Origin of the sequence: Aeromonas sp. R7-5 (genome assembly GCF_040908015.1) — a bacterium.
GTDB lineage: Bacteria > Pseudomonadota > Gammaproteobacteria > Enterobacterales > Aeromonadaceae > Aeromonas > Aeromonas caviae.
This window is the reverse complement of record NZ_JBFOCZ010000008.1, coordinates 1-112,703: the sequence shown is the minus strand read 5'-3', so window position 1 is coordinate 112,703 and position 112,703 is coordinate 1. Positions and strand designations below refer to the sequence as shown.

Below are 112,703 nucleotides of genomic sequence, written 5' to 3'. Positions count from 1 at the left end.
ATGGACAGCGATGGTCAAACCGATCATGTTCGGGATGATCATTGAACGACGGGACCAGGTCTTAACCGGCTTTTTATCCCCGCTTTCCACCGCTTTCTCTACCTTCTTCAGCAAGTGCAGGTCGATAAATGGACCCTTCTTGAGAGAACGTGGCATGGTGATTCCTCTATGTTAACAATTACTTGTTACGACGACGTACGATGTACTTGTCGGTACGCTTGTTCTTACGGGTCTTGAAGCCCTTAGCCTTCTGGCCCCATGGGGACACAGGCTGCATGCCCTTGTTACGACCCTCACCACCACCGTGCGGGTGATCAACCGGGTTCATCGCCATACCGCGAACGGTCGGACGAATACCACGCCAGCGGTTAGCACCGGCTTTACCCAGTTGACGCAGCATGTGCTCGGAGTTACCCACTTCACCGATGGTAGCGCGGCACTCGGCCAGAACTTTACGTACTTCGCCGGAACGCAGACGCAGAGTTACATAGTTACCTTCACGAGCCAGGATCTGGATGAAAGTACCAGCGGAACGAGCCAGCTGGGCACCTTTACCAGGCTTCATCTCTACGGCGTGAACGGTAGAACCGACCGGGATGTTGCGCATCGGCAGGGTGTTACCTACCTTGATGGCAGCATCAGCACCAGAGGCGATTGCATCACCAGCTTTCAGGCCTTTCGGAGCCAGGATGTAACGACGCTCACCGTCTGCATACAGCACCAGGGCGATGTTTGCGGTACGGTTGGGATCGTATTCCAGACGCTCAACTTTGGCCGGAATGCCGTCTTTGTCGCGCTTGAAGTCGATCAGACGGTAGTGTTGCTTGTGACCACCACCGATGTGACGAGTGGTGATACGACCGTTGTTGTTACGGCCACCGGACTTGCTTTTGCTGTCCAGCAGAGCGGCGAAGGGCTTGCCCTTGTACAGCTCTTGGTTGACGATCTTGACGACGTGGCGGCGGCCCGGAGAAGTAGGCTTGCACTTAACGATTGCCATTTTTCAGAACTCCTCTTACTCGGCTGCGCCCATGAAGTCGATGTCCTGACCAGCTTTCAGGGTCACATAAGCCTTTTTCCAATCGGAACGACGGCCTACGCGTGCACCTGCGCGCTTGGTCTTACCCTTCATGTTCAGGGTACGGACGGTCTCAACTTCGACCTCGAACAGTTTCGCAACTGCAGCTTTGACTTCCGCCTTGGTGGCATCAACAGCAACTTTGAACACGATAGTGTTCTGCTTTTCTGCGACCATGGTGCTCTTTTCAGAGATGTGCGGAGCCTTCAGAACTTTCAGCAGACGCTCTTCACGGATCATGCCAGCATCTCCTCGATTTGCTTAACTGCGTCAGCAGTCATCAGAACCTTGTCGAAAGCGATCAGGCTGACCGGGTCGATACCGGCAACGTCACGCACGTCAACTTTGTACAGGTTACGAGCAGCCAGGAACAGGTTCTCATCGACTTCAGCAGTCACGATCAGAACGTCAGTCAGTTCCATTTCTTTCAGCTTGGCGATCAGTTCTTTGGTCTTCGGCGCTTCGATGCCGAACTTCTCAACAACGATCAGGCGCTCTTGACGTACCAGCTCGGACAGGATGCTACGGATAGCGCCGCGGTACATCTTCTTGTTTACTTTCTGGCTGTGATCTTGCGGCTTAGCAGCAAAGGTCACACCACCGGAACGCCAGATGGGCGAACGGATGGAGCCAGCACGGGCACGACCAGTACCCTTCTGACGCCACGGCTTTTTGCCGCCACCAGACACTTCAGAGCGAGTCAGCTGCGCACGAGTACCCTGACGGGCACCAGCGGCATATGCAACGACAACCTGGTGAACCAGAGCTTCGTTGAATTCGCGCCCGAAGGTAGTCTCGGAAACTTCAAGAGCGCTCTTGGCGTCTTTCATTACCAATTCCATTACTATCTCCTCAGACGTTACGCTTTGACGGCAGGTTTGACGATCACGTTGCCGTTGGTTGCACCCGGTACTGCGCCTTTGATGAGCAGCAGGTTGCGTTCAGCGTCAACACGAACCAGTTCCAGGTTCTGAGTCGTTACACGCTCAGCACCCATGTGACCAGCCATCTTCTTGCCCTTGAATACACGGCCCGGGGTCTGGTTTTGACCGATGGAGCCAGGTACACGGTGGGACAGGGAGTTACCGTGGGTCATATCCTGGGTACGGAAGTTCCAGCGCTTAACAGTACCGGCAAAACCTTTACCCTTGGATGTGCCGGTAACGTCTACCAGCTTAACGTCAGCGAGAAGATCTACTTTCAGCTCGCTACCAACAGTGAAAGTTTCACCGTTGTTCAGGCGGAATTCCCACAGACCGCGACCGGCTTCTACACCAGCTTTGGCGAAGTGGCCAGCTTCCGGCTTGGTTACGCGGCTGGCTTTCTTGGCGCCAGTGGTAACCTGAATAGCGTTGTAGCCGTCGGTTTCTACAGATTTGACCTGAGTTACACGGTTAGCTTCAACTTCGATAACAGTCACCGGGATAGAAACGCCATCTTCAGTGAAGATGCGAGTCATACCCACTTTGCGACCTACAAGACCGATTGTCATTGTTATCAACCTCTTTCCGTAATTAACCCAGGCTGATCTGGACGTCTACACCAGCTGCCAGATCCAGACGCATCAGAGCGTCTACGGTCTTGTCAGTCGGCTCAACGATGTCTACCAGACGCTTGTGAGTGCGGATCTCGTACTGATCACGCGCGTCTTTGTTGACGTGCGGGGAGATCAGAACGGTGAAACGCTCTTTGCGAGTCGGCAGCGGGATAGGACCGCGAACCTGCGCGCCAGTGCGCTTAGCAGTTTCAACGATTTCCGCAGTGGATTGATCGATCAGGCGATGATCAAAAGCCTTCAGGCGGATACGGATTCTTTGGTTCTGCATTGACAGAGCTCCAATAGATAAAAGAACATAAATCAACACCGCCCGACCGGGACTGCTCCCGCCAGAGGTGTGATTTTTCACGTTTCCTCCCATATCGGGAGGACTGTATGGCTGGCAACTCGTAAACGGGAAGCTCAGCAAGCAGACATATCGTCTGGCTGCCTCATGGGCAAGCGGAGAGGATTATACGGATTTTTTCCACTCACGCAAGTGAAGGCGGACAGATTGTGCGCAATTTTATGTGACAGATGGATCTCGCCAACGGCTGGGCAAGCCCTTGCCTGGCAGGGGTAACGACAATGTTGCAAACAGGCTGATAGACTGCGCCCTCGCCCCTGTCTGCGGAACCCATCCCATGCTCAAGAATCAGAAGAAAGCCTACCAGTACGGGCTCTGTGCCGTCGCCCTCTGGTCCACGGTGGCCAGCGCCTTCAAGATCTCCCTCGCCTACTTTGAACCGGTACAGCTGCTGCTGGTCGCGGCCTGCACCTCGACCCTGACCCTGGGGTGCATCGTGGCCTGTCAGGGCAAACTGCCGCTACTGCTCGACTACATCAAGAGTCGCCCCCTCTACTACCTCGCTCTCGGGGTCCTGAACCCCTTCCTCTATTACCTGCTGCTGTTCAAGGCATATGATCTGCTGCCCGCCCAGCAGGCACAGACTCTCAACTACACCTGGGCCATCACCCTCAGCCTGCTGGCCGTTCCCTTCCTCGGTCAAAAGCTGCGCCGCCGCGATGGCGTCGCCATCGTGCTCGGCTATTTCGGCGCCCTGGTGATCGCCACCAGGGGGGACGTGTTCGGTCTGCAGTTCGACAGCCCCCTCGGCGTCACGCTGGCGCTGGTGTCGACCCTGATCTGGGCCGGTTACTGGATCCTCAACACCCGCAATCAGGGGGATCCCGTCGTCAGCCTGCTGCTCGGCTTCCTCATCAGCCTGCCCTTCATCATCGTGGCGACCTGGTTGCTCTCGGACTTTGCCATGACCGCCTGGCAGGGATGGGCCGGCGCCATCTATGTGGGGCTGTTCGAGATGGGCTTCGGTTTCGTGCTCTGGCTGATGGCCCTGCGCCACGCCACCAACACAGCCCCCATCAGCAACCTCATCTTCATCTCGCCGTTTGCCTCTCTGGTGCTGCTCAACCTGTTGATCGGCGAAACCATTCACCCGGCAACCCCCATCGGGTTGGCTCTCATCGTCGCCGCCCTGCTTATCCAGCAACTCAAATATGGCAAGCGCTACCGCAAGGTGAGCAACCCCCACCCCTGACAGACAAAAGGGCGCATCTCTCGATACGCCCTGCTTTCAATCCATCCACTCCAGCGGCTGGTTCTTGGGTAGCCGGATCTCCACCTGCAAGCCCCCCAGTTCGGAGCGCCCCAACCTGATGGTGCCGTGATGCTGGGAGACTATCTTGGCAACGATGGCCAGCCCCAGCCCGCTGCCGCCACCGGTGCGCGCCACATTGCCCTGGGTGAAGGGCTTGAGCACCCGTGAGTAGTCCTCTTCTGCGATCCCCGGGCCATTGTCGGAGAGTCGCAGCCGCACCCAGTGGCCATCATCCCTGAGCTCGGCCTGCAACCGGGTCGCGCCATAGCGCAGGGAGTTGCCCGACAGATTGTTGAGGATACGGCGAATGCTGATGGGATGGCAGGCCACACGCACCGCCTCCTCCGGCAGGAGCAGCTCCACTTCCAGTCCCTGATCGGTCTGCATCAGCAACGCATCGTGAATGAGCTGGGTCAGGTCGACGGGCCGGGCATCGAGCCCCTCGTTCGGGCGAATGTAGTCGATGAACTGATCGATGATGCCGTTCGACTCATCGATGTCCGCATTGATGCTCTCCTTGAGGTACTCATCCCCCGAGGACATCATCTCGGTTGCGAGACGAATGCGGGTGAGAGGGGTGCGCAAATCGTGGGATACCCCGGCCATCATCAGGTTGCGCTCCTCGATCAGCCCCTTGATGGAGCTCGACATGTGGTTGAAGGTGCGGGTCAGGCGGCGCACCTCCCGCGAGCCCTGCTCCCCCAGGGCATCGGGAAAGTTGCCGCGCGCCACCGCCACGGCCCCCGCTTCCAGATCCTCCAGCGGTCGCACCAGCTGACGGGCAAAACGCCAGGCTGCAAACAGGGTCACCACCAGCAAGACGCTCATATAGAGGATGAGCGGTTCGATGTCGTCATCTTCAATTTCAGTCAGGGGAATACGCACCCACATCTGGCTGGCCTGGGGAGGCTGGATCCAGATGATGTAGTGATCCTGGATTTCAACTCTGACCCTGGTATCCCCTTTCAATTCGCGGCTGATGCTCTGCTCCAGATAGGGGTAGGGCTTGGAATCATTCAGCCCGTGCTGCTCCGCCTCGCTCTGGGTATAGATGTCGCTGCCAGTGGTCACATAGACCAGCGCCTCGGCATCTTCACTGAGCGCCAGCTGGTTGTTGTCCACCGGAAAGATGAGTTTGACCTGGTTTGCCAGCAGGTGGCTGATCTGCTTGACGGTCGGCGCCAGCAGGTAGTTGTAGAAGGTAACGTAGGAGACGACTTGATAGACCACCAGCACGGCAGCCAGAAACCAGAGCATACGGGAGAACATGCTGCCCACTTTCTTCATGCGTTCTCACCGTCCGGTACGAACACATACCCCAGACCCCAGACGGTCTGCAGATAGCGAGGCTGGGCCGGGTCCTGTTCCAGCAGGCGGCGCAGGCGGGAGACCTGCACATCAATGCTGCGCTCGGTGGCGGTATATTCGCGACCGCGGGCCAGGTTCATCAGCTTGTCGCGGGAGAGAGGCTCGCGCGGATGGCTCACCAGCACCTTGAGCACGGCGAACTCCCCGCTGGTCAGGGCAACCGGTTCGCCATCACGGCTCAGTTCACGGGTCGCCAGATTGAGCTGGTAGGCCCCGAAACTCACCATCTTCTCCGCCGCGGAAGGGGCGCCGGGCAGCTCCACGGTATGGCGGCGCAGCACGGCGCGGATCCGGGCCAGCAGCTCACGGGGGTTGAACGGCTTGGGCAGATAATCGTCGGCCCCCATCTCCAGACCGACGATGCGATCCACTTCGTCCCCCTTGGCGGTGAGCATCAAGACAGGGATCTGGTTGCCGGCCTCGCGCAGGCGGCGGCAGATGGAGAGGCCGTCTTCCCCCGGCAGCATCAGATCAAGCACCATCAGGCTGAAGTTTTCACGCGTCAGCAGGCGATCGGCCTGCTCCCCGTTGGCGACACCTCGCACTACAAACCCCTGCTCGGTGAGGTAGCGCTCCAGCAAGGAACGCAGTTTCAGATCGTCGTCCACCACCAGGACCTTGTATTGCTGACTCATTGCCACCTCTCTTTTCTGTCTCCCCTCATACTAGAGCCGCCCCCTGCAACCACAAAGCATAAATATGTTACCGGTTATTGCCCTCATTCGGCCCCGGAGCCGGGAAGGATGGATGGCCAGCTCTGCTTTTTGCTCGACAGCGCGGCGACAATGACTAAGATCCCGAGCAACCGGATGCAATTGGCGAGGGAGTGATAACTCCATGAAAACCAAACTCATTACCCGTGAAGGCTACACCAGGCTCCGGCAGGAGCACGACATGCTCTGGCGGGAGGAGAGGCCCGATGTCACCAAAAAAGTGGCCTGGGCGGCGAGCCTGGGTGATCGCAGCGAGAATGCCGATTACCAGTACAACAAGAAACGCCTGCGGGAGATCGACCGCCGGGTTCGCTACCTGCGCAAGTGCCTGGAAGAGCTGACCATAGTCGACTACTCACCCTCCCAGGAGGGCAAGGTCTTCTTCGGCGCCTGGGTCGAGGTGGAAAACGACGAGGGTGAGACCAAGCGCTTTCGCATCGTCGGCTATGACGAGATCTTCGGTCGCAAGGATTACATCTCCATCGATTCCCCCATGGCCCGCGCCCTGCTCAAGAAAGAGGTGGGCGATGAAGCCATGGTGCAAACGCCAGTGGGTGACGCCTGCTGGTACATCAATGAGATCAGCTATCCCAAATAAGCCAGGCCGACCCAGACGGCCAAATCGGCTGACAAGGCCAGGAGAGACCGAGCATGTCCGCCCACCGGGTATGAGAAACGTCATTTCTACCGGGGTGGCATCCCGCTGCCCGACCCCATATAGTGCTCACACTCGGCGCCTTGCGGCGCCAACCGGCCCGCGCGGCAGTGGCCTGGCAGGTATCTAAAGTATCGCCAGGACAGACCCCCTGTTCGGCGACATAGCCCCACGCTGGCCAGTTAGACAGGACCCGACCAAGAGACCCTCGATGCAAAGCCACGTAATAGAACATCAGATCGCCGGTGAGCTGAATGCCCGCCCGGAACAGGTGCAGGCAGCCGTTCGCCTGCTGGACGAAGGCGCGACCGTTCCCTTCATCGCCCGTTACCGCAAAGAGGTGACCGGCGGTCTGGACGACAGCCAGCTGCGTACCCTGGAGAGCCGCCTCGGCTACCTGCGTGAACTGGCGGATCGCCGCCAGGTGATCCTGCGCTCCATTGAAGAGCAGGGCAAACTGACCCCCGAGCTGGCCCGCGAGCTGAACGATGCCGACAGCAAGACCCGGCTGGAAGACCTCTACCTCCCCTACAAGCCCAAGCGGCGCACCAAGGGGCAGATGGCCATCGAGGCGGGGCTGGAGCCACTGGCGGATTTGCTGCTGGGTGACCCCATGAAGGATCCCGAGCAAGAGGCGGTTCGCTTCCTCAATGCCGAGCAGGGGATCACCGATGGCAAGGCCGCCCTCGACGGTGCCCGTTACATCCTGATGGAGCGCTTCGCCGAGCAGGCCGATCTCCTTGAGAAGTTGCGGGACTACCTGTGGCACAACGCCACCCTGCGTGCCCGCGTGGTGGCCGGCAAGGAGCAGGAAGGGGCCAAATTCAAGGACTACTTCGAACACGACGAACCCCTGCACAAGGCCCCCTCCCACCGGGTGCTGGCCATGTTGCGCGGCCGCAACGAGGGGATCCTCAACCTGGCGCTGGTCACCGGCGAGGATGAGGGTACCAGCCCCTGCGAAGGGATCATCGCCCATCACCTCAGACTCAACCTGCAACACCGCCCGGCCGACAAGTGGCTGCAGGGGGTGGTGAGCTGGACCTGGAAGATCAAGCTCTCCCTGCAGATGGAAACCGAGCTGATCGGCCGCATCCGCGAGTCAGCAGAGGAGGAGGCGATCAAGGTGTTCGCCATGAACCTCAAGGATCTACTGATGGCGGCACCGGCCGGCATGCGCTGCACCATGGGGCTGGATCCCGGCATCCGCACCGGGGTCAAGGTGGCGGTGGTGGATGCCACCGGCAAGCTGGTCGATCACGCGACCATCTATCCGTTCGAACCCAAGCGCCAGGTTGACCAGAGTCTCAAGACCCTGAGCGAGCTGTGCCAGAAGCACAAGGTCGAGCTCATCAGCATCGGCAACGGCACCGCATCCCGGGAAACCGACCGCCTGGTGAGCGATCTGTTCGAGCGCTACCCGGCCGCCAAGGCGCAGAAGATCGTGGTCAGTGAAGCGGGGGCATCGGTCTACTCCGCCTCCGAGCTTGCCTCCCAGGAGTTCCCGGATCTCGACGTCTCCATTCGCGGCGCCGTCTCCATCGCCCGCCGGCTGCAGGATCCCCTGGCAGAGCTGGTCAAGATCGACCCCAAGAGCATCGGTGTCGGTCAGTACCAGCACGATGTCGGCCAGAGCCAGCTGGCCCGCCGCCTCGACGCGGTGGTCGAGGATTGCGTGAACGCGGTGGGGGTGGATGTGAATACCGCCTCGGTCGCCCTGCTCAACCGGGTTTCCGGCCTCTCCCAGACCCTGGCCCAGAACATCGTCGCCTACCGCGACGAGAACGGCGCCTTCAAGAGTCGTCAGCAGTTGCTGAAAGTCAGCCGACTCGGGCCCAAAGCCTTCGAGCAGTGCGCCGGCTTCCTGCGCATTCGGGGCGGCAGCAACCCGCTGGACGGCTCGGCGGTGCACCCGGAATCCTACCCGGTGGTGGAGCGGATCCTCGCCAAGCTGGAGCAGACCGTGGACAGCCTGCTCGGCAACAGCAGCCTGCTGCGCACCCTCAAGCCCACCGACTACACCGACGAGCAGTTCGGGGTGCCTACCGTCACCGACATCATCGGCGAACTGGACAAGCCTGGCCGCGACCCGCGTCCCGAGTTCAAGACCGCCACCTTCAAGGAAGGGGTGGAGAAAATCAGCGATCTGGTGCCCGAGATGGTGCTGGAGGGTGTGGTCACCAACGTCACCAACTTCGGCGCCTTCGTCGACATCGGCGTCCATCAGGACGGGCTGGTGCACATTTCTTCCCTCACCGATCGCTTCGTCAAGGATCCCCGCGAGGTGGTCAAGGCCGGTGACATCGTCCGGGTCAAGGTGCTGGAAGTCGACGTACCGCGCAAACGCATCAGTCTGACCATGCGTCTGGATGAAAAAGCCGGCCAGCCTGCACGCAAACCGGCCGAGCCGCGTCACACCGGCAACGCCCGACCGAAACAGGCGCCCCGTCAGAGCGCTCCGACCGAGGGTGCCATGGGCAACGCCTTCGCGGCTGCCCTGTCGAAACTGAAGAAATAAGCCCCCAGAATGCAAAAAAGCCCCGAAAGGGGCTTTTTCATGCCTGCACGGAGCGGGATCAAACGTCCTGACTCAGGCTATGCGGGGAGGCCGGCCTCACCGCTTGCTGATAGTGCCTGGCAATCACCTGGTTTCGATTGTCCATATAAGCACCGAGCGGGCCTGTGGTTTCCTGCCTGAGGGTCATCAGATCCTTGCGGGCCTGTGCCTCCTTGCCAGAGGCGGCACGGGCCACACTCATGTCTTGTGACGATGGTTCATCGGGAGCCAGTGCTGCGGCACGCACCTGCTGCATCTTGGCGATGGTCGCGGCGGGATCCCCGGGAATGGTCCCCATGTCGATGACCACCTCCCCCCCGGTGGCATAACGCTTGCCATCCGGCCCACGGGAAAACTGGTAGGTAGGACTCCCCGCATGCTCGCCGCCGGCTGCCTGGTGCGCCTGCTCGTGCTTGCGAACTTCGAGATCCCGTTCGACCAGCGCAGCCACCTGACGCTGCTGCTTTTGCTGCTCCTGCTGTTCACCCTCCTGACGTTGTCGACGCTCCCCCTCCTCCCCCGTTGCCTCGACAAAACGGTGCGCCACCATCACGGGGCCGGTCTGGCTGTTCTCTTTCGTGGACGAGGATGGGGCGGCGGGATTGGCCTGGGCGGCCCGGGATCTCTCTTTCTGGGAACCGACGCCGGACTCGGCATTGGACGCTTCGCTCTGGCGGCTGGGGGGCACCAGTTCTGCGCGGCGGTTGTCAGTCTGTGCCGATTCCGTCTGCGGCTGCAGTTGATTCGGAATGATGGTCGGCAGACTGACGTTGATGTTCATGTCACACCCGGATATCGATCAGGGTGCCCAGCATGTCGCTGGCCGTCTGGATCACTTTGGCGGATGCCCCGGCATGCAGCTCGGCCACCTTGAGATTCACCAGTTCATCCGGCAACTGCACCTGCTCACCCGCTGACGTATTGAGACGGGCGATCTGGCTGGACGCCTGGCCCGCCAACTGCTCGGCTCGTTGGAACCCCTGCACGCCCGCCGTCATGGCTGATTCGATACGCATTGGCACACTCCTCTGTAGGGTTGGCTAATTATCCACCAACCTGACGAGTTATTGAAGCCTGCCGCTCAAATCTCAGTCAATGAACCGCCGCAGGAGGGTGATGAACTGCTCTGGATGGGAGATGAAGGGAGCATGGGATGCCTTCTCCAGCACCAGACTGTGGCTGGCAGGGTAGCGCGCATCCAGCAAGGGAATGGCGGCCTTCGGCACCAGGGTATCCAGCCTGCCGTAAAGACGCAGCCAGGGCAGATCCAGGCCGATCAGTTCATCCCGCAGATCGACCTCGGCCAGCAGGCCCAGACCCGCCTCCAAGGCCGCAAGCCGGGGAGCGGGTCGCTCCGCCAGCCAGTGACGCAACTGGCGAATGTCGTTTCTGGCGTGCTCGCTGCCCATGGCCTGGATCGCGAGGAAGCGCTCTATGGTCTGCATGAAGTCGCCGGCCAGCATCTGGTTAAACCCCGCCAGCACCTTGGGGGCAATCCCGGGCCACTCGTCGCGGGCCATGAAGCAGGGAGAACTGGCTACGGTAATGAGAGAGTGAAGGCGTTCAGGCATGGTCAGCGCCAACTGACTCGCCACCAGACCACCGAGGGACCAGCCGAGCAGATGGCATTTTTCAGGCAATATGGCCGCCACCTGCTCTGCCAGCCAGGGCAGGGTGTAGTCTGTCCCTGCTTGCAGGGGGCTGTTGCCAAAGCCGGGCAGGTCCACCAGATGCAGCCGATAGTGGGCAGCCAGTTCTTGGGCAATACCGTGCCAGACGGCCCCGTTCATGCCCCAGCCATGCAACAACACCAGGTCCGGGCCCTGGCCAAACCGCTCAACCGATACGCTCATCTAGACTCAAGATCCCTGTTTATCTGCTTGGAGCCTGCATGTTAAAGCGGCTGCTCGCCAAAGCAAGTCCGATCCTTGGCACCCAGTCCGACTGGCTCGGTCTGTGCCTGCTCTGTCGCCAACCCTGTGACGACACGCCCTTGTTGTGCTCCTGGTGCCGCCACGCCCAGCGCCAACACGACAGACGATGCCTGATGTGTGCAGCACCGCTGCCGGAGCAACATCGCGAGAGCGAACTGCTGTGCGGACGCTGCCAGCGCAGACCCGCCCCCTGGGAGCGTTTGCAGGTGATCGGCGATTATCAGGCACCTTATGCCCAACTCATCCCCCGGCTGAAGTATTCCGGTCAGATCCTGCTCGCGCCGCTGCTTGCCCGCCTGCTGGCAGACCATCTGGATCTCGCCAACCCGCCGCAGGTCATCATTCCGGTTCCCCTGCACTGGTGGCGCCAGTGGTGGCGAGGCTTCAACCAGGCAGAAGAAATCGGCCATGCCCTGAGCGCACTCACCGGCATTCCTTGCGACACCCGCGTACTGCGCCGGACAAGGTCGACCCCGCAACAGACCCGGCTCAGTGCCGGCCAGCGGCGACGCAATCTGCGTGGCGCCTTCGAAATAGAACCTCACCACTACCGGCATGTGGCACTGCTCGATGATGTGGTCACCACGGGCGCCACCGCAGGTCAGCTCACCCGGTTGCTTCATGAGCACGGCGTCACCACGGTGGAGGTGTGGGCCATCTGCCGTACCCTCCGACACCTGAAATAACCGGGCAGGGATCCGGCCCGGGAGTCCGCAGGCGGCATGATTCCGATACGCCCGGGCTCACAGGCTCGCCATCGGCACGCTACCCAAGCCCCGCCAAGCGAGTTATCATGAATACCCTAGTCGTACACTCAGGTTTATGAGGATAGTGATGATCAGCATTTCCGACACCGCCCAGGCCCACTTCCGCAAGTTGCTGGAGAAGCAGCCTGATGGCACCAACATCCGGGTGTTTGTGGTCAATCCGGGAACCCAGAATGCCGAGTGCGGCGTATCCTATTGCCCACCCGACGCGGTCGATCCGGAAGATCAGCACCTGCCCTTCAGCGGCTTCGACTGCCTGGTCGATCCCCTGAGCGCCCCCTTCCTGGTGGATGCCACCATCGACTTCGTCACCGATCAGATGGGCTCCCAGCTCACCCTGAAAGCCCCGAACGCCAAGATGCGCAAGGTGGCCGACGACGCCCCGCTGATCGACCGCATCGAGTACGTGTTGATGTCCGAGGTGAACCCCATGCTGGCCGGTCACGGCGGCAAGGTCACCCTGGTCGAGCTGACCGACGACAAACTGGCCATCCTGCAGTTTGGCGGCGGTTGCAACGGTTGCTCCATGGTCGACTACACCCTGAAAGAGGGGATCGAGAAGCAGTTGCTGGAGAAATTCCCGGGCGAGCTCAACGGCGTCAAGGATGCCACCGAGCACCAGCGCGGCGACCACTCCTACTACTGATTTGCCCCCTTGCGGCAAAGAAAAGGCCCCGCCAGCTGGCGGGGCCTTTTGCATTCTGCGGCTGGCAGATCACTCGTCCTTCTTGTCTCGCGACAGCAGGGCGATGGCCGCCTCTTTCGGATTCTTGCCCTCGTAGAGCACCTTGAAGATCTGTTCGCAGATGGGCATCTCGACGCCACAGCGGGCCGCCAGCAGATGCACCTCCTTGGTGTTGCGATAGCCTTCCACCACCTGGCCTATCTCGGCCATGGCGGTGTCAACCGACTTGCCCGCTCCCAGCGCCAGACCGAAACGGCGGTTGCGCGACTGGTTGTCGGTACAGGTCAGTACCAGATCCCCGAGCCCCGCCATCCCCATGAAGGTCTTGGCGTCGGCCCCGAGGGCGGCGCCCAGACGCTGCATCTCCACCAGGCCCCGAGTGATGAGCGCAGTTCTGGCGTTGGCGCCAAAGCCGAGTCCGTCAGAGAGACCGGCACCGATGGCGATGACGTTCTTGACCGCCCCGCCCAGCTGCAGACCGATGAAGTCCGGATTGGTATAGACCCGGAACGAGCGGCCGCAGTGTAGCAGGTGGGAGAGATCGTCGGCAAAGTCGTCGTGGGTCGAGGCCACCGAGATGGCGGTCGGCAGACCGGCAGCCAGCTCGCGGGCGAAGGTCGGGCCCGAGATGACCGCCAGTGGAATGGCATCCCCCAGCACCTCCCGCGCCACCTCTTGCAGCAGACGGCCGCTGTCCGGCTCCAGCCCCTTGGTGGCCCAGGCGATCCGGGTATCCGGGCGCAGGAAGGGTTTGACCCGGGCCAGTACCTGGCCGAACACATGGCTCGGCACCACCAGCAGCAGCACGGGAGCGGCTTGCACCGCCGCCTGCAGATCCGACGTCAGTTGCAGATCGGCCGGGAAGGGGACATCCGGCAAGAATGCCTTGTTGCAGCGATCCTGTTCCAGCTCGGCGACATGGGCAGGGTCGTGACCCCACAGCAGGGTCGGATGACCGTTGCGCGCCAGAGAAATGGCAAGGGCGGAGCCATAAGACCCCGCCCCCAGGACCGAGATTGCGATCTGGTCGGCCATTATCAGGCTTCCGCAGTCGCCTGCTGGGCCTGTACCTGCGCCATGTGCTGGGCGAACAGGGCGTCGAAGTTGACCGGTGCCAGGTTCAGCTGCGGGAAGGAACCCTTGCTCACCAGGTTGGACACCGCTTCGCGGGCATACGGGAACAGGATGTTCGGGCAGAAGGCCGCCAGGCAGTGGGCCAGTTGCGGCTCAGGCAGGTTGCCGATGGTGAAGATGCCGGCTTGCTGCACTTCGCACAGGAAGGCGGTCTCGGTTTCCAGCTTGCAGGTGACAGTCAGGGTCAGCACCACTTCATAGACGCTGTCGGCCAGGACATTGGTCTTGGTGTCCATGTCCAGTTTGACGTCCGGCTGCCACTCTTTCTGGAAGATGTGCGGGGTATTCGGGGCTTCGAAGGAGACATCCTTGGTGTAGACACGCTGGATGTGGAATTCCGGTTGCACTTCCTGGTTGTTGATTTCGTCAGCCATTTCGTTTGATTCCTTTTTAAGATAATGAGTGGGCGCAGGCCCTTAAATCAGCGTTTTTTGGTCACCGGCAGATTGTCTGCACGCCATTGGGCCATGCCACCGCTGAGCACATACACCTGCTTGAAACCGGCCTTGCTCAGTTGGCGACCCGCGCCACCAGCGGTCATCCCCGACTCGCACACCACTATGATGGGGGCATCCTTGTGCTTTTCAACCGGACCCAGATTATTCGCCTGGATCTGGGCGAGCGGCAGGTGATGGGCCCCGGCCAGATGGCCCTTGGCAAATTCATCCTGACTGCGAATGTCCACGACGGTGGCATTTTCACGGTTGATAAGCAGGGTAGCGGCGTGGTTGTTGACCGCCTTCACCGGAGAAAAACGAGCACGCACAGTGGTATACACCAGGGTGCCTGCCAGGCCCAACCAGGCTGCGGTCAGCAGCGGATTGCGGGCCGCGAAATCCAAGTACTCTTGCATCTTCTACTATCCAGGGACCAAGACAAGGGCCCGAGTATACATGGGGCCCTGCATAAGATCAGCCATCTTGGCGGCAAAGCGAGAGCAAGCTCCCATCAAGGATGGCTGCCGATTCTTCCTCCTCCAACCGGGCCGAACGAGAGGATGCGCCATGCCGAAAAGAGGGGGGAAACAGAGGAAAACCCGCCGCGGCAGACAAGCCGGCAACATGCCTAAAACAGCGGGATAACAGTTAAAAAGCGAGGCTGGAGAGGGACTTGGCTATCAGGTGACTATTTCGGCAGATGTAGTAATATTACGCTAGTTTCACTTCCCGCAATTCATTCCTATCCGAGAGGACATAGCCTTATGTCAACAGCTAAGAAACCGCTGGTTCTGGTCATCATGGACGGTTGGGGCTACAGCACCAAGCAAGAGTACAACGCCGTTGCTGCCGCCAAGACCCCCAACTTGGATCGCCTGGCCCGTGACTACACCAGCACCCTGATCTCCGGCTCCGGCCTGGACGTGGGTCTGCCGGACGGCCAGATGGGCAACTCCGAAGTGGGCCACACCAACATCGGTGCCGGTCGCGTCGTCTATCAGGAGCTGACCCGCATCTCCAAGGACATCCAGGACGGCGACTTCTTCCAGAACGTCGAGCTGGCCAAGGCTGTCGACGCTGCCGTGACCAAGGGCAAGGCCGTGCACATCATGGGTCTGATGTCCCCGGGTGGCGTACACAGCCACGAAGAGCATATCATGGGCATGATCGAGATGGCCGCCAAGCGTGGCGCCGAGCAGATCTACTTCCACGCCTTCCTGGATGGCCGCGACGTCCCGCCGCGCAGTGCCCAGTCCTCCATCGAGCTGTTCGACGCCCTGTTTGCCCGCCTGGGCAAGGGCCGTTTTGCCTCCATGATCGGTCGTTACTACGCCATGGACCGCGACAACCGCTGGGATCGCGTACAGCAGGCCTATGACCTGATGACCCAGGGCAAGGGCGAATTCACCGCCGACAACGCCACCGACGCGCTGGCCGCCGCCTATGCCCGCGACGAGAACGACGAGTTCGTCAAGGCCACCCGCATCGGCGACGCTGTACCGATGATCGACGGCGATGCGCTGATCTTCATGAACTTCCGTGCCGACCGCGCCCGCGAGATCACCCGCGCCTTCGTCGATACCGACTTCACCGGCTTCGCCCGCACCGCCACCCCGGCCCTGCACTTCGTGATGCTGACCGAATACGCGGCCGACATCAAAACCGCCTGCGCCTACCCGCCCACCGCCCTGGTCAACACCCTGGGTGAGTGGCTGGCCAAGCAGGGCAAGACCCAGCTGCGCATCTCCGAGACCGAGAAGTACGCCCACGTCACCTTCTTCTTCAACGGTGGCGAAGAGGCCTGCTTCAGCGGCGAAGATCGCGAAATCGTAGCGAGCCCGAAAGTGGCTACCTATGACCTGCAGCCGGAGATGAGCTCCGAAGAGCTGACCGACAAGCTGGTTGCGGCCATCAAGAGCGGCAAGTACGACGTCATCATCTGCAACTACCCGAACGGCGACATGGTCGGCCACACCGGCGTGTTCGATGCGGCCGTCAAAGCCTGTGAAGCGGTCGACCACTGCATCGGTCGCGTCACCGACGCCCTGGCGGAAGTGGGTGGCGAGTGCCTCATCACCGCAGACCATGGCAACGCCGAGAAGATGATGGACGAAGAGACTGGTCAGGCCCACACCGCCCACACCAATCTGCCGGTTCCCCTCATCTACTTCGGTCGTAAAGCCGAGGTCGCCGAAGGTGGCAAACTGTCCGATCTGGCCCCCACCATGCTGACCCTGATGGGTCTGCCGGTGCCGCCGGAAATGACTGGCAAGCCCCTGATGATTCTGAAATAATCCTGCCCCATGCGGGGATGCGAAATTATTTCACAGAAAACCAGTCGCGTCGGCCTGTTGGCCGGCGCGCTGTTTTTTTGCCTGATCGGTGGTACCGGCACAGCCCGGGCTGCGAACCAGCAGCTGGGGGCCATGCAGTCCCAGATCAAGGAACAGCAACAGACCCTCAAGCTCAGCAAGCAGGAGCTTGCCAAGCTCAACACCCAGCTCAAGGCTGACGAGCAGGCCATTTCGGCTGCCGCCGCCAAACTCGAGCAGACCAGACAGCAACTCCGGCAGAACCAGCAGAAGCTGGCGTCCCTGCAGCAGGACAAGCTGGCACTGGAGCAACAAGCCAAACACCAGAAGCAGTTGCTGGCCAAGCAGGCGGAAAGCGCCTTCCAGGCGGGCAACCACGATTACCTCAAACTGCTGCTCAACCAGCAGGCTCCGGCCAAGCTGAGCCGCGCCCTCGACTATTTCGACTACCTCAACAAGGCCCGTATCGAGGCCATTGAAGCCCTGCGCGCCACCCGTGACAAGCTGGCCAAGAACCAGCAGGCCACCAGAGAGACCGAGAACCGCCTCCAGACCCTGCTCGGCGAGCAGCAGGAGCATCACCAGAGCCTGCTGGCCAGCCAGCAGAGCCGTGCCAAGGTGCGCAACCAGTTGCAGCAATCGGTGCAGGCCGACGAGCAGAAGCTCGACAAGCTGGTCAAGGCGGAGAAGGCGCTCAAGGCGCGGTTGGAAGAGCTGCGTCGTCAGCAGGAAGAAAAGGAACGCCGCGAACGGGCCGAGCGGGAGCGCCTTGCCAAGATCAAGGCCGAGCAGGAGCGCCAGCGCCGTCTGGAGGCCCAGCGCCTGGCAGCCGAACAGAAACGCATTGAGGAGCAGCAGCGGATCGCCGCCCAGCAGCGCCAGGTCGGCGAACAGCAGCGGCTGGCGGCCCAGCAGCAACGCGTCGCCGAACAGCAGGCCAAGGTGGCGCAGCAGCAAGCGGCCGCCCGCAACAGCGCCAAGGCAAGCAGCAACGGCTACGGCGGTCTGAGCACGGGTGGCAACCTGCGCTGGCCGGTGCAGGGCCCCATCCTCATCTCCTACGGCTCGCCGCGTACCGCCGAGCTGAAGTGGAAGGGCACCCTGATCGGCGCCAGCGAAGGGACCCAGGTCAAGGCGGTGGCACCGGGACAGGTGGTCTACGCCGACTGGCTCGACGGCTTCGGCATGCTGCTGGTCATCGACCACGGCAAGGGTTACATGAGCCTTTACGGCCACAACCAGTCGCTGCTGCGACAGGTGGGACAAAAGGTGGAGCAAGGGGAACCCGTGGCCCTGGTCGGCGACAGCGGCGGACAGGAGCGCTCCGGCCTCTACTTCGAGATCCGCTATCAGGGCGAGGCCATCAACCCGACCAAGTGGCTGGCCAGACGCTAGGCCCGCCTTGGCGGTGCCCGAGTGGAGTCCGCTACCTCATCTCCAGCCCTTCTCCCGCGAGGGGAACAGGGAGCAAAAGACAGCAACACCGCGTCGTTTACCACTTCACCTGACAAAAAGTCTGCATCGCGCAAGCTTTTTGCTTGGCAGGGGAGGCACCACACCGCCCGCCCCGATGATGAAAACTTACCTCTTTTCCACCCCGCTCAGGGGAAGACCACCAGCCCGATCTGCTCCAGCAGCCCCTGCTGCTGATCTTCATTGATCTGCACCCCGGCGAGGTCGACCCGGCGCAGATCCAGACCGGGCAGATCGCACTGGCGCAGATCGCAGCCTTGCAGGTTGAAGCTGGTCCAGTCGATTTGCCCGAACTCGGAGCCGCTGAGATCCGAGCCTGCCAGGGAGGCGCCCAGCAGGTTGGCCCCCTGCCAGCGGTTTCCGGCAAGCTCGCACCGCTCCAGCAGGCAGCTTTCGAAGTTGGCGTAGCTGAAGTTGTTGCCGGTGAGGTGGGCCTCGCAGAAATAGCTTTTGGCAGTGATCCGGTTGGCGAAGCTGGCATGGGCGAAGTTGATCCCCATGGCCTGGCAGTCGCGCATCTCCAGCCCAAGACACTGGCTGCGGCCGAAGTCCGCCAGGGTGAGATCGCAGCGCAGGAAGCTCGCCTCCCTCAGATCGCAGCCCTGAAACAGGCATCCCAGCTCCCGTTCCCTGTCATAGAAGCTGCAGTCGACGAAGCGGCTCTCCCCGAGATCCAGCCAGGAGAAGTGACAGCCGATGAAGCGGCACCCCTGGAACTGCTCCCCCTCCACCTCCTGCTGCTCGAAGTGGACCCCCTCGAAACACCTGCCCTTGATCATCCCCTGCCCCCTGTTGATGGCGTCATATGCTGACATTACCGTGCAAAAACGGTAATGTTACGTGTAACATTTTTTGCCGGATCCCCAGATGAACGACACCCGCAAGCGCCGCCCTACCCTGCAGGACATTGCCGACCTGACCGGTGTCACCAAGATGACCGTCAGCCGCTACCTGCGCGACCCGTCCGCCGTGGCCGAAGGGACCCGCGAGCGCATCGCCGCCGCGGTGGAGGAGCTCGGCTACATCCCGAACCGGGCGCCGGACATGCTGTCGAACGCCACCAGCAAGGCGATCGGCATCCTGATCCCCTCCCTCTCCAACCAGGTCTTCTCGGCGGTGATCCACGGCATCGAGGCGGTGACCCGGCCCGCCGGCTACCAGACCCTGCTCGCCCACTACGGCTACAGCCCGGAGCGGGAGGAGGAGCAGGTCGCCTCCCTCCTCTCCTACAACGTGGACGGGCTCATCCTCTCGGACACCCAGCACACCGAGCGCACCCGCAAGATGATCGCCACCGCCGGCATCCCGGTGGTGGAGACCATGGATCTGCCCCTCTCCCCCATCGACATGGTGGTGGGCATGGATCACCGGGCCGCCGCCCGGGCCATGGTAACAGAGATGCTGCGCCGGGGACGGCGCAAGGTGATCTACCTCGGTGCCCGGCTCGACGTGCGCACCCAGCTGCGAATGGAAGGCTACTACCAGGCGATGGCCGATTTCGGTCTGACCGGCCAGCACCTGCTGACGGAGCAATCCTCCAGCTTCACCCTGGGGGGAGAGCTGCTGGCCCAGGCCATGGCGCGCTTCCCCGATCTCGACGGCCTGTTCTGCACCAACGACGACCTCGCAGTGGGGGCCCTGCTGCAATGCCAGGCCAGGTGGATCCCGGTGCCCCAGCAGGTGGCCATTGCCGGCAGCAACGCCCTCGACATCGGCCACGCCATGACCCCCAAGCTCGCCAGCATCGTCACCCCCCGCGAGACCATAGGTCGCGAAGCCGCCATCATGCTGCTGGCCCGCCTCGGCGGCCAGCCGCTGGCGACCAGGTGCAAGGACATCGGCTTCTCCCTCTATGAGGGGGAAAGCCTCGGCTGATCCCCGTCCATCATGGCGCGTTCGACCGCCATGATGGCGCCTTCTCCCCTCTCCCCTCGCCGCCCCCTGGCCTATGCTGGCTCCTCCATCCACCCTGTCAGGAGCAGACCATGCACCACACCGAACGATTGAAAGCCTGCCTGCAGCGCGTCATCTGCGATCCCGCCTTCCCCCTGGCGGAGCTCGACGCCTGGTTCACCCCCGACTACTGCCAGGAGGTGAACGGCGAGCGGCTCGACTACCCGGCGTTTCACCAGCACATCGCAACACTGCGCCGCCATCTGGCCGGTGCGAGCATCGAGTTTGTCGCCACCCTGGCGCAGGGGGAGCGGGTGCACTCGACCCATGTGGTACGGGCCACCCGCCAGGACGGCGGCACCCTGGTCTGCAAGGTGAGCGGCCTCTTCACCTTTCGCGGCGATCGGATCTGCCACACCGACGAGGTGACCTGTCTGCTGGCAGGCAGCAAGGAGGATGCGGATATCGGCTCGCGGCGCTGACTGCCGGCAACCCGCAGACACCGCCATGGCGGGCAGGAAGGCAGACGACGGGCCCTCAGGCCGCCGGTTCGCGCCGGGCAAGGCGCTGAAGGGCGCGGGACAAGGCGCCGGGATCCTCGTAGCCGAGCCGATCGGCGATCTGGGCCAGCGTGAGCCCCCGGTGCTGCAACTGGCGCGCCCGTCCCAGCACCACCTGCTCCCGCCACTGGCGAAAGCTGCACCCCAGCTGCTGGAGGAAGAGCCGGTTGAGGGTACGCACCGAGGCGCCGCAATCTGCCGCCAGCGCCGTCAGCGTCAGATGGATGGCGGGTGCCTGGCACACCCTGTCCAGCACCCGCAGCAGGCGCGGGTCCAGCGCCCCGGCGAGGGGAATGCGCGCCGCGAGCGGGTCGGCGCGCTCCAGCTCCTGGCCAAGCACCGTCAGATAGGCCCCCTTCACCTCCTCCTCGGCCAGCTCGGACAGGCGGGCGAAGAGGCCCGCCAGCAGTGGGCTGGCCTGCAAGGGGCCGAAGGCGGTACGGGCCGACGTCGGCACATAGAGGAGGGAGAGCCGGGAGCGGCGCAGCACGCGAAACTCGTGCTCCCACCCCGCCGGAATAAAGCAGATCTGGCCCGCCACCAGCAGTTCTCCCTCCCCTCGCCCCGTGATGATGCCGCCCCCGTCGTGCAGATAGCAGTATTGGGCATGGGGGTGGCAGTGCAGCGCGGTGAAGTGCCCTTGCGGGTAGGATGGATGCAGACAGGACATGAAGGCTCCAGGGGAGAGGGGCGGCCCCCGACCTTAAGCCAGGGCGAGGCCGGAAGCAAACGGCCCACCCCCTCCGGGGGCGGAAAAACAGCAGGCCACCCGGGGGTGGCCTGTTTAATTTTTCTAAACGATATTTGCTTAGCGTTTAACCAATTCAACCGCTTCCCGGGAGAGGCGGGTCACCTCCTCCCAGTTGCCGCTCTTGACGGCGTCTGCCGGCAGCATCCAGGAGCCGCCGACGGTGGCCACACATTTCAGCGCCAGATAGTCGGCCACGTTTTTCGGGCCGATGCCGCCGGTGGGGCAGAATTTCACCTGGGGCAGGGGCGCCGCGATGGCGGAGAGTGCCTTGGTGCCGCCGTTCGCCTCGGCCGGGAAGAATTTGAGGTGGTCGTAGCCCGCTTCCAGCGCCTGCATCACCTCGGACGGGGTGGCCACCCCCGGGATCAGCGGCGCCGTGCTCTTGGCCGCGTGGGCCAGCAGGGCCGGGGTCATGCCCGGGGAGATGACGAAGCGGGCACCGGCAGCGACGGCGGCATCAAACTGCGCGCAGTTGAGCACGGTACCGGCACCGACCATGGCATCCGGCATCGCCTTGGCGATGAGGGCGATGGCGTCCAGCGCCACCGGGGTGCGCAGGGTGATCTCGAACACCGAGATGCCGCCATCCAGCAGGGCCTTGGCCATGGGCAGGGCCTGCTCCAGGTCGTTGATGACCATCACGGGTACCAGGGGGGAGGCGGCAAACACCTCGGCAGGGGTCACTTTCCAGTTCTGCATAGCTCTTCCTTAGTCAAAGATGGTGGCGCCGCACTCGGCGCTCGATACCGCGCGACGCATCACGCTGAACAGTTCACGGCCCCACCCCTCTTGTTCCAGGGTGAGGTCGATCTCGGCCTGGGTACGGCCGCTCAAATCGGTCAGGCAGTCGAGGCGGCCGGACTCGGCATCCACCCGCAGCAGGTCGCCATCGGCAAGCAGGCCGATGGCCCCGCCGTGCAGCGCTTCCGGGGTGACGTGGATGGCGGCCGGGATCTTGCCGGAGGCACCGGAGAGGCGACCGTCGGTGACCAGGGCCACCTTGTGACCCGCCTTCTGCAGGTTGCCAAGCACCGGCATCAGCTTGTGCAGCTCCGGCATGCCGTTGGCGGCCGGGCCGTTGTGGCGCACCACGATGACGGCGTCCTGGTTCAACTCACCAGCCTTGTAGGCCGCCTCCACCGCATGCTGGGAGGAGAAGACCCGGGCCGGGGCCTCGATGACCCGATACTCGGGCGCGACGGCGGAAACCTTGACCACGGCGCGGCCCAGGTTGCCCGCCAGCAGCTTGGTGCCGCCGGTGGCCTGGAACTCGCTGCCAGAGGGGGAGAGCACGCTCGGATCCCCGCTCTCGCCCACCGGTTGCCACACCAGCTTGCCATCCACCAGTGCCGGACGGCTGAGGTAGTCCTGCATCTCGCCGAAGACCGGGGTGGCATCCATGTGGATCAACCCCTCTTCGGCCAGACGACGCATCAGGCCGGGCACGCCCCCCGCCTGCTCGAAGGCGTTGACGTCCGCCGGGCCGTTCGGGTACATGCGCACCAGGAGCGGCACCACGTCGGAGAGATCGCTCAGGTCGTCCCAGGTCAGCTCCAGCCCGGCGGCACGGGCCAGCGCCACCATGTGGATGCTGTGGTTGGTGCTGCCGCCGGAGGCGAGCAGGGCCACCAGGCCGTTGACCAGGGCGCGCTCGTCGATCACCGCACTCAGGGGGCGATAGGCCGGGGAGCCCGGGATCATGGCGCTGATGCGGCGGGCCGCTTCCTCGGTGAGGGCGTGGCGCAGCTCGCTGTGCGGATGCACGAAGGCGGAGCCCGGCAGCATCAGGCCCATGGCTTCGAACACCAGCTGGTTGGTGTTGGCGGTGCCGTAGAAGGTGCAGGTGCCCGCCGCGTGGTAGGCGCCGCACTCCATCTTGAGCAGGGCGTCGCGGCCCACTTCACCGGCAGCGTACTGCTGGCGCACCTTCACCTTCTCGTCGTTGCTGATGCCGCTCGCCATCGGGCCGGCAGGCACGAAGGCGGTGGGCAGGTGGGCGTGGGAAAGCGCCCCCATGATCTGGCCCGGGGCAATCTTGTCGCAGATGCCGAGCAGCAGGGTGGCGTCGAAGGTGTTGTGGGAGAGGGAGACCGCGGTGGCCTGGGCGATGAGGTCCCGGGAGAAGAGGGACATGTCCATCCCCGGCTGACCCTGGGTCACGCCGTCGCACATGGCGGGCACGCCGCCGGCGACCTGGGCGCTGTGGCCGAGCTCGGCCAGGGCGCCCTTGATGATGTCCGGGTAGCCCTGATAGGGCTGATGGGCACTCAGCATGTCGTTGTAGGCGGTGACGATGGCCACGTTGGCGCGGGTCATGTCGAGGATCCGCCCCTTCTCGTCACAGCTCGAGGCGGCCACGGCGTGGGCCAGGTTGCCGCAGGAGAGGGAGGCGCGGGTCTTGCCCTGATCGGCCTGGCGCTGGATGCGGGCCAGGAAGCGGGCACGGCGGGCGGTGCTGCGCTCGCGGATGCGGTTGGTCACCTGGGTGATCACGGGATGGGTCATAGCTTTCTCTCCAACTCTATATACGGGCGCGGTCGGCCGCAGCCGGGCGCGCGACATGGCTCATTGCGCCTGCGTCAGCGCGGTGACGGCACGGTCGACCACCTGTTCGAAGGTCCCGTCGATATCGATGCGAAACACGCCGGGCTCGCCATCCGGTCGCTCCAGGGTATCAAACTGGCTTTGTACCATGGCTTCGCGCATGAAGTGGCCCTGCCGAGCCCGCATCCGTTCGAGAATGAGGGACTGGCTGCCATCCAGAAACAGGAAACTCACCGAGTCGTTGCCCTCGCGGATCTGGTCGCGGTACTGCTTCTTGAGGGCCGAACAGACGATGACGCCGAGCTCGTTCTTGCGCTCCAGGCTGTAGGCCGCATCGCGGATCCGCTCCAGCCAGGGGGCCCTGTCTTCGTCGTTGAGCGGGTTGCCCGCCGCCATCTTCTGGATGTTCGCGCGAGGGTGCAGATCATCGCCGTCGATGAACTTGGCCCCCAGGGCATTGGCCACCTTGAGGCCGATGCTAGACTTGCCGCTGCCACACACACCCATCACGATAATGCACTTGCCCGCCATTATTTGACCTCTCTCTCACTTTTCAAAAAACGTTCGCCTGATGGGTTCTAAGCTACCACGTTACCGGTAACATGTTACCGGTAACGTTTCGCAATGTGAAGTGCAGCACAGAAATGTGCAGAACAACAACTAGAACCATTTGAGGACAATTTTATGGACGGAGCAATGAACACACCCGATGTCGCCTATCTGCTCTCGGTAGCGGGCGGAGCCATTGTCATGTTGCTGGTGCTGATCATGCGATTCAAGGTACATGCCTTCGTGGCATTGACCCTGGTCAGCATGCTGACGGCCCTGGCCACCGGGGTCACCTATGACCAGGTGATCCCCACCATGCTGACCGGTTTCGGCGGCACCCTGGCCTCGGTCGCGCTGCTGGTCGGCCTCGGCGCCATGATAGGCCGGATCCTGGAGATGACGGGGGGCGCCAAGGTACTGGCCGATACCCTGATCAATCGCTTCGGCTCCCACCGCGCCCCCTTCGCACTGGGCGTGGCCTCCCTGCTGTTCGGCTTCCCGATCTTCTTCGACGCCGGCCTCATCGTCATGCTGCCCATCATCTTCAGCGTGGCGAAGCAGTTCGGCGGCTCCGTCCTCAAGTATGCCCTGCCCTCCGCCGGTGCCTTTGCGGTGATGCACGCCTTCCTGCCGCCCCACCCGGGCCCGGTGGCCGCCAGCGAGCTGCTGGGTGCCAACATCGGTCTGCTCACCATCGTGGGCCTGCTGGTCGCGCTGCCCACCTGGTATCTGGGTGCCTACCTGTTCGGGCTCTGGTCCGGCAAGAAGTTTGAGCTGCCCCTGCCCCCGAGCTTCACTGCCAGCGCCGAGCAGCTCTCCGACAAGGCGCCGAGCTTCGGCCAGGTGATCTCCATCCTGCTGCTGCCGTTGGTGCTCATCTTCATGGATACCGGCCTCAATACCCTGGGCGTCATGGGCGTCATCGACAAGGGTGCGGACTGGGTCAACGTGCTGCGCATGGTCGGCAAGACCCCGGTCGCCCTGCTCATCACTGTGCTGTACGCCCTCTGGATGTTCCGCCAGAGCCAGGGCAAGGTGCAGCTCGAGAAGTTCTGCAACGACGCCCTGGCCCCGGTCTGCGCCGTCATCCTGGTCACCGGTGCCGGTGGCATGTTCGGCGGCGTATTGCGGGCGAGCGGCATCGGCGCCGCCCTGGCTGACGTGCTCTCCGACACCGGCATGCCGGTGATCCTGGCGGCCTTCCTGGTGTCCGCCGCGCTGCGGGTCGCCCAGGGTTCTGCCACCGTGGCCCTGACCACCACCGCCGCCCTGATGGCGCCGACCGTGGCAGCCACCACCGGCCTGAGCGAGCTGGATCTGACCTTCATCGTCATCGCCATCGCCGGGGGCGCGACCGTGCTCTCCCACTTCAACGACTCCGGTTTCTGGCTGGTCAGCCGCTTCCTCAACATGGACGAGAAGACCACCCTCAAGACCTGGACCGTGATGGAGACCCTGCTCGGCACCATCGCCTTCCTCATCGTGGCCACGGCCAGCGCCATCCTCTGACGAAAACACATCGGGGCCGCATCCGTCGGCCCCGATGTGATATTGCACCGACTTTTTACGGATTCTTGCTTGGGCCCATCGCCACAGATTGCTAGAATTGCCTATTCTTCGCCCCGAGTGGAACGCTTCATCCCGTGATTTCAGGCTTCTCTATGCATTCATCGGCACATTATCGACAGTTGCTGACCCGCTTACCCCAGATCGCGGTTGCCGCGGATCAGTTCCAGATACTCAGCAGCGCCAAAGACTTCAAGAGCCGGATCCTGTCGCTCATCGCCCATGCGACCCAGCGCATCTATCTGATCGCGCTCTATCTGCAGGATGACGAGGCGGGACGGGAGATCCTCTCCGCCCTCTATGCCGCCAAGCAGCGCAATCCCTCTCTCGACATCAAGGTGTTCGTCGACTTCCACCGCGCCCAGCGCGGCCTGATCGGCAAGGGCAAGCAGGGGGGCAACCACCTGATGTACCAGGCCATGGCCGCCAGCCACCAACACCAGATCGAGATCTACGGCGTGCCGGTCAAGGGCCGCGAGCTGCTCGGGGTGCTGCACCTCAAGGGCTTCATCTTCGACGACACCCTGCTTTACTCCGGCGCCAGCCTCAACGACATCTACCTGCACCAGCAGGAGCGCTACCGCTTCGATCGCTATCACCAGATCACCAGCCCGGCACTGACCCGCAGCATGATCAACTACGTGGATGACGTCTTCCTCGGCAGCGAGGCCGTCCAGCGACTGGATCGCACCGGCATCCCCGGCGCCAAGCAGCTCAAGGGACCGATCCGCCGCTTCAAGCAGCGCCTGCGCCTCTGCCAGTACCGCTTCGAGAGCATCCAGCCCAACGATCGGGAGATCGCCGTGACCCCCATGGTGGGCCTGGGCAAGCGGGGCAACCAGCTCAACCGGATGATCCGCAACCTGGTGCGGGCCACCGAGCGGGAGATCTTCATCTGCACCCCCTACTTCAACCCCCCCAAGGAGTTGAACAAGGACGTGGAGGCACTGCTCAAACGCGGCTGCAAGGTGACCATCGTCGTGGGCGACAAGACCGCCAACGACTTCTTCATCCCCCCGGAGGAGAAGTTCTCCACCATCGGCGGTCTGCCCTATCTCTACGAGACCAACCTGCGCAAGTTTGCCGAGCGCAACCAGCACCACATCGACAACGGCCGGCTCAACCTCATGCTCTGGTGCTGCGAGAAGAACTCCTATCACCTCAAGGGGATCTTCGTGGATGAGGAGTGGGCCCTGCTCACCGGCAACAACCTCAATCCCCGAGCCTGGGCGCTGGATCTGGAGAACGGCCTGCTGGTACACGACCAGCACCATCACCTGCGCGAGCAGTTCAGTGCGGAGCGGGAGAACATCCTGGCCCACACCCGCCGCATCAGTCACTTCGACCAGATAGAGCAGATCAAGGATTACCCGGATCAGGTGCGCAAGCTGCTGGCCCGGATCCACAGGGTCAAGGCTCACCTCCTGCTCAAGCGCATCATCTGACCACCAGGACACCCCGTCAGTGAAAAGGCCTGCCGTTTCCGGCAGGCCTTTTTCATGGATGGCCCTCCCCCCGCTCCCTTGCCCACCAGCCCGGAACGGCACAACGCGGCTTGCATCGAGGCCGCAACACCCCCTATCATCTGGACATATTTACAGTGTTTTCGGGCATCTAATTGATGAAATTGGATAAAATCTCCCTCGACAGCCTCAAGGGTGTCGGCAGCAAGATGCTGGAGAAACTCGAGCGGCTGGGGCTGGCCACGGTACAGGACCTGCTGTTCCACCTCCCCCTGCGCTACGAGGACCGCACCCAGGTGTGGCCCATCGGTGATCTGCCGCCCGGCCTGCACGGTGCCGTCGAGGGCGAGATCCAGGACACCCAGCTGGTGATGGGGCGCCGCCGCATGCTGGTGTGCCGTATCAGCGACGGCACCGGCAGCCTGACCCTGCGCTTCTTCAATTTCACCGCCGCCCAGAAAAACAGCCTGGCCCAGGGCCGCCTTATCCGCTGCTTCGGCGAGACACGTCCCGGCAAGTACGGCCTGGAGATGGCCCACCCCGAGTACAAGCTGCTCGGCGAGGAGCAGGCCGGCCAGACCGAAGAGGCCCTGACCCCCGTCTACCCCACCACAGAGGGGCTGCGCCAGCTCACCCTGCGCAGCCTCACGGATCAGGCCCTGGCCCAGCTCGACCTCTACGGGGTCGAGGAGCTGCTGCCTGCCGGCCTCTATCCCCAGCAGATTGATCTGGCCGCCGCCCTGAAGCTGCTGCACCGCCCGCCTCCCGCGGTGGCGCTGGCCCTGCTCGAGAGCGGCCAACACCCGGCACAGCAGCGGCTGGTACTGGAAGAGCTGCTGGCCCACAACCTCTCGGTCTTGAAGGTGCGCGCCCAGGCACAGACCCAGCTGGCCCGTGCCCTCAAGCCCGCTCCCGAGCTGGTCCGGCAGCTGCTCGGCGCCCTGCCGTTCACCCCCACCGGTGCCCAGAACCGGGTGGTGGCGGAGATCGGCCGGGATCTGCAACAGAGCCACCCCATGATGCGACTGGTACAGGGGGACGTGGGCTCAGGTAAAACGCTGGTCGCGGCGCTGGCCGCCCTGCAGGCCATCGGCAACGGCTGCCAGGTGGGGTTGATGGCGCCGACCGAACTGCTGGCGGAACAGCACGCCATCAACTTCGCCAGGTGGCTGGAGCCGCTCGGCATCAAGGTGGGCTGGCTGGCGGGCAAGCAGAAAGGCAAGGCGCGAGAGGAGGCGCTGGCCGCCATCGCGGACGGCAGCGTCAAGATGGTGGTGGGCACCCACGCCATCTTCCAGGAGCAGGTGGTGTTCCAGCGCCTCGCCCTGGTTATCATCGATGAACAGCACAGGTTCGGGGTGCATCAGCGCCTCGCCCTGCGGGAAAAAGGGGAGCGGGAAGGGGTGCATCCCCACCAGCTCATCATGACCGCCACCCCCATCCCCCGCACCCTGGCGATGACCGCCTATGCCGACCTCGACACCTCGGTCATCGACGAACTGCCGCCGGGCCGCACTCCCATTACCACGGTCGCCCTGCCGGACAGTCGCCGCCAGGATGTGATCGAGCGGGTGAGGCTCGCCTGCGAGGAGGGCAAGCAGGCCTACTGGGTCTGCACCCTGATCGAGGAGTCGGAGGTGCTGGAGTGCCAGGCCGCCGAAGACACTGCCGCCGAGCTGCAAACCCTGCTGCCCGGCCTGCACATCGGCCTGGTACACGGCCGGATGCGCCCCGTCGAGAAACAACGGGTGATGGAGGAGTTCAAGGCGGGCATACTGCAACTGCTGGTCGCCACCACCGTCATCGAGGTGGGGGTGGACGTGCCCAACGCCAGCCTGATGATCATCGAAAACCCGGAGCGACTGGGGCTGGCGCAGCTGCACCAGCTGCGCGGCCGGGTCGGGCGGGGGTCGGTGGCCTCTCACTGCGTGCTGCTCTATCATGCGCCCTTGTCCAAGACCGCCCAGAGCCGCCTCGGGGTACTGCGGGAGACCAATGACGGCTTTCTCATCGCCCAGCGGGATCTGGAACTGCGCGGCCCAGGCGAGCTGCTCGGTACCCGCCAGACCGGCCTGGCCGATCTCAAGATCGCCGATCTGGTGCGCGACCAGCCGCTCATTCCCCAAGTGCAGAAGATGGCGCGCTTCCTGATGGACAAACACCCGGCTCATGTCGAGCCCCTGATCCGCCGCTGGCTGGGCCTGCGAGACCACTACTCCAATGCTTGACCAGGGCAGATGCAGAAGAGGGTCACCTTGCCTGATGGATAAACACCCGAGCCATGTCGAGCCCCTGATCCGCCGCTGGCTGGGCCTGCGAGACCACTACTCCAATGCTTGACCAAGGCAGATGCAGAAGAGGGTCACCTTGCCTGATGGATAAACACCCGAGCCATGTCGAACCCTTGATACGATGCTGGCTCGGTCTACGGGAGCACTACTCGAATGCCTGACCAAGCAACAGAAACAGGAGGAAAGCACTGATGAATTCCTGGCTACGCGGCCTGCTCTACACCTTTGCCTTCCTGCTGCTCTTTGTCTGGGTCGGTCTCGGCCTGTTCGATGCCGAGCGCGCCAAAGGCCCCATCGCCAACTGGCTCAGCCAGCAGACCGGGGTGCCCGTCACCATAGGCCGGCTGGTGTTCAATCCACTGCACCCCTACACCCTGCTGGCGGAACAGGTGCGCTATGGGGATGCGGTACAGCTGGAAAAACTCTATCTGGAGATCGAGCACATCGACTGGTTGAACCGGGATGTGCGCATCGCCCACCTGGACCTCATCCGTCCCGTCATCAAGCTGCCGCTCCCCAACCAGTTGCCAAGCCTGCCGGTTCACTCCCTCACCATCAGCGACAGCACCATCGACAACCTGAACCTGCAGAGCGAGGCCCTGACCCTGCGCGGCCTCAGTGCGTCCCTGAGTGACTGGGAACTGATCGACCCGAGACGTCAGCCCCAGGCCAACCTCACCCTGGGCATCAACCAGCTGGAGACCCCCATGTTCACCCTGGCCCGTCTCAGCCTCAAGGGGCGGCTGGAGGGGCAGGTGCTCAGCACCGACAGACTGACCACCAACCTGTTCGACGGCCTGCTCGAGACCGGCATGGTGCTGAACTGGCCAGAGCGCAGCCTGCAACTGCACGATCTCAAGGCCCGCGCCATGCGCCTCGAGCTTGGTGACATCCCCCCTGGCGAGTTCCCCCTGCGCCGCATCACCCTGGACAGGGGTCAGCTTGCCCAGGTGAGCATCAATGCCATCGATCAGGAGCTCTCCCTCAACAACTTCAACGGCCAGCTCACCGCCTTCGACTGGCAGGCGGGCAGCCAGCCCAGCGGCTATCTGGCGGGCACCCTGGGCGACATGGGCCGCGGCCTGTTCCAGCTTGAGGCCGTCGAGGGCAAGCTCGCCTTCTCCCCCCGGCAGCTGGATGCCGAGCTGCGGGGCAAGGCATACGAAGGGGAGTTCAACGTCGAGCTGGCCCTCGACACCCAGCAGCAAAAGCTCGTCCTGAAGGATCTGGCCCTGAGCGGCATGGACATCAGCTTGCCCCAGGGGTGGTGGCAGGATTGGCAGGGCTGGCGCCCGCAACAGATCGACATCCGCAAACTGGCCTTCGACAAGCTCAAGGTGCTCTCTTTCGACGACACCCTGCCCCTCTCCCTGACCGGCTGGCAACTCTACCTGAACGATCTCGCCCTGCGGGGCAACCAGCCAGGCCCCCTGCTGGGGCGTACCCGCATCGAGAGCAAGTGGTTCGAGCTGGTGTGGGACGGTCTCAGTGCTCGCAACGGCACCCTGGATGGCGAGCTGACCCCCAGCTCCTGGCAGCTCAACACCCTCGCCACCTCCCTGCCCGACGAGGGCTCCCTCAACCTGAGCGGCCAGTGGGGCAGGACGCCCGGGCAGGAGAGCCGTCTGCAGTTGCAGGGCAAGCAGCTGGATCTGGAGCAGTGGGGCAAGTTGCTGCACTCCCCCGTCTCCTTCGCGGGCAAGGTGGATCTGGCGGCAGATCTGCAGGCCGACCTCAACGGGCAGCCCGGCGAGCAGACGGCCAACTGGCGCCGGACCCTTCAGGGCAGCCTGAGCCTGGAGAGCAAGGATCCCTTCTGGGACAAGGTCGGCATCGACCCCTTGCTGGATGACTGGTTCAGGGAGCAGACCCCCCCCGATCTGACACCGCAGACGCTGTGGCAGGCGATGCAACGCGGAGACACCCCCTTCTATCAGATCAGGCTGGATGCCAGGGCGGAGCAGGGCAAGGTGCGGATCGAGCAAGGCGGCGCCTCCACCATCACCCACCTGCTGGCACTGCAAGGGGGTGTCGACCTGGCCGCAGACCAGTGGCAGCTCGACCTCGGAGTCCTGAACAAGGGACGCTGCGCCGAGCTGCTCGCCCGCTGGCGCGGCCCCCTCAATGCGCCCGACTTGGGCTGGAGTGTCCCCACGGGACAGGACGCCTGTGGCTGGGAGGCGGGTGTGCCCTACCCCGCCCAGGGACGAAGCGGCCCGCTCTGGCGCCCACGGCCACCGGCCGCCCAATAACGAACAAGGCCTCGCGAAGAGGCCTTGTTGCTGTGAACATCAGGGATCAGCGTGCGCCGCGCTTGATGGGCAGCACCACATACTGACCGACAAACTCCACCGCCAGCTTGCGGCCGCTGAACAGCTGCACCCGCAGGCTGAACTTGGCGGATTCTCCGCCCCTCAGCGGCTCGAGCACGGCGGGCATGCCCTCCCGGGCCACCCGCGCCTCCGGCTCTTCGCTCACCGGGCGGTAATACTTGATGTTGCCCTCAGCCAGCACGGTATCCCCTCCCAGCCCTGCCTCCTTGAGCTGCAACCAGATGAGGCCCCAGCCCGCCAGCACGCACTGGCTGTAAATGCTGCCGGCGAACATGGTGTCGTGGACGTTGAGATTGGCCGCCAGGTTGGCCTTGAGGTGGAAGGTCTGGCCATCGTAGTGGGTGATGTGCACCCCCATCTTCTCGCTGATGGGAATCCCCCGCGACCAGCGGGTGGTGAGATCCTGGCACCACTCCGGACGGTACTGGATGGTCTGCATGGGACTCAGGGACTTGATCATCTGGCGGTGAGGGATGCGGCCGAAGGAGACGGGGCCTTCCCCAACCTCGAGGAAGCCGCAGCGGCGATAGAACTCCACCGCCTCCTGGCGGGCGTTCATCACCAGCCGTTTCACCTTCTCGTCGCGGGCAAGCTGCTCGAGATCCTCCACCATGCGGGCGCCCAGCCCCTGGCCGCGAAATTCGGGTCGCAGCGCCATAAAGCGGATCTGGGCTTCATCGCCGCCCACAAAGAGGCGACCCACGGCGATGGGCGTTCCGTCGGGGGAGAGCATCAGCCGGTGAATGGCAACGGTATCGTACTCGTCACGCTCGGAGCCAAGGGGCAGATTGAAGGGTTTGCGCAGTAGTTCCCAGCGCAACTGATAGTAAGCATCCAGCTCCGCTGGTGTTTCTGGGGTGACTACCCGGTACATAAAGCGATCCTTGAGTGTGCGCCGACTGGCAGATGGAAGGACTGACGCAACCATTTCTCCCGGCGCAGCCTGTAGTAGGTATCCAGCTCGGCTGCCGTTTTGGGGGGGGGACCACCCGGTACATAACAACATCCTTGAGTTACACTGGTCGAAAGCCATCTTGCCGTGCAAATTCATGGACTTCAATCTGCAAGCGTACCAAGCCGATCACTTATTGCAACTCAGTGCCAAACCCGAACGCCGCGTTTCGGTGCTTGAAAATGCCCGTCATCGCTGGCTGGAAATTGACGGCGTGGTGCAATCCGCCATGAGCCTCCACCAACCGGCCCGCCTCTGTCTGCCTCATCAACGGAGCATCGCGGAGCAGTTGCCAAAGCAGGCAAGCAGGATCCTGGAGCTGGGGCTGGGCGGAGGGGATCTCACCCGTCACCTGGCGGCACGCTGGCCCGATGCCCACCACGACTGCGTGGATTTGGATGCCGAGATCCTCACCCTGTTCCAGCAGTTCTTCCTCCCCTCGTCAGGGGGCTCGCCTCGGCTGCACCACGCCGATGCGCTGCACTTCCTGCACCAGAGCCAGGAGAGCTACGATCTGGTGCTGCTGGATTTGTTCAGCCAGGACGGCAACCCCCTGCTGCTCTTCCAGGCTCCGCTCTATCAGGCGCTGGCCAGCCGCCTGAGCGGCACCCTCATCATCAATCTGCTGCCCCGCACCCGGCTCGAACAGGCACAGGCTCTGCGACTGGCAGAGGAGTGGATAGGCCCGACCCACGTCAACGACGTGCCCGGCTACCGCAACGTCATCCTGCACGCGACCCGTCAGCTTAGCCTGGGCGGGCGAGCACCGGCAGGGTGAAGAACCTGCGAAGTGTGCAGGCATCGCGTCCTGCCCTCCGGTGAGTCCTGACCTGCCTGCCACCCTTATACCTGCAGCCAGAAGGTGACGGGGCCGTCGTTGAGCAGCCTGACCTTCATGTCGGCGGCGAAGCGGCCGGTTTCGGTCGGCACGCCGCTCTCCCTGGCGCGGGCCACGAAGTACTCATAGAGTCGCTCGGCATCTGCGGGATGGGCGCCACCGGAGAAGCTGGGTCTCATCCCCTTGCCGGTATCCGCCGCCAGGGTGAACTGGGAGACCACCAGCAGGCTGCCACCCACCTGACTCACGTTGAGGTTCATCTTGCCGTTCTCGTCCGAGAAGATGCGATAACCGCTCACCTTGTGCAGCAGCTTGTCCGCCTTGGCCTCGTAATCCCCCTGCTCCACCCCGAGCAGCACCAGCAACCCCTGGCCGATGGCCCCGGTCACCTCTCCCTCTACCGTTACGCTGGCCTCGCTGACCCGCTGAATCAGTGCAATCACATCCCTCTCCTCTCAAAACAGCACGACCGCCCATCCTGCGGGATGAGCGGTCGTCGATGCTACCAATAAATGCCCTGCCCGGGCCAACGCCTTTGTGTCGGGATCCGGTGTGATGGCCGGCCGGCGTCAGGCCAGCTCCTCTGCACCGGGCTTCTCGTACTCCCCGAGGCAGGCGGTAGTCTCGGCCCCCAGCAACACCACCAGCCAGCTCAGATACACCCAGACGAACAGGATGGGAATGGTCGCCAGGGCGCCATAGATGGCCTGGTAGGAGGGGAAGTTGGTGATGTAGATGGCAAAGCCGCGCTTGGCCAGCTCGAACAGGGTGGCCGCCACCAGGGCACCGATGAAGGCGTGGGTCAGCCGCACGCGGCAGTTGGGCACCACGGTATAGATCAGCAGGAAGGTGAGCACGGAGAAGAGGAACGGCAGGCTGCGCAGCAGCAGATAGCCAATACCGAACAGGCTGTCAGCCGCGAACAACCTGAGCGAGAGAATGTAGGAGGAGATGGCGATGCTGGCCCCGATGAGCACGGGGCCCAGGGTCAGGATCATCCAGTACATGGCGAATGCCTGGGCCAAGGGCCGGCTTCGGGTGGATCGCCAGATGTAGTTGAGGTTCTTGTCGATGGCCGAGATGAGCATCAGGGCCACCACGATCAGGGCACCGATACCGACGGCCGTGGTGTTGGTGGCGTTGGCCACGAAACCGTCGATGTACTCCTTGAGCATCTCGCCGGCGGTGGGGACGAAGTTGTGATAGACGAACTGCTCCATCGCCTGCTTCAGGCTCTGGAACACCGGAAAGGCCGACATCATGCCGAACACCACAGCGATCATGGGCACCAGGGAGAGCAGGGTGACATAGGCCAGATAACCGGCGGTCACCGTCAATCTGTCCTGCTGGAAGCGACCCCAGACAAACTGGGCGAAGTGGGCACCATCGTGGCGCAAGAAGGAGAGTGCATGGGCCAGACGGCCGCGGATCTGCTGCTGCATCTTGTTTCTCGTAAGCGTGATCATGCAGACATTGTGTCAGATAGGGTGGTCATTTGGCCACCCGCAGACCGGCCGGATGCGCCTCCATCAAGCTCAGGCCGCATGCGCCCTCATGTCGAGCCCATAAAAAAAGAGGCCATAAGGCCTCTCTTTGGTCTGTCGATGAACAGCTATCGATCAAGCACGACCGGCGCGCTTGCGATCCATCTCGGTCAGCAGTTTCTTGCGGATACGGATGGCTTTCGGGGTGATCTCGACCAGCTCGTCGTTGTCGATGAACTCGAGAGCCTGCTCCAGGGTCATGCGGATCGGCGGAGTCAGCACCTGGGCTTCGTCGGTACCGGAGGCACGCATGTTGGTCAGCTGCTTGCCTTTCAGGCAGTTGACGGTCAGGTCGTTGGAGCGGGAGTGGATCCCGATCACCTGGCCTTCGTACACTTCGGTCGCGTGACCGATGAACAGACGACCACGGTCTTGCAGACCGAACAGGGCGAAGGTCAGAGCCTTGCCGGTGGCGTTGGAGATCAGCACGCCGTTCTGACGCTCACCGATGCTGCCACCCTTGTGCGGACCGTAGTGGTCGAAGGTGTGATACAGCAGACCGGTACCAGAGGTCATGGTCAGGAACTCGGTCTGGAAGCCGATCAGGCCACGGCTCGGGATGATGAAGTCCAGACGGACGCGACCCTTGCCATCCGGGGTCATGTTGGTCATCTCGCCTTTACGCAGGCCGAGCTGCTCCATCACGGAACCCTGATGCGCTTCTTCCACGTCCACAGTAACGGTTTCGAACGGTTCTTGCAGTTCGCCATCCACGGTACGCAGGATAACTTCCGGACGGGATACCGCCAGTTCGTAACCTTCGCGACGCATGTTTTCGATCAGGATGGAGAGGTGCAGTTCACCACGGCCGGAGACGCGGAACTTGTCCGGGTCTTCGGTCTCTTCCACGCGCAGGGCCACGTTGTGGACCAGTTCCTGGTTCAGACGCTCCAGAATGTTGCGGGAGGTGACGAACTTGCCTTCTTTACCGGCGAACGGCGAGGTGTTGACCTGGAAGGTCATGTTCACGGTCGGCTCGTCAACGGAGAGCGGCGGCAGGGCTTCAACGGCACTGTTGTCACAGATGGTGTCGGAGATCTTTAACTCGCCCAGACCGGTGATGGCGATGATGTCGCCCGCTTGCGCGTCGGTCACTTCGGTACGGGACAGGCCCAGGTAGCCCAGCACCTGACCGACCTTGCCGGTACGCGGTTTGCCGTTAGCACTGACGATGGTGACCTGCTGGTTGGTCTTGACGCGACCACGAGTGATGCGGCCGATACCGATGACGCCCACGTAGGAGTTGTAGTCCAGCTGGGAGATTTGCATCTGGAAGGCACCGTCAACGTCGCCCTTCGGGGCTTCCACGTTGTCGACGATGGCCTGGAACAGGGGTTCCATGTTCTCGGACGGGACGTCCTGATCCAGGGTGGCCCAACCGTTCAGTGCAGAGGCGTAAACAACCTTGAAGTCCAGTTGCTCATCGGTGGCACCCAAGTTGTCGAACAGATCAAAGACCTGATCCATTACCCAGTCAGGACGAGCACCCGGACGGTCGATCTTGTTGATGACCACGATGGGCTTCAGACCCTGGGCGAACGCCTTCTGGGTCACGAAACGGGTCTGCGGCATCGGGCCGTCAACGGCGTCGACCAGCAGCAGCACGGAGTCAACCATGGAGAGCACGCGCTCAACTTCACCACCGAAGTCGGCGTGACCCGGGGTATCCACGATGTTGATGCGGTAGTCGTTCCAGCGGATCGCAGTGTTCTTGGCGAGAATGGTGATGCCACGTTCCCGTTCCAGATCATTGGAGTCCATGATCCGTTCCTGACCTTCGCTGGTGCGATCCAGAGTGCCGGATTGCTGCAGCAGCTTATCAACCAGAGTCGTTTTGCCGTGGTCAACGTGCGCAATAATCGCAATATTGCGTAAATTCTCTAACATTCTCGCCTCAAATCACCGGGTAAAATTGGGCGCTAATTGTACTCTCGCCTTTGTGATCTGCCTAGCAGAATTGCAACACATTCACGCACAACAAAGGATCAGGATCATGGACCCCGCAGCAAAAGGCTGCTTAGATGGCCTGGATACGCTGGCGCACCATCTCGGTGCACCAAAACGATCCAAGGTTGCACCACTTTAATGCAGCAACCGGCATGAGAACGGGTTTCTCGACAGCCTGAAACGGTGCAAGTGCCCTGAAATCAAGCTGTCACAAACTTGGCACGATACTGGCTTATGTGAATGTGACGACGCATTCACCCAAAGAGTTTTAACACCGGAGGTTACTTAGCATGTCAGCCCAGAACGTTTTGGCCCTGATCCAGGAACACGAAGTCAAGTTTGTTGATCTGCGTTTTACCGACACCAAGGGTAAAGAGCAGCACGTATCCATCCCTTCCCACCAGGTTGACGAAGACTTCTTCGAAGACGGCAAGATGTTCGATGGTTCCTCCATCGGCGGCTGGAAGGGCATCAACGAGTCTGACATGGTGCTGATGCCGGACCCGGCTTCCGCCAAACTGGACCCGTTCACCGAAGAGACCACTCTGAATATCGTCTGTGACGTGCTGGAACCCGCCACCATGCAAGGCTACGACCGCGATCCGCGCTCCATCGCCAAGCGTGCCGAAGATTTCCTGAAGTCCAGCGGCATCGCTGACACCGTGCTGTTCGGGCCGGAGCCGGAATTCTTCATGTTCGACAACATCACCTTCTCCAACACCATGGGCCACAGCTTCGTGAAGATCGAATCCGAAGAAGCTGCCTGGAACTCCGGTACCGACTACGAGCACGGCAACAAGGGTCACCGTCCGTTCGTCAAGGGTGGTTACTTCCCGGTTGCCCCGGTTGACTCCTCCCAGGACATCCGTGCCGCCATGTGCCTGGTGCTGGAAGAGATGGGCCAGGTCGTCGAAGCTCACCACCACGAAGTGGCGACCGCCGGTCAGAACGAGATCGCAACCCGCTTCAACACCCTCACCCTGAAGGCTGACGAAGTACAGGTCCTGAAGTACGTGATCCACAACGTGGCCCACGCCTACAACAAGACCGTCACCTTCATGCCGAAACCCATGTTCGGTGACAACGGCTCCGGCATGCACTGCCACCAGTCCCTGGCCAAAGACGGCGTCAACCTGTTCGCAGGCGACCTGTACGGCGGTCTGTCCGAGATGGCACTGCACTACATCGGCGGCATCATCAAGCACGCCAAGGCCATCAACGCCTTCGCCAACCCGACCACCAACTCCTACAAGCGTCTGGTGCCGGGCTATGAAGCACCGGTCATGCTGGCCTACTCCGCCCGCAACCGCTCTGCCTCCATCCGTATCCCGGTCGTGCCGAGCCCGAAAGCCCGCCGCATCGAAGTACGCTTCCCGGATCCGGCTGCCAACCCGTACCTGGCCTTCGCTGCCCAGCTGATGGCCGGTCTGGACGGCATCATCAACAAGATCCATCCGGGCGATGCCATGGACAAGAACCTGTACGATCTGCCGCCGGAAGAAGCCGCTGAAGTGCCGACCGTTGCCGGTTCCCTGGACGAAGCGCTGTCCGCACTGGATGCAGACCGTGAGTTCCTGACCCGTGGTGGCGTGTTCAGCGATGACTTCATCAACTCCTACCTGGAACTGAAACAGCAGGATGTTGACCGCGTGCGCATGACTCCGCACCCGCTGGAGTTCGAGCTGTACTACTCCGTCTAATCCGCTTTCCCATGATAAACCCGCCATCTGGCGGGTTTTTTTCATTCTGGCAACGGAAATACCGCCAAACGGGCACGATCGTACAGAAAGATGATCCCGTTCACGGAGCCGTACCACCCTCGGCTGCTCACGCCCCGACCCCGTGGTTTTTCTCTGATAGGATTAAGGTGAACCCCGTCAAGGAGAGATGGATGAACACTGTACCCTGGCTGCTGAGCCTCCTGCTGATGGCCTCCTGTTCCGCACAGGCCGCCCGCGTCTACTCCTGGGTCGATCCCCAGGGGGTGACCCACTACACCGATGCCCCCCCTCCCGGCAAGAGCGCAAAAGAGGTGGACCTGCGGGTCTCGCCGCTCATCGGCACAGCCCCCCACTCGGTCCAGGTGGACAACTTCAACAGCCTGACCGGTGTCGATGCCAGGAAAGCCCTGGAAGCCGCTCCCCTGGAGATCGACCTCATCTCTCCGGAACCGGGCAGCACATTGCGCGACAATACCGGCAACATCGTCTTCCAGGGCGAGATCTCTCCACAGGTCCCGGTGCAATACGATGTGCGCCTGATCCTGAACGGCAAGGCGGTGCCCCTGGTTCACAACAGCCTGGCCATACGGGTGGAAAACCTCGATAGGGGCGCTTACGAGGCACGGCTCGAGTTGCTCGCCAAAGACGGTACGATCCTTGCTAAATCTAAGCCAACCACCTTTTACCTGCACAGGGCGTCGGTGAATCAGGCTCCCAGAGCTGCCCCCAAGGCCAATTAGGGGTGATGTGACGCACCGATGCGGGTAAACTTGATGCACTATATTGGTGCATTCTAGGTGTACAGCACCGTTTTAGGGAGAAACCTGTGCCAACCCGCTCGGACAACGCCAAGACACTCTTGGACAATCTGCTGACCGCCGTCATTCTCATGGATGAACGTCTCTGCATTCAATTCGTCAACCCGGCGGCAGAGCAGCTGCTTTCCCTCAGCGAACGACGACTGATCGGCATCGAACTGCCCCACCTGCTGGAACACATCTCTCTCGATCTGCAGCGTTTCAAACAGTGCCTCATTTCGGGGCAGGGCTTCACCGACAGCGAAGTCACCCTGGTGGTGGAGGGGGAGCCCAGGCTGGTGGAGATCAGCGTCAGCCCCATGGCCGATCATGAACAGCGACTGATGGTGGTAGAACTGCGCAAGATCGATCAGCAGAAGAAGATCAGCCAGGAGCTGCAGCAACACGCCCAGCAGCAGGCCGCCAAGGAGCTGGTGCGCGGCCTGGCGCACGAGATCAAGAACCCCCTGGGGGGATTGCGCGGCGCGGCCCAACTGCTGCAAAAGGAGTTGCCCGACCCGGCCTTGCGTGAATACACCGGCATCATCATCGAGCAGGCCGATCGCCTGCGGGTGCTGGTCGACAGGTTGCTCGGTCCCCAGCGCCCCGGCCGTCACCAGATGCACAACGTTCACTCCGTGCTGGAACAGGTGCGCCGTCTGGTGGACCTGGAGCTGCCGCCGCAGATCCGCATCGAGCGGGACTACGACCCCAGCATCCCCGAATTCGAGATGGAATCGGACCAGCTGCAACAGGCGTTCCTGAACATAGTGCGCAACGCCGCCGAGGCCCTTGGGGATCAGGACGGCCTCATCCGCATCAAGACGCGCACCGCCTTCCAGATCACCATCCATGGCCAGCGCTATCGCCTGGCGGCCGAAATCAAGATCATCGACAACGGCCCCGGCATTCCCGACGCCATTCGCGACACCCTCTTCTACCCCATGATCACCGGCAAGGAAGGGGGAACGGGCCTGGGCCTCTCCATCGCCCAGAACCTGATCGATCAGCACAAGGGTCGCATCGACTGCATCAGCTGGCCGGGCCACACCGAATTCACCATTTATCTACCACTTCGCAAATAAGGGAACCTCATGACAGCAAAAGTGTGGATCGTCGATGACGACAGCTCCATCCGGTGGGTTCTGGAGCGCACCCTTGGCAGCGAAGGCTTCGAATGCGAAAGTTTCGCCGACGGCGAAGCCCTGCTGAGTTCACTGGAGATGCGCTCACCGGACGTGATCCTCTCGGATATCCGCATGCCGGGCATCGACGGCCTGAGCCTGCTGGAGCAGATCCATCGCCGCCAGGCCGATCTGCCCATCATCATCATGACGGCCCACTCGGACCTCGACAGCGCGGTCAACGCCTACCAGCGCGGTGCCTTCGAATACCTGCCCAAGCCGTTCGACATCGACGAGGCGGTCACCCTGGTACGCCGGGCCGAGAACCACCTCAAGGAGCAACGTACCAAGCGCAAGGCTCGCCAACAGGAAGCCACCACCACCCCGGAGATCATCGGCGAAGCCCCTGCCATGCAGGAGGTGTTCCGCGCCATCGGCCGGCTGTCGCGCTCCAGCATCTCGGTGCTCATCAACGGTCAAAGCGGTACCGGCAAGGAGCTGGTTGCCCATGCCCTGCACAAGCACAGCCCCCGGGCCCACAAGAACTTCATCGCCCTCAACATGGCGGCCATCCCGAAAGATCTCATCGAATCCGAGCTGTTCGGTCATGAGAAGGGAGCCTTCACCGGCGCCAACAACATTCGTCACGGCCGCTTCGAACAGGCCGATGGCGGCACCCTGTTTCTCGACGAAATAGGCGACATGCCGCTGGACGTGCAGACACGGTTGCTGCGGGTACTGGCGGACGGGCAGTTCTACCGGGTTGGCGGCCACCAACCGGTGCAGGTGGATGTGCGGATCATTGCCGCCACCCACCAGAATCTGGAAAAGCGGGTCGCCGACGGCGAGTTTCGGGAAGACCTGTTCCACCGCCTCAACGTCATCCGCATCCATATTCCGGCCCTCAAGGAGCGCCGGGAGGACATCCCCCAGCTGGCCCAGCACTTCCTGCTGCGAGCCGCCAAGGAGCTGAACGTGGAGGCCAAGAGCCTGCACCCGGATACCCAGACCTACATCAGCCGCCTGCCCTGGCCGGGCAACGTGCGCCAGCTGGAGAACGTCTGCCGCTGGCTGACGGTGATGGCCTCGGGCCAGGAGGTGCTGGTAGGCGATCTGCCCACCGAGCTGCTGACGCCCATCACCAGCACCGCCGAGCCGGGCCAGCCCGCCCTGACCGGTGGCTGGCAGCAGCAGTTGCAGGACTGGGTGGCCGCCAAGCTGGCCCTGGGGGAGACCGATATCCTCGCGGATGCCATGCCCCAGTTCGAACGGATCATGCTGGAGACAGCACTGGATCACACCCACGGTCACAAGCAGGAGGCAGCCCGCCTGCTCGGCTGGGGCCGCAATACCCTGACCCGCAAGCTCAAGGAGCTCGACATTCCCTGAGCCTGCGGGAAAAACGATTCCCATCACGCCTTGAGGGAAAGCCTGACCAATCACACCCCGTTTGCTTGCAAACGGGGTATCTTTTTCAGGCGTCCCGCCTAGAATGGCAGGCTTTCCAACCCGACTCGCAGAAGGTGCCCCATGATTGACAGATCCCTCCCCCTGACCGACCTGCATCGCCATCTGGATGGCAACATCCGCCCGCAGACCATTCTCGAGCTGGGACGTCAGCACAACATCCGACTGCCGGCCGATGAACTGGAGGCCCTGCGCCCGCACGTGCAGATCGTCGAGAACGAGCCGAGTCTGGTGGCCTTCCTTAAGAAACTGGACTGGGGCGTGGCCGTGCTGGCCGACTACGATGCCTGCCGCCGGGTCGCCTACGAAAACGTGGAAGATCTGCTGCGTGCCGGGATCGACTATGCCGAGCTGCGTTTCAGCCCGGCCTACATGGCGATGACCCACAAACTGCACCCGCAGGGCGTGGTCGAAGCCATCATCGACGGTGTGGCCGCAGGCAGCCGTGACTTCGGCATCAAGACCAATCTCATCGGCATCATGAGCCGTACCTTCGGCACCGAGCAGTGCAAGCAGGAGCTGGATGCCTGTCTGGCTCATCGCGATCGCCTGGTCGCCATCGATCTGGCCGGCGACGAACTGGGCTTCCCGGGCGAGCTCTTCACCGACCACTTCCGCCGGGTGCGGGATGCAGGCATGCGGGTCACCGTGCACGCCGGTGAAGCCGCCGGCCCCGAGAGCATGTGGCAGGCCATTCGCGAGCTGGGAGCCGAGCGCATCGGCCACGGCGTCAAGGCCATCCAGGATCCGGCCCTGATGGCCTATCTGGCCGAACACCGCATCGGCATCGAGTCCTGCCTCACCTCCAACCTCCAGACCACCACGGTGGCGAGTCTGGCCGATCACCCGATCCGCCAGTTCCTGGCCGCCGGCGTGCTGGCCTGCCTCAATACCGACGATCCGGCGGTGGAGGGGATCGACCTGCCCCATGAATACGAGGTGGCGGCCCCGGCTGCCGGCATGACGGTGAGCGAGATCCGCACCGCCCAGCAGAACGGCCTGACCCTGGCCTTCCTGAGCGAAGCCGAGAAGGCCGAGCTGAGTGCCCGCGCGGCTCAACGCTGAGCAGGGGTAAAACCCAATAAAAAACCGCCGAAAGGCGGTTTTTTATTGTCCAACGACATTGCTCGGCCTAGATCACCCGGGAGAACTGCTGCTGGCGCGCCTTGTTGCGCAGGTAGACATCGAAGCACATGCAGATGTTGCGGATCAGCAGCTGACCGGTGGAGACCACCTCCAGCCCCTCTTCGGTCATGCGCACCAGACCGTCGTCGATGAAGGTCTGCAACAGCTTGAGATCCTCGGCAAAATACTCCTTGAACACCAGGCCGTGGGCCTGCTCCACAGCGGCGAAGTTCAGGGAAAAATCGCAGATGAGGCGCTTGATCACCTCACGACGGATCAGATCGTCCCGATTGAGGGAGCACCCCTTCCACTGGGCATGGCCCAGTGACTCGACCTGGGCGTAGTAGGTTTTGAGATCCTTCTGGTTCTGGGAATAGGCATCCCCCATCATGCTGATGGAAGAGACCCCCAGCCCCAGCAGATCGCAATCCCCCTGGGTGGTATAGCCCTGGAAGTTGCGATGCAGCTTGCCCTCGCGCTGGGCGACGGCCAGCTCGTCATCGGGCTTGGCAAAGTGGTCCATGCCGATGAACTGATAACCCTGGCCGGTCAGGAAGGCAATGGTGTCCTGCAGCATGGCCAGCTTCTCCTGCGGCGCCGGCATGTCCGCTTCTTTCAGCTTGTGCTGGGCGGCAAAACGGCTCGGCAGGTGGGCATAGTTGAAGATGGAGAGGCGGGCCGGGTCGGTCTTGAGCACCTCTTCCAGGGTGTGATGGAAGCTCTCCCGGTTCTGGTGCGGCAGACCGTAGATGAGATCCAGATTGGTGGAGCGGAACCCCAGCTCGCGGGCACGGACCAGCATGGCGCGGATGAAGTCGTTGTCCTGCTCCCGATTGACCGCAACCTGGACCGCCTTGTTGAAGTCCTGAACGCCAAGGCTGATGCGGTTGAAACCGAGCTCCCGCAGCACATCCAGCATGGACAATTCGATCTCGCGGGGATCCACCTCGATGCTGATCTCCCCCTCCTCGGCGAAGTGGAAGTGCTCCCGCAACATGGCCATCAGGCGACGAGTCTGGGGTTCGCTCAGATAGGTGGGTGTGCCGCCACCCCAGTGCAGCTGGGTGACCAGTCTCTCCTTGAACAGGGGGGCCTGGGCCTTGATCTCCTGTTCGAGGTAGTCGAGGTATTGATCTGCCTTGTGCTGGTGCCGGGTAATGACCTTGTTGCAACCGCAGTAGTAGCAGAGCTTGTGACAGAAGGGGATATGCACGTAGAGCGACAGATTGCGTGCAGGATACTGGCCCGCTGCCTGGACAAAGTCCGGATAGCCGAATCCCTCGTTGAACTCCAGCGCAGTGGGATAGGAGGTGTAACGCGGACCACTGTAGTTGTATTTTTCGATCAGAGCCTGATCCCACACAATCTGTTCTGCTTGCACGCTTGCTTCCTCTGTCTTTGTCATGGGCTCACCGGCTTAACTGAAAATCCTTCAGTCTGGCGACATCCTCAAGGATCTGCGCCTCCAGCTCGGCCTCGTAGCCGCTGCGTTCGAGATCCATCTTCATCACTTCATTGCGCTTGAGTGCCCGCCTCGCCTCATGGGTCGGCATCTCTTTCACCTTCTCATAGAGGCCGTAGAGCCCCGGGAACTCGGTGGCAAAGGCGCGGCCCCCCTTTATTTGCAAGGCATCCAGCAGATTGGTCAGCCGGATGGCACCTTCCGAGTAGTCGCACTGACCATCTCGTACCGCGTGGGCGATCACCCTGACACTCTCCAGGATCCGCTCGTTGCGGGCCGTAATGGCATGCTGCTGCATCTCTTGCTGGCGTTTGAGACGCGCCATCAGGGTGCCGGCATAGACGGCCAGCCCCAGCAAAATCAGGCCACCCAACAGGGCGGCCAGCATCCATCCACTCATCACTTTTTCTTCGGCTCGGGTTTGGCTTCAGGCTGGTAGTCTGCCTGAGAGAAACGCTCCCACAGCTCCTCTTCGGAGGCAGGCTGACTCGGCTCGTCAAAATCGGCATCATCAAAATCCATGTCGCCATCTTCGTCATCGTCGTTGTCGATGATACCGAGCTCGTCCATCAGCTCCTGATAACGGTCAACCCGCTGATCGACCCATGCCTGCTCTGCGGCCTCCAGGGTTTCACCGGCATCCAGACGATCCAGCAAGGCATTGAGGCGATCATCATTCTCGATGGACGCCAGCTCCTGCTCGGGGGTCATCACCACCCGCTTCTCTTTCGCAGGCTTGGTCGCCACCGGCTTGCTGCCCTTCTCGTCGGCAATCAGCGCGATGGGCTTGCGAGAGCCGATGCGTGGATCCTTGGCCTGCTTGGAGCCGCTCTTTTTGCCCGCCTGCTCGACCTGTTGGCGGGAGCCCGCCTTCAGGCCCTTGCGCTTGGCGGCGCGCTTGCGCTCACGACCTTCCTGGGCACTGGCATCTGATTCTTTGCGCTTGCCGGTAGGCTTGCGGTTGGGTTGTTTGGCCGACATGAATGACTCCGACAAATAACTGAATGGAAACCCCCGGAGCGTGTCGTCCGGGGAGGATGCTGAAGCGGGGAACAGTAAATATGGAACAAGAGTGGGATCCCGCACCAATTCGACCACTTTGGGCCGCTGAACACCGCAGGATCGGCATCCTCTGGGCATGTTGCTGGTATTTTGACACAGAATGTCTTGGCGGGTTAATGACCCAATAGAAAAAAGGCAGCCGAAGCTGCCTTTTTCCATCATGCGAGTGCCATTCCCTGGTAGCCAATCGCCTTATCCCTGGGCGAACCACGGCGCATCATTTCGTTGGATCATCCTGATCCTTATTGACCAGTCCTGAGTGTGCGTGTGTTTGTTTGTCTAACCCAAACCGGCGACATCCTGCCTCCCATCGGGGTGGTTGCCTCCCGCAGCCCCGCTCATCCCTGGCGGTCACCATCCTGGCTTTTTGCATCTATTGCTCATCGCATGCTCCGAGCCGACATCCTGTCAAACCGAAGACGGGTCTTGCCCCCTCTCTCCGGCCAATCCTGATTGCCTACTGTAACTTCTTCGCTGGATGACTCAATCAACCAAAGCACATTTCGAACTGGTACAAAGTGATGTTCTATTTCTTAATTCATTGAAAAATAAAATATAAAAAAATATACGTGAGCAATCTTTCAGACACGACCAGCCCCGTATATAGAAGATCTCTTACAGCAATGCAGGCTGTTTACGGGCGATCGCTACAACCTCAAAAAAGAACAGGGAACACAATGGTTCCCTGTTCTTTTCAACAAGATAACTAACAGGCTATATCAGTGAAGCCCCGCCACATACTTGGAGAGCGCCTCGATGTCCTGATCCGTCAGCTTCTTGGCCACATCCCGCATCATGCCATTGGGATCGTTGTCGCGGGTCGCCGAACGAAAAGCGGTGAGCTGGGCCTTGATATAGGCGGGATGCTGCCCTGACAGGCTGGGGTACTTCGCTTGCTCGACGCCGGAACCCCGTGGGCCATGACAGGCGGTACAGGCGGCCAGGCCTCGCTCCATGTCTCCCCCCATATAAAGCGCCTTGCCTGCGGCAACCACATCATCGGGCACGGCAACCGGCGTCACCTTCTGGCTGGAGAAATAGGCGGCAAGATCGTCCATATCCTGCTCGGACAACGGCAACGCCATAGGTCCCATGACGGGCGCAACCCGACCAGTTTGGCCAGAAGCTGCAGCCTTCAGTTCAACTAATTGTTTTTTGATATATGATGCGTGCTGACCAGCAATCTTGGGATACATGTCGACTGGGCTGTTGCCGTCCGGTCCATGACAGGCCGCACAGACGGCAGCCTTGGTTTGTCCCGCAGCGGCATCGCCCTTGGCTTGTGCCATCCCAGTTACGCCAACCATCAGAGCAAGTGTAATGACTAGGTTCTTCATGGCGTTCCAACTTTCTCGTTATTAGGCTTCCAGATCCCATGCCGCTGAAGGCATGTTAAAATAAACGCGTTCAAGCGACGCCATTTTACACTATTTCACAAAAAAGTAACTCTATAACCCTCTATCTCTATGGGGAATTTACGTTGGAAACACAAACTCTGAATTTCAATAAGGTGCATTTTGTGACCAGCGCACCCGACATCCGCCACCTGCCAAATGATGGGGGTGTCGAGATTGCGTTTGCCGGTCGTTCCAACGCTGGCAAATCGTCTGCATTGAATACCTTGACCAAGCACAAGAACCTGGCACGTACCAGTAAGACCCCTGGCCGTACTCAGCTGATCAACCTGTTTGAACTGGAGCCGGGCAAACGCCTGGTCGACTTGCCCGGCTATGGATATGCCCAGGTTCCGCTGGAAATGAAGCTCAAGTGGCAAAAGTCACTGGCTGAATACCTGCAACGACGGGAGTCCCTGAAAGGGCTGGTGATCCTGATGGACATCCGCCATCCGCTCAAGGAAACCGACATGAACATGCTGGAATGGAGTTCACACCGTGAACTGCCGGTGATGCTGTTGCTGACCAAGGCGGACAAGTTAAGCCCGGGGCCCCGCAACAACCAGGTGATCAAGGTTCGTCAGGCGGTGGCAGAACTGGGCCCGCAGATCCAGGTTGAAGCATTCTCTTCTCTGACCAATATCGGCGTCGAGAAGCTGGCCCAGACCCTGAGCGGCTGGTACCTGTCCGAAGCAGACAACGCCCAGGCAGACGACGAAGATCATCAGAACGAGGAGTAAACGACTCCTCTCCCTGGCTGCAATTGGCGGAGTTGGACCTCCGCTGATTGAAAGACTTTCATGATCCCCCCATCTCCGAGCCCTCCCTCCCTGCCTTCGCCACCTCTGAAGAAAAACCTAAAAAATATATTTAAATCATACAGATAGTATGTTTAGACGCGAAAAGAATTAACTAATCATCAACCTGATACCGTTTTCATGAATATCGAGTAGAAAATCAGAATTGAAGGCTGTAACAAACGAAACTGAAATTTAATTACACAATGAGGCAATATAGGGATAAAAATGAGGCCGGTATTGTCATTGCAAACCGGCCTGAAGAAATGAGTTCAAAAATTTGGGAAAAAGCGAGTTCTCGAGAACAAAGACGATTGGTTTTCCTCAAGAAGCGCCTTCATTCTAACAAAGAACGGCAACAGTTAAAGCATTTACTCTAAATGTTGTGCATAAAAAAACGCCCCGACGATGACTCATCGGGGCTGCTATTCAGCCACATTCAATTACGTGAAATAAAAGGTCTGAAAGATAGAACATCTTACCTCTGTACCCTACGCCCACAACTGTACAGCAAAGCAGCAGAAAGTGAAAGTAATTTATGTAATTTAGTTTCAAATATGGGGGAAGGAAAAAATATTCATAATTTTCATGTAGATAAAAAAATCCCCAGTACGAATACCGGGGAGTTATAAAGGTGACTAGCTAGCACTTCCTCAACTATTCAGTTAGTCAGCAGTCCGTTACAGAAGTTCCGCTGCTTTGAGAAAAAACTCAAAAAAATTCTGCGAGTGACGGCAAAGTAAAAGTAACTTATTGTTACGCAATGGTTTTATAAAAATGGCACCTGTTCTGCCACACACCCACCGCAGAACGACCGTTTCACATCACACGTGCCGTGCCGCATCACGAGGGATGCCCTTATCCAGAGATGCAAAATCTCTACATCAGATCTGCCGACCGCCCAATAGAGCGCACTAGCTGGTTCACACGACGCCCAGATTGCGCTGCAACTCTCTCAATACCTGCTTGGTGCCGGGCCGGATCCCTCGCCATACGGTAAAGGCCTCAGCAGCCTGCTCGACCAGCATGCCCAATCCATCCATGGTATGGCGCGCGCCATGTTGCTTGGCCCAGCCGATGAAGGCTGTATCCGTTGCGCCATACATCATGTCGTAGATCGCGATGTCCTGGTGGATGAGGGTTGGCGCCAAAGGTGGCAACTCTCCTTGCAGACTCGCTGAGGTGGAATTGATGATGAGATCGAACGGCCCCACCAGCTGTTCATAGGATTGAGCAGTGATGCTGCCCAGATCCCTGAACTCCACAGCCAGCTGTTCCGCCTTGGCATGGGTACGGTTGACCACGACGATCTCGCCCGGCGCTTCCGCCAGCAGGGGGGCCAGGGCGCCACGAGCTGCGCCACCGGCCCCCAGAAGCAGGATCCTGCTACCGGCAAGGTTCACTCCGTGAGCCTTGAGATCGGCGACCAGCCCGGCGCCGTCGGTATTGTCACCCAGCAGCACACCATCATCAGTCAGTTTGATGGTGTTGACCGCTCCCGCCCGCTTGGCCCTGGGGCTCAGCCGCTCCACCAGCCCGAAGGCTTGCTCCTTGAAAGGTACGGTCACGTTGCACCCCTTCCCTCCTTCGGCGAAGAAGTGGTTCAGAGCGCTGGCAAACTCATCGACAGCAGGTTCTGCCAGACCATACTCCAGCTCTTGCTGGGTCTGCCTGGCAAACAGGGTATGAATGAAGGGAGATTTGCTGTGGCGCACGGGGTGGCCAAAAACCAGATAACGATCCATCAAGGCGTTCCTTTTGAGGGTAATATCCCGATTTAACGGGTTTTCTCATGAAGGAACAAGCCGAATATCGGCCAATAAGAAGGGGCCATCATGGCCCCTCTGGTCACAACCACTCGCGCGGTTTGAGGTAGTCGCTGTAGAGCAATGCCTCCGGGCTGCCAGCCTCCGGCTGCCAGTCGTACTCCCAGCGCGCCAGCGGCGGCATCGACATCAGGATTGATTCGGTGCGCCCCCCCGTCTGCAGTCCGAACAGGGTCCCGCGGTCGTAGACCAGATTGAACTCCACGTAGCGGCCACGGCGATAAAGCTGGAACGCCCGTTCCCGATCCCCATAAGCAAGCTCCTTGCGTCGCTCGACAATCGGCAAGTAGGCCACGAGGTAACCCTCACCCACTGCACGCATAAAGGCAAAGCAGTCGGCAAAGGGCCAACGGTTCAGGTCATCGAAGAAAAGACCACCCACCCCGCGCGTCTCGCCCCGATGCTTGAGGAAGAAGTAACGATCGCACCAGGATTTGAACTCGAGATAAATGTCGGTGCCGAACGGCTGACAGAGCTCATGGGAGACCTGGTGCCAATGCCTCACGTCCTCTTCGAACGGATAGAAGGGCGTCAGGTCGAAGCCGCCACCAAACCACCAGATCGGCTCCTCCCCCTCTTTCTCGGCGATGAAGAACCGCACATTCGCATGGCTGGTCGGTACATAGGGATTATGCGGGTGGATCACCAGCGATACCCCCATGGCCTCAAACCTGCGGCCAGCCAGTTCGGGACGATGTGCGGTCGCGGATGCCGGCATGGCATCGCCATAGACATGGGAGAAGTTGACCCCACCTTGCTCGATCACCGCCCCCTGACGCAGCACCCGTGTTCTACCGCCACCACCACCTTCGCGACTCCAGGCATCTTCCACAAAGCGCCCGCATCCATCGGCCTGCTCCAGGCCACGGCAGATATCATCCTGCAATTGCAGCAGGAAGGCTTTTACCTGGGCCACATCCGGTTTGCTCATTTTATCTCCTGTCAGACAGGCATCATGCATGCACTGCCTGCACTTCTCGTATTGCCATGACCTCATCGCACAACCTGCATGAAACCGGGCCGTGCCCAACTCAGGATGGGCGAATGATGGCCCCGGTGCGGGCGTCCTTGATTTCGGACGGGTTGGCTTGCCCCCCGACTTCGCCGGGCAGAATGTAAGCCAGCTGGCTTGCCAGCAGATCGCCAATGTCAGCCACCCGGCGAGCAGGTTCCTCACCGGTGAGATTGGCACTGGTGGACACTAGCGGTTTGCCAAATGCCCGGCAAAGCCCTTGCACCTGGGGATGGCCTGTGACCCGCACCGCCAGGGTCTCGAACTGACCGGTCAACCAGGACGGCGTCGTCGCGCGAGCGGGCATGATCCAAGTGAAGGGACCAGGCCAGCTCGCCTGCACGCGAGCAAGCTGCTCATCGCTGAGCTGGCTCAGGTCGATGTAGTCCTGCAATTGCGCCAGATCTGCCGCGATCAGGATCAATCCCTTCTCCACCGGCCGCTGCTTGATGGCCAGCAGCCGCTGCACGGCGGCTTCGGAATCAGGATCACACCCCAGACCAAACACGGCTTCGGTGGCATAGGCGATAACCCCTTCTCCTTGAAGGGCGGCAACCGCTTGTTCAAATTCATTTGGCATAGGCACATGCGACAGCCACGCTGCCGCCTCTCATCACTGGATTGTATGTTGAACCGCTATGACGGCATCGGGGCCATCACTGCTGCGATATGGGCTATATCCCTGCTCCTCTTCAGTCATGCATTTCTGCTCAGACGCTTGAGTGCATCAGTGAACCGAGCAACCGCAGGGAGCTTGAGATGGCGATCAGGTCAGGATCAGGGCAAGTTGGGCGATGTGCATCGGCTCACAACCTCACGCTGACCAGCAATCCGCCTGCCTGATCATGGGCGGCGAGATTATACCCGCTCAATCTGGTGGGAGCATTTCTTTTGCGGGCAGACCCAGCGCAGGTTTCCCCGCACCTTCTTCTCGATCATGATGCCCCAGCCACACTCGGGACAGGGCATGGGAACCGGCTTGTCATTCACCACATACTTGCAGTGAGGATAGGCGTCACACGAGTAGAACTGTTTGCCATAACGGGACGTGCGGCTCACCAGATGACCTTTACCACACTCCGGGCAGAGGATTTGGGTATCGTCACTCTCCTGAAGGGATTCGATATGCTGACAGGTCGGGTACTGGGTACATCCCACAAACAGACCGTAACGACCCTTCTTGATGGCCAGTGGATGGCCACAATCCGGACAGGACGACCCCTCGAGCACTTTCTCTATGTCGCGGCCAGAGGGGGTGAGGGAGCGAATGTAATCGCAAGCGGGATAGGCTGAACAACCAAGGAAGGGACCGTGCTTGCCCTGGCGGATCACCAGTTCAGCACCACACTGCGGGCACGGCTCGCGCTCGAAGGCATGTTCGTGGGCAGAGAAGAGGTGGTGATCGATCTTTGACATGGGCCGCGCCTTGAAATCCAGATGGCCTGAATTCTACCAGCGCGGCACCGGGCTGTCAGTGGATGACGCCGTCCGACTCGTCAAACACCAGCTCTTCCATCTGCTGGTAGGCGTTTTCACTGCCTGGCACATTGAACAGCACCATCATGACGACCCACTTCAGATCGTCCAGCTCGATGTCCGGCTTGTCCAGCTCGAGCAACCGTTCGATGCAGATTTCACGGGTTTCGGCATTCAGCACTTGCGCCTGCTCCAGGAACAGCAGGAAACCGCGACATTCAGTACTGAGGCGAACCAGCTCCTGCGGCGCATAGATCCGCATAGAGCCCTGCTGGCTTGCGGTGACATAGACTTCCCGCTCGCTGTCGTGCAGGTTGGCCAGTCGCTCCAGCCAGTTGAGCGCTTTCTCGATCTCGTCCTTGTCGAAACCGGCCCGGCTCAGTTCGTCGGTGAGTTCATCCTGCTCGACCATCACATCTGCATCGCTGTGGATGTAGGTCTCGAAAAGGTACATCAATACATCAAACATGATTCGCCCTCCTCGCTCTGACATATCCACCGGCTACCGCCATCACTGCACCAACCAGCTCCAGCTCTACCAACCTGCCCAGTACGACATCGACAGGAAGCCGGGCCCGTTCGGCAACGGTATCCACGCTCGTGGTCTCATAATCTACGTTATCCAACAAATCGGCATAAGGCAATTCGCTATTATGCTGCGCCTCGGAAGAACCGTTGACTGGTCCGGGGGGCAAGACCAGCCTTGGAAACTCTTCCAGGATATCGGCGGCATTCAAGACCAGCTTGGCACCCTGTTGAAGCAGACGGTTGCACCCTGCTGCCTGTGCATTTTGCGGGGCGCCGGGAACGGCAAAGACCTCGCGGCCCTGCTCCAGCGCATAACGGGCCGTGATGAGCGAACCACTCTGTTCTGCCGCTTCCACCACCAGTGTCCCCAGCGACAGACCACTGATGATACGGTTGCGGCGAGGGAAGTGTTCAGCCAGGGGGCCTTGCTGGGGCGCCAACTCGGAAACAAGCAGACCTTCCTGCTCGAGGATCTGCATCGCCAACCCCTGATGACGCTTGGGGTAGAGACAATCCAGACCGGATCCCAGCACCGCCAGGGTGATTCCGCCCGATGCCAGCGCCTGCTGATGGCAGACGCCATCGATGCCCAACGCGAGGCCGGAGGTGATCGCCAGACCACAGCCCACCAACTCGGCACACAAGCGTGTCGCATTGTCTTTGCCGGCATAGGTGGGATGGCGGGTACCCACCATCGCCAACTGTGGCAGGGAGAGGGATGAGACGTTCCCGCGGCAGTAGAGCAAGAGCGGGGCGCCGGGGATCTCTTTGAGCAGGGCAGGATATGCGGGGTCATCGGGACAGAGGAGGTGATTGCCGGGCTCGGCGGCCCAGCTCAATCCCTGCTCCACGACAGGAAGAGGCCATCTCATCTGCTGAATCTGGGCACTCTGCAGACCAAGAGCTCGCAGGGCGCCATCATCTGAGCCAAACAGAGTTGTGATGTCACCACCCACATGAGCCAACAGGCGAGCGGCGGTGACCGGGCCTATGCCTGTAACGGCATCCAGCGTCAGCCATAGCGACAACCGCTCCAGTGGCAAGGGCACGTCAGAAATTACTGACCTGATAACCAGATCCGACCAGATCCTGGCTCTGCAGGATAAGACCGTAACTCAATTTGTCGTAGACCTTGAACAACATGACTCTGGCAACGGCCTCGGCAGGCAGCGATGACTTGCCGGCAGAATAGAACGCCTTGTCATAGACGGATGAATATTCCCGATATGACACCTTGCCATTCTTGTCTACCATCTCGGCTCCCGGGCGCAGGATCTCGAGCACATCGCCCGGGGCCACCTGATCACGCTCCCCCTTGTTGATGAGTACCACATCAAATTTGCCCCCACCATGTACCTTACTCGGCAGCTCGATCACATAGCCGGGAGAAATGGAGGGTGCCGCCTTTGGCATGAACACGGCAGTGATGCTCTCCTGCGATGGCAGCGGCATCACCTTGTCGCCCTGATACACCTCACGCCGGTTATGGGTCAGCGTCACTTTGGTGGTGTCGTGGGCAAGGTACTCCTCTGCCCGCACCGTGCCGACAAAAATCGCCTCCTGACCGAGCGACTCGCCAGTATGCTTGTCCTTGTATGCCACCCCCGGGCGATAGAGGCCATAACTCTGGCCCGGGTTCAAGGCTCCTTTCACATAGAGAATGTCGCCCTCCAGCATCCCGACATGCTTGTCATTGTTGCCGAGCACATAGGGCAGGTCCTTGCTCTGCTGGCTATTGGCCAGAATGTGGTCGGTCTGCAGGAAGGGCGCTATCTCACTCAGAGGCAGGGTCGGTATGGGATTGGCCTTGTTTTCATAGCGGTTCTTGGGCGAGAGACGGATGACCTGCTTGCCCCCCTGACTGGCTTTGCCGAGCCGAGGCTCACCATTGACCCAGCTCAGGTGCAGCACGTCACCGGGATAGATCCAGTGGGGATTGGCGATCTGCGGATTGATGTTCCAGAGGCGTGGCCAGAGCCAGGGTTCGGCCAGATACTGGCCCGAGATGTCCCAGAGGGTGTCCCCTTTTTGCACCACATAAGTCTCGGGGTAACCGGATTTGAGCGTCAACTGCTGTGCCATGGCGCCACCGGCCAGGGCTGTCGCCAGGCAGGCGACGACGATTTGCTTCAGATACATAACACTCCCTGTTACTTCTGCACGCAAAGTGTTGCTGTTTTTTGTCGGCGTAAATGACTAGAATTACGTCAATATTGACTGCGTTTATATGAAACTAAAGAAAAAATTATGGCCATTCTAGATGTATTGCGTTTCCCCGATGAGCGTCTGCGCACAGTCGCGGCCCCTGTCGAAGCCTTTACACCCGAGTTACAACACATTGTAGATGATATGTTCGAAACCATGTACGCGGAGGAAGGCATCGGCCTGGCCGCGACCCAGGTCGACATTCATCAGCGCATCATCGTCATCGATGTCTCCGAGAACCGCGAAGAACAGCTGGTGTTGATCAACCCGGAGATCCTGGAACAGTCCGGCAGCACCGGCATCGAAGAGGGCTGCCTCTCCGTGCCCGGCAACCGTGCTCTGGTTCCGCGCGCCGAGTGGGTCAAGGTCAGGGCGCAAGATCGCCACGGCAACACCTTCGAGCTGGAAGCGGACGATCTGCTCGCCATCTGCATACAACATGAGATGGATCATCTGGTCGGCAAGCTGTTTGTGGATTACTTGTCCCCGCTCAAGCGCCAGCGCATTCGTCAGAAGCTGGAAAAGATGGCCCGTGAAGATCGCAAAGTCCTCTGAGGATCCGCTCCATTGAACAAGCTGAAACTGATTTTTGCCGGTACCCCCGACTTCGCCGCCCGTCATCTGGCGGCGTTGTTGTCTTCCGGCCACGAGGTCGTCGCCGTTTATACCCAGCCGGACAAGCCCGCCGGTCGCGGCCAGAGGCTCACTGCCAGCCCGGTCAAGGAACTGGCGCTGGCCCACGATCTGCCGGTCTATCAACCTGCCTCCCTGCGCAATGAAGCGGCGCAGGCCGAACTGGCCGCTCTGGGTGCCGATCTGATGGTCGTCGTGGCTTATGGCCTCATCCTCCCCAAGGCGGTGCTCGATACGCCGCGTCTGGGTTGCATCAACGTGCACGGATCCCTGCTGCCGCGCTGGCGCGGTGCCGCCCCGATTCAACGCTCCATCTGGGCGGGGGATGCCGAAACCGGCGTCACCATCATGCAGATGGATGTGGGGCTGGATACCGGCGCCATGATCCGCAAGGTAACCTGCCCCATCGCCAGTGATGAGACCTCTGCCAGCCTCTATGACAAGCTGGCCGGTCTGGGCCCGCAGGCACTGGTCGATACCCTGGACGCCATGGCTGCCGGCGACACCGCCGCCGAGCCCCAGGACGATGCGCTGGCCAACTACGCCGAGAAGCTCTCCAAGGAAGAGGCCCGCATCGACTGGTCGATGGACGCCGTTGCCATCGAACGCTGCATCCGCGCCTTCAACCCCTGGCCCATCAGCTGGTTCGAGGTCGCCGGACAGACCGTCAAGGTGTGGCAGGCCGAGGTCGTCGCACAGGATCACGGCCAGGCAGCCGGTACCCTGCTCAAGGCCGACAAGCAGGGGATCGAGGTTGCCACCGGTCAGGGCGTGCTGCGCCTGCTGACCCTGCAACCTCCCGGCAAGAAGGCCATGTCCGTTTCGGATCTGCTCAACTCTCGCCGCGACTGGTTTGAACCTGGCACGCAACTGATTTGATCTGGATTGAATTGACACAAGCGGGGCCCTGGCCCCGACTTGTGCATCTAAGGTAACGCTATGAAAACACGCGCACAGGCTGCTCTCGTCATTCAACAGGTGCTGGATCAGGGTCAATCTCTCTCCGCCGTTCTGCCTGCTGCCCAGGAGAAGGTCGCCCCTCGCGATCGCGCCCTCCTGCAAGAACTCTGCTACGGCACCCTGCGCTGGCTGCCCCGCCTCGATGCGGCGGTCAGCGAGATGATGGACAAGCCGCTCAAGAACAAGAGCCGCATCTTCCACTACCTCATCCTGGTCGGCCTCTACCAGCTCATCTATACCCGCATTCCGGCTCACGCCGCCGTGGCCGAGACCGTCAACGCCGTCAAGCTGCTCAAGGGCTCTTCCCTGCGCGGCCTCATCAACGGCGTACTGCGCAACTTCCAGCGCAGCGCCGAAGTGATCCTGCTGCGCATCGACCGCGTCCCCAGCGTCCGCCTCGGCCACCCCGAATGGCTCACCAAGCGCCTGCGTCAGGCCTATCCCGATGACTGGGAGTTCATCATGGAGGCCAACAACCAGCGCCCGCCCATGTGGATCCGCAACAACAGCCAGCGCCAGAGCCGCGAGGCCATGCTGGCCCGCATGAGCGAGGCGGGCATCCCGGCCATGGCCGGTGTGGAAGGGGAAGATTGCATCCTGCTGGAGCGCCCCTGCGACGTGACCAAGCTGCCCGGCTTCGAGCAGGGTGACTGCTCGGTGCAGGACGGTGCCGCCCAGCAGGCCGCCGCCCTGCTCGATCCCCAGCCGGGCGAGTGGGTGCTGGACGCCTGCGCCGCCCCCGGCGGCAAAACCGCCCACCTGCTGGAACGCCAGCCGGCCCTTGCCGGCGTGGTTGCCGTCGACGCCGATGACAACCGCCTCAAGCGGGTGCAGGAGAACCTGGATCGCATCGGCCTTCAGGCCCAAGTGATCCACGGTGATGCCAGCACGCCGGATCTGTGGTGGCCACAGGGGCAGTTCGACCGCATCCTGCTGGATGCCCCCTGCTCCGCCACCGGCGTCATCCGTCGTCACCCCGACATCAAGTGGTTGCGCCGGGATCAGGACATCCGCGAGCTGGCCGAGCTGCAACGCCGCATTCTCGATACCCTCTGGGGCAAGCTGAAGCAGGGCGGCACCCTGCTCTACGCCACCTGCTCCGTGTTGCCGGAAGAGAACCGGGAGCAGATCCGCGCCTTCCTGGCCGATACCCCGGATGCCCGCCTGGTGCCGTTGCATGCAGAAGACACCCCGGCCTGTCCGGGTCGCCAGTTCCTGCCCGGCGAGGCGGAGATGGACGGCTTCTACTATGCCAAGCTCATCAAGCTGTAGGCCAAACCGGCGGATGGCAGGCCCGGTGACGGGCCGCCTCATTACGAAGCAACAACCTTGAGTAAGATGGCCTTATGAAAATCATCATTCTGGGCGCAGGTCAGGTGGGTGGCACCCTGGCCGAGAACCTCGCCGGCGAGAACAACGACATCACCATCGTCGACACCGACAGCGAGCGCCTGCGCGAACTGCAGGACAAATTCGACCTGCGGGTGGTGAATGGCCACGGCGCCCATCCCAGGGTGCTGCGCGAAGCCGGCGCCCAAGATGCCGACATGCTGGTCGCCGTCACCAACAGCGACGAGACCAACATGGTCGCCTGCCAGGTCGCCTACTCCCTGTTCAACACCCCGAACAAGGTGGCGCGCATTCGCTCCCCCGCCTATCTGGTGGAGCGGGATCGCCTGTTCCTGCCCGAATCCGTCCCCGTGGATCACCTGATCGCCCCCGAGCAGTTGGTGACCGACTATGTGCGTCGCCTGATCGAGTATCCGGGGGCGTTGCAGGTGGTGGATTTTGCCGACGGCAAGGTGGGCCTGGTGGCGGTCAAGGCCTATTACGGCGGCCCCCTGGTGGGCAATGCGCTCTCCACTCTGCGGGAACACATGCCCAACATCGAAACCCGGGTCGCCGCCATTTTCCGCCAGGGGCGCTCCATCCGCCCCCAGGGCACCACCATCATCGAAGCCGATGACGAGGTGTTCTTCGTGGCCGCGGCGGGCCATATCCGCGCCGTGATGTCGGAGCTGCAACGCCTCGAGAGCCCCTACCGGCGCATCATGATCGTCGGCGGCGGCAACATAGGCGCCGGTCTCGCCCGCCAGCTAGAGAAGCGCTACAGCGTCAAGCTCATCGAGCGCAACCAGAAGCGGGCGGAGCAGCTCTCCGAACACCTGGAACACACCATCGTCTTCTGCGGCGATGCGGCGGATCAGGAGCTGCTGGCGGAGGAGCACATCGACCAGATCGACGTCTTCATCGCGGTGACCAACGAGGATGAGGCCAACATCATGTCGGCCCTGCTCGCCAAGAAGATGGGGGCCAAGAAGACCATGGTGCTGATCCAGCGCGGCGCCTACGTGGACCTGGTACAGGGCGGCTCCATCGACATCGCCATTTCCCCCCAGCAGGCCACCATCTCGGCCCTGCTGACCCATGTGCGCCGTGCCGACATCGCCAACGTCTACAGCCTGCGCCGCGGGGCGGCCGAAGCCATCGAGGCGATCGCCCACGGGGACGAGAACACCTCCAAGGTGGTGGGCAAGACAGTGGGCGAGCTCAAGCTGCCCCCAGGCACCACCATAGGCGCAGTGGTGCGCGGTGACGAGGTGCTGATCGCCCACGATCGCACCCAGATACAGCAGGATGACCACGTGGTGATGTTCCTGGTGGACAAGAAGTACATCCCGGAAGTGGAGCGTCTGTTCCAGCCCAGTCCCTTCTTCCTGTAAGCCGGCCATGTCTCTGGCAACGGTATCCGGACCCGGCCCCTTTTCTCAGGAAAGGTCCGGGTCTTTTTTCAATCAACGACCAGGTTATCTTGCATGATCAAGCTGCATCCCATCGTCTTCACGCTCGGGCTGGTACTCTCCAAGCTGGCGCTCTTCATGTGGCTGCCCACCCTGCTGGCCCTGCTGACCGGTTCGGAAGGTTTCGTCGAATTTCTCAAGTCGGTCTTGATCACCCATGGTGCCGCCCTGCTCTGCCTCCATTACGGTCGCAAGGCAGAGTTTCACCTCGGCGTGCGGGAGATGTTCCTGCTCACCACCTCGGTCTGGGTGGTCGCCTGCGTCTTCGGGGCCCTGCCCTTCGTCTTCATCACCCATATCGACTTTGCCGACGCCTACTTCGAGACCATGTCGGGGGTCACCACCACGGGATCCACCGTGCTGTCGGGGCTGGACGGCATGGCCCACAGCATCCTGCTGTGGCGATCCATCCTGCAGTGGCTGGGCGGGGTCGGCTTCATCGTGATGGCGGTGGCGGTGCTGCCCTACCTCAACGTCGGTGGCATGAAGCTGTTCCAGACCGAGAGCTCCGATTGGTCCGACAAGAGCGCCCCCCGCGCCAAAACGGTGGCCAACAACATAGTGCTGGTCTATCTGGTACTCTCCATGCTCTGCTTCCTCGCCTACTGGGTGAGTGGCATGAACCTGTTCGAAGCGGTCAACCACGCCATGACGACCCTCAGCACCGGCGGCTACTCCACCTCGGACCAATCCATGTCCCACTTCTCCCACGCGGCGCACTGGATAGGCACCCTCTTCATGTTCCTCGGTGGCCTGCCCTTCCTGCTCTATGTGCAGGCTCTCTCCCGCCGTGACAACAGCCTGTTCAAGGATGCCCAGGTGCAGGGCTTCTTCTGGCTGATCGTCTGGGTGACCCTGGTCGTCACCTTCTATCTCTGGGTGAGAGACATCTACGGCTTCATGGATGCCTTGCGCATCAGCAGCTTCAATATCGTCTCCGTGCTCACCACCACGGGTTTCGGACTCGGCGACTTCGGCACCTGGGGCCCGCTCACCACCATTATCTTCATCATCCTGCTGGCACTCGGCGCCTGCTCCGGCTCCACCTCGGGCGGGCTCAAGATCTTTCGGGTCCAGGTGGCCTTCGCCCTGTTCAAGAAACAGATGCGCCAGCTGATGCACCCCTCCGCCGTGTTTCCCCAGAAGTACAACGGCCGTCCGGTCAACGACGCCATCATCCGCTCCCTGATCTCCTTCGTGCTGGTCTACTTCGCCATCATCCTGCTCATCGCCGCCCTGCTCGCCGCCATCGGGCTGGACCCCCTGACCGCCATCTCGGGCTCCATCACCGCCGTGGCCAACGTGGGCCCGGGCATGGGGCCTGTCATCGGTCCCAGCACCAACTTCGCCAGTCTGCCGGATGCGGCCAAGTGGATACTGTCGTTCGGCATGCTGCTGGGACGCCTCGAGATCCTGACGGTGGCGGTGCTCTTCTTCCCCTCCTTCTGGAAGCAATAAGCAGCCGTCCAGGCTGTTGCATGAAACGAAAAGGGCAGCCAATGGCTGCCCTTTTCGTTGTCCCGGCGAATGACGACTCCCCTCAGTCCGCCGACTCCTCCCGCTCCAGCGCCCTGTCCACCAGCGCGTCCGGCAAGGGCTTGGTCACCTCGACCCCCAGCTCGCGAAAGCGCTCGGCCTGGGCGATCAGGTTGCCACGACCGTTGACCAGCCGGCCCATCGCCTTGTCGTAGCTCTCCTGCGCCTTGTGCAGGCTGCCCCCCATCTGCTGCATCTCCTCCACGAACAGCCGCAGCTTCTCGTAGAGGCGGCCGGCCCGCTCCGCTATCTGGCGCGAGTTCTGGTTCTGCCGCTCGTAGCGCCACAGGTTCTCTATGGTGCGCAGCGCCACCATCAGGTTGGTGGGGCTCACCAGCAGGATGTTGTGTTCCAGCCCGTAGCGCACCAGGGAAGGGTCCGCTTCAAGGGCTGCGAGGAAGGCAGGCTCCACCGCCACGAACATCAGCACATAGTCCAGGGTGCGCACACCGGGCAACTGCTGGTAATCCTTGCGGCCCAGCTCGCGGATATGGTTGCGCACCGAGGCGACGTGCTCCTTGAGCGCCACCGCCTTCTCCAGATCGTCAGCGGCGTTGTACCAGCGCTCATAGGCGGTCAGCGACACCTTGGCGTCGATGATGATGTCCTTCTCCTGGGGCAGGTGGACGATGACGTCGGGCTGGTAGCGCTTGCCCTTGTCCACCTCGATGTTGACCTGGGTGTGGTACTCATGCCCCTCGCGCAGGCCGCACTCGGAGAGGATCCGCGCCAGCACCACCTCCCCCCAGTTGCCCTGCTGCTTGCTGTCGCCCTTGAGGGCCCGGGTCAGCGCCGCCGCCTCTTCGGTCATGCGGGCGTTGAGCTCGGCAAGGCGCTCCAGCTCGAACTTGAGGTTGTGGCGTTGGGCCGTCTCCTGGGCGTGGGTCTCTCCCACCTGGCGGCGAAAGCCCTCCAACTGCTCCTTGAGTGGAGTCAGCAGGAGATCCATGCTGTTCTGATTCAGTTCGCGGAAGTTGCCGGCATTTTGTTCAAAGATACGATTGGCGAGGTTCTCGAACTGTTGGCTGAGGCGCTGTTCAGCCTCTTGTTGCAGTTGCAGCTTCTCGGCGCTGGCGATGCGTTCGCTGCGCAGGGTCGCCTCGGCTTCCTTGAGACGGGCGGTGAGCTTGAGCAGCAGGGTCTGCTGCTGATCCAGCTTCTGCTGAGCCAGCATCTTCTCGTCCTGCAGCGCGTCCCAGCGATCCTGCAACCCCTGATAACGCTCCTCCAGCAGCAGCGCCTCTTCACGGCCGCTGCGCCGCCCCCACCACCAGCCGAACAGCAGTGCCAGCCCGCCAGCCAGCATGGCAGGCCACCAGGTCAGCAGCGGGGTCATCGGCGCCCCCGCTGGCGCAGGAAGAGTTCGAGATAGCGGTTGAGCAGCAACCAGATCAGCACATAGAGCAGGTAGGCCGCCAGCACCACCCACTTGTGGCTGTTGACCCCGGTATCCAGTTCACTGAACTCGATACCCTTGAGATGGCAGTAGGCCCACATCAGCAAGGGGAAGACATAGAGCAGAGAAGCACGCCACAGAAATAGCCACATGAGTTCATTCAATCCCGCAAAAAGACCCGCCTAGCTTACACAAGGGCAACCCGGCTTGCGATCCTGCCCGCCGCTATTCTCTGGCTTGCCGGCCCAAAACTGGATAAAATTAACCCCTAATAGGTATAGAGGTGGGCATGACGCATTTTTTCTGTCGCTGGCTGGCACACGCATGGGGGAGCCCCCGCAGACCCGAGGTGGTCTGCCATGAGGCACGCCCGCCCTGGGCCATCGACGAGTCCCAGTTCCTCACCCTCTGCACCCGTTGTGGCGACTGCTTCAAGGCGTGTCCCAACGGCCTCATCAAGCCCGCCGATCGCCCCGAATATGACGGCAGCCCCATCACCGGTACCCCAGTGCTGGATCTCGCCTGTGGCCAGTGCAGCTATTGCGGCAGCTGCGCCAGAGCCTGCCACACGGGCGCACTGGATCTCTGCCTCGGCCGCCAGGTGCAGACCCGGGTCAGGATAGAGGCGAGCTGCCAGGCCCGTCAGGGCTACTACTGCCTGCTGTGCGAAGATGCCTGCCCCCAGCAGGCGATCAAGGTCGGCAGCGAGGGAGTGACCGTCAACATGGCCGCCTGCGATGGCTGCGGCGCTTGCGGCCTCGCCTGTCTGCACGGAGCCATCACCCTTGTGCCCCAGCTCTGACCGCTGGCAATGACAGAGGGGCCCGCAGGCCCCTCTGTCATTCACCGTGGCATCATGCCATGGTCAGGATATTATCCTGCTCTATGCCGAGAAGGTGGCACAGACGAGTGGGATCCCGCACCGCATCCGCCAAAGTGTACTCCCCCAGCACCTCGAGGAAGGCGTGCATGGCGCGGCGCAGAATGCCCTGGATGCGGCAGCCCCCGGAGAGACGGCAGTTTTCGCGCTTGCAGTCCACCGGGCAGAGCACGTGCTCCATGTCCATCACCACATCGCGCAGGTTGATGGAGACGGCGGCACGGCCGAGGCGGATGCCCCCATGCTTGCCACGCACCGTCTCGATGTAACCTTTGATGCCGAGCTGATGCACTATCTTGACCACGTGATTGCGGGAGATGGCGAAGGTGTCGGCCACTTCCGTGATGGTCGACAGGCGATCACCGGGCTGGATGGCCAGGAAGGTCAGGGTACGCAGGGCGTAGTCGGTAAATCGTGTCAGTTGCATGGTCGCACTTGCCTCTTACTACAAGCCAGAAATCAGGACGACAGCCGGTGGCCAAAGAGGGGGTCTGCACATGCGTGCGCACGGGATGGGCTTCTTCGACCGAGTCGTGAAGTCACAAGGGTAAGAGCAGCCCGGGCGGGTGTCGACGAAGATGTACATAAATCGACACTTTCTTTGATTGATCGCAAACTTGCCGCCTCGGCGAGGGGTTTTGGCGGTTTCCGTCGACAAACCCCCACCTCCTCTGCCATCGCCGGAGCCGTTGTCCGGCGAGTTCAGTGGGGCTGTTTCAGCCAGTTGCGCAGCGCCTGGGAGGGGATGGAGCTCTCGGAGGCCACCGCGAAGGCGCCCCAGTCCACGGCGCACTGCAACGCATCGGCCATGGCCATGCCCCGCGCAAGACCGTGGATGAGGCCGCCCGCGAAGGCATCCCCCGCCCCCGTGGTATCCACCACGGAGACCGGTCGCGCCGCCACCCTGACCTGCTCCTCCCCGTGAATGGCCACGGCGCCCGCCTTGCCCTCGGTCAGCACCAGCCATTCGAGCTGATCCCCCGCGAGCTGGCGGGCATGCTGCCAGGGGTCGCTCACCTCGCCGAGATCGGAGCGGGAGGCCACCAGCACGTGGCAAGGGCGGCGGGCCTGCCCCCCCTTGGGATACTGGGCCACCACGAAACTCTTGGCGAGCATCTGGCGCATGTAGCCCACGATGGCGGTGCCCGGATAGTTCACATAGAGGCAGTCCACCCCTTCGGTCGGCAGATCCCCCGGCAGATCCGGACGACGTGGGCGCCTGAGGATGGTGCGCTCACCGGTGGCGTCCACCAGCACCAGCAGCTCGCCGGTCTCGCCGCCAAAGCGTTCCACATGGCTGCAATCCAGGCCGTATGAGGCCGCCTGCTCCAGCAGCCAGTCACCGGTGTCGTCCAGCCCGACCCGGGAGGCGATGATCACCTCGTGCCCCGCCCACACCAATCCGATGCCGGTATTGGCGGCGCCGCCGCCGAGCCTGCGCCCCTGATCCACGTATTGCAGCCGCGCCCCCGCCACCAGGGGTTCGGCCAGGGAGAGCACATGATCACAGTTGAGATTGGCGAGCAGCAGGATGCGGGACATGGAAACCTCGGCGGGAGGAGGCCGGCACCCTGGGGTGCCGACACAGAAACGGAAGCGGGATCAGTAGACGGGCAGCTCCACCCCTGACAGCAGCTCGTCGATGCGCGCCTGGGTCGGCTGCTGCATCACGTTCTGGATCATCTCCTTGGTGAGATGGGGGGAGAAGGAGCTGATGAAGTCATACATGTAGTTCTGCAAGAGGATGCTCTTGCTGAAGCAGATCTGGGCCGGGCAAGGCTCGAACAGGTGCTCCAGATTGATGGCCACGAGGCCGGGGGCATCGCTATCGTTGGCAACCAGGGAGGAGATGATGCCGATGCCAAAGCCCAACTCCACGTAGCGCTTGATGACGCCGGCATCCATCACCGTCATGTAGTAGTTGGGGGTGAGGCCGGCCGCCTGGAACACCCTGTCCTGCACCTGACGCCCGGTGGCGCCGCTCTCGTAGCTCAGGATGGGATACTGGCAGAGCTGCTCCAGGGTCGGCTTCTTCACCTTGGCCAGGGGGTGCTCCTGGGGCACCACCAGGGAAAGGGTCCAGAGGTAGGCGGGCAGCGCGATCAGCTCCTTGTCGAAGCCTATCTCGTGGGCCACGATGGAAAAATCCGAGTATCCCTTGCTGATCTGTTCCTTGGTGGCGGACATCACAGGATGCAGGTGGAACGAGATCTTGGGGTACTTTTTGGTGAAGTAGGTGACGCTTTTCGGCAGCAGGTAGCGGGCGATGGTGTGGGTGGTGTGGATGTTGAGGGTGCCCACGGTCGGATCCAGGTACTCCCGGGAGATGGCCTTGATCTTGCTCTCGATATTGAGCATGGCCTCGGCACACTTGATGATCTCCTCCCCCACCGGGGTGATCCGGTGCAGGTGCTTGCCGCGGCGCTCGAAGATGCGCACCCCCAGCTCGCTCTCCAGCAAGCCGATCTGCTTGCTCACCCCAGGCTGGCTGGTATAGAGCGCATCGGAGGCAACGGAGACGTTGAGATTGTGGTCCCGCACCGCGATCAGATACTTCAACTGCTGTAGTTTCAAGGTTGCCCCCTCACAGACTGACGCGGCGCTCGTCGATGGACTAGGCCGCCAAAAATGGCGGCCAGTGTATCATCCGGACTGGGCATATCGCCGCTTGATCCTTCATTTTGCTACAAAATCTAGCATCAGCGCGGTGGATATGACAAACGGGGTTCAGCGCGCGTCGGCCCCGATCGGCAGGATGCCGAGGAACTGCAGCAGCCACTGCATCATGGTGGCGGAATCCACCTCCCCTTCTAGGGAAGAGAGACTGCTCTGGTAATGTGCATCGGGCAGCCTGTCCCGTCGCCGCTCGATCAGGGCCCGGTTGTACGCCACCGAGAATTCCGGGTGCCCCTGGATGGCGACGATGTGATCCCCCTGCAGGAACATGAAGTTGGGGCAGAAGTCGTTGCCCGCGAGCAGGGTCGCCCCCGGCGGAAGCTGCTCCACCTGATCCTGGTGGCTTGCCAGGATGCGGATGGTGTCCAGACCCGGCGCCATCCAGGGTTTTGTCGTCTGCATGGCATGGACCGACACCCCCAGCCCCCACCCCTTGGTAGACTTCATTACCTCCCCTCCCAGCGCCTGGGCGATCACCTGGTGGCCGAAGCAGACCCCGGCCAGCTTGACGTTGGCATCGTGGGCCCGGCGGATCCAGTCGCGCAGCGCCAGGATCCAGGGGATGTCGCTGTAGGCATCGTGACGCGAGCCGGTAATGAGCCAGGCATCGCATTCGGTCAGATCCAGGGGCAGATCGCCGTCGAGGGCGGACCAGACCCGAAATTCCAGCTCGGGGGCCAACGCCCGGAAACCCTTGATAAACATCTCGGAGTAAACGGGACCAAAATCCCCCACCAAATCGGGGTCCAGGCGGTCACAATCGAGAATACCCAGTCGCATCTGTTACTCCTTGACAGAAGCGCCCCCGCAGACCGGCGGCCTGCGGGGGCAAGAGATTAAAGCCATGGCAGCGAGCCAGCGGCTCACTTCATGGTCGGCATGGAGAACTCGGCGCCGGCGCGCAGGCTCTGGGGCCAGCGGGCGGTCACCGTCTTCATCCGGGTGTAGAAGCGCACCCCATCCGGCCCGTGCATGTTGAGCGGCCCGAAGATGGACCGTTTCCAGCCACCGAAGCTGTGAAACGCCATGGGCACCGGAATGGGAACGTTCACCCCTACCATACCGACCTGAACCCGCGTGGTGAAGTCCCTTGCGGTATCTCCGTCACCGGTGAAGATGGCGGTGCCGTTGCCGTACTCGTGTTCGTTGATGAGGCGCAGGGCCGTCTCGTAGTCCGGGGCCCGCACGATGGCGAGCACGGGGCCGAAGATCTCCTCCCGGTAGATGCGCATCTCGGGGCCGACCCGATCGAACAGGCTGCCCCCGATGAAGTAGCCCTCGCCATGGCTCAGGCCCCGGCCATCCACCACCAGCTCGGCCCCCTCGGCCACTCCCTGATCCACGTAGCCGCGCACCTTGGCCAGGTGTTCCCGGCTGATGAGGGGCCCCATCTCGTTCTCCGGACTCTGACCGAGGCCGGGGCCGACCCGCAGGGCCGCCACCAGGGGCGAGAGCTTCGCCACCAGGGCATCGGCGGTCTCGTCACCCACCACCACGGCCACCGAGATCGCCATGCAACGCTCGCCCGCCGCGCCATAGGCGGCCCCCATCAGGGCGGAAACCGCCTGATCCAGATTGGCATCCGGCATGACCACCATGTGGTTCTTGGCGCCGCCCAGGGCCTGCACCCGCTTGCCGTGAGCCGAGGCGGTGGCATAGATGTACTGGGCGATGGGGGTCGAGCCGACAAACGACACGGCACCGACCCTCGGGTCAGTCAGCAGCACGTCCACCACCTCCTTGTCGCCGTTGACCACGTTGAGCACCCCGTCCGGCAGGCCCGCCTGCTTGAGCAGTTCGGCCATGCGCAGAGAGAGGGACGGATCCTTCTCCGAGGGCTTGAGGATGAAGGTGTTGCCGCAGGCCAGGGCCACCGGGAACATCCAGAGCGGCACCATGGCCGGGAAGTTGAACGGGGTGATGCCGGCGCAGACCCCCACCGGCTGCATCATGGAGTGACTGTCCACCCCGCGGCCCACGTTGAGAGAGTGCTCCCCCTTGAGCAGATGGGGAATGCCGCAGGCAAACTCCACCACCTCCAGCCCCCGGGTCAGCTCACCCTGGGCGTCGGAGAAGACCTTGCCATGCTCGCGGCTGATGAGCTGGGCCAGCTCGTCCCTGTGCTGCTCCATCAGCTCCTTGAAGCGGAACAGCACCCGGGCGCGCACCAGCGGCGGAGTCTGGGACCAGTCGGCAAAGGCCCGTTCGGCACTGGCAATCGCCTCGGCACACTCGTCGGCCGTGCTGAGAACGACGGAGCCCTGCTGCTGGCCGGTGGCCGGATTGAAGATGGCACCGAAACGCTCGCTGCGACTCTCGGTCGTCTCGCCGTCGATGAAGTTGTCGATCCTGTAACTCATAAATCCTCCGTGATGGGTCATCCGTCCTCCCCTCGCCGCGCCGGGGCAGCACAGGGGGATGACGCCCGGGACGAGCGCCATCCTGTGTGATGTGGGGGTCAGTCCTGAGCCTGCAGGGCGTCCTGCAGCAGGGTGAAGAGATCGTCGATCTGGCTGCGCTCGATGATGAGGGGAGGCGACAGGGCGATGATGTCGCCGGTCACCCGGATAAGCGCCCCCTTCTCGAAACAGCGCACGAACACCTCGTAGGCCCGCTTGCCCGGTGCATCGGGCATGGATTCGAGTTCGATGCCCGCCACCAGGCCGTAGTTGCGCACGTCCTTCACGTGCTTGCAGCCCTTGAGGGAATGGGCCGCCTCCTCCCAGTAGCCCGCCAGATCGGCGGCGCGGCTGAGCAGGTTCTCGTTGCGATAGATCTCGAGGGTCGCCAGACCCGCCGCCGCGGCCACCGGGTGGCCGGAGTAGGTGTAGCCGTGGAACAGCTCGATGGCCCCCTTGCCCGCCGCCATCATGTCGTCATAGATATGGTTTTGCACCAGCACGGCCCCCATGGGGATGGCGCCGTTGGTGAGCCCCTTGGCGCAGGTGATCATGTCGGGGATGACGTCGAACTCCTGGGCGGCGAAGGGGGAGCCGAGGCGGCCAAAACCGGTGATCACCTCGTCAAAAATCAGCAGGATGCCGTGTTTGGTACAGATCTCCCGCAGCCGCTTGAGATAGCCCTTGGGGGGCATGATGACCCCGGTGCTGCCGGCGATGGGCTCGACGATGACCGCCGCGATGTTGCTGGCGTCGTGCAGGAAGACAATCTTCTCCAGTTCATCGGCCAGGGTGAGGTCTTCTGCTGGCAATCCCTTGGTGAACGCATTTTTCCCTATGTTGAGGGTGTGGGGCAGATGATCCACCCCGGTCAGCAGGGAGCCGAACCACTTGCGGTTGCCGGGAATGCCCCCCACCGAGATGCCGCCAAAACCCACCCCGTGGTAGCCGCGCTCGCGGCCGATGAGCCGGGTACGGGTCCCCTGGCCGCGAGCCCGCTGCCAGGCCAGCGCAATCTTGAGCGCGGTGTCCACGGACTCCGATCCGGAGTTGGTATAGAAGACGTGACCGAATCCCTTGGGGGCGATCTCCACCAGCTGGTTGGCCAGCTCGAACGGCAGGGGGTGGCCCATCTGGAAGGTGGGGGCAAAATCGAGGTGGGAGATCTGCTGGGAGACCGCCTCGGCGATCTCGCGCCGACCATGGCCTGCGTTGCAACACCAGAGTCCGGCAGTGCCATCCAGTATCTTGCGGCCATCCTCTGAGTGATAATACATCCCCTCTGCCGACTTCAGGATGCGCGGCGCCGCCTTGAACTGCTGGTTGGCGGTGAACGGCATCCAGAATGCGGACATGTCGGGGGTATTGATGTCGCTGACAGGTTTCATGGTCACCTCATCCTTAAGGCGTTTAGTAACACCCGGCTCATGCCTATTAAATTAAACACCTGAATCCATAAAAAAGGGCTTTTATCGCCCGGCTTGGTGTCACCCCTCAGGGGTGGTATAAGATATTTAACACAATTTTAATAATAGTAAACAGTCAAGGAGTGTCTATCGATGGATATCGGTCACCGCCTCAAGGCGGTTCGCACCAAGGCGGCTCTCTCCCAGCGCGAGCTGGCAAAACGCTCCGGTGTGACCAACGGCTTTATCTCCCAGATCGAGAAAAATCAGGTGAGCCCCTCGGTGGCCTCCCTGCGCAAGGTGCTGGAAGGCATCCCCATGTCATTGGCCAGCTTCTTCACCGACGAGACGGAGATGGATTCCGAGGTGATCTTCCGTGCGGACGACATGCCGGATCTCGGCACCCACCCCATCAGTTACCGTCTGGTGGGTCACAGCCGCGCCAACCGCGCCATCGGCATGATGCAGGAGATACTGCCCCCGGGCGCCGACACCGGTGACGACATGCTGAGTCACGAAGGGGAAGAGTGCGGCATCGTCATCCGGGGTCAGGTAGAAGTCACGGTAGGCGAGCAGGTTCACCTGCTGGCACCGGGGGATGGCTACTACTTCGACAGCCGCACCCCCCACCGTTTTCGCAACGTGGGGGATCAGGAGTGCGTGCTGATCTCGGCCAACACGCCCGCCAGCTTCTGACGGGCCTTCTCCCGGAACAGCCCGCCGGGATCCACCCCTGCCCGACCCGGGGATCAGGCCAGCGACACGGGCTCCAGCCCCGCCGCGCGGCCCCCGACACCACAGGCCAGGGCGCCCGGTTTGCCCCGCCGTTGGCCCGGGTTGTTCGGGGTCAGTGTTTAATGAATTGTTACAAGATGGATTTACAAGCGGCAGGATGTTTAGCATATTGATACGCGGAGACTGACTTTCTGCCGGTTCAAGGAGTGAACATGAGTGACCTGACCCTGGCCCAGTGGCAACACAAGGCCGCCCATCTGACCCTGCCCTCGCAAGCCTTTATCGACGGCACCTACCGGGATGCCGTCAACGGCGCCACCTTCGATTGCATCAACCCGGCCAACGGCCAACTGCTGACCAGGGTCGCCTCCTGCGACGCCGCCGATGCCGAGCTGGCGGTCAAGGCGGCCCGTGCCGCCTTCGACGACAAGCGCTGGTGCGGCCTCTCTCCCAAGCAGCGCAAGCTCATCATGCAGCGCTTCGCCGAACTGATGCGCCTGAACCTGGTGGAGCTGGCACTGCTGGAGTCGCTGGATATGGGCAAGCCCATCGGCGACGCCATGGGGTATGACGCCCCCGCCGCCGCGAACTGCATCGCCTGGAACGCCGAGGCGATAGACAAGATCTACGATCAGGTCGCCCCGGTGGAAGAGTCCGCCCTGGCCCTGGTGACCCGCGAGCCCCTCGGTGTCGTGGCTGCCATCGTGCCCTGGAACTTCCCCCTAGTGATGGCCTGCTGGAAGCTGGGCCCGGCGCTCGCCACCGGCAACTCGGTGATCCTCAAACCCTCCGAGAAATCCCCCCTCACCGCCCTGCGCATCGCGGGTCTGGCGAAGGAGGCGGGCATCCCCGACGGCGTCTTCAACGTGCTGCCAGGCTTCGGCCATACCGTGGGCGAGGCGCTGGCCATGCACATGGACGTCGACTGCATCACCTTCACCGGCTCCACCAAGATCGGCAAGCATCTGGTGCAGTGCTCCGGCAAGTCCAACCTCAAGCGCGCCTTCATGGAGTGCGGCGGCAAGAGTCCCAACATCGTGCTGGCGGATGCGCCGGATCTGGACGCCGCCGCCCGCAGCGCCGTCGGCGCCATCTTCTACAACCAGGGGGAAGTGTGCACCGCCGCCTCCCGCCTGCTGGTGCAAAACAGCATCAAGCCCCAGTTCATGGAGCGGCTGCTGGCCCACGCCCGCGAGTGGATCTCGGCCAACCCGCTCGACCCCACCACCCGCATCGGCGCCATGGTGGACCACATCCAGATGGAGCAGGTGCTCAACTACATCGCCATCGGCCAGCAGGAGGGCGCCAAGCTGCTGCTGGGGGGCAAGCGCACCCAGCCCGAGGAGGGCGGCTACTACATCGAACCCACCATCTTTGACGACGTGACCCCGACGATGCGCATCTTCCGCGAGGAGATCTTCGGCCCCGTGCTGGCGGTGACCGGCTTCGACACCCTGGAAGAGGCCATCGCCCTTGGCAACGACACCGACTACGGCCTGGCGGCCGCTATCTGGACGGCGGATCTCAACCAGGCGGTGAAGGGGTCGCGCGCCCTGCGCGCCGGCACCGTCTTCGTCAACAACTGGGATGGCGGCGACATGACCATGCCGTTTGGCGGCTTCAAGCAGTCCGGCAACGGGCGCGACAAGTCCCTGCACGCCCTGGAGAAATACACCGAGCTGAAAAGCACCTGGATCCAGCTCGAATAACGTCATAAATGACGCTTATCAACAAAACAGGGGGGAGAAATCCCCCTTTCTCATTTTTACTCTTTTATCCCCTCGCTCAATCGATATAATCGTCAAATAGCAAGCCATTAAATTTAAAGATAAAAATGCTGTTTTTTCTGGGAAGTGTACTGTTTCTGGTGGTGGGACTGCCGCTGTTGTTCTTCGTGCTGGGTCAGGGGGAAGCCTATGTCACCTGGGGCCCCTGGATCTCCGCCATCGCCCTCATGCTGTGGCTGCTGATGGACGTGGAGAAGATCCGCCGCGGGGGCGGTCGTTGAAGTCGCTCCTGCTGTTAAAATCCCGTCAGACCCATTTATTGTCTTCTTTCCCTGCAAAAGGATCGCTACACTGACTTTTTGCGATGTTTCCCGACATCCGCACTCCAGTGAAGGTTATCCGCATGCAACAACAGATCCAGCGCCAGGGCGTCCTCTATGCCCTCGGCGCCTACACCCTTTGGGGCCTGGCACCCATCTACTTCAAGTCCCTCTCCGCCGTGCCGGCCGCCGAGATCCTGACCCACCGCATGATCTGGTCCTGCGCCCTGCTGATGGTGCTGGTGCTGCTCGGACGCCAGTGGCACAAGGTGCAGGCAGTGCTGCGCCAGCCCAAGGTGCTGCTCACCCTGGCCTTCACCTCCGTCACCGTCGGCGGCAACTGGCTGCTGTTCATCTGGGCCATCAACAACGGCCACATGCTGGATGCGAGCCTGGGCTACTACATCAACCCCCTGTTCAACGTGCTGCTCGGCATGGTGTTTCTGAGCGAGAAGCTGCGCCGCCTGCAGTGGTGGGCGGTAGGGCTCGCCTTTGTCGGTGTCGCCGTGCAGCTCATCGCCTTCGGCTCCCTGCCCTGGATAGCCCTGGTGCTGGCCTCGAGCTTCGCCATCTACGGCCTCATTCGCAAGAAGCTGGCCCTGGACGCCCTCACCGGCCTGCTCATCGAGACCCTGATCATGCTGCCGCCGGCCGCCTTCTATCTGTGGGGCATCGCCGACAGCCCCACCAGCCACCTCACCCAGAATGACTGGCACCTGAACCTGCTGCTCATCGCCGCGGGCGCCGTCACCACGGCCCCCCTGCTCTGCTTCACCGCGGCGGCCACCCGGCTCAAGCTCTCCACCCTGGGCTTCTTCCAGTACATAGGCCCCAGCCTGATGTTCATCCTGGCGGTGACCCTGTATGGCGAGGCGCTGGCGCTGGACAAGATGATCACCTTCGGCTGCATCTGGAGCGCCCTGGTGCTGTTCAGCCTGGATGGCCTGCGCAGCGGCAAGCGGCGCCAGGAGGCCGGCTGAGGCGCCGGCGCAATAATCTACAAGCCAAGGGGCCGCTTTCGGGGTATCAATAGGGGATGAACGCACCCCAATCCCGCATCCACTACTGGCAATCCCGGCTGCTGCCGGGGGTTGAACTCTCCCACTCCCACCACAGGGAGTTCAGCTATGGCCGCCACGTGCATCTGGACTACCACATCGGTCTGGTGCAGCGGGGCGGCCAGAAGTTCATCCACAAGGGGAACAGCCACAACCTGGTGCGCGGCGAACTCTCCACCGTCAACCCGGACGAGATGCACGACGGCCTCAGCCTGCTGCCGGAAGGGTACGAGGTGCGGGTCTTCTCCATCGCCCCCGAGCAGCTGGCCCGCTGGCTGCCGGAACACCCCGAGCCCTTTTTCCACCAGGGATTGCAGAGCCGCCCCGACCTCTATCAGGGCTTTGCTCGCCTGCACATGCACTTGGACAGCCCCGCCCCCGACGGCCTGCTGGCGGAGAGCCAGTTGCTGGCCCTGCTGGGCGAACTGTTCCGGCTCGCCCCCGAGCGCCACGCCCTGGCGGATCCCCAGCTCAGGTTCCTGCGCGACCATCTGCTGGCCCGGCTGGATGAGCGCCACACCCTGGAGGATCTGGCCGCCCTGTTCGGGCTGGATCGCTTCGCCTTCCTGCGTCAGTTCAAGAAGAAGACCGGCATGACCCCCTATGCCTGGCTCAAGCGGCTGCGCCTTGAACAGGGCAAGCGCCTGCTCGGCAGCGGTCTGCCGGTGAGCGAAGTGGCACTGGCGGTGGGCTTCTTCGATCAGAGCCACTTCCACCACGGTTTTCGTCAGGCCTTCGGGCTCACCCCGGCGGAGTATCGCCAGCAGATGCTGCCCGCCTGAATCACCGCTGCTGCAATCTTTTACAATCTCCCGCCCCCCGTCCTGCCCCATGCTGTCACCTCCATACCGCTGTCGGAGGTCTTTTATGTTCACCAGCCTGTTTCTGACCCTGGGTCTCGTCCACCTCGTCGCCCTAGCGAGCCCGGGCCCGGATTTCGCACTCATCCTGCGCACCAGCCTGCACAGGCCCACCGCCCTCGGGGCGGCCCTTGGCATCGCCCTCGCCATCCTGCTCCACGCCACCCTGAGCCTGACCGGCATCAGCCTGCTGATCGCAAGCCAGCCCTGGCTCTTTCTCGCCGTGAAACTGGTGGGCGCCCTCTATCTGGGCTGGCTGGGCTGGGGGTCACTGAAAGCGGCCTGGCAGGGAAGCGGGGATCTGGCGCTGCGCGCCGGAGGCGAGCGGCCGGGCTGGCGCAAGGGGGTGAAGAGCGGGCTGGCCACCAATCTGCTCAACCCCAAGGCGATGCTGTTCTTCATGGGGCTGCTGGCCGCCATGGTGACGCCCCAGGTGGATGGCCTGACCCGGGGATTGCTGATCCTGGAGCTGTTCCTGCTCTCCCTCGTCTGGTTCAGCGCCCTGGCCTGGAGCCTCTCCACTCCCCGCGCCCAGCACCTGCTCGGCCGCATCCAGCGCCCGCTCAACCTGATGACGGGCCTGCTGTTTGGCGCGGTCAGCCTCTCCATCCTGGTGGATCTGCAAGGGCACTGGCCAGCGGCCTGACCGGCACGTCCTTGTTGGCGGCAAGCAGGGAGGGGTCTTGACGGACGGCGCGACTACTCCCCGCGCCGCATCCCCTTGCGCAGGTAGACGTAACCCTCCCCCGGGCTGCCCCAGCGCTGATGGGCGCCGTTGTCATAGGCCCTGTCCAGCAGCCGGACACTGTCCGGGCCGATCCAGAGGTACTGCACCAGGGTGGTGGCACCGCCAAAATCGGTGGCGCAGTGCCCGACCCGGGTCTGTCCCTTGTACTCCCCGCCCGGCTGGCGGGTCAGCCAGATCTCGCACCCTTCGCGCAGGGAGAGTTGCTGCGGGGTGAGGGAGTCAAGCAACTCTGGCCGACGCCAGGCGCCGGCAAAATCCGTGGCCCTCGGCATGGTCAGTTCGGCCATCAGGATGCGGCCATCGGGCAGGGAGGAGAAGCGGTAGATGCGCTGGCGAAACGGTCGCTGCGCCCGCTCGGTCAGAAACTGCTCCGCATAGACCCAGCGAAAGGGGCCTTCCCCGGGCCAGATCTCCACCAGCCGCAGCTCGGCGCTGGTGAAGCGGGCATCGAAGGTGGCCTGCTCCTGGCTGGAAAACTCCCCCGAGAACCAGGAGAGCAGGGGCTCCAGCCTCCCCTGCGTGGCATGGGGGCCGGGGGCCGTCACGAAGGGGACGGGCGCCGCCCAGATCAGGCTGGCGTAAAACAGCCCCAGCAGGGCCGCCATCAGCTGTGTCATCGAATCCTTCCGAGTCGCTTGCATGGCGGCGATTATATGAGCGAACGGTGACAATAACCTCTATCTTGATCAACTCCTTGAAGAGAAAACGAAAAATCCTCTCTGCAGGCGAAAGGAGGCGACGCACCCCGGCCTGCGTTCCGTCAGATCAGCATCCGAAGCGCACAGTAAACCAACAAGGCCGCCAGCGTCAGGTTCAGAATGCGGCCGTGGCGCTGGAACAGGGGCTGCAGCAGATGACCCGCCAGGGCCCAGCAGAGGTTCCCCAGCGTGCCGATCAGCGCCAGCAGCAGGCTGACGCCCAGCACCCAGACGAATTCTGTGGTGTGGGGCAACACGAAGGTGGAGAGCGCCGTGATGCCGTATAGGATGATCTTCACGTTCACGAACTGCAGCCAGAAGCTGGTCCAGAAGCCGGGCAAGGCTCCATCTGTGCTCGACAGGTTGGAGCCGCTGGCCGCAATGCGCCAGGCCAGCCAGAGCACATAAGCCGCCCCGGCCCAGCTGAGCCAGCCAACCAGCGCGGGGGAGAGGCTGATGAGGGTGAAGGTGAACAGGGCACACAGCAGCATGATCAGCAGGAAGCCCGCACTCATGCCCGCCAGCACCCGGCTACTGCGGCGCAGACCATGCTGATTGGCGGCGCTCAGAGCCAGTATGTTGTTCGGTCCCGGCGTCATGGCCGTGATCAGGGTGTAAGTCAAAAATGCGCTGACAAGGGTCGTGGTCATGGTGTTTCTCCAAATAGGAGTGATACCTTAACGCGGCCACTGGCATCAAAAAATCGAATGTTTTAGCATTCTAAATTCAACCATTTCGATGAATTGGAGTCCCCATGGATTTGCGACGTCTCATTACCCTCAAGACGGTGATCGAGGAGGGCTCCTTCGTGAAGGCATCCCGCAAGCTCTGCTGCACCCAGTCGACGGTAACCTTCCATATCCAGCAGTTGGAGCAGGAACTTTCGCTACAACTGTTCGAAAAAATAGGGCGTCGCATGTGCCTGACCAAGGCCGGACAGAACATCATGCCGCATGTGCACGAGATGATCCGAGTGATGTCGGGTCTGCGCCAGGCGGCGCAGCAGGACGCCGAGCCGAGCGGCGAGCTCAGGGTCGCCATCGGCGAAACTCTGCTGGCCTACAAGATGCCGGCGGTGCTCGAGCGCTTCAAGCGGCTGGCTCCCGGGGTCCGACTGTCGCTCCGGTCCCTGAACTGCTACGTCATTCGCGATGCGCTGCTGGCGGACGAGGCCGATCTCGGTATCTTCTATCGGGTCGGCAACGATGCCGCCCTGCTGATGGAGAGCTTTGGCGAGCAACCCCTGGTGCTGGTAGCTTCCCCCGCCCTCAGCGGTGGTATCGACTTCACCCGCCCGGATCAGCACCTGCCGGTCAGCTTCATCATCAACGAACCCCAGTGCATCTTCCGTCAGATTTTCGAGAGCACATTACGCCAGCGAGCCATCACTCTGGACGGCACCATAGAGCTGTGGAGCATAGAGAGCATCAAGCGCTGCGTGGCCAGCAACCTCGGCGTCTCCTTCCTGCCCCGCTTCGCCGTCGAGCGGGAGCTGAGTTCGGGGGAGCTGCAGGAGCTGCCCTTCTCCCCCACGCCCCTCGTCATCACGGCCCTGTGCGCCCACCACGCCAGCAAGTTTGTCAGCCCCGCCATGCGGGTGTTTATGGAGTGCGTGCAGACGTGCCTGACAGAGGAGGCGTCGCCAGCGGCAAATGCGGCCGCTCATGGCGACCAGGACGCGCGCCGCCTGATGACAACCTAGCCCTTCAATGGGAGCGCCACGACTCCTGACCCTCGGTTGTCCTTCCCCCGAGCGACTATCCTTGCTCGGATACAACCGAGAAGGAACCCAAGATGAGCACAGGAACAGTCACCCTGCACCGCGTACTCAAGGCCCCGCCGATGCGGGTATACAGAGCCTTTATCGAGCCGGACGCCCTGGCCAAATGGCTGCCCCCCCATGGCTTCACCTGCAAGGTGGCGGCACTGGATGCCAGGGTCGGCGGCCAGTTCAGGATGTCGTTCACCCACTTCGCCAGCGGCCACACCCACGCCTTCGGCGGCGAGTATCTCGCGCTGGAGCCGGGCAAGCGCATCCGCTACACCGACCGCTTCGACGACCCCAACCTGCCGGGGGAGATGCAGGTCACCATCACCCTCACCCAGGTGCTGTGCGGCACCGATCTCGCCATCGAACAGGCGGGTATTCCGGCGGTCATCCCGGTGGAGATGTGCTACCTCGGCTGGCAGGAGTCCCTGATGCAGCTCGCCACCCTGGTGGAGCCCGAGATCCCCGCCGAGTGACCCAACACGGGGGCTCCCCCGGTGGCCCCCGCACAGATACCCCTTGTGAGAGAGGGGCCTGATCAGGTATCTCTGTGGGCAGGGCGGGCTGCGTTCTTGCAGCGACCATCCACCGCCAGGAGCCCCCATGAAACGAGTCTTGATGATGACCATGGCCGCCGCCCTGCTGGGCGGGTGCGCCGTGAAGAACCAGGTCACCCACAGCCTGCAGGCGATTCCGCTGACGGCCTTCCAGCAGAGTGAAAGCAACCCCAACCAGCGTATCTACAAGGAGCCCGGCGTGGATCTGCGCCAGTACCATCAGGTGCTGCTCGATCCCTTGCAGTTCATCCGCCAGGAGAACGGCCAGTGGTATCTGCTGACCGCCAACGAGCAGAACGAGATAGGCCGCTACTACCACGCCACCTTCCAGCGGGAGCTGATGAGCCACGGCGTCAAGATGGCTACCGAACCCGGTCCCGGCGTGATGCGGGTGCAGGCGGCCATCACCAACTTCGACCTGACCCGGCCCGACCCCAAGCTGCGGGATCTGCTGCCCGCCAAGATAGCCATCAACGTCACCCGCGAGGTAATAGGCAAGGAGCCCTATCTGCTCAAGGTGGGCAGCATGGCACAGTTGCTCGACGCCCAGAGCGGCAAGCTGCTGGTGCGGGTGATGGACGCTCGCGAGAGCCCGGACACCACCCACAAGGATTCCCCCATCACCGCCCTGGAGATGGAGAAGATGATCGATCAGTGGGCCGCAAGTCGCGCCAAACAACTGGCCGACAATCTGGGGCGCTGAGCCGGGCCGAAAACGACAAAGCCTGCCAGGGGCAGGCTTTGTCGTCGCTGAAGCGCGGTTTATTGCAGGTTCAGGCCGCCCAGGTAATCCTTCTTGCCGAGATCCACCCCGGCTTGGCGCAGCAGGGCATAGGTCATGGTGAGGTGGAAGTAGAAGTTCGGAATGCCGTATTCGTGGACGCAGCTGTGGCCGTCCATCCCCTTGCCGCCGGCCCAGTAGGGGTAGTAGTGGCCGCTCGCATACTGGCTGAAATCGGCCTCCAGCTTGCCTTGCAGGTAGGCGATGGTCTTGGCCACGTGGGCGCGCAGATCCGCCATGGTTTTGGGATCATCCCCCAGCACCGGCGGCTCGCTCAGGCTGGCGGTGGCCACCACGGCGCGGGCGCTGTCACAGCAGATCAGCACCTGCTTGCTCAGGGGCAGCATGTCGACGATGAGGCGCTCATTGAAGAAGTTCTCCACATTGAACTTCTTCGCCGCGGCGTGGGCCTCGGCCTTGGCCAGGCACTGGTCCAGGTTGGTCAGCATCTTGATGAACTGGGCTGCGATATCACGATTCATAATGCACTCTCGGTTGGTTGAAGGCAGTAAAACGAGCGGCTCCACTATAGCGCATCCCCCTTGCAGTGCGAGCCCGAGGGGATGAAAAGCGAGGGCGTCCTCCTTGCCCTGCGACAGGCAGTGGCGATCACCGGCGGGCTGCGAGGCCAGAGCGCCATACCCCGTCGCCGCACCGAGTCCCTCTTTCCCCTTTTTTTGATCTGTGACAGGCATCTCGTTTTTCGAGGGGCGTAGTCTGGAGCCCGCTGCCCCGGCACGGGCCGGGGCACCCATCCCACAAGGAGAATGCCATGAAGATCTACGATCGAAACCGCAATGTGCTGACCCTGGGCCAACGGGTGATGATTGCCGCAACCGGCGCGGTCGACACCCTCAAGGAGGCGCACACCGACAACCTGACCCCCTATGAGGCGGAACATGAGAAGTGCGTGCTGCTGACAAACAGCCAGGAGCGCTACGCCCCCATCGAGTTGATTAGACTAGGCTGATCCCGTTTTCCGTCACCCTACTCTTTACAATTCACCCGGCCGCCGCGCCCCGTTGGACGGCCGGGTTTCTGACTCCCCGCTTTTCCTATCCCCAAGATGTCGTCCGCCACCGGATGACACGAGTCACTTGCATAATGGAAGTAATGGCCGTAAGGTTACTTCCATTATGCAAGTAACCTGATGACCCATATGCGCAAGAAGAGTCTGAGTGAACAGCAGTGCCCCATCGCCCGCAGCCTGGATCACGTCGGCGAATGGTGGAGTCTGCTGATTATCCGCGATGCCATGCATGGCCTGTCGCGCTTCGATGAATTTCAAAAGAGCCTTGGCATCTCCCCCAACATACTGACCCGGCGCCTGACCGCCCTGGTCGAGGGGGGCCTGATGGAGAAGCGGCTCTACTCCGAACGCCCCCCTCGTTATCAATATGCGCTCACCCCCCGCGGCCAGGATCTCAGCGCCGTGCTGATCGCGCTGCTCACCTGGGGCAACAACCACCTGGCGCCCGAGGGGGCCAGCATCCAGCTGAGGGATGCCCAGACGGGCGAGCTGGTCGAGCCCCTGCTGGTGGACAGGCGCACCGGTCAGGAGATTTCACCCTCGCGCCACAGATTGGTACCGGGGCCGGCCGCCAGCGACGGCATGAAGCAGCGTCTGTGCCATGCCAATGGCGTGATGAGCGGCAACCCCCCTTCGAAACAGGAATCAGAGTCATGACCTCAACTCGCATAGTGGTGACAGGAATGGGCGCGGTGACCCCGCTTGGATCTGGGGTGGAAACCGTGTGGCAACGGCTGCTGGCGGGCCAGTCCGGCTTGCGCCGCCTGCCGGAGGCCTTCACCGAAGGGCTGGCGGCCAAGGTAGGTGCCATGGTGCCGACCCTGGCCGACGATCCCCTGGCCGGGTTTGACCCCGATGCCGTCGTGTCGACCAAGGAGCAGAAGAAGATGGATCGCTTCATCCTGTTTGCCATTGCCGCGGCCAAGGAGGCCCTGTCGCAAGCCAACTGGGCCCCCGCGACGGCGGCTGAGCAGGAGCGCACTGCCACCATCATCGCCTCTGGCATCGGCGGCTTCCCCGCCATCGTCGAGGCCGTGCGCACCACGGATGAGCGGGGACCGCGCCGCTTGTCCCCCTTCACCATCCCCTCGTTCCTGGTCAACATGGCGGCGGGCCATGTCTCCATCAACTTCGGCTTCAAGGGGCCGCTCGGGGCGCCGGTCACGGCCTGCGCCGCCGGGGTACAGGCCATTGGCGACGCCGCCCGCCTCATTCGTTGCGGTGAGGCCGACATCGCCATCTGTGGCGGGGCCGAGGCCACCATAGATCGCGTCAGCCTGGGTGGGTTTGCCGCCGCCCGCGCCCTGTCATCCGCCTATGCCGATGACCCCGAAGCGGCCTCCCGCCCGTTCGATGTCGACCGCGACGGGTTTGTGATGGGCGAAGGGGCCGGGATCCTGGTGATTGAATCCCTGGAGCACGCCCTGGCCCGAGGCGCCACCCCCATAGTGGAGCTGGTGGGATACGGCACCAGCGCCGATGCCTATCACCTCACCGCCGGCCCGGAGGATGGCGACGGCGCACGCCGCGCCATGATGGCGGCCTTGGCGCAGGCCGGCATTCAGGGGGCGGATGTCCAGCACCTCAATGCCCACGCCACCTCGACCCCGGTGGGTGACAGGGGGGAGCTGGCCGCCATCAAGCGTGTCTTTGGCGACAACCACCAGATAGCGGTGACCTCCACCAAGTCCGCCACCGGCCATCTACTGGGAGCCGCCGGAGGCATAGAGGCCATCTTCACCGCCCTGGCCATTCGCGATCAGCGGGTGCCTGCCACCCGCAACCTGCAACAGCCCGACCCCCTCGCCGACGGCGTGGACATAGTGCGGGGCGCGGCCCGTGACATGCGGATAGAGCACGCCATCTCCAACGGCTTCGGCTTTGGCGGCGTGAATGCCAGCGTGCTGTTCAAGCGCTGGCAGGGGGCCTGATCTCGCCGGCGACTGGGCATAGTCCCGTTGACTGACCTGTCGGCGAACGCCTCGCCGACACCCTTCATCTTGGGATACATCTTGGGACACCCACCTTTTTGAGCTCGACCACCAACCGCGGCGACACGCACAACAAGAGGGGTGTCCCAGCTTTCCTGCCGGCGGCAACACCAGACCCGGCCTCCGCCTTATGAGGGCGAGGCGATACAGCTTGCCGGTATCCAGCCTGATTGCCCCGCTTCGTTATGTACCCAGAGCCAGCCTGCCAGCTCCCGTTCCACCCGTACCCGCTCCCCCGCCGCCACGTCCAGCTCCCGGGCGGTATAGTCCTGACGCGCCTGCGCCTCCTCCGTGCCGATCGGGGTCAGCAGGGACAAGGGCGCCCACCCCTCGTTGCCGTCTGCGGTAAAGGTGCGCACCCAGCCCGGGAACTCTTCGTCCTCGTGGCCGATGCGCACCCGCTCTCCGGCCCGAAAGGCGATGGGATTGGGGTAGCAGGTGTGGTGCGCCGTGGTGATCAACGCCAGCATTGTCTCGTCCTCCGACAGGTTCTGTTTGGTGACGCCCCGAGTCATACCACAAGCCGGGCCCCGTTGCGTCAACCGGGCTCACACCCTCTGGCAGAGGGCGATCTACCCCAGGGCGGGCCGACGGCTCTGATCCCCACGATTCATTACTGTCAGTGAATTTTCATATCATCCGAGTGTCATTTCAGTGAACACATCGCCGCCCTAGACTGCTTCTCGAACCTTAACGAGGAGTCTTGTATGAAACTCACCCATATCCCGTTGCTGGCCGGCACCCTCGCCTCGGCCTTCTCTTTCAACACCTTCGCCGGTGACATCGTCTCGGTGCAGTTCAGCGATGGCCGCCCGGCCGTGACCGGCGTCGAAGCGGTCAACAACGCGCTCAACCCCATCGGCGTCAACGTGGTCACCGTCGATATTCCCGACGCCGCCAGGCCGCTGCTTGAAGCCTCCCACCACCGCGCCCTGACCAAAGCGGAGCACGGCGCCCTGATTGCGGCCTTCAACCTGAGTCAGGGGGAGCTGCTGGAGCAGGCCAGGCTCGCAGGGCGCGCGCCTGCGGTGCAGGGGGGCGGCGTCGCCACCGAAGAGACCGGCGTCGGCCCCTACCCCAAGGTCTATGACCTGATGGCGCTGGACGAGCGCACCCGCAGCGCCGTGCTCGGCAAATATGGTCGCATGCACGTCAACTCCGCCGAGGACGGCACCGACATCGACGAGGTGATGACGGTGGTCAGCGGCGGGCCGTTCCGCTGGGGCTTTACCCTCAAAGACGGCAGCATCGCCCGCTTCCAGATAGACAAGGTGGGCCTTGAGGACAAGGCGGTGCGGATCAGCTATCACGGGCTCGGCATGCACGCCGGGTTGATGGATGCAAAACAGGGGCTGCTGGTGGCCTTCGCCCACGGCCCCAGAGCGTTCACCATGCGCTACCAGGCGGATGTGCCCCACGCCCAGTTGCTCGGCACCAACCCCTGGGCCGATGTCGGCATCACCCTGCCCCCCGCCCCCGGCAAGGTGCAATAAGCCGGTGCGTGCCATCTGGCGGCGGGGCCCGGGCCCTGCCGCCTGCTTTTATGCCTGCCGTCACGGGCCGGGGTGCCCGGGGCTCATCGCCTCTCTTTCGTCTGCGTCTCTGCCGGGCCCGCCACGCCCCGGAGGGCCATGATCCGGGCCTGTCTGCCACAGGCAGCTCTCTGTCTGGCGGGGATGGGGGGTGGACACCCCGGGGAACCGCACTATTGTGATAAAAGTGCGCAATGATGGCGCCATCATTTACCAGTAGTGAATTAACGGGGGCAGAATGAACAAGATCACGGCGCTGAATGTCTTTCGCCGGGTGGTGGAAATGGGCACCTTCAGGGCGGCGGCGGACGACCTGCGCCTCTCGCAGGCGGCGGTCAGCAAGAACATCAACGAGCTGGAAGCCTATCTCGGCATCGCCCTCATCAACCGCACCACCCGGCGGCTGAGCGTCACCGAATCCGGCATGGCCTATTACGGCCAGATATGCGCCGTGCTGGACAGCCTGGAGGCCGCCGACCAGTCCATCATGGCCGCCTCCTTCACCCCCAGGGGCAGGCTGAGGATCGGCATGCCCATGTCCTACGGGCTGATCCGCCTCAACCCCCTTGTCTGCGCGTTCCAGCGCCGCTATCCGGAGATCGGCATCGAGGTGATCCTGAGCGACGCCTACATGGATCTGGTGGATCAGGGGCTGGACGTGGTGATCCGGGGGGCTGGCACCCTGGAGGACTCCACCCTGCGCGCCAAACCCCTGTGCGAGGTGCAGCGGGTGCTCTGCGCCGCCCCCGATTACCTGAAGGAGGCGGGCCAGCCTGCCCACCCGGCGGATCTCAAGGGCCACAACTGCCTGCGCTACAGCCTCTCCTCCTCCCCCAACAAGTGGTTCTTCACCCGGGACGCGGAGAGCGTGGCGATGGAGCTGCCCCCCGCCAGCTTCTGTGCCAACAACAGCATCGCCCTGAAACAGGCGGCGGTGCAGGGGCTTGGGGTGATCTTGGTACCGGATGAATTCGTGTCGAATGAACTGGCAGACGGCACCCTGGTCAAACTGCTCCCCGACTGGCAACCCGACCCCCACGCCCTGTTCGCCGTCTACCCCTTCCACAAGGAGCAGTCCCGCAACGTGCGGCTCTTTATCGAATTTCTCGTCAAGGCGTTTCAGCTGAGGTGAGCCAGACAGGCGGGAGCTTGGGATATCCGCCTGCATGTAGGTTCGATTAGCGAAGCGTAATCGGACGATCGCGTAATCGATCCCTCTGGCTACCGCCCGTCGTCCAGGATGACGCCCCCTGCCTGTGTTGCCGATGTATCCGCAAATAGTCGCCTGCCAAGCTGGCGGATCAGCAGCAACGGCGCCAGCAGGGTGAGCAGCAGCCAGTGGGTGTGGGGCAGGATAAAGCTCCAGATGATCTCGTATGGCAGCCAGGTCGAAGCGGTTGCCGTCATAAAGGCAAGGTCATAGGTCTGCCACAACCAGAGCCCGGCAAAGAGCGGCAACAACAGCGGCCGGGGCGTCAGCAAAAACAGGGGCCAGAAGAGTGTGCCCAGAGAGGTAGCCAGCTTCAGCATGGGTAAAGCCAGCTCGACAAAGGTATCTCCTTGATAGGAGCCGCCCCACACAAGGAATGCATTGTCTGTCAGCGTTGGCCACCAGGAAGCGTACTGGAACAGGGTGAACGAAAGCAAAAACAGCAGGCTGGTCAGCAGCGCCAGCGCCGTTTTTCGCAACAACCAGCGCCCCAGCCGGCGCAGTGTCGGCATCCATTTAGACATCAATGACTCCCATCTGGTGACGGGGCAGTATGCCGTGGTTCGCCGCATCGTCAAAGTGCCGCACCATGTCCGTTAATTGCCGAAATATTGAATCCCGTCACATCGGTACCAGTCTGAGCGGTTGCGTGCCAGCAAGGCCCCATGCGAACCTTTATTTGTCTTTCTTCCAACCAACACAGAGGGCGCCGGGTAGCCGTATCTCTTACAAGTCGGAGAACGATGCCACCCTGAACCTCAGCATCGAGGCGGGCAAATACTACTTCGTCTGGCAGGAGGTCAAGATGGACCTGCTGATGGCCCGCTCCAAGCTGAGTCAGGCCAGTGAAAGAGAAGGCAGGAAAGGGGTGATGGAGAGCAGGCTTGTTAAGTAATCAGTTGGATGCCAGCTTTAAGAGCGCATATGACAAGCCATTTCTCAATCAGTATCGCCCCCGTATTTTCCGAGAAATATATAAGGTAATACCGTGGATAATATAACTCAATTTAGTATTTATACGGCAAAAATTTTCGAAGAGCTGTACGCTTCATTCCCAGTTCCAAAGTTTATTGACCAAGAGAAAATGATCTCCACTTACCTTAGCTTTGACAAAGATGATGAAATATCAAAAGAGAAAGAATTTGTTGCTGCAGTTGAGCTTGTAAAAATTTTCCATGAGATGGACCCAGATAATGTAACGACCTCTCATGATTATGATGAACGTAAAGTTAAATCCGAAAATAAAATTATGGAATTAAATTATGAAAAAAGAATTGACAGAGACAATCAGATTGAAATATTTACTGGGACGTTAGATTTTTTAAAATCAGAGGGGCTAATCCTTAAAATAGATAGGAAGGGCTATAGATTGACATCAAAATCTTTTTCTCATCTAAATAAAACTTTTGAAGAGGGTAAAGTAAGAGAGGAAGACAGATCTTATATCTCCGCCATAAAAAATATGTTTGATCAAACTAAATCTATATCTAAAGAAGTGGCAGTAGGTACTGCAATAGCGATAATACCTAAGCTTCTTGGCTACAACTAATTTAACCCTATATTTAATTATAATAATAGATAACGATGATGAGTAGTTACATTCACAGTTTAAATAATTCCACTAGCAATATGCCATAATCAGTTACCAATTAAGGCTTTGAGGGCTCTCATGACACCACCAATTCATACAACAAGCGCAGAAGTTTTTATTCTTGAGTCGCTTTCAGAAGCGAATGAAGAAGCTGGCTTATTTGAAGGGAGAATTCTATATAAGACATTAAAGATGGCAGGAAAGAATCCAATCTACTATTATTTCAGAACAAAAGAAGAACTCGAATTACTTGCATATACCTTTAGAGATTCTGGCTATCGCTATCTTCATATTTCTTGTCATGGAGATCTTACTCATATACATACCACATTGAATAGAATATCTTATCAAGAGTTTGGGGATATATTTTCTGGGCTCCTTAGAAACAGAAGATTATTTATGTCTGCCTGCTCTACAGGTAATGAGATTTTTTCGACTTGCATTTCTGTATTAAATAAAGGTATGTACTCTATTGCGGCGCCAGTGAATGATATTAGATTTGATCAAGCCTATGCTTTTTGGACTGCATTCTATACTAAGGCTCACCTTATGGATCAGAACCTAATGAAGTCTAAATATATATATGCGGCATTCTCTGATCTTTGTAAATTTTTTGAAATTGATTTTCATTGGAGTCGATACAATCCAAAGCATGACATATGGTTCCATAAAATTTTTGGCCGATAGGCCTTTAGTATAAAAATATCGATCTATACCCGAGGATAAACTTGCCCAAATAAGATGGACACGGTACAGATGATCCCCCTCCAATCCGCCGAGGGCCGGAGGCAACATCAGGGACGCCATCAGGGAAGATGGCGTAGCCGCAGCGGACAGGGGCCAAATCGGGTCAGGGCGAGCACAGCTCGACCCCGATTTGGCGCGAGAACAAGGATGTTCGAAGCGGGCTTTGGCCGAAGCCATGGATGGCGTAGGCCAAAGTGCCGTCTGCGGCGGCCCGTCCGACGTTGGCTCTGAACTGAGGGCAACCGCGAAGCGGCCGGATTGGCGGGGGTGGCCTTTCTTTTGGTGACTTTTCTTTGGCCACGCAAAGAAAAGTTACTCGCCCAAGCCCGAAGGGCGGGCGAAACCCTGTCGAGGGCCCAGCCCTCGCGTCCTGCACGGCGCCAGCCGTGCCAAGATACAAAGCCATTTACGAACCCCCTCATCCCCAACCCTTCTCCCACAAGGGGAGAAGGGAGCAAAGACGATCTCGGGAACTGGCCCCTCTCCCGCCATGGGAGAAGGAAGCAAAAACGACCACGGAAACAGGCCCCTCTCCCGCCATGGGAGAAGAAGGCAAAGACTATCGCGGGGATGATCCCCTCTCCCGTTGGGAGAGGGCTAGGGTGAGGGGATTAAAGCGCCTCCAATCTCGCATACGCCGTTACCAACCACTTGGCGCCGACGTCGTCGAACTGGATTTGCACCCGGCTCTGCTGGCCGACCCCTTCGAAGTTGAGCACGATCCCCTCCCCGAATTTCGGATGGAGCACCCGCTGGCCGAGCTTGATGCCGCTGGCGTCGAAGCTCTGCTGCACCTCGTTCTGGCTGAAGCGGCCGTACTGGGTGGGGCGGCTGACCTGGGTGCGCAGCCGGATCTCTTCCAGACACTCGGCGGGCATCTCGCGGATAAAGCGGCTCGGCTTGTGGAACATCTCGCGGCCATAGATGCGGCGGCTCTCGGCATAACAGATGTAGAGCTTCTCCATGGCGCGGGTCATGCCCACGTAACAGAGGCGGCGCTCCTCTTCCAGCCGGCCCGACTCCTCAGTGGATTGCTGGCTGGGGAACATGCCTTCCTCGACGCCGACCAGCAGCACCAGGGGATATTCCAGCCCCTTGGCGCTGTGCAGGGTCATCAGTTGCACCGCGTCGGCGTATTCGTCCGCCTGATTCTCGCCGGATTCCAGCGCCGCATGGGCAAGGAAGGCGGAGAGATCGCTCATGTCCTCCAGCTCGTCCGGGCGCTGGTACTGGCGGCAGGCGGTGACCAGTTCGTCCAGGTTCTCTACCCGCGCCTGGGATTTCTCGCCTTTTTCCGCCAGATACATGGCCTTGAGGCCGGAGTGCTGGATGACGATGTCCGCCTGCTGGTGCAGTGGCAGCAGGGAGACCTGTTCCTCCAGCGCGTCGATGAGATCCACAAAGCCGCGCACCGCATTGCCGGCACGGCCGGTCAGCACCTTGTCATTGAGCAGTGCCTTGGCGGACTGCCACAGGTTCTGGCCCTGATCCCGGGCGTTGTTGCGCAATATCTCGAGGGTGCGATCGCCGATGCCCCGGGTCGGGGTGTTGACCACCCGCTCGAAGCTGGCGTCGTCGCCACGGTTGTTGATAAGGCGCAGGTAGGCCATGGCGTCCTTGATTTCCTGGCGCTCGAAGAAGCGCAGGCCGCCGTAGATGCGATACGGCATGGCGTCCTGCATCAGCGCCTCTTCCAGCACCCGGGACTGGGCGTTGGAGCGATAGAGAATGGCGCAGTCGGCCAAGAGGCCGCCTTTCTCTTTCCAGTCCTTGAGACGGCCGACCACGAAGCGGGCCTCGTCCACCTCGTTGAAGGCGGCGTAGAGGGAGATGGGCTCACCCTCGGCCCCCTCGGTCCACAGCTCCTTGCCAAGGCGCTCGGCGTTGTTGGCGATGACGCAGTTGGCGGCTTTGAGGATGTTGGCGGTGGAGCGGTAGTTCTGCTCTAGGCGGATGGTCTCGGCCCCCTGATAGTCGGTCAGGAAGCGCTGGATGTTCTCGATCTTGGCGCCGCGCCAGCCGTAGATGGACTGGTCATCGTCACCGACGATCATCACCTTGCCGGAATCCCCTGCCAGCATCCGCAGCCAGGCGTACTGGATGCCGTTGGTGTCCTGGAACTCGTCCACCAGGATGTTCTGGAAGCGATCCCGGTAGTGCTCGAGGATGTGGGGCTTGTTCAGCCACAGCTCGTGGGCGCGCAGCAGGAGTTCTGCAAAATCTACCAGCCCGGAGCGATCGCAGGTCTCCTGATAGGTCTTGTAGATCTGCTGATAGGTGCGGGTGACGGGGTCGCCGTAGAGGTCGATGTCGCCGGGGCGCAGCCCCTCGTCCTTCTTGCCGTTGATGTAGCCCATCACGGCGCGCGGCGCCCAGTGCTTCTCGTCGAGGTTGAGCGCCTTGAGCACCCGGCGAATGAGGCGGTACTGATCGTCGGAGTCGAGGATCTGGAAATCCTGGGGCAGGCCCGCATCCAGATGATGGGCCCGCAGCAATCGGTGGGCGATGCCGTGGAAGGTGCCTATCCACATGCCGCGCACGCCGTCACCGATCACCTTCTCGACCCGGCCGCGCATCTCGGCCGCCGCCTTGTTGGTAAAGGTGACCGCGATGATGGAGAAGGGTGAACAGCGTTCCACCTGCATCAGCCAGGCGATACGGTGCACCAGCACCCGGGTCTTGCCCGAACCGGCACCGGCCAGCACCAGCAGGTTGCAACGGGGCGCCGCAACGGCATCTCTTTGCTTGTCGTTGAGCCCGTCGAGCAGGGTTGAAACGTCCATCACCACTCCTGTTTATTTATACAGGCGGGGATTATACGGCCTGAGCCGCCAGAGACCAAGCCGTGAGCAGCCGGGGGCCAACCCGCCCGCCAACGCTGCGTCGATGAGGCCGCAGGGCTGGTGCCGATGGAAGCCAGTTTTTTCATCAGAGGAGGAAAACGGTTGCGCCTAACATCATGAATCCAAACACAAATGTCGATCGAGCCCTATTAATCCCGGAATTTAATTCTGTAAAAACACCGTAAAACAAACACTTATAAGGCAATTTGCTTATATTTCAAACCGTTAACGCAAACGTTTTTCCTCTATGATCCCCTTGACCAACGGGCTGGCTCACTTACAGTTAGCCAGCGTGCTTTATGACCTGCCAAGACAGGTTGTGGACCCTCACATAACAATCAAGGATACGATCGTGACTAAAGTGCTCAAGCTGGCCACCGTGGCCGCCCTCACCCTCGCTGCCCTGTCCGCCCAGGCAGCCTCCGAGCCCGCCGTCATCTATGACACCGCAGGCAAATTCGACAAGTCCTTCAACGAAGCCGTGTTCCGCAACGGCGTCGAAGTCTACAACAAGGACAAAGGCGTCAAGGTCAAGGAGTTCGAACCCCAGAACGAAGCCCAGCGCGAGCAGGGCCTGCGTCGTCTGGCCAGCCGTGGCAACGGCCCCATCGTCGCCGTCGGCTTCAACATGGGTTCCGCGGTAGAGAAAGTCGCCACCGAGTTCCCGAACACCCAGTTCACCATCATCGACATGGTGGTCGACAAGCCGAACGTCCAGTCCCTCATCTTCAAGGAGCATGAAGGTTCCTTCCTGGTGGGTGCCCTGGCGGCCATCGCCTCCAAGACCGGCAAGGTCGGCTTCGTGGGCGGCATGGACATCCCGCTGATCCGCAAGTTCCAGTGCGGCTATGAGCAGGGCGCCAAGTACATCAATCCGAAGATCGACGTCTATCAGAACATGACCGGCTCCACCCCGGCAGCCTTCGCCGACCCGGCCAAGGGTGCAGAACTGGCCAAGTCCCAGTTCGCCAAGGGCGCCGATGTGGTCTATGCCGCCGCCGGTGGCACCGGTATCGGTGTCTATCAGGCTGCCAAGGACGAAGGCAAGCTGGCCATCGGCGTGGATTCCAACCAGAACCACCTGCAACCGGGCACCATGCTGACCTCCATGGTCAAGTCCGTGGGTCTGGCCGCGTACAAGAGCTGGGATGACGCCGCCAAGGGCAGCTGGAAGCCGGGCATCCAGTCCCTGGGTCTGGCCGAAGGCGGGGTTGACTGGGCGCTGGACGAGAACAACGCCAAGCTGATCACCCCGGAAATGAAAGCCAAGGTCGAGAGCATCAAGGCCGACATCATCGCCGGCAAGATCAAGGTGCACGACTACATGAGCGACAACTCCTGTAAGTACTGATCCTGCAAATACCGAGTCACTGCTACGACTCTCAACCAGTGATGACCGGCCCGCACGGGCCGGTTTTTAGTCTCTACTTCATGACCCGCAAGGACTGCATCATGGACCAGACAGATCGCTATGCCATCGAATTAAGGGGTATCGATAAGCGGTTCGGCGACGTGTACGCCAACAAGCAGATCGACCTTCAGGTTCGTAAAGGCAGTATTCACGGCATCGTCGGCGAAAATGGCGCCGGCAAGTCGACCCTGATGAGCATCATTTACGGTTTCTACCACGCCGACAGAGGCGAGATGCTGATCGACGGGAATCCGTTCAAACCCCATGGCTCCCAAGATGCGATTGCCGCCGGGGTGGGCATGGTGCACCAGCACTTCATGCTGGTGAACAACTTTACCGTATTGGAAAACGTCATCCTGGGGGCCGAGAACGGCTGGCGCCTGGGCAAGAGCCTGGCGGCCGCCGAGAAGCTGCTGGGCGAGCTGGCACGGGACTATGGTCTCGAGGTGCCGCTGCACGAGAAGGTCGAGGATCTGCCGGTGGGCCTGCAACAGCGGGTCGAGATCCTCAAGGCGCTCTATCGCGGTGCCCGCATCCTGATCCTCGACGAGCCCACCGGGGTGCTGACCCCGCAAGAGGCGGATCACCTGTTCGAGGTGCTGAAAAAGCTGCGGGATCAGGGGGCGACCGTCATCCTCATCACCCACAAGCTGCGGGAGATCCTGGCCATCACGGATCAGGTCTCTATCATGCGCCGGGGGGAGATGGTGGCCCATGTCGCCACCAAAGACACCGACAAGGAGCAGCTCGCCGAGCTGATGGTGGGCCGCAAGGTGCGCCTCAAGGTCGACAAGGGCACCGCCCAGCCGGGCGAGGCCAAGCTCAAGGTCGAGGGCCTCTCTTACGTCGATGACGCCGGGGTGGAACGGGTCAAATCCGTCAGCTTCGAAGTGCGGGCGGGGGAAGTGGTCGGCATCGCCGGGGTCTCCGGCAACGGCCAGTCCGAGCTGCTCAGCATGCTCGGCGGCATCCTCAAGCCCAGCAAGGGCGGCTTCACCATCGCCGGGGCACAGCGCCACGAGGTAAGCCAGAGCCACCCGGCCGACCCGGAGCAGGTGCGCAACTTCGGCCTCGGCCACATCCCGGAAGACAGGCACAAGATGGGGCTCATCAACCGCTTCGAGGCGAAAGAGGCCTTCATCCTCGGTTATCACCGCCGTGCCCAGTACAACAAGGGCTGGCTGCAGGACAAGGAGGCGATCCGCCAGGATTGCCAGGCCAAGATGGACAAGTGGGACGTGCGCCCGCCGAGCCCGGAGCACAAGACCGCCAACTTCTCCGGCGGCAACCAGCAGAAGCTGGTGATCGCCCGGGAAGTGGAGCAGGACCCGGATGTGCTGCTGGTCGGCCAGCCGACCCGGGGCGTCGACATCGGCGCCATCGAGTACATCCACCAGCAGATCATCGCCATGCGCGACAAGGGCAAGGCGGTGCTGCTGGTGTCGGTGGAGCTGGACGAGATCATGAGCCTCTCCGACCGCATTCTGGTCATCGCCGATGGCCGCATCGTCGGCGAGCTGGACGGTGCCAGGGCAGATGAACGCACCATCGGCCTGATGATGGCGAACATAGTTCCTGACGACGTGGCGACAAGCCAATCACAAGGAGCCACATCATGAAGGTCACAACCACTTGTAACGGATTCGGCCTGATGATGGTCAACACACCAGTCCCCGACGATATCAAGGAGGCCCATTCATGAGCCAAGCACGTGTTCCTGCCTGGATATCCGTGGGCGTGCTGCCCGCAGTCAATATCCTGCTGGCCTTCCTGGTGTCGGCCATCCTGTTCTATTACCTCGACATCAGCCCCATCGAGGCAGCCGAAATCATGTGGTACGGCGCCTTCGGCACCGGCGAGGGGATAGGCTTCACCCTCTATTACGCCACCGGTTTCATCTTCACCGGTCTGGCGGTGGCGGTGGCCTTCCACGCCGGCCTGTTCAACATCGGCGGTGAAGGGCAGGCCTATATCGGCGGCCTCGGGGTCGGTCTGGTCTGTCTGCTGCTCGGGGACGTGCTGCCGTTCGCACTCTTGCTGCCGCTCGCCATCATCGCCGGCGGCCTGTTCGGTGCGGCCTGGGCCTTCATCCCGGCCTGGCTGCAAGCCAAGCGGGGCAGCCACATCGTCATCACCACCATCATGTTCAACTTCATCGCCGCCTCCCTGATGGCCTACCTCTTGGTCGACGTCTTCAAGCCGCCAGGATCCATGGCCACCGAGAGCAAGGTGTTCGCCGTGGCGAGCTGGCTGCCGAAGATGAGCGAGCTGGCGGCCGGTTTCGGCATCGCCATGCCCAACAGCCCCCTCAACATCAGCTTCTTCTGGGCGCTGATCTGTGCGGCCCTGGTGTGGGTCTTCATCTGGCATACCCGCTGGGGCTACGAGATCCGCTCCGTGGGCGCAAGCCAGAGTGCCTCCGCCTATGCGGGCATCTCCTACCCCAAGGTGGTGATCCTGGCCATGGTGATCTCCGGCATGCTGGCGGGCTTCTTCGCCCTCAACGTGCTGCAGGGTGAGCTGCACCAGATCAAGCTCAACTTCGTGGAAGGCTTCGGCTTCACCGGCATCGCGGTAGCCCTGATGGGTCGCAACCACCCGGTCGGCGTCATCATCGCCAGCCTGCTGTTCGGCTTCCTCTACCAGGGCGGCGCCGAGCTCAGCTTCGAGTTCGGGGTGGACCGCAACATCGTCGTGGTGCTGCAGGGTCTGGTGATCCTGTTCTGCGGCGCCCTGGAGCACATGCTGCGTCCGCGCATCGAGCAGGCCTACCTGGCCTTCGCCAACCGCTCAGCCGCGCAAGTCAAAGGAGCCTGACCATGTTTGAAATGCTGATCCTGATGCTGGACGCGACCATTCGTACCGCGCCTCCGCTCATCCTGGCGGCCATGGCCGGGATGTTTTGTGAACGCTCCGGGGTGGTCAACATCGCCCTGGAGGGCAAGCTGCTGGCCTCCGCCTTCGCCAGTGCGGCCGCCGCCGCCGTCACCGGTTCCGCCTGGATTGGGCTGGGAGTCGGGGTGGGGATCTCCATCCTGTTCGCCCTGCTGCACGGCTTCGCCACCATCACCCACCGCGGTGATCAGGTAGTGAGCGGCATGGCCATCAACATCCTGGCGGCCGGCCTCACCGTGACCCTGGGGCGCTACTGGTTCGATCAGGGGGGCCAGACCCCGGCGCTCTCCGGTGCGGCACGCTTCGCCCCCATCGACCTGCCCTATGCCAAGGAGCTCTATGACGTGCCCGTCATCGGCCAGCTCTACAGCGAGCTCTTGAGCGGCCACTCCCTGCTGGAATACGTGGCCTTCGCCGCCGTGCCCCTGGCCTGGTGGGTGCTGTTCCGCACCCGCTTCGGCCTGCGGCTGCGGGCGGTGGGCGAAGCCCCGGCGGCGGTGGATACCGCCGGTATCTCCGTGGTGCGCATGCGCTACACCGCCCTCATCATCGGCGGCCTGCTGGCGGGGATAGGGGGCACCTATCTGGCGGTAGCCCAAACCGCCCAGTTCATCCCCAACATGAGCGCGGGCAAGGGCTTCATGGCGCTGGCGGCCCTGGTGTTCGGCAAGTGGCGCCCCTGGAACGCCATGGCGGCCTGTCTGCTGTTCGGTTTCCTCGACGCGGTCGCCATCCGGCTGCAAGGGGTCAGCATCGGCGATTTCCCGATCCCGGTGCAGGCCATCGAGGCGCTGCCCTACATCCTGACGGTCTTCCTGCTGGCCGGTTTCATCGGCAAGGCGGTGGCCCCCAAGGCCCTCGGCACCCCCTACGTCAAGGAGCGGGAATAGCCCCGCCCTTCATGCCATGCAAAAGGCCCGCACATGCGGGCCTTTTCTTTTTCGGGCGACGGCTCAGCCGATGGGGCGCACCAGGGCGGGTTGGTGGGGATCGCTGAGGCGCTCGGCCAGATAGTCCACCAGCAGCCGCACCTTGGGGGAGAGGTGGCGGTTGTGGGGATAGAGGGCCCAGATCCCCTCCTCGGGGGCCCGCAGCTCCGGCAGCAGCTCGATGAGCTCCCCCCGGGCGAGGTGGTCGCTCACGTAGTAGTCCGGCAGCTGGATGATGCCGATCCCCTTGATGGCCGCATCCAGCAGGGCGTGGCCGCTGTTGCACTGCAGCAGACCGCGTACCCGCACGCTGTGGGGTTTACCGTTCAGGGTGAAGTGCCACTCGTCGCCGTTGCCCACCAGGCAGGTGTGACGGGCCAGCTCCGAGAGACTGTTGGGCATGCCGTGGCGGGCGGTGTAGGCGGGGGAGGCGCACACATAGGGTACCCGCTGCGCCAGCTTGCGGGCCACCAGGGTCGAATCCTTGAGGTGGCCGAGGCGGATCGCCAGATCGAATCCCTCGTGCACCAGATCCAGCAACTGGTTGGTGAGGTTGAGGGTCACCTCCAGCTGGGGGAAGCGCACCATGAAGTCGTTCACCAGGGGGGCGATGCGGCTCTCGCCGTAGGAGACCGGGGCCGTGATGCGCAAGGAGCCCTGGGGCACCGCCTGATGGCGCCCCACCGCCAGCTCCGCCTCGTAGAGGTTGTCCAGCAACTGGCGGCAGTGGCGAAAATAGATCTCCCCGAGTTCGGTGAGTCGCACCTGGCGGGTGGTGCGCAGCAGCAGCTTGGCCTGCAGCCTGTCTTCGAGCTGCGCCACCTGGCGGCTCACCTGGGCCACCGATACCCCGAGCTTGCGCGCGGCCGGGGTAAAGCCCCCCTGCTCCGCCACGCTGACAAATTCACAGACCCCTTCCCAACCGAACATTATTACCTGTGTGTAAAAGTGATTTGATACTTAGCGTTATTATCACCAAATCGGCGGGAAACTACACTGGATCTCCGAACTCATTTCCGTTCATCCAACCACTACGAGGACGTCATTCATGGCACAGGTTCAGAGCATCAAGTGTAAAGCCGCCATCGCCTGGGGACCGGGTCAGCCCCTCTCCATCGAAGAGGTCGAGGTCATGCCGCCCCAGGCCGGCGAGGTGCGGGTGCGGATCGTCGCGACCGGCGTCTGCCACACCGATGCCTTCACCCTCTCCGGTGAAGATCCGGAAGGGGTCTTCCCCTGCATCCTGGGCCATGAAGGGGGCGGTATCGTCGAGTCCGTCGGCGAGGGCGTCACCAGCGTCAAGGTCGGCGATCACGTGATCCCGCTCTACACCCCCGAGTGCGGCGAGTGCAAGTTCTGCAAATCCGGCAAGACCAACCTGTGCCAGAAGATCCGTGCCACCCAGGGCAAGGGGCTGATGCCGGACGGCACCACCCGCTTCTCCAAGGACGGCCAGCCCATCTACCACTACATGGGCACCTCCACCTTCAGCGAATACACGGTACTGCCCGAGATCTCCATCGCCAAGGTGGATCCGGCCGCCCCCCTGGAAGAGGTCTGCCTGCTCGGCTGCGGCGTCACCACCGGCATCGGCGCCGTGATGAACACCGCCAAGGTGAAAGAGGGTGAGAGCGTCGCCATCTTCGGGCTGGGGGGCATCGGCCTCTCCGCCATCATAGGCGCGCGCCTGGCCAAGGCCGGCCGCATCATCGCCATCGACATCAACGAGAGCAAGTTCGAGCTGGCCCGCAAGCTGGGCGCCACCGACTGCATCAACCCGAACACGTTCGACAAGCCCATTCAGGAGGTGATCGTCGAGATGACCGACGGCGGCGTCGACTTCTCCTTTGAGTGCATCGGCAACGTCAAGGTGATGCGCGCGGCGCTGGAGTGCTGCCACAAGGGCTGGGGCGAATCCGTCATCATCGGCGTGGCCGGTGCGGGCCAGGAGATCAGCACCCGTCCGTTCCAGCTGGTCACCGGCCGGGTGTGGCGCGGCAGCGCCTTCGGGGGCGTGCGCGGTCGCAGCGAGCTGCCGAGCTACGTACAGCGCTACATGCAGGGTGAGTTCAAGCTGGACGACTTCATCACCCACACCATGCCCCTCGAGCAGATCAACGAGGCGTTCGATCTGATGCACGAAGGCAAGAGCATCCGCACCGTCATCCACTACTGATCCCATGAGCGCCCCGCCCATCGCATGGGCGGGGCAAGGAGTCCTTACATGAATCTGGACATCATCAGCAGCAACAAGAGCTTCGGCGGCTGGCACAAGCAGTATCGCCACCGCTCCAATGTGCTGGGGTGCGAGATGCGCTTCGCCATCTACCTGCCGCCCCAGGCCCTCACCGGCCAGAAAGTCCCGGTGCTCTACTGGCTCTCCGGTCTCACCTGCACCGACGAGAACTTCATGCAAAAAGCCGGGGCCCAGCGCATCGCCGCCGAGCTCGGCATCGCTCTGGTGGCACCGGACACCAGCCCCCGCGGTGAAGGGGTGGCGGACGATCCCGGCTATGACCTCGGCATGGGGGCGGGTTTCTACGTCAACGCCACCCAGACCCCCTGGCGGGATCACTACCAGATGTACGATTACGTCACCCGGGAGCTGCCCGAGCTCATCGAGACCCACTTCCCGGTCTCGACGAAGCGCGCCATCAGCGGCCACTCCATGGGGGGCCACGGCGCCCTCATCGCCGCCCTGCGCGAGCCGGGTCGCTACCGCTCGGTGTCGGCCTTCAGCCCCATCAGCCACCCGAGCCGCTGCCCCTGGGGCCAGAAGGCCCTCGGCGCCTACCTCGGCAACAACCCCCTGCTGTGGCAGGAGTGGGATGCCTGCCAGCTGCTGCGCCACCACGACAGCCCGCCCCTGCCGACCCTGGTGGACGTGGGGCTGGACGACCCCTTCCTGGCGGAGCAGCTCGGCATCGACACCCTGGCCGAAGTGGCCGCCACCCGGGCGTGGCCCCTGACGCTCAACCGCCATGCCGGCTACGACCACAGCTATTACTTCGTGGCGAGCTTCATCGAGGCGCACCTGCGCTTTCACGCCAACCACCTGGGCGAACCGGCCTGAGGCTGACCCGCTCGTGGCCGCCCCCCCGTCAGCGGGCGGCCATTCACCCGGAAACAGGAGACAAGGATGCCTCTCTTCACCACATTGCTGGCCATGCCGGACCAGTTCGAGCGGCTGCTGGCACAGGTCCCCACCGACCACCTGGACTGGGAACCCGCCAACTGGGCCGGGATCCCCTCCGAGCGTTTCAGTGCCAGGGGGCACCTCTGCCACCTGCTGGACATCGAGGTGCTGGGCTATCAGGTGCGGTTTCGTCGCACCCTGGCGGAGAGCCTGCCGGAACTCGCCTCCCTCGATGGTTATCAGCTGGCGCTGGACCATGATTACCCCCGACAGGATACCGCCACGCAGCTCGACCGCTTTCGCACCGCCCGCCTGCAGACCGTCGAATGGCTGAAGACGGTGCCGTCCGACGCCTGGCAGCGCCGCGCCCGCTATGGCGGCTATGGGGAGGTGACCCTGGACGGTCTGGTGCGCCTGCTCGTCAGCCATGACCACCAGCACCTCGCCGGCATGCAGTGGCTGCTGATGCGCCTGAACGCCGATCTGGGCCTCGCACTCCCCCTCGAGTGAGGCGTCGCCCCACAGTGTCGCATCCTGCAAAAAAGGCCCCGAGGGGCCTTTTTCATTGTTGCGATGATGGGATCAGCTCCCCAACCGGCTCACCTGACCCGAACCCGCGATCTCGCTGGTCAGCGCTGGGCTGCCCCAGTAGTTGACCGCACCGGCACCGGCGATCTCTATCTTGAGCCGCGACTGGGCCCGCACCTCGACCTCGCCACTGCCGGCGATGCTCACCTCGACCTCCTCGCTGGCGAGCCCGGCCCCCTTGACGCCACCGGCGCCGGCGATGTTCAGCGCCATCACCCGGGCGGAGCCCTGCCCCAGATCCAGGTTGCCCAGCCCGGCGATGTTGCCCTCCAGCCGATCCAGCGTCAGCCCGCTGGCGACGATGTCCCCCGTGCCCGCCAGGGAGAGCACCAGATCATCCCCCTTGAAGTCGCGCAAGGCGCCGTTGCCAACCCCCGCCAGTGCCAACTCGTGCAGCGTCGGCAGGGTGATGGTGATCTCCAACGGCTGGGTGGGGTCGAGCCGGTAGCCATCCTTGACCTCGATCTCCAGCTTCTCCCCCTTCTCGGTGAGCACCAGATAGGGCAGCAGGTTGGCCTCCCCCTTGACCCTGAGGGTGTGGCTCTCTCCCGCCACCAGGTACAGGTTGGCGGGCACGCCCGCCAGCACCCGGGTCACCTCATGCCCCAGGGGATGCTGCTGCTCCACCACGGCCCCCTCCCCGCGCACCTTGACGTCATCCTGCCAGCTGCATCCGGTCAGTCCCAGGGCCAGCACCACGCCCAGCATCCATTTCATCCCGCTACTCCTCGTTTCCTCTTTGCCGCACGGCGCGGCAGGTGAGTGGCAATCAGCAAACCCTGTGCCATATGGTTAACATCATGATTTATATATCCATTTCAATATTTCGAGGCTCAAAGGGTCCATAACGAAGAGTCATTCAAACCACAATCTGGTCAATCTGACCACACCCGAAGGGGGGTGTTGACCCATTTTTTTGGTTGCCGCCCCGGTTCGTTGAGCCAATAGTGATACCTGGTGCGTATAGAGCACTCCATCGCTGCTTCACCCGCCAGAATCAACAAGGAGTCAGAGCGTGACCCAAGCCAGCCACTCATTCGTCCATCCGGGCCTGCCTGCCCCCACCCGCACCCCGCTGCTGACCGGCGACGATCCCGACCACAAGCGCCGCGAGCTGCTCGCCTACTTCTGCCAGACCTTCGATCTCTACGACTCGCTGTTCGACTGCCTGGCCGACGAGCGGGCCTGGTTCAACAAGGCGATCCCCCTGCGCCACCCGCTCATCTTCTACTACGGCCATACCGCCGCCTTCTTCGTCAACAAGCTGCTGGCGGCCCGTCTCATCGAGAGTCGGCTCGACCCACGCATCGAGGCCCTGGTCGCCATCGGGGTGGACGAGATGAGCTGGGACGATCTGGACGAGACCCACTACGACTGGCCCACGGTGGCCGAGCTGCGTGACTACCGCGGCCGGGTGCGCGCCCTGGTGTGTGAGTTCATCGAGCGGATGCCGATCGAGCTGCCCATCCATTGGCAGAGCCCGGCCTGGGTCATATTGATGGGGATAGAGCACGAGCGCATCCACCTCGAGACCTCCAGCGTGCTGATCCGCCAGCTGCCCCTGGCCTGGGTGCGCAGCCAGCCCCAGTGGCCGGTCTGCCCCGAGGCGCGCCACGATCTCGCCGCCGTCCCCGTCAACACCCTGCTGCCGGTGGCCGGCGGCCAGGTGCGCCTCGGCAAACAGGATGCCACCTACGGCTGGGACAACGAATATGGCGAGCGCCACATCGAGCTGGCCCCCTTCCAGGCCAGCCGCATGCTGGTGAGCAACGCCGAGTACCTGGCCTTCGTGCAGGCGGGCGGATATGAAGCGCCCGCCTGGTGGGACGACGAGGGCCGGGGCTGGCGCCAGTATGCCAACGCCCGCATGCCTACCTTCTGGGTCGGCGATCCCAATGAACCCGAGCAGTTGCAACTGCGGCTGATGACCGAGCAGGTCCCCATGCCCTGGGACTGGCCGGTGGAGGTGAACCAGCTGGAGGCCGCCGCCTTCTGCCGCTGGAAGGCGGATCAGACCGGCCTGCCCGTCCAGTTGCCAAGCGAGGGGGAGTGGATGCTGCTGCGGGAGCAACTGGCCGGCGATCAGCCGGACTGGATGGAGGCGCCCGGCAACATCAACCTGGCCCGCTTCGCCTCCTCCTGCCCGGTGGATGCCTGCCCCCAGGGCAGCTTCTTCGATCTGGTGGGCAACGTCTGGCAGTGGACCAGCACCGCCATCGACGGCTTCGAGGGGTTCAAGGTGCACCCCCTCTACGACGACTTCTCCACCCCCACCTTCGACGGCAAGCACACCCTCATCAAGGGCGGGAGCTGGATCAGCACCGGCAACGAGGCGCTCAAGTCCTCCCGCTACGCCTTCCGTCGCCACTTCTTCCAGCACGCGGGCTTCCGCTACCTGGTCTCACGCCATCAGGAGCCCGTCATCGTGAACCCTTATGAAACCGACACCCTCGTCGCCCAGTATCTCGACTTCCAGTACGGTCCGAGCCACTTCGGGGTCGCCAACTACGCCGAGGCTCTGGCCGGTCTTGCCAGTGAGCTCTGCGGCCGCCATGAGCGGGCGCTGGATATCGGCTGCGCCACCGGCCGCGCCAGCTTCGAACTGGCTCGCCGCTTCGCCCACGTGGACGGGGTGGACTACTCGGCCCGCTTCATCGACGTGGCCCTGACCCTGGCAAGGCAGGACAGCTTCCGCTACGCGGTGCCGGTGGAAGGGGATCTGGTGGAGTATTGCGAGGCGCGCCTCTCCCGCCACGAGCTTGGTCGCGAGCAGAGCGAGCGGGTCCACTTCAGCCAGGGGGATGCCTGCAACCTCAAGCCCAAGTACGGTGACTACGATCTGGTGCTCGCCTCCAACCTGATCGACCGGCTGCGGGAGCCCGCCCGCTTCCTGCGGGACATTGCTCCGCGCCTTCGCAGCGGCGGCCTGCTGGTGCTCACCAGCCCCTACACCTGGCTGACCGACTACACCCCCAAGGCCAACTGGCTCGGTGGCATCCGGGAAAATGGCGAGGCCCTCGGCACCTATCAGGCGCTGCAACGGCTGCTGGCGGAGGAGTTCGAGGAGCACATGCCCCCGAGGGACGTCCCCTTCGTCATCCGCGAGACCGCCCGCAAGTACCAGCACACAGTGGCCCAGCTCACCGTCTGGCGCAAACGCTGACGACGCGGCAAACGAAAGAGGGAGGCCCATGGCCTCCCTCTTCTTTATCCGTACCGCTTACCCCTCCTGAACCTGGGGCACCGCCTCCTGCTCGCGGTAGCGGCGGGCCAGCACGGCGCACACCATCAGCTGGATCTGGTGGAAGATCATCAGCGGCAGCACCATGACACCGACGCTGGCGGCGGGGAACATGACGTTGGCCATGGGCACCCCGTTGGCCAGGCTCTTCTTGGAGCCGCAGAAGACGATGGTGATCTCGTCCGCCCTGTTGAAACCGAGGCGACGGCTGATCCAGACGTTCCACCCCAGCACCAGGGCCAGCAGCACGCAACTCAGCAGCACGATGCTGGCGAGATCGTACCAGCCGACCTGGTGCCAGATCCCCTGCACCACCGCCTCGCTGAAGGCCACATAGACCACCAGCAGGATGGAGCTCTGATCCAGCTTGCCGATGAGCGGGCGATGGCTGTCGACCCAGCCACCGATGAGGGGGCGTGACAGGTGGCCCACCACGAAGGGCAGCATCAGCTGCACCATGATGGCCTGAATGGAGTGCCAGGTATCGACCCCCTCCCCCTGCACATTGATCATCAGCCCTACCAACACCGGTGAGAGGAAGATGCCGAGGATGCTGGAGGCCGAGGCGCTGCACACCGCCGCCGACACATTGCCCCCCGCCATGGAGGTGAAGGCGATGGCCGACTGCACGGTGGCGGGCAGGGCGCACAGATACAAGAAGCCGAGATAGATGGCCGGGCTCAGCCACTGGGGCACCAGCGGCGTGAGCAGCAACCCCAGCAGCGGGAAGAGCAGGAAGGTGCTCGCCATCACCACCAGGTGCAGCCGCCAGTGGCCGAGGCCCGCCAGCAGGTTCTGGCGCGACAGCTTGGCACCATGCATGAAGAACAAGAGCGCCACCGCCAGCTTGGTCAACAGACCGAACCAGACGGCCACCTGCCCCTCGCAGGGGAAGAAGGAGGCCAGGGCCACCACGGCAATCAGCACAGAGGTAAAAGGATCCAGACGCACGGAGAGTCTCCAGAGAAAGCGCGTCCCGCACGGGATGGGGACGACAGGGCACGGGGAAGGCATCATCAGGCGGCGACCCCGGATACGAAGGGACAAGCTTACCCCGAACACCCTGTGGTGCAAAGTTGAGCGGCAGCTTCATTTGTTTCATTTTGTTAAACGATAACGCGCATTCTCACAGCAAAACTAAACGATTTTGCCCCTCCGGCCCCGGATCCGGCCAACAAAAAACGGGCGACCAAGGCCGCCCGTCACGCTTTTTCACCCAGCCAATCAGCGCTGGCTGGCCAGCTTGCCGTTGCCGCTTTTCTTCTCATTGCTGGCGAGCTTGCGGGCCTGCCGCTTCTCGAAGCGGGAGATCCACCAGTAGGCCAGCGCCGAGAATACCGCGGTCATGAAGACGTTGATGAAGAAGGCGCGCACCAGATCCACCCCGGCCGGGAAGGCGGAGGCGCTCATGCTCACCACGAAGATGGCGATCAGCACCGACACCACGCCCATCCCGAAGGTGCGCGACCCCATGCGGAACTCGCGGGGGGTGTCGTCATGTTTCCAGCGGAACACGAAGTAGGCCACCATGATGAAGATCGGCGGCAGCATGGCGGTACCGGCGGTGAGGTTGATGGCGGTGTTCATCATCTGCTGCACCGATTCCGAGCCGAAGCCATTGACCACCAGCATCACGAACACGAAGACAAACTGCCACCAGGCGGCGCGCACCGGCACGCCGTGCTCGTTGAGCTGGGTGGTCTTCTCGCCGTAAACCCCCTGTGGGATCTCGGAGAAGTGGATCTTCACCGGGGCCGAGGTCCACATCATCATGGAGCCGAACATGGCGATGAACAGCACCACGCCGACGAAGCGGCCCACCAGCGCCTCGGAAAGCCCGAAATACTGCGCCATGCCGGTGAAGATCTCCACCATGCCGCCGGCATAGGTGAGGCTCTCGCGCGGAACGAACACGTTCACCAAGAGGGAACCGACCGCATACATGGCACCGATGACGATACCGGCGCTGATGATCACCTTGATGAAGGACTTCTGGCCCCCCTTCACGTCATTGAGGTAGGCCGCTGCCGTCTCGGCACCGCCCGCCGCCTGGAAGATCCAGCACATGATGCCGAGGGTCGCCCAGTTGACGGTGGGAGTCATCGCCTCCAGCGTGATGGGCTGGGCCGGCACATGATCGCCACTCAGGGCCATGAGGGCGCCCAGCACATAGATGGCGAACAGGGCAAATACCCCGTAGGCCACGATCTCGGCAATTTTGCCGAGCCAGCTCGCCCCCTTGGTGGAGATGTGGGTCGCCGCCGCAAACAGCACGATGGAGATGACTGAGGTGACCATGGGCGAGAAACTGTACTCATAGCCCAGCATGGCGTAGGAGGCGTAGGCGATGACGTTGGGCAACAGGGAGACGAACCAGAACAGGTTCACGAACCAGTAGAGAAACGAGCCCAGATAGGCCATCCGGGTGCCGAGCGGCTTTTTCAACCAGTCGTACATCCCCGACTCGGAGTTTTTGTTGGCCGAGACGAACTCGGCAATGATGAAAACGAACGGAATGAAGTAGACGAGGGTCGCCAGCAGGAAGATGGGGGCGGAGCTGAGCCCCAGCTCGATGTTGTTGTTGACGATGTTGCGCACGTTGAACACGGCGGCAAAGGTCATCGACAACAGGGCAAACTTGCCTATGGTGCCGCGTACGGATTCAGACATGGTGTCCTCCAGTGGACTCGCGCTCCCTGCGGGTAACGCTGTGACTCTGTGATGTGTTTGGTAAGGGTCTGTCGACCCTGCCCTTTACTCTCTTGTTATGAGCGGGCCGCGTGGACGGCCTTCTTGGTGAACCGGTGCCGTCTCCCGCACCGGCTCGCAATACCAGTCAGACGATCGGGGTGCCCGGCGCCATCGGCACCCGCGGCTGCAACAGCACGCTCTGGCTCTCGTCCGGGGTCTCGGCGCAGAGCAACATGCACTCGGATCGCTCGCCGCGCATCCTGGTGGCCTTGAGGTTGGTCAGTACCACGACCTCGCTGCCCATCAGCTCCTCTTCGCTGTAGTAAGGCACCAGACTGGTGACGGTCTGCAGCGGCCGCTCGCCACCCACGTCGATCTGGACGATGTAGAGTTTGTCGGCCCCGGGGTGACGCACCACCTCCAACACCTTGCCCACCTTCATCTCGACCCGCTTGAATTCGGCAAACTCGATCGTCTCACTCATGCTCTTTTCCTTTTCTGGTTCAATGGTTTGCAGGTGGCCAGAGGCCACCCGGCTTGATTGGAATTCAATGCAGTGCCTATGGCGTCTGCATGGCGACCTGCGCCGTCGGCTGGGCCTCTTTGGCACGCGCTTCGGCACTGAGGGAGGCCTCATATCGGTTGTATTTCCACCAGGCGAAGCCGAGGAAGATCACGATCCCGCCGACGTTGTAGAAGATGATGGTCATGATGTCGGCGCCGGTCGGGAAGGTGGAGGCGAGGAAGCCCACCGAGAAGAGGACGATCAGCACCGAGACCACGGCGATGCCGGTGGTACGCGAACCCATCTTGAACTCCCGCGGCAGGTGGTCGAGCTTCAGGCGCAGATTGAGGTAGGCCAGCATGATGAACAGCGGCGGCAGCATGGAAGCGGCGGCGGTCATGTTGATGACGGTGTTCATCAGATCCTGCGCGGTGTTGGAGCCCAGAGTCGGGATCACCATCAGCGGCAGCACGATGAGGTACTGGATCCAGGCTGCACGGGCGGGCACGCCGTGCTCGTTCAGCTCGACCGTCTTCTTGCCGAAGATGCCGGCCGGGATCTCGGAGAAGAAGATCTTCACCGGGGTCGCCGTCCACATCAGCAGGGAGCCGAACATGGCGGTGAAGGAGACCAGCCCGACGAAGCGGTTCATCAGGATCTCCGGCAAACCGAAGTAGGCCGCCAGCCCCTCGAACACCTGCACCGAGCCGCCGGTATATTTCAGGGTGTCGCTGTGAACGAACACATTGATCAACAGCGATGCGATGGAGTAGAGCACCCCGATAAAGATCCCGGCGACGATGATCACCTTCACGAAGGATTTGGAGCCCCCCTTCACATCATTGACGTAGACCGCCACCGACTCGGCGCCACCGGCCGCCATAAAGATCCAGGTAGTGATGCCCAGGAAGGCCCAGCTGAAATCGGGGACCATGGCCTCTACCGTGATGGGGTCGGCTGGCTGTACGCCGCCCACCAGTGCCGCACCTGCCAGCAGAATGTAGGAGAGGGTCAGCAGCAGCATCAGGGACGAGGTCACCGAGGTGATGGGGCCGAGCATCCTGGCGCCGTTGGTGGAGACGTAGGTGGCAAAGGCAAACAGCACCATGCTCAATGCCGTGGTCGTCACCGGGGTGAGAATGTACTCGTAGCCGAGAAAGGCATAGGAGGCATAGGCGATGACCCGCGGCAGCAAGGAGGTGAAGAAGAAGAGGTTCACGAACCAGTAGGTGTAGGCCGAGATAAAGGCCCAGCGGCCGCCGAGGGAGCTCTTCACCCAGGCATACACCCCCGCCTCGGAGTTTTTGTTCAGTGACACGAACTCCGCAATGATCAGACAGAACGGAATGAAGTAAAAAAGGGTGGCCAGAAAGAACATCGGGGCCGAGGCCAGACCGATCTCGATGTTGTTGTTGATGACGTTGTTGAAGCTGAATACCGCCGCGAAGGTGAGCGACAGCAGACCAAACTTGCCTATCGTATTGCGTTTGGAATCAGACATGGTGCATCTCCAGACCTGTAGTTATCTCGCGAAAGAGCGGGGCATGATGTGTAGGGTGAGCCCCGCCCTTCCGGCTTTTATCAGTGCAGAACCGGCGGCTTGTTATTTGTTCTTGAAGTAGCCGCCTTCGACGGTGACCTTGATGATCACCTTGCGCACCGGCCCGTCGCCGACGAATCGGTAGGCCTCGTCGTTCTCGAAGATCACCACCTGCCCGTTGCCGACCTGCTGGCGCTCACGCACCTCGCCTGCCAGCCACTCGCGGTCTGTGGTGTCGTCATAGGCCTGCTCGCCCCGCAGATCCGACTTGGGGGCCCACTCCACCGTCTCTTCCCCTTCCAGGTAGTAGTGGACGTCGAAGTAGCGGCGCTGCCCCTCGAACAGGGAGGTGGCCGGGCTGGCCCCCTCCTGCAAGCGGTAGGTGAGGGAGTCACCGATGGAGTGGCAGATGCCGGGTTTGAGGTTCGGCAGGTTGTTGATGGCCTCCACGCAGCGGCCCCACTTCTTGCCCTCCCGGTAGATGTTTTTGAACAGGGTCAGGTTGTCCAGGGTGATCATGCGAGGTTCCTCCCGCCGTTGATGGTGAGATCGAGCCCGGCCAGCGCAGCCGGATTGAGGTTGCCACGGGCAATGGGCAGCAGGGTCAGACCGAAGCTGAACGGCTCGAAGCGCACCCGCCAGGAGTCCAGCACCTCGGAGCCCCAGGAGTTGGAACCCAGCCCCAGTACCTTGTGATCCAGATTGAGGGTGAGATAACCGCAGGGCTCCAGCTCGTTGATGTGCTGCGCCCCGTGGATATGCTCCCAGCTGTAGGGCCAGACGCTCAGGTTGATGGGGGCATCGGGTCGCACGTAGAGACCGGCGCCGTGACGGTTGGTCAGGGTCGCCCAGCGCACCTGCTGGCGGTTGCCGTTGTCCTGCGGGAAGGGGTAGTGCTCCCACATCTCGCTGACTGTGCTCTGGAAGCTGTCGATCCAGTTGCTCTGGCGACTGTCCTGATAGTTTTCGCCCGGCCCCATGCCGTAGTAGTGCACCCGGTCGAGATCCTGACGAATACCCAGCTCGAAGCCGATCTTGGGGATGATGTCGTCATAACCGCCGTAGGGCTGGCCGGAGAGTGCCACGTGCAGCTGACCGTTCGGGCTCAGGGTGTAGACGTAGCGGCAGCGCATACCGAAGTCGAACACCGGCGGCGCGATCAGGCTCTCCACCGTCACCTCGACCGCGTCACCCAGCTGGCGCCAGCTTAAGGTGCGGAAGTGCTCCTGCATGATCTGCAGGTGGTTCGGGTGCCACAGGCTCTCGTACTCCTGCTTGTGGTTGTCGATCATCGGCTTGAAGAAGGTGAGGCGTGGGGCTCGCTCGATAAGCTCATTACCATCCTGCTGCCAGCTCACCAGCTTGCCGTCGAGGCGCGAGAAGCGCAGGGCGAAGCCGCTGCCACTTAGGGTCAGCGCGAGGCGCTCATCGGCAATCTGCAATTCCGTAGCATTGGGGTTGGCAAAGGGTCGCAGCTGGCGAGTCGACTCTTTCAGCTGGAACTGGTACTGGCCCAGCTCGTGCTCCGCCGCGCTGTAACGGGTGGCACTGGCCTTGATGACCCGCAGCTGGACGAAGGTTTCCCGCCCATCAAGCGTGGGCAATTCGAGTTGCAGCTCTGTGATGGCACCGGGAGCAATCCCTTCCAACCGGATTTGCTGGCTGGCCAGCAGCTCGCCCTCGGCCTTCACTTCAACCAGCAGGCGGATATCGTCGAGAGTGGAGAACCAGTAGCGGTTTTCCACCGCCAGCTTGCCGCTCGCCAGATCCAGCGCGCGCACCTTGACCGGGCAGATCACCTGCTTGTATTCGCGCAGGCCAGGCCCCGGGGTCTGATCCGGATAGATGAGGCCATCCATGCAGAAGTTGTAGTTGTTGGGGTAGTCGCCGTAGTCGCCGCCGTACTTGTAGACGGGGCGGCCCTGTTCGTCCTGATCCAGAATGCCGTGATCGCACCACTCCCAGATATAGTGGCCCTGAATGTGGGGATGGCGGTCAAACACCTGCTGGTATTCGCTCAGGCCACCCGGGCCGTTGCCCATGGCGTGGGCGTATTCGCAGAGGATACGCGGCTTGGCCATCGGGAACTCGCCGAAGCAGTTCATCTGGGAGACGCGCGAATACATGGTGCTCACCACATCCACCACCTCGGCGTCACGATCCTCTTCGTAGTGCACCAGCCGGGTCGGGTCGATCGCCTTGCAGCTCTGGTACATGGCTCTGATGTTGCAGCCGTAGCCGGACTCGTTGCCGAGGGACCAGATGATGATGGAGGGGTGGTTCTTCTGGGCGTGCACATGGCGCTCGATCCTGTCCACGAACACCGGCCCCCAGAAGGAGTCGTCGGTGATGCGGCTGAGATCGCCGACGTTGGCAAAGCCGTGGGTCTCCACGTCGGTCTCCGCCATCACGAACAGACCGTACTGGTCGCACAGCTCGTAGAAACGCGGGTCGTTCGGGTAGTGGGCGGTGCGCACCGAGTTGAGGTTGTGCTGCTTCATCAGCACGATATCGCGCTCCACCCGATCCATGCCGACCGCGCGGCTCTTGAGGTGGTCGTTGTCGTGGCGGTTCACCCCGTGCAGCTTGAGGTAGTGGCCGTTGACGTAGAAGAGGCCATCCTTGACGGTAATTTCACGCACCCCGACCCGCTGCGGGATCACTTCCAGCAGCTCGCCCTGACCGTTGTAGAGGGAGAGCTGCAGCTGATAGAGGTAAGGGTCTTCGGCACTCCACAGATGGGGATTGGCCAGATCCAGTGTGAAACGGCAATCACACTTGCCGTCGATGGCGAGATGGTCGAGCGAGCCGCTGGCGATCTCGCTGCCCTGATCCAGCAGCGACCAGACCAGACGGTGATCACGGGCTGGCGCACCAAGATTTTCCAGCTGGATATCGCAGCTCAGGGTGGTGCTTTGATTGTCATCAGCCAGCGCGGTGCGGATAAAGAAGTCCTGCACATGGGCGGCCGGTTTGCCCACCAGGTAGACGTCGCGGAAGATCCCCGCCATCCACCACATGTCCTGATCTTCGATATAGGTGGAGTCGGCCCACTGCATCACCCGCACCGACAGCAGGTTTTCGCCAACCTTGGCGTAGGCGCTGATATCGAACTCGGCGGTAAGGCGGCTCCCCTTGCTGAAGCCGACGTAGTGGCCGTTCACATAGACCTCGAAGTAGGTCTCCACCCCGTCAAACTTGATGATCACCTGTTCGCCATCCCAGGCCGGGCTCAGCGTGAAGCTGCGCTGATAGGCGCCGGTGGGGTTGTTGGTCGGCACGAAGGGCACATCGATGGGGAAGGGGAAGCCCTCGTCGGTGTACTGCAGCTGGCCGTGCCCCTCCATCTGCCACATGTTGGGGACGGCTATCTGGCCCCAGTCGCTCATGGGGCTGTGATAGAAGGCCTCCGGCACCTGCAGGGGGTGGTCGAAGTAGTGGAACTGCCACTGACCGCTAAGGCTCAGAAAACGGCGGCTCAGCTCCCGCTGCATGGTGGCCGCCAGCCCGTGATCGGCATAAGAGAAGAAGTAGGCGCGCGGAGCCAGCCTGTTTTCACCAATGAATTGGACGTTTTCCCAGTTATTCACATGTCCTCCCGGAACAAGGCAACGTTAACTGGGTAAACTCTAGATAAATATTTACTAAATATCAGTTTTGAATAGGTAAAGTTTTAACCTGATCACAGTGAGCGGATGGTTTTGTGAGCGAGATCAGAAGCGGGAGACAAAGGAGGGCAAGGTATAGATGAGTGGCATGGATGTTGATGATAGCTGGCTGAATAGCAGTAAAATCAACTATAAAACAATGTGATGTGACGTCATTGGATGATATTGCAAAGCAGTTTGCTTGGGAGAGGAGTCGCACCACCATAAGATGGTGCGACTAAAATGCAGAATGTTTTACTAAAATCAGCGCGTGGTGCCACGCAGGGTCAACTTGCTCGGTACTAGCACCCGCAGCGGGATATCCCGCTCGTCACGCAGCCGTTCAACCAGCAGGTTGACCCCCTGGGAGCCCATCAACTCGGAGTGGATCCGCACCGTGGAGAGCGGCGGGAAGGTGAACTTGGCGGTCGGGATATCGTTGACGCTGATAAGCTCGATCTGCTGGGGAATCGCCAGTCCCTTCTCGTGGATGGCACGCAGCACGCCGATGGCGATGGAGTCGGAGGCGACAAACAGTGCCCTGGGCCAGTCGCCGGCCAGCATCTCCTTCGCCAGCTTGTAGCCGGAAGCGCTGGAGAAGTCTCCGCGATAGAGATCGCTCTCCTGTACCACGCCAAGCCGCTGGCCATAATCGCGAAAGGCGAGTTCCCGCAGATCCGGGCCATCATCCTGGCCACCGATATAGCCGATGCGCTGATGGCCCTCGGCGATGAAGAAGTCCACTACCTGCTGGCTGATGAGTGCCAGATCCACGTCAATCGAGTCAAAATCCCCCTGGGAGCGGCAATCCACGAACACCAGCTGGGCAGACAGGCCGCGCAGCACGGCCAGCCGTTCTTCCGGCAGATGGCCGATGACCAGGATGCCATCGACGGCAGAGAGCTCACGCCCCTCGGCACCGTTGTAACAGTGGGCCAGCTCGATGTTGAGGCGGGTGCACTGGGTCTCGATGCCGTAGCGGATGGCGAGGTAATAGGGATCGTTGACCTCGGTGCTCTGGGGATAGGCGTAGACAGCCAGGAGCTGCAGCTTGCTCTTGTGCACCCCTTTGCGGGCGCTGCTGGTCTTGTACTCCAGCCGCTCGGCAATCTCGAAGATCTTCTGCCTGGTCTCGTCCTTGACGCTCAGGCTGGGGTCCTCGTTCAGCACACGGGATACGGTAGCAAGCGATACCCCCGCCTCCTGTGCAATTTCCTTCAACGTAGCCATCAATACCTCGCAGGCAGCATCACGTGTTCATCGGGCAACGGCTAAAGAGTAACGAGCAATCCATTGATAGCCCAGCATTTTTACTGAAATAGAAGCAGGGAATTGCGGCGGGAGGACAGAAATGCAAAAAGGCCTCCCGCATGGGAGGCCTCTTCTGAATAGGTGCCTGACAGTGTCCTACTCTCGCATGGCGAATGCCACACTACCATCGGCGCTACCGCGTTTCACTTCTGAGTTCGGCATGGGATCAGGTGGTTCCACGGCGCTATTGCCGTCAGGCAAAAGCTTGTACTGCTTGAAAATGGTGCTGATACCCAGAATCGAACTGGGGACCTCATCCTTACCAAGGATGCGCTCTACCGACTGAGCCATATCAGCACACTAACCGGTAAAGACCACGCTCAATGCGTAATCTAAAATTGGGTGCCTGGCAGTGTCCTACTCTCGCATGGCGAATGCCACACTACCATCGGCGCTACAGCGTTTCACTTCTGAGTTCGGCATGGGGTCA

The 112,703-nt window shown here is 62.0% G+C and carries 108 protein-coding genes, 1 tRNA gene and 1 rRNA gene (1 of these 110 running past the window's edge); 51 read left to right on the top strand and 59 right to left on the bottom strand.

Annotation, left to right across the window (positions count from 1 at the left end):
* The 6 genes in view from rpsS to rpsJ are tightly spaced (at most 22 nt apart) and all read right to left on the bottom strand, a layout consistent with a single transcriptional unit that may run on beyond the window.
* Nucleotides 1-156: the 5' portion of a 30S ribosomal protein S19 gene (rpsS, locus tag AB5Y53_RS03315; RefSeq protein ID WP_005307960.1), read on the bottom strand. It extends 123 nt beyond the left edge of the window; 156 of the gene's 279 nt are visible here — the first part of the coding sequence; its start codon is at nucleotides 154-156; its stop codon lies beyond the left edge, outside the window.
* Nucleotides 157-178: 22 nt separating this feature from the next.
* Nucleotides 179-1,000 (bottom strand): 50S ribosomal protein L2, encoded by an 822-nt coding sequence (rplB, locus tag AB5Y53_RS03310; protein ID WP_010672560.1) that lies wholly within the window; start codon nucleotides 998-1,000, stop codon nucleotides 179-181.
* Nucleotides 1,001-1,015: 15 nt separating this feature from the next.
* A complete protein-coding gene (gene rplW, locus AB5Y53_RS03305; RefSeq protein ID WP_342690021.1) occupies nucleotides 1,016-1,315 on the bottom strand; it encodes a 50S ribosomal protein L23 in 300 nt (99 codons plus the stop codon).
* Nucleotides 1,315-1,920, bottom strand: coding sequence for a 50S ribosomal protein L4 (gene rplD / locus AB5Y53_RS03300; protein ID WP_005340616.1), 606 nt, complete (start codon nucleotides 1,918-1,920; stop codon nucleotides 1,315-1,317). Before rplD ends, rplW begins: the two co-directional genes overlap by 1 nt.
* 17 nt (nucleotides 1,921-1,937) lie before the next feature.
* Nucleotides 1,938-2,570, bottom strand: coding sequence for a 50S ribosomal protein L3 (gene rplC / locus AB5Y53_RS03295; protein WP_010672559.1), 633 nt, complete (start codon nucleotides 2,568-2,570; stop codon nucleotides 1,938-1,940).
* 22 nt (nucleotides 2,571-2,592) lie between these two features.
* Nucleotides 2,593-2,904, bottom strand: a complete 312-nt coding sequence (gene rpsJ, locus AB5Y53_RS03290) for a 30S ribosomal protein S10 (RefSeq protein ID WP_005307944.1) — start codon at nucleotides 2,902-2,904, stop codon at nucleotides 2,593-2,595.
* A gap of 355 nt (nucleotides 2,905-3,259) precedes the next feature.
* On the opposite strand from rpsJ, the gene AB5Y53_RS03285 reads away from it, so the two are divergent.
* Complete coding sequence (locus tag AB5Y53_RS03285; protein WP_319921799.1) at nucleotides 3,260-4,174, top strand: DMT family transporter; 915 nt, start codon at nucleotides 3,260-3,262, stop codon at nucleotides 4,172-4,174.
* A gap of 36 nt (nucleotides 4,175-4,210) precedes the next feature.
* Here the strand turns inward: AB5Y53_RS03285 and envZ are convergent, their stop codons facing one another.
* A complete protein-coding gene (gene envZ, locus AB5Y53_RS03280; protein ID WP_010672557.1) occupies nucleotides 4,211-5,521 on the bottom strand; it encodes a two-component system sensor histidine kinase EnvZ in 1,311 nt (436 codons plus the stop codon).
* Nucleotides 5,518-6,237: a two-component system response regulator OmpR gene (ompR, locus tag AB5Y53_RS03275; RefSeq protein ID WP_010672556.1), complete on the bottom strand. Its 720-nt coding sequence runs from the start codon at nucleotides 6,235-6,237 to the stop codon at nucleotides 5,518-5,520. The genes envZ and ompR overlap by 4 nt, the downstream gene beginning before the upstream one ends.
* Before the next feature lie 202 nt (nucleotides 6,238-6,439).
* Here ompR and greB point away from each other — a divergent pair, with 202 nt between their 5' ends.
* Both greB and AB5Y53_RS03265 read left to right on the top strand, forming a co-directional pair.
* Nucleotides 6,440-6,913: a transcription elongation factor GreB gene (gene greB, locus AB5Y53_RS03270; protein ID WP_039039492.1), complete on the top strand. Its 474-nt coding sequence runs from the start codon at nucleotides 6,440-6,442 to the stop codon at nucleotides 6,911-6,913.
* A gap of 268 nt (nucleotides 6,914-7,181) precedes the next feature.
* Entirely contained in the window at nucleotides 7,182-9,488 is a 2,307-nt protein-coding gene (locus AB5Y53_RS03265) for a Tex family protein (protein ID WP_368181121.1), read from the top strand.
* A 58-nt stretch (nucleotides 9,489-9,546) separates the two neighbouring features.
* Here AB5Y53_RS03265 and AB5Y53_RS03260 read toward each other — a convergent pair whose 3' ends face one another.
* The 3 genes from AB5Y53_RS03260 to bioH form a co-directional block, all read right to left on the bottom strand.
* Nucleotides 9,547-10,308 carry a putative metalloprotease CJM1_0395 family protein gene (locus AB5Y53_RS03260; RefSeq protein WP_290434875.1) on the bottom strand — a complete coding sequence of 254 codons (762 nt, stop codon included), beginning with the start codon at nucleotides 10,306-10,308 and terminating at the stop codon, nucleotides 9,547-9,549.
* Between the two features lies 1 nt (nucleotide 10,309).
* Complete coding sequence (locus AB5Y53_RS03255) at nucleotides 10,310-10,543, bottom strand: flagellar biosynthesis protein FlgE (RefSeq protein WP_323951083.1); 234 nt, start codon at nucleotides 10,541-10,543, stop codon at nucleotides 10,310-10,312.
* A gap of 72 nt (nucleotides 10,544-10,615) precedes the next feature.
* Nucleotides 10,616-11,380: a pimeloyl-ACP methyl ester esterase BioH gene (gene bioH, locus AB5Y53_RS03250; RefSeq protein WP_010672551.1), complete on the bottom strand. Its 765-nt coding sequence runs from the start codon at nucleotides 11,378-11,380 to the stop codon at nucleotides 10,616-10,618.
* 38 nt (nucleotides 11,381-11,418) lie between these two features.
* Between bioH and AB5Y53_RS03245 the strand changes: the two genes are divergently transcribed.
* Together AB5Y53_RS03245 and nfuA are read left to right on the top strand one after the other, a co-directional pair.
* A complete protein-coding gene (locus AB5Y53_RS03245; protein ID WP_368181120.1) occupies nucleotides 11,419-12,147 on the top strand; it encodes a ComF family protein in 729 nt (242 codons plus the stop codon).
* A 148-nt stretch (nucleotides 12,148-12,295) separates the two neighbouring features.
* A complete protein-coding gene (nfuA, locus tag AB5Y53_RS03240) occupies nucleotides 12,296-12,874 on the top strand; it encodes a Fe-S biogenesis protein NfuA (protein ID WP_010672549.1) in 579 nt (192 codons plus the stop codon).
* 69 nt (nucleotides 12,875-12,943) lie between these two features.
* Here the strand turns inward: nfuA and gpsA are convergent, their stop codons facing one another.
* Genes gpsA through AB5Y53_RS03225 form a run of 3 tightly spaced genes read right to left on the bottom strand, consistent with a single transcriptional unit; the run spans nucleotide 12,944 to nucleotide 14,900 of the window.
* Nucleotides 12,944-13,948, bottom strand: a complete 1,005-nt coding sequence (gene gpsA / locus AB5Y53_RS03235) for an NAD(P)H-dependent glycerol-3-phosphate dehydrogenase (protein WP_010672548.1) — start codon at nucleotides 13,946-13,948, stop codon at nucleotides 12,944-12,946.
* Between the two features lie 2 nt (nucleotides 13,949-13,950).
* Nucleotides 13,951-14,421, bottom strand: a complete 471-nt coding sequence (gene secB / locus AB5Y53_RS03230) for a protein-export chaperone SecB (protein ID WP_010672547.1) — start codon at nucleotides 14,419-14,421, stop codon at nucleotides 13,951-13,953.
* Between the two features lie 47 nt (nucleotides 14,422-14,468).
* Nucleotides 14,469-14,900, bottom strand: a complete 432-nt coding sequence (locus AB5Y53_RS03225) for a rhodanese-like domain-containing protein (protein ID WP_010672546.1) — start codon at nucleotides 14,898-14,900, stop codon at nucleotides 14,469-14,471.
* Between the two features lie 348 nt (nucleotides 14,901-15,248).
* Between AB5Y53_RS03225 and gpmM the strand changes: the two genes are divergently transcribed.
* Together gpmM and AB5Y53_RS03215 are read left to right on the top strand one after the other, a co-directional pair.
* Nucleotides 15,249-16,778 carry a 2,3-bisphosphoglycerate-independent phosphoglycerate mutase gene (gene gpmM, locus AB5Y53_RS03220; RefSeq protein WP_039039496.1) on the top strand — a complete coding sequence of 510 codons (1,530 nt, stop codon included), beginning with the start codon at nucleotides 15,249-15,251 and terminating at the stop codon, nucleotides 16,776-16,778.
* 9 nt (nucleotides 16,779-16,787) lie between these two features.
* Nucleotides 16,788-18,191 carry a peptidoglycan DD-metalloendopeptidase family protein gene (locus AB5Y53_RS03215; protein ID WP_368181119.1) on the top strand — a complete coding sequence of 468 codons (1,404 nt, stop codon included), beginning with the start codon at nucleotides 16,788-16,790 and terminating at the stop codon, nucleotides 18,189-18,191.
* Between the two features lie 206 nt (nucleotides 18,192-18,397).
* On the opposite strand, the gene AB5Y53_RS03210 is transcribed toward AB5Y53_RS03215, so the two are convergent.
* Entirely contained in the window at nucleotides 18,398-19,048 is a 651-nt protein-coding gene (locus AB5Y53_RS03210) for a Qnr family pentapeptide repeat protein (protein WP_128273078.1), read from the bottom strand.
* Between the two features lie 88 nt (nucleotides 19,049-19,136).
* On the opposite strand from AB5Y53_RS03210, the gene AB5Y53_RS03205 reads away from it, so the two are divergent.
* Together AB5Y53_RS03205 and AB5Y53_RS03200 are read left to right on the top strand one after the other, a co-directional pair.
* Complete coding sequence (locus AB5Y53_RS03205) at nucleotides 19,137-20,144, top strand: substrate-binding domain-containing protein (RefSeq protein WP_039039499.1); 1,008 nt, start codon at nucleotides 19,137-19,139, stop codon at nucleotides 20,142-20,144.
* Between the two features lie 110 nt (nucleotides 20,145-20,254).
* On the top strand, nucleotides 20,255-20,644 hold the full coding sequence (locus AB5Y53_RS03200; protein WP_041214080.1) for a nuclear transport factor 2 family protein: 390 nt from the start codon (nucleotides 20,255-20,257) through the stop codon (nucleotides 20,642-20,644).
* Nucleotides 20,645-20,699: 55 nt separating this feature from the next.
* Here AB5Y53_RS03200 and AB5Y53_RS03195 read toward each other — a convergent pair whose 3' ends face one another.
* The 4 genes from AB5Y53_RS03195 to AB5Y53_RS03180 form a co-directional block, all read right to left on the bottom strand.
* Nucleotides 20,700-21,392, bottom strand: coding sequence for an AraC family transcriptional regulator (locus AB5Y53_RS03195; RefSeq protein WP_151027772.1), 693 nt, complete (start codon nucleotides 21,390-21,392; stop codon nucleotides 20,700-20,702).
* Between the two features lie 138 nt (nucleotides 21,393-21,530).
* Nucleotides 21,531-22,172, bottom strand: coding sequence for a bifunctional 4-hydroxy-2-oxoglutarate aldolase/2-dehydro-3-deoxy-phosphogluconate aldolase (locus tag AB5Y53_RS03190; protein WP_039039502.1), 642 nt, complete (start codon nucleotides 22,170-22,172; stop codon nucleotides 21,531-21,533).
* Between the two features lie 9 nt (nucleotides 22,173-22,181).
* Nucleotides 22,182-23,978 carry a phosphogluconate dehydratase gene (gene edd, locus AB5Y53_RS03185; protein ID WP_043153528.1) on the bottom strand — a complete coding sequence of 599 codons (1,797 nt, stop codon included), beginning with the start codon at nucleotides 23,976-23,978 and terminating at the stop codon, nucleotides 22,182-22,184.
* Nucleotides 23,979-24,038: 60 nt separating this feature from the next.
* Entirely contained in the window at nucleotides 24,039-24,548 is a 510-nt protein-coding gene (locus AB5Y53_RS03180) for a gluconokinase (RefSeq protein WP_039039504.1), read from the bottom strand.
* Between the two features lie 165 nt (nucleotides 24,549-24,713).
* On the opposite strand from AB5Y53_RS03180, the gene AB5Y53_RS03175 reads away from it, so the two are divergent.
* From AB5Y53_RS03175 to AB5Y53_RS03160, 4 genes are all read left to right on the top strand, one after another.
* Nucleotides 24,714-26,075, top strand: a complete 1,362-nt coding sequence (locus tag AB5Y53_RS03175; protein ID WP_368181118.1) for a GntP family permease — start codon at nucleotides 24,714-24,716, stop codon at nucleotides 26,073-26,075.
* 152 nt (nucleotides 26,076-26,227) lie between these two features.
* Nucleotides 26,228-27,577, top strand: coding sequence for a CDP-diacylglycerol--serine O-phosphatidyltransferase (pssA, locus tag AB5Y53_RS03170; protein ID WP_368181117.1), 1,350 nt, complete (start codon nucleotides 26,228-26,230; stop codon nucleotides 27,575-27,577).
* Between the two features lie 176 nt (nucleotides 27,578-27,753).
* The gene (gene recG, locus AB5Y53_RS03165) at nucleotides 27,754-29,823 is read left to right on the top strand and encodes an ATP-dependent DNA helicase RecG (protein WP_368181116.1); all 2,070 of its coding nucleotides are present in this window, start codon (nucleotides 27,754-27,756) and stop codon (nucleotides 29,821-29,823) included.
* A 254-nt stretch (nucleotides 29,824-30,077) separates the two neighbouring features.
* On the top strand, nucleotides 30,078-32,138 hold the full coding sequence (locus tag AB5Y53_RS03160; RefSeq protein WP_368181115.1) for an AsmA-like C-terminal region-containing protein: 2,061 nt from the start codon (nucleotides 30,078-30,080) through the stop codon (nucleotides 32,136-32,138).
* A 46-nt stretch (nucleotides 32,139-32,184) separates the two neighbouring features.
* Here AB5Y53_RS03160 and AB5Y53_RS03155 read toward each other — a convergent pair whose 3' ends face one another.
* Nucleotides 32,185-33,093, bottom strand: coding sequence for a bifunctional GNAT family N-acetyltransferase/hotdog fold thioesterase (locus AB5Y53_RS03155; RefSeq protein WP_010672532.1), 909 nt, complete (start codon nucleotides 33,091-33,093; stop codon nucleotides 32,185-32,187).
* 175 nt (nucleotides 33,094-33,268) lie between these two features.
* Here AB5Y53_RS03155 and AB5Y53_RS03150 point away from each other — a divergent pair, with 175 nt between their 5' ends.
* A complete protein-coding gene (locus tag AB5Y53_RS03150; protein WP_368181114.1) occupies nucleotides 33,269-33,949 on the top strand; it encodes a spermidine synthase in 681 nt (226 codons plus the stop codon).
* A 65-nt stretch (nucleotides 33,950-34,014) separates the two neighbouring features.
* On the opposite strand, the gene dtd is transcribed toward AB5Y53_RS03150, so the two are convergent.
* From dtd to typA, 3 genes are all read right to left on the bottom strand, one after another.
* Nucleotides 34,015-34,452, bottom strand: a complete 438-nt coding sequence (dtd, locus tag AB5Y53_RS03145; protein WP_368181113.1) for a D-aminoacyl-tRNA deacylase — start codon at nucleotides 34,450-34,452, stop codon at nucleotides 34,015-34,017.
* A gap of 126 nt (nucleotides 34,453-34,578) precedes the next feature.
* The gene (locus AB5Y53_RS03140; RefSeq protein WP_039039511.1) at nucleotides 34,579-35,451 is read right to left on the bottom strand and encodes a virulence factor BrkB family protein; all 873 of its coding nucleotides are present in this window, start codon (nucleotides 35,449-35,451) and stop codon (nucleotides 34,579-34,581) included.
* Between the two features lie 177 nt (nucleotides 35,452-35,628).
* Nucleotides 35,629-37,440: a translational GTPase TypA gene (typA, locus tag AB5Y53_RS03135; RefSeq protein WP_043153538.1), complete on the bottom strand. Its 1,812-nt coding sequence runs from the start codon at nucleotides 37,438-37,440 to the stop codon at nucleotides 35,629-35,631.
* Between the two features lie 350 nt (nucleotides 37,441-37,790).
* Here typA and glnA point away from each other — a divergent pair, with 350 nt between their 5' ends.
* From glnA to add, 5 genes are all read left to right on the top strand, one after another.
* A complete protein-coding gene (gene glnA / locus AB5Y53_RS03130; RefSeq protein ID WP_010672526.1) occupies nucleotides 37,791-39,200 on the top strand; it encodes a glutamate--ammonia ligase in 1,410 nt (469 codons plus the stop codon).
* 191 nt (nucleotides 39,201-39,391) lie between these two features.
* Complete coding sequence (locus AB5Y53_RS03125; RefSeq protein WP_010672525.1) at nucleotides 39,392-39,961, top strand: DUF4124 domain-containing protein; 570 nt, start codon at nucleotides 39,392-39,394, stop codon at nucleotides 39,959-39,961.
* An 86-nt stretch (nucleotides 39,962-40,047) separates the two neighbouring features.
* Entirely contained in the window at nucleotides 40,048-41,103 is a 1,056-nt protein-coding gene (gene glnL / locus AB5Y53_RS03120) for a nitrogen regulation protein NR(II) (protein ID WP_010672524.1), read from the top strand.
* Between the two features lie 9 nt (nucleotides 41,104-41,112).
* Nucleotides 41,113-42,531 (top strand): nitrogen regulation protein NR(I), encoded by a 1,419-nt coding sequence (gene glnG / locus AB5Y53_RS03115; protein WP_010672523.1) that lies wholly within the window; start codon nucleotides 41,113-41,115, stop codon nucleotides 42,529-42,531.
* A gap of 141 nt (nucleotides 42,532-42,672) precedes the next feature.
* Nucleotides 42,673-43,674, top strand: a complete 1,002-nt coding sequence (add, locus tag AB5Y53_RS03110) for an adenosine deaminase (RefSeq protein WP_010672522.1) — start codon at nucleotides 42,673-42,675, stop codon at nucleotides 43,672-43,674.
* A 67-nt stretch (nucleotides 43,675-43,741) separates the two neighbouring features.
* Here add and hemN read toward each other — a convergent pair whose 3' ends face one another.
* From hemN to AB5Y53_RS03090, 4 genes are all read right to left on the bottom strand, one after another.
* Nucleotides 43,742-45,115, bottom strand: coding sequence for an oxygen-independent coproporphyrinogen III oxidase (gene hemN, locus AB5Y53_RS03105; protein ID WP_041212163.1), 1,374 nt, complete (start codon nucleotides 45,113-45,115; stop codon nucleotides 43,742-43,744).
* Between the two features lie 28 nt (nucleotides 45,116-45,143).
* Entirely contained in the window at nucleotides 45,144-45,584 is a 441-nt protein-coding gene (locus AB5Y53_RS03100) for a DUF2489 domain-containing protein (RefSeq protein ID WP_043153541.1), read from the bottom strand.
* An 11-nt stretch (nucleotides 45,585-45,595) separates the two neighbouring features.
* Nucleotides 45,596-46,177, bottom strand: a complete 582-nt coding sequence (yihI, locus tag AB5Y53_RS03095) for a Der GTPase-activating protein YihI (protein ID WP_039039515.1) — start codon at nucleotides 46,175-46,177, stop codon at nucleotides 45,596-45,598.
* A gap of 800 nt (nucleotides 46,178-46,977) precedes the next feature.
* On the bottom strand, nucleotides 46,978-47,595 hold the full coding sequence (locus tag AB5Y53_RS03090) for a cytochrome c (RefSeq protein ID WP_042882257.1): 618 nt from the start codon (nucleotides 47,593-47,595) through the stop codon (nucleotides 46,978-46,980).
* Between the two features lie 143 nt (nucleotides 47,596-47,738).
* Here AB5Y53_RS03090 and yihA point away from each other — a divergent pair, with 143 nt between their 5' ends.
* Nucleotides 47,739-48,392 (top strand): ribosome biogenesis GTP-binding protein YihA/YsxC, encoded by a 654-nt coding sequence (yihA, locus tag AB5Y53_RS03085; protein WP_103244071.1) that lies wholly within the window; start codon nucleotides 47,739-47,741, stop codon nucleotides 48,390-48,392.
* A gap of 980 nt (nucleotides 48,393-49,372) precedes the next feature.
* Here yihA and aroE read toward each other — a convergent pair.
* The 7 genes from aroE to AB5Y53_RS03050 form a co-directional block, all read right to left on the bottom strand.
* Complete coding sequence (gene aroE, locus AB5Y53_RS03080) at nucleotides 49,373-50,194, bottom strand: shikimate dehydrogenase (protein WP_010672516.1); 822 nt, start codon at nucleotides 50,192-50,194, stop codon at nucleotides 49,373-49,375.
* A 103-nt stretch (nucleotides 50,195-50,297) separates the two neighbouring features.
* Entirely contained in the window at nucleotides 50,298-51,206 is a 909-nt protein-coding gene (gene hemF, locus AB5Y53_RS03075; RefSeq protein ID WP_227263116.1) for an oxygen-dependent coproporphyrinogen oxidase, read from the bottom strand.
* A gap of 100 nt (nucleotides 51,207-51,306) precedes the next feature.
* Complete coding sequence (locus AB5Y53_RS03070) at nucleotides 51,307-51,867, bottom strand: Sua5/YciO/YrdC/YwlC family protein (RefSeq protein ID WP_039039520.1); 561 nt, start codon at nucleotides 51,865-51,867, stop codon at nucleotides 51,307-51,309.
* Nucleotides 51,868-52,145: 278 nt separating this feature from the next.
* Nucleotides 52,146-52,703 carry a topoisomerase DNA-binding C4 zinc finger domain-containing protein gene (locus AB5Y53_RS03065; protein ID WP_368181112.1) on the bottom strand — a complete coding sequence of 186 codons (558 nt, stop codon included), beginning with the start codon at nucleotides 52,701-52,703 and terminating at the stop codon, nucleotides 52,146-52,148.
* A 55-nt stretch (nucleotides 52,704-52,758) separates the two neighbouring features.
* Nucleotides 52,759-53,232, bottom strand: coding sequence for a DUF494 family protein (locus AB5Y53_RS03060; protein WP_010672510.1), 474 nt, complete (start codon nucleotides 53,230-53,232; stop codon nucleotides 52,759-52,761).
* Nucleotides 53,225-54,340: a DNA-processing protein DprA gene (dprA, locus tag AB5Y53_RS03055; RefSeq protein ID WP_368181111.1), complete on the bottom strand. Its 1,116-nt coding sequence runs from the start codon at nucleotides 54,338-54,340 to the stop codon at nucleotides 53,225-53,227. Before dprA ends, AB5Y53_RS03060 begins: the two co-directional genes overlap by 8 nt.
* A 1-nt stretch (nucleotide 54,341) precedes the next feature.
* Nucleotides 54,342-55,430 (bottom strand): LysM peptidoglycan-binding domain-containing protein, encoded by a 1,089-nt coding sequence (locus AB5Y53_RS03050; protein ID WP_323953308.1) that lies wholly within the window; start codon nucleotides 55,428-55,430, stop codon nucleotides 54,342-54,344.
* Between the two features lie 108 nt (nucleotides 55,431-55,538).
* Here AB5Y53_RS03050 and def point away from each other — a divergent pair, with 108 nt between their 5' ends.
* The 5 genes from def to AB5Y53_RS03025 all read left to right on the top strand — a co-directional run bounded on the left by def (nucleotide 55,539) and on the right by AB5Y53_RS03025 (nucleotide 61,348).
* On the top strand, nucleotides 55,539-56,051 hold the full coding sequence (def, locus tag AB5Y53_RS03045; RefSeq protein ID WP_010672507.1) for a peptide deformylase: 513 nt from the start codon (nucleotides 55,539-55,541) through the stop codon (nucleotides 56,049-56,051).
* 12 nt (nucleotides 56,052-56,063) lie between these two features.
* Nucleotides 56,064-57,008, top strand: a complete 945-nt coding sequence (gene fmt, locus AB5Y53_RS03040; protein ID WP_368181110.1) for a methionyl-tRNA formyltransferase — start codon at nucleotides 56,064-56,066, stop codon at nucleotides 57,006-57,008.
* 60 nt (nucleotides 57,009-57,068) lie between these two features.
* Complete coding sequence (gene rsmB / locus AB5Y53_RS03035; protein WP_368181109.1) at nucleotides 57,069-58,361, top strand: 16S rRNA (cytosine(967)-C(5))-methyltransferase RsmB; 1,293 nt, start codon at nucleotides 57,069-57,071, stop codon at nucleotides 58,359-58,361.
* Between the two features lie 74 nt (nucleotides 58,362-58,435).
* Nucleotides 58,436-59,812 carry a Trk system potassium transporter TrkA gene (gene trkA, locus AB5Y53_RS03030; RefSeq protein WP_010672504.1) on the top strand — a complete coding sequence of 459 codons (1,377 nt, stop codon included), beginning with the start codon at nucleotides 58,436-58,438 and terminating at the stop codon, nucleotides 59,810-59,812.
* 93 nt (nucleotides 59,813-59,905) lie between these two features.
* Nucleotides 59,906-61,348: a TrkH family potassium uptake protein gene (locus AB5Y53_RS03025; protein ID WP_010672503.1), complete on the top strand. Its 1,443-nt coding sequence runs from the start codon at nucleotides 59,906-59,908 to the stop codon at nucleotides 61,346-61,348.
* A gap of 82 nt (nucleotides 61,349-61,430) precedes the next feature.
* Here AB5Y53_RS03025 and rmuC read toward each other — a convergent pair whose 3' ends face one another.
* Together rmuC and AB5Y53_RS03015 are read right to left on the bottom strand one after the other, a co-directional pair.
* Nucleotides 61,431-62,762 (bottom strand): DNA recombination protein RmuC, encoded by a 1,332-nt coding sequence (rmuC, locus tag AB5Y53_RS03020; RefSeq protein ID WP_160837014.1) that lies wholly within the window; start codon nucleotides 62,760-62,762, stop codon nucleotides 61,431-61,433.
* On the bottom strand, nucleotides 62,759-62,974 hold the full coding sequence (locus AB5Y53_RS03015) for a hypothetical protein (RefSeq protein ID WP_010672501.1): 216 nt from the start codon (nucleotides 62,972-62,974) through the stop codon (nucleotides 62,759-62,761). The genes rmuC and AB5Y53_RS03015 overlap by 4 nt, the downstream gene beginning before the upstream one ends.
* A gap of 137 nt (nucleotides 62,975-63,111) precedes the next feature.
* On the opposite strand from AB5Y53_RS03015, the gene AB5Y53_RS03010 reads away from it, so the two are divergent.
* A complete protein-coding gene (locus AB5Y53_RS03010) occupies nucleotides 63,112-63,624 on the top strand; it encodes a ferredoxin-type protein NapF (RefSeq protein WP_368181108.1) in 513 nt (170 codons plus the stop codon).
* A 52-nt stretch (nucleotides 63,625-63,676) separates the two neighbouring features.
* Here AB5Y53_RS03010 and AB5Y53_RS03005 read toward each other — a convergent pair whose 3' ends face one another.
* The 6 genes from AB5Y53_RS03005 to AB5Y53_RS02980 form a co-directional block, all read right to left on the bottom strand.
* A complete protein-coding gene (locus tag AB5Y53_RS03005) occupies nucleotides 63,677-64,129 on the bottom strand; it encodes an Rrf2 family transcriptional regulator (RefSeq protein ID WP_010672499.1) in 453 nt (150 codons plus the stop codon).
* Between the two features lie 275 nt (nucleotides 64,130-64,404).
* Nucleotides 64,405-65,244: a PfkB family carbohydrate kinase gene (locus tag AB5Y53_RS03000; RefSeq protein WP_010672498.1), complete on the bottom strand. Its 840-nt coding sequence runs from the start codon at nucleotides 65,242-65,244 to the stop codon at nucleotides 64,405-64,407.
* Nucleotides 65,245-65,304: 60 nt separating this feature from the next.
* On the bottom strand, nucleotides 65,305-66,276 hold the full coding sequence (locus tag AB5Y53_RS02995; protein ID WP_041212153.1) for a LysR substrate-binding domain-containing protein: 972 nt from the start codon (nucleotides 66,274-66,276) through the stop codon (nucleotides 65,305-65,307).
* Nucleotides 66,277-66,429: 153 nt separating this feature from the next.
* Nucleotides 66,430-67,158, bottom strand: coding sequence for a glutamine amidotransferase (locus AB5Y53_RS02990; protein WP_043153559.1), 729 nt, complete (start codon nucleotides 67,156-67,158; stop codon nucleotides 66,430-66,432).
* 83 nt (nucleotides 67,159-67,241) lie between these two features.
* On the bottom strand, nucleotides 67,242-68,738 hold the full coding sequence (locus AB5Y53_RS02985; RefSeq protein WP_368181107.1) for a CoA-acylating methylmalonate-semialdehyde dehydrogenase: 1,497 nt from the start codon (nucleotides 68,736-68,738) through the stop codon (nucleotides 67,242-67,244).
* Nucleotides 68,739-68,836: 98 nt separating this feature from the next.
* The gene (locus AB5Y53_RS02980) at nucleotides 68,837-70,165 is read right to left on the bottom strand and encodes an aspartate aminotransferase family protein (protein ID WP_104452048.1); all 1,329 of its coding nucleotides are present in this window, start codon (nucleotides 70,163-70,165) and stop codon (nucleotides 68,837-68,839) included.
* A gap of 171 nt (nucleotides 70,166-70,336) precedes the next feature.
* Between AB5Y53_RS02980 and AB5Y53_RS02975 the strand changes: the two genes are divergently transcribed.
* The 6 genes from AB5Y53_RS02975 (at nucleotide 70,337) to AB5Y53_RS02950 (ending at nucleotide 75,529) form a co-directional block, all read left to right on the top strand.
* Entirely contained in the window at nucleotides 70,337-70,879 is a 543-nt protein-coding gene (locus tag AB5Y53_RS02975) for a cupin domain-containing protein (protein WP_010672493.1), read from the top strand.
* A gap of 251 nt (nucleotides 70,880-71,130) precedes the next feature.
* Entirely contained in the window at nucleotides 71,131-72,627 is a 1,497-nt protein-coding gene (locus tag AB5Y53_RS02970) for an aldehyde dehydrogenase (RefSeq protein ID WP_039039526.1), read from the top strand.
* A gap of 125 nt (nucleotides 72,628-72,752) precedes the next feature.
* Nucleotides 72,753-72,926, top strand: coding sequence for a hypothetical protein (locus tag AB5Y53_RS02965; RefSeq protein WP_010672491.1), 174 nt, complete (start codon nucleotides 72,753-72,755; stop codon nucleotides 72,924-72,926).
* A gap of 122 nt (nucleotides 72,927-73,048) precedes the next feature.
* A complete protein-coding gene (rarD, locus tag AB5Y53_RS02960) occupies nucleotides 73,049-73,945 on the top strand; it encodes an EamA family transporter RarD (protein WP_010672490.1) in 897 nt (298 codons plus the stop codon).
* Nucleotides 73,946-74,001: 56 nt separating this feature from the next.
* The gene (locus AB5Y53_RS02955; RefSeq protein ID WP_201970199.1) at nucleotides 74,002-74,805 is read left to right on the top strand and encodes an AraC family transcriptional regulator; all 804 of its coding nucleotides are present in this window, start codon (nucleotides 74,002-74,004) and stop codon (nucleotides 74,803-74,805) included.
* Between the two features lie 85 nt (nucleotides 74,806-74,890).
* Nucleotides 74,891-75,529 (top strand): LysE family translocator, encoded by a 639-nt coding sequence (locus AB5Y53_RS02950; RefSeq protein WP_368181106.1) that lies wholly within the window; start codon nucleotides 74,891-74,893, stop codon nucleotides 75,527-75,529.
* 53 nt (nucleotides 75,530-75,582) lie between these two features.
* Here AB5Y53_RS02950 and AB5Y53_RS02945 read toward each other — a convergent pair whose 3' ends face one another.
* Together AB5Y53_RS02945 and eamB are read right to left on the bottom strand one after the other, a co-directional pair.
* On the bottom strand, nucleotides 75,583-76,248 hold the full coding sequence (locus tag AB5Y53_RS02945; protein WP_041212148.1) for a chromophore lyase CpcT/CpeT: 666 nt from the start codon (nucleotides 76,246-76,248) through the stop codon (nucleotides 75,583-75,585).
* A 143-nt stretch (nucleotides 76,249-76,391) separates the two neighbouring features.
* Nucleotides 76,392-76,979, bottom strand: a complete 588-nt coding sequence (eamB, locus tag AB5Y53_RS02940; RefSeq protein ID WP_171865043.1) for a cysteine/O-acetylserine transporter — start codon at nucleotides 76,977-76,979, stop codon at nucleotides 76,392-76,394.
* 104 nt (nucleotides 76,980-77,083) lie between these two features.
* Here eamB and AB5Y53_RS02935 point away from each other — a divergent pair, with 104 nt between their 5' ends.
* From AB5Y53_RS02935 to AB5Y53_RS02925, 3 genes are all read left to right on the top strand, one after another.
* A complete protein-coding gene (locus AB5Y53_RS02935; protein WP_080767915.1) occupies nucleotides 77,084-78,031 on the top strand; it encodes a LysR family transcriptional regulator in 948 nt (315 codons plus the stop codon).
* A 92-nt stretch (nucleotides 78,032-78,123) separates the two neighbouring features.
* On the top strand, nucleotides 78,124-78,573 hold the full coding sequence (locus tag AB5Y53_RS02930; RefSeq protein WP_182955843.1) for an SRPBCC family protein: 450 nt from the start codon (nucleotides 78,124-78,126) through the stop codon (nucleotides 78,571-78,573).
* A gap of 127 nt (nucleotides 78,574-78,700) precedes the next feature.
* On the top strand, nucleotides 78,701-79,357 hold the full coding sequence (locus AB5Y53_RS02925; RefSeq protein WP_045522447.1) for a DUF3313 domain-containing protein: 657 nt from the start codon (nucleotides 78,701-78,703) through the stop codon (nucleotides 79,355-79,357).
* A 59-nt stretch (nucleotides 79,358-79,416) separates the two neighbouring features.
* Here AB5Y53_RS02925 and AB5Y53_RS02920 read toward each other — a convergent pair whose 3' ends face one another.
* The gene (locus tag AB5Y53_RS02920; protein ID WP_368181105.1) at nucleotides 79,417-79,917 is read right to left on the bottom strand and encodes a DUF1993 domain-containing protein; all 501 of its coding nucleotides are present in this window, start codon (nucleotides 79,915-79,917) and stop codon (nucleotides 79,417-79,419) included.
* A 290-nt stretch (nucleotides 79,918-80,207) separates the two neighbouring features.
* On the opposite strand from AB5Y53_RS02920, the gene ydfZ reads away from it, so the two are divergent.
* The 3 genes from ydfZ (at nucleotide 80,208) to fabF (ending at nucleotide 82,396) form a co-directional block, all read left to right on the top strand.
* On the top strand, nucleotides 80,208-80,405 hold the full coding sequence (gene ydfZ / locus AB5Y53_RS02915; protein ID WP_010672483.1) for a putative selenium delivery protein YdfZ: 198 nt from the start codon (nucleotides 80,208-80,210) through the stop codon (nucleotides 80,403-80,405).
* A 189-nt stretch (nucleotides 80,406-80,594) separates the two neighbouring features.
* Nucleotides 80,595-81,122 (top strand): helix-turn-helix domain-containing protein, encoded by a 528-nt coding sequence (locus tag AB5Y53_RS02910; protein WP_268452171.1) that lies wholly within the window; start codon nucleotides 80,595-80,597, stop codon nucleotides 81,120-81,122.
* Complete coding sequence (gene fabF / locus AB5Y53_RS02905; protein WP_319860259.1) at nucleotides 81,119-82,396, top strand: beta-ketoacyl-ACP synthase II; 1,278 nt, start codon at nucleotides 81,119-81,121, stop codon at nucleotides 82,394-82,396. The genes AB5Y53_RS02910 and fabF overlap by 4 nt, the downstream gene beginning before the upstream one ends.
* 188 nt (nucleotides 82,397-82,584) lie before the next feature.
* Here the strand turns inward: fabF and AB5Y53_RS02900 are convergent, their stop codons facing one another.
* Nucleotides 82,585-82,926 carry an SH3 domain-containing protein gene (locus AB5Y53_RS02900; RefSeq protein ID WP_368181104.1) on the bottom strand — a complete coding sequence of 114 codons (342 nt, stop codon included), beginning with the start codon at nucleotides 82,924-82,926 and terminating at the stop codon, nucleotides 82,585-82,587.
* Nucleotides 82,927-83,163: 237 nt separating this feature from the next.
* On the opposite strand from AB5Y53_RS02900, the gene AB5Y53_RS02895 reads away from it, so the two are divergent.
* Complete coding sequence (locus AB5Y53_RS02895) at nucleotides 83,164-83,949, top strand: hypothetical protein (protein WP_241871427.1); 786 nt, start codon at nucleotides 83,164-83,166, stop codon at nucleotides 83,947-83,949.
* A gap of 277 nt (nucleotides 83,950-84,226) precedes the next feature.
* Complete coding sequence (locus tag AB5Y53_RS02890) at nucleotides 84,227-85,120, top strand: LysR family transcriptional regulator (RefSeq protein WP_368181103.1); 894 nt, start codon at nucleotides 84,227-84,229, stop codon at nucleotides 85,118-85,120.
* Nucleotides 85,121-85,209: 89 nt separating this feature from the next.
* On the opposite strand, the gene AB5Y53_RS02885 is transcribed toward AB5Y53_RS02890, so the two are convergent.
* Entirely contained in the window at nucleotides 85,210-85,722 is a 513-nt protein-coding gene (locus tag AB5Y53_RS02885) for a hypothetical protein (RefSeq protein WP_368181102.1), read from the bottom strand.
* A 155-nt stretch (nucleotides 85,723-85,877) separates the two neighbouring features.
* Between AB5Y53_RS02885 and AB5Y53_RS02880 the strand changes: the two genes are divergently transcribed.
* From AB5Y53_RS02880 to AB5Y53_RS02870, 3 genes are all read left to right on the top strand, one after another.
* Entirely contained in the window at nucleotides 85,878-86,093 is a 216-nt protein-coding gene (locus AB5Y53_RS02880) for a hypothetical protein (RefSeq protein WP_368181101.1), read from the top strand.
* Nucleotides 86,094-86,186: 93 nt separating this feature from the next.
* Nucleotides 86,187-86,747, top strand: coding sequence for a hypothetical protein (locus AB5Y53_RS02875; RefSeq protein ID WP_368181100.1), 561 nt, complete (start codon nucleotides 86,187-86,189; stop codon nucleotides 86,745-86,747).
* A 120-nt stretch (nucleotides 86,748-86,867) separates the two neighbouring features.
* Nucleotides 86,868-87,476 carry a hypothetical protein gene (locus AB5Y53_RS02870; RefSeq protein ID WP_368181099.1) on the top strand — a complete coding sequence of 203 codons (609 nt, stop codon included), beginning with the start codon at nucleotides 86,868-86,870 and terminating at the stop codon, nucleotides 87,474-87,476.
* 671 nt (nucleotides 87,477-88,147) lie between these two features.
* Here the strand turns inward: AB5Y53_RS02870 and uvrD are convergent.
* Entirely contained in the window at nucleotides 88,148-90,319 is a 2,172-nt protein-coding gene (uvrD, locus tag AB5Y53_RS02865) for a DNA helicase II (RefSeq protein WP_368181098.1), read from the bottom strand.
* Between the two features lie 412 nt (nucleotides 90,320-90,731).
* On the opposite strand from uvrD, the gene AB5Y53_RS02860 reads away from it, so the two are divergent.
* The 4 genes from AB5Y53_RS02860 (at nucleotide 90,732) to AB5Y53_RS02845 (ending at nucleotide 95,575) form a co-directional block, all read left to right on the top strand.
* Nucleotides 90,732-91,730, top strand: a complete 999-nt coding sequence (locus tag AB5Y53_RS02860) for a BMP family protein (RefSeq protein WP_041212138.1) — start codon at nucleotides 90,732-90,734, stop codon at nucleotides 91,728-91,730.
* A 101-nt stretch (nucleotides 91,731-91,831) separates the two neighbouring features.
* A complete protein-coding gene (locus tag AB5Y53_RS02855; RefSeq protein ID WP_103857800.1) occupies nucleotides 91,832-93,409 on the top strand; it encodes an ABC transporter ATP-binding protein in 1,578 nt (525 codons plus the stop codon).
* A 79-nt stretch (nucleotides 93,410-93,488) separates the two neighbouring features.
* Nucleotides 93,489-94,607, top strand: a complete 1,119-nt coding sequence (locus AB5Y53_RS02850; RefSeq protein ID WP_109112064.1) for an ABC transporter permease — start codon at nucleotides 93,489-93,491, stop codon at nucleotides 94,605-94,607.
* Nucleotides 94,608-94,609: 2 nt separating this feature from the next.
* Nucleotides 94,610-95,575 (top strand): ABC transporter permease, encoded by a 966-nt coding sequence (locus tag AB5Y53_RS02845; protein WP_010672471.1) that lies wholly within the window; start codon nucleotides 94,610-94,612, stop codon nucleotides 95,573-95,575.
* A 63-nt stretch (nucleotides 95,576-95,638) separates the two neighbouring features.
* Here AB5Y53_RS02845 and AB5Y53_RS02840 read toward each other — a convergent pair whose 3' ends face one another.
* Nucleotides 95,639-96,544, bottom strand: coding sequence for a LysR substrate-binding domain-containing protein (locus AB5Y53_RS02840; RefSeq protein WP_039039541.1), 906 nt, complete (start codon nucleotides 96,542-96,544; stop codon nucleotides 95,639-95,641).
* A 118-nt stretch (nucleotides 96,545-96,662) separates the two neighbouring features.
* Between AB5Y53_RS02840 and AB5Y53_RS02835 the strand changes: the two genes are divergently transcribed.
* The 3 genes from AB5Y53_RS02835 to AB5Y53_RS02825 all read left to right on the top strand — a co-directional run bounded on the left by AB5Y53_RS02835 (nucleotide 96,663) and on the right by AB5Y53_RS02825 (nucleotide 99,260).
* Entirely contained in the window at nucleotides 96,663-97,790 is a 1,128-nt protein-coding gene (locus tag AB5Y53_RS02835; protein WP_010672469.1) for an S-(hydroxymethyl)glutathione dehydrogenase/class III alcohol dehydrogenase, read from the top strand.
* A gap of 48 nt (nucleotides 97,791-97,838) precedes the next feature.
* A complete protein-coding gene (gene fghA, locus AB5Y53_RS02830) occupies nucleotides 97,839-98,687 on the top strand; it encodes an S-formylglutathione hydrolase (RefSeq protein WP_039039543.1) in 849 nt (282 codons plus the stop codon).
* Between the two features lie 66 nt (nucleotides 98,688-98,753).
* On the top strand, nucleotides 98,754-99,260 hold the full coding sequence (locus AB5Y53_RS02825; RefSeq protein ID WP_042650299.1) for a DinB family protein: 507 nt from the start codon (nucleotides 98,754-98,756) through the stop codon (nucleotides 99,258-99,260).
* 72 nt (nucleotides 99,261-99,332) lie between these two features.
* On the opposite strand, the gene AB5Y53_RS02820 is transcribed toward AB5Y53_RS02825, so the two are convergent.
* A complete protein-coding gene (locus AB5Y53_RS02820; RefSeq protein ID WP_010672466.1) occupies nucleotides 99,333-100,055 on the bottom strand; it encodes a DUF2807 domain-containing protein in 723 nt (240 codons plus the stop codon).
* Between the two features lie 298 nt (nucleotides 100,056-100,353).
* Between AB5Y53_RS02820 and ovoA the strand changes: the two genes are divergently transcribed.
* A complete protein-coding gene (gene ovoA / locus AB5Y53_RS02815; RefSeq protein WP_368181097.1) occupies nucleotides 100,354-102,501 on the top strand; it encodes a 5-histidylcysteine sulfoxide synthase in 2,148 nt (715 codons plus the stop codon).
* A 57-nt stretch (nucleotides 102,502-102,558) separates the two neighbouring features.
* On the opposite strand, the gene AB5Y53_RS02810 is transcribed toward ovoA, so the two are convergent.
* The 9 genes from AB5Y53_RS02810 to AB5Y53_RS02770 form a co-directional block, all read right to left on the bottom strand.
* Entirely contained in the window at nucleotides 102,559-103,530 is a 972-nt protein-coding gene (locus AB5Y53_RS02810; RefSeq protein ID WP_010672464.1) for a bile acid:sodium symporter family protein, read from the bottom strand.
* A 273-nt stretch (nucleotides 103,531-103,803) separates the two neighbouring features.
* Nucleotides 103,804-105,249 (bottom strand): amino acid permease, encoded by a 1,446-nt coding sequence (locus tag AB5Y53_RS02805; RefSeq protein ID WP_368181096.1) that lies wholly within the window; start codon nucleotides 105,247-105,249, stop codon nucleotides 103,804-103,806.
* Nucleotides 105,250-105,415: 166 nt separating this feature from the next.
* Entirely contained in the window at nucleotides 105,416-105,754 is a 339-nt protein-coding gene (locus AB5Y53_RS02800) for a tRNA-binding protein (RefSeq protein WP_368181095.1), read from the bottom strand.
* A 76-nt stretch (nucleotides 105,755-105,830) separates the two neighbouring features.
* Nucleotides 105,831-107,276, bottom strand: coding sequence for an amino acid permease (locus AB5Y53_RS02795; RefSeq protein WP_368181094.1), 1,446 nt, complete (start codon nucleotides 107,274-107,276; stop codon nucleotides 105,831-105,833).
* A gap of 102 nt (nucleotides 107,277-107,378) precedes the next feature.
* A complete protein-coding gene (locus AB5Y53_RS02790) occupies nucleotides 107,379-107,834 on the bottom strand; it encodes a beta-galactosidase subunit beta (protein ID WP_368181093.1) in 456 nt (151 codons plus the stop codon).
* A complete protein-coding gene (gene ebgA, locus AB5Y53_RS02785; protein WP_368181092.1) occupies nucleotides 107,831-110,905 on the bottom strand; it encodes a beta-galactosidase subunit alpha in 3,075 nt (1,024 codons plus the stop codon). The genes AB5Y53_RS02790 and ebgA overlap by 4 nt, the downstream gene beginning before the upstream one ends.
* 321 nt (nucleotides 110,906-111,226) lie before the next feature.
* Nucleotides 111,227-112,192, bottom strand: a complete 966-nt coding sequence (gene ebgR / locus AB5Y53_RS02780) for a transcriptional regulator EbgR (protein ID WP_041214116.1) — start codon at nucleotides 112,190-112,192, stop codon at nucleotides 111,227-111,229.
* A gap of 164 nt (nucleotides 112,193-112,356) precedes the next feature.
* Nucleotides 112,357-112,471, bottom strand: a 5S ribosomal RNA gene (rrf, locus tag AB5Y53_RS02775).
* A gap of 23 nt (nucleotides 112,472-112,494) precedes the next feature.
* Nucleotides 112,495-112,570 (bottom strand) — tRNA-Thr (locus AB5Y53_RS02770).
* Nucleotides 112,571-112,703: the final 133 nt, after the last annotated feature.

Coding starts and splice junctions, on each gene's coding strand:
- AB5Y53_RS03015 (WP_010672501.1), bottom strand. CDS start 62,974: ATGTGGCTATTTCTGTGGCGTGCTTCTCTGCTCTATGTCTTCCCCTTG.
- AB5Y53_RS03010 (WP_368181108.1), top strand. CDS start 63,112: ATGACGCATTTTTTCTGTCGCTGGCTGGCACACGCATGGGGGAGCCCC.
- edd (WP_043153528.1), bottom strand. CDS start 23,978: ATGACCCATCCCGTGATCACCCAGGTGACCAACCGCATCCGCGAGCGC.
- AB5Y53_RS03255 (WP_323951083.1), bottom strand. CDS start 10,543: ATGCGTATCGAATCAGCCATGACGGCGGGCGTGCAGGGGTTCCAACGA.
- AB5Y53_RS02820 (WP_010672466.1), bottom strand. CDS start 100,055: ATGAAATGGATGCTGGGCGTGGTGCTGGCCCTGGGACTGACCGGATGC.
- AB5Y53_RS03050 (WP_323953308.1), bottom strand. CDS start 55,430: ATGTATCTGAAGCAAATCGTCGTCGCCTGCCTGGCGACAGCCCTGGCC.
- rsmB (WP_368181109.1), top strand. CDS start 57,069: ATGAAAACACGCGCACAGGCTGCTCTCGTCATTCAACAGGTGCTGGAT.
- rmuC (WP_160837014.1), bottom strand. CDS start 62,762: ATGACCCCGCTGCTGACCTGGTGGCCTGCCATGCTGGCTGGCGGGCTG.
- AB5Y53_RS02925 (WP_045522447.1), top strand. CDS start 78,701: ATGAAACGAGTCTTGATGATGACCATGGCCGCCGCCCTGCTGGGCGGG.
- AB5Y53_RS02805 (WP_368181096.1), bottom strand. CDS start 105,249: ATGTCTGAATCCGTACGCGGCACCATAGGCAAGTTTGCCCTGTTGTCG.
- envZ (WP_010672557.1), bottom strand. CDS start 5,521: ATGAAGAAAGTGGGCAGCATGTTCTCCCGTATGCTCTGGTTTCTGGCT.
- AB5Y53_RS03000 (WP_010672498.1), bottom strand. CDS start 65,244: ATGTCCCGCATCCTGCTGCTCGCCAATCTCAACTGTGATCATGTGCTC.
- glnG (WP_010672523.1), top strand. CDS start 41,113: ATGACAGCAAAAGTGTGGATCGTCGATGACGACAGCTCCATCCGGTGG.
- rarD (WP_010672490.1), top strand. CDS start 73,049: ATGCAACAACAGATCCAGCGCCAGGGCGTCCTCTATGCCCTCGGCGCC.
- AB5Y53_RS02855 (WP_103857800.1), top strand. CDS start 91,832: ATGGACCAGACAGATCGCTATGCCATCGAATTAAGGGGTATCGATAAG.
- AB5Y53_RS02895 (WP_241871427.1), top strand. CDS start 83,164: ATGAAACTCACCCATATCCCGTTGCTGGCCGGCACCCTCGCCTCGGCC.
- AB5Y53_RS02825 (WP_042650299.1), top strand. CDS start 98,754: ATGCCTCTCTTCACCACATTGCTGGCCATGCCGGACCAGTTCGAGCGG.
- AB5Y53_RS03005 (WP_010672499.1), bottom strand. CDS start 64,129: ATGCAACTGACACGATTTACCGACTACGCCCTGCGTACCCTGACCTTC.
- ebgR (WP_041214116.1), bottom strand. CDS start 112,192: ATGGCTACGTTGAAGGAAATTGCACAGGAGGCGGGGGTATCGCTTGCT.
- trkA (WP_010672504.1), top strand. CDS start 58,436: ATGAAAATCATCATTCTGGGCGCAGGTCAGGTGGGTGGCACCCTGGCC.
- uvrD (WP_368181098.1), bottom strand. CDS start 90,319: ATGGACGTTTCAACCCTGCTCGACGGGCTCAACGACAAGCAAAGAGAT.
- AB5Y53_RS03100 (WP_043153541.1), bottom strand. CDS start 45,584: ATGCTGGCCGCCCTGTTGGGTGGCCTGATTTTGCTGGGGCTGGCCGTC.
- hemF (WP_227263116.1), bottom strand. CDS start 51,206: ATGAGCAAACCGGATGTGGCCCAGGTAAAAGCCTTCCTGCTGCAATTG.
- AB5Y53_RS02790 (WP_368181093.1), bottom strand. CDS start 107,834: ATGATCACCCTGGACAACCTGACCCTGTTCAAAAACATCTACCGGGAG.
- AB5Y53_RS02965 (WP_010672491.1), top strand. CDS start 72,753: ATGCTGTTTTTTCTGGGAAGTGTACTGTTTCTGGTGGTGGGACTGCCG.
- AB5Y53_RS03140 (WP_039039511.1), bottom strand. CDS start 35,451: ATGCAGCAGCAGATCCGCGGCCGTCTGGCCCATGCACTCTCCTTCTTG.
- AB5Y53_RS02985 (WP_368181107.1), bottom strand. CDS start 68,738: ATGAGTTACAGGATCGACAACTTCATCGACGGCGAGACGACCGAGAGT.
- AB5Y53_RS02955 (WP_201970199.1), top strand. CDS start 74,002: ATGAACGCACCCCAATCCCGCATCCACTACTGGCAATCCCGGCTGCTG.
- AB5Y53_RS03260 (WP_290434875.1), bottom strand. CDS start 10,308: ATGAACATCAACGTCAGTCTGCCGACCATCATTCCGAATCAACTGCAG.
- AB5Y53_RS03150 (WP_368181114.1), top strand. CDS start 33,269: ATGGACTTCAATCTGCAAGCGTACCAAGCCGATCACTTATTGCAACTC.
- AB5Y53_RS03210 (WP_128273078.1), bottom strand. CDS start 19,048: ATGATCAAGGGCAGGTGTTTCGAGGGGGTCCACTTCGAGCAGCAGGAG.
- AB5Y53_RS02795 (WP_368181094.1), bottom strand. CDS start 107,276: ATGTCTGATTCCAAACGCAATACGATAGGCAAGTTTGGTCTGCTGTCG.
- AB5Y53_RS03175 (WP_368181118.1), top strand. CDS start 24,714: ATGAACACACCCGATGTCGCCTATCTGCTCTCGGTAGCGGGCGGAGCC.
- AB5Y53_RS03090 (WP_042882257.1), bottom strand. CDS start 47,595: ATGAAGAACCTAGTCATTACACTTGCTCTGATGGTTGGCGTAACTGGG.
- fabF (WP_319860259.1), top strand. CDS start 81,119: ATGACCTCAACTCGCATAGTGGTGACAGGAATGGGCGCGGTGACCCCG.
- AB5Y53_RS02835 (WP_010672469.1), top strand. CDS start 96,663: ATGGCACAGGTTCAGAGCATCAAGTGTAAAGCCGCCATCGCCTGGGGA.
- AB5Y53_RS02950 (WP_368181106.1), top strand. CDS start 74,891: ATGTTCACCAGCCTGTTTCTGACCCTGGGTCTCGTCCACCTCGTCGCC.
- gpsA (WP_010672548.1), bottom strand. CDS start 13,948: ATGGCCGACCAGATCGCAATCTCGGTCCTGGGGGCGGGGTCTTATGGC.
- rplD (WP_005340616.1), bottom strand. CDS start 1,920: ATGGAATTGGTAATGAAAGACGCCAAGAGCGCTCTTGAAGTTTCCGAG.
- eamB (WP_171865043.1), bottom strand. CDS start 76,979: ATGACCACGACCCTTGTCAGCGCATTTTTGACTTACACCCTGATCACG.
- secB (WP_010672547.1), bottom strand. CDS start 14,421: ATGGCTGACGAAATCAACAACCAGGAAGTGCAACCGGAATTCCACATC.
- AB5Y53_RS02845 (WP_010672471.1), top strand. CDS start 94,610: ATGTTTGAAATGCTGATCCTGATGCTGGACGCGACCATTCGTACCGCG.
- AB5Y53_RS03065 (WP_368181112.1), bottom strand. CDS start 52,703: ATGTCAAAGATCGATCACCACCTCTTCTCTGCCCACGAACATGCCTTC.
- add (WP_010672522.1), top strand. CDS start 42,673: ATGATTGACAGATCCCTCCCCCTGACCGACCTGCATCGCCATCTGGAT.
- yihI (WP_039039515.1), bottom strand. CDS start 46,177: ATGTCGGCCAAACAACCCAACCGCAAGCCTACCGGCAAGCGCAAAGAA.
- AB5Y53_RS02920 (WP_368181105.1), bottom strand. CDS start 79,917: ATGAATCGTGATATCGCAGCCCAGTTCATCAAGATGCTGACCAACCTG.
- AB5Y53_RS02980 (WP_104452048.1), bottom strand. CDS start 70,165: ATGAAACCTGTCAGCGACATCAATACCCCCGACATGTCCGCATTCTGG.
- AB5Y53_RS03025 (WP_010672503.1), top strand. CDS start 59,906: ATGATCAAGCTGCATCCCATCGTCTTCACGCTCGGGCTGGTACTCTCC.
- AB5Y53_RS02900 (WP_368181104.1), bottom strand. CDS start 82,926: ATGCTGGCGTTGATCACCACGGCGCACCACACCTGCTACCCCAATCCC.
- greB (WP_039039492.1), top strand. CDS start 6,440: ATGAAAACCAAACTCATTACCCGTGAAGGCTACACCAGGCTCCGGCAG.
- AB5Y53_RS02840 (WP_039039541.1), bottom strand. CDS start 96,544: ATGTTCGGTTGGGAAGGGGTCTGTGAATTTGTCAGCGTGGCGGAGCAG.
- bioH (WP_010672551.1), bottom strand. CDS start 11,380: ATGAGCGTATCGGTTGAGCGGTTTGGCCAGGGCCCGGACCTGGTGTTG.
- AB5Y53_RS03125 (WP_010672525.1), top strand. CDS start 39,392: ATGAACACTGTACCCTGGCTGCTGAGCCTCCTGCTGATGGCCTCCTGT.
- recG (WP_368181116.1), top strand. CDS start 27,754: ATGAAATTGGATAAAATCTCCCTCGACAGCCTCAAGGGTGTCGGCAGC.
- AB5Y53_RS03200 (WP_041214080.1), top strand. CDS start 20,255: ATGCACCACACCGAACGATTGAAAGCCTGCCTGCAGCGCGTCATCTGC.
- typA (WP_043153538.1), bottom strand. CDS start 37,440: ATGTTAGAGAATTTACGCAATATTGCGATTATTGCGCACGTTGACCAC.
- AB5Y53_RS02975 (WP_010672493.1), top strand. CDS start 70,337: ATGGATATCGGTCACCGCCTCAAGGCGGTTCGCACCAAGGCGGCTCTC.
- aroE (WP_010672516.1), bottom strand. CDS start 50,194: ATGGATCGTTATCTGGTTTTTGGCCACCCCGTGCGCCACAGCAAATCT.
- AB5Y53_RS02910 (WP_268452171.1), top strand. CDS start 80,595: ATGCGCAAGAAGAGTCTGAGTGAACAGCAGTGCCCCATCGCCCGCAGC.
- rplC (WP_010672559.1), bottom strand. CDS start 2,570: ATGACAATCGGTCTTGTAGGTCGCAAAGTGGGTATGACTCGCATCTTC.
- AB5Y53_RS03285 (WP_319921799.1), top strand. CDS start 3,260: ATGCTCAAGAATCAGAAGAAAGCCTACCAGTACGGGCTCTGTGCCGTC.
- AB5Y53_RS02970 (WP_039039526.1), top strand. CDS start 71,131: ATGAGTGACCTGACCCTGGCCCAGTGGCAACACAAGGCCGCCCATCTG.
- AB5Y53_RS02800 (WP_368181095.1), bottom strand. CDS start 105,754: ATGAGTGAGACGATCGAGTTTGCCGAATTCAAGCGGGTCGAGATGAAG.
- nfuA (WP_010672549.1), top strand. CDS start 12,296: ATGATCAGCATTTCCGACACCGCCCAGGCCCACTTCCGCAAGTTGCTG.
- rpsJ (WP_005307944.1), bottom strand. CDS start 2,904: ATGCAGAACCAAAGAATCCGTATCCGCCTGAAGGCTTTTGATCATCGC.
- AB5Y53_RS03160 (WP_368181115.1), top strand. CDS start 30,078: ATGAATTCCTGGCTACGCGGCCTGCTCTACACCTTTGCCTTCCTGCTG.
- fghA (WP_039039543.1), top strand. CDS start 97,839: ATGAATCTGGACATCATCAGCAGCAACAAGAGCTTCGGCGGCTGGCAC.
- AB5Y53_RS02850 (WP_109112064.1), top strand. CDS start 93,489: ATGAGCCAAGCACGTGTTCCTGCCTGGATATCCGTGGGCGTGCTGCCC.
- AB5Y53_RS02945 (WP_041212148.1), bottom strand. CDS start 76,248: ATGACACAGCTGATGGCGGCCCTGCTGGGGCTGTTTTACGCCAGCCTG.
- AB5Y53_RS03245 (WP_368181120.1), top strand. CDS start 11,419: ATGTTAAAGCGGCTGCTCGCCAAAGCAAGTCCGATCCTTGGCACCCAG.
- AB5Y53_RS02885 (WP_368181102.1), bottom strand. CDS start 85,722: ATGTCTAAATGGATGCCGACACTGCGCCGGCTGGGGCGCTGGTTGTTG.
- AB5Y53_RS03070 (WP_039039520.1), bottom strand. CDS start 51,867: ATGCCAAATGAATTTGAACAAGCGGTTGCCGCCCTTCAAGGAGAAGGG.
- AB5Y53_RS02930 (WP_182955843.1), top strand. CDS start 78,124: ATGAGCACAGGAACAGTCACCCTGCACCGCGTACTCAAGGCCCCGCCG.
- AB5Y53_RS03225 (WP_010672546.1), bottom strand. CDS start 14,900: ATGCAAGAGTACTTGGATTTCGCGGCCCGCAATCCGCTGCTGACCGCA.
- def (WP_010672507.1), top strand. CDS start 55,539: ATGGCCATTCTAGATGTATTGCGTTTCCCCGATGAGCGTCTGCGCACA.
- gpmM (WP_039039496.1), top strand. CDS start 15,249: ATGTCAACAGCTAAGAAACCGCTGGTTCTGGTCATCATGGACGGTTGG.
- glnA (WP_010672526.1), top strand. CDS start 37,791: ATGTCAGCCCAGAACGTTTTGGCCCTGATCCAGGAACACGAAGTCAAG.
- AB5Y53_RS03205 (WP_039039499.1), top strand. CDS start 19,137: ATGAACGACACCCGCAAGCGCCGCCCTACCCTGCAGGACATTGCCGAC.
- AB5Y53_RS02890 (WP_368181103.1), top strand. CDS start 84,227: ATGAACAAGATCACGGCGCTGAATGTCTTTCGCCGGGTGGTGGAAATG.
- AB5Y53_RS02870 (WP_368181099.1), top strand. CDS start 86,868: ATGACACCACCAATTCATACAACAAGCGCAGAAGTTTTTATTCTTGAG.
- AB5Y53_RS03195 (WP_151027772.1), bottom strand. CDS start 21,392: ATGTCCTGTCTGCATCCATCCTACCCGCAAGGGCACTTCACCGCGCTG.
- AB5Y53_RS03155 (WP_010672532.1), bottom strand. CDS start 33,093: ATGTACCGGGTAGTCACCCCAGAAACACCAGCGGAGCTGGATGCTTAC.
- AB5Y53_RS02990 (WP_043153559.1), bottom strand. CDS start 67,158: ATGCGACTGGGTATTCTCGATTGTGACCGCCTGGACCCCGATTTGGTG.
- pssA (WP_368181117.1), top strand. CDS start 26,228: ATGCATTCATCGGCACATTATCGACAGTTGCTGACCCGCTTACCCCAG.
- AB5Y53_RS03265 (WP_368181121.1), top strand. CDS start 7,182: ATGCAAAGCCACGTAATAGAACATCAGATCGCCGGTGAGCTGAATGCC.
- ompR (WP_010672556.1), bottom strand. CDS start 6,237: ATGAGTCAGCAATACAAGGTCCTGGTGGTGGACGACGATCTGAAACTG.
- AB5Y53_RS03060 (WP_010672510.1), bottom strand. CDS start 53,232: ATGTTTGATGTATTGATGTACCTTTTCGAGACCTACATCCACAGCGAT.
- AB5Y53_RS02935 (WP_080767915.1), top strand. CDS start 77,084: ATGGATTTGCGACGTCTCATTACCCTCAAGACGGTGATCGAGGAGGGC.
- AB5Y53_RS03215 (WP_368181119.1), top strand. CDS start 16,788: ATGCGGGGATGCGAAATTATTTCACAGAAAACCAGTCGCGTCGGCCTG.
- ydfZ (WP_010672483.1), top strand. CDS start 80,208: ATGAAGATCTACGATCGAAACCGCAATGTGCTGACCCTGGGCCAACGG.
- rplB (WP_010672560.1), bottom strand. CDS start 1,000: ATGGCAATCGTTAAGTGCAAGCCTACTTCTCCGGGCCGCCGCCACGTC.
- AB5Y53_RS03180 (WP_039039504.1), bottom strand. CDS start 24,548: ATGGCGGGCAAGTGCATTATCGTGATGGGTGTGTGTGGCAGCGGCAAG.
- AB5Y53_RS03190 (WP_039039502.1), bottom strand. CDS start 22,172: ATGCAGAACTGGAAAGTGACCCCTGCCGAGGTGTTTGCCGCCTCCCCC.